This is a genomic window from Gordonia prachuapensis, from assembly GCF_036350515.1.
GTDB classification, from domain to species: domain Bacteria; phylum Actinomycetota; class Actinomycetes; order Mycobacteriales; family Mycobacteriaceae; genus Gordonia; species Gordonia prachuapensis.
Genome location: NZ_JAZDUE010000002.1, coordinates 227,628 through 342,970, shown reverse-complemented (window position 1 = coordinate 342,970; position 115,343 = coordinate 227,628). Strand labels below are relative to the sequence as shown.

Genomic DNA, 115,343 nt, shown 5'->3' with positions numbered 1-115,343 from the left:
CGATCGACCATCCGGCGGCTGCGCCCACGGCGAACGGCCAGAGCGTCTGCAGAACCCCGGAGACCGCGAGGCCTTCTTCGTGGCTCGACCGGCCGATGAGGACGAACACGGTGATCGCGACGAGATCGATGAGCGCGACCACCGGCATCGGCAGTGTGCGCCCCGGAGATGCCGGGGCGTCGGCCGGTGCGACAGTGGGTGGCCTCGACATGGTCCCCTACGGTAGCTGGTCGTCGGGCCGGGGACCATCATCCCGGTCCGCGTCGCGATCACGGCCCGGGTCGGATTCCGGCGTGACGTCCGCCCGGTCGCCGGCCCCCCGATCCCCAGTGCTGAGGTCGCGGTCGAGTTCCTCCTCGAGCGTCTCGTCCGTGCGGAACGAGCTGCGGAACATGAACAGCACCACGACCCAGCCGATGGCCGCGATCAGGATGTAGCTGATCACGCGATACACCAGGACTGCCGTGATGGCGTCGGCCGCGGGCATTCCCGCGGACGTGAGCGCGGGCACGAGGACGGCGTCGACGACACCGATCCCGCCGGGCAGAAGCGGCACCGCCGTGCCCACGGCCTTCCCGGCCGCGTAGGCGACCATCAGGCCGGCGATACTCGGATGCGCGCCGACCGCCCAGCACGCGAAGGCCAGACAGGCGACGTCGGCGACCCAGTTGAACAGACTCCACCCGAACGAGACGCCGAGATCGCGCTTGGACAACTGCACGGCGCGCAGCTGTTCGAGGGTCTCCATGATGCGGTCGTGGCCGTGACCGTGCTCCTTGCTGCGCACCTGGTTGATCCAGTCCATCACCCGCAGCAACGTGCTCTGCAACGACTCGGGATGGCTGGCCAGGTACTGGAACACCACGGCCACCGCGATGAACCCGAGGACCGAGAAGACGACGGAGAACGGACTCGTCTTCGCGCCGGCGAGCAGGGCGCCGCCGAAGCCCAGCACCGCCAGGCCCACGCCGGCGAGCAGCCCGGACATCACCACCTGCCACGACGCGACGACCGGTGTCGCACCCCATTTCCGGGTCTCGCGGTAGACGAACGCCGGCGACAGCACCGGACCGCCGGGCATCGTCTGGCTCACCGCATTCGACGCGAGGATCACCGACAACGACTGCCACTGTCCGACCCGGACGCCCGCCGAACGGAGCAGCGCGCGTTGCACCTGTGCGTAGCTGTCCATGGAGAGCAGCGCCGCGACGACGCTGGCCGCGATCCAGCCCCACTCCAGGTCGCCGATCCGCTGCCACGCCTCCTCGAGGCTGGGGGAGATGAGCACTATCTCGACGGCCAGGATCGCCACCACGATCGCCAGGAGCACCCACCGCAGCCACCAGAAGCGTGGCCGCGTGGTCACACTCCCGATGGCGGGCCGCTCCGACGACATAGCCCACACCATAACCGCAGCTAGGCTGAGACCCGTGAGCGATCCCGACACCTCCGATCGATCCCGTCGGTCGGATGGGTCCGACGATGTGGCAGTCGCCGATCGGGAGAAAGTCCACCCCCTGGTGCGAGCGACGGCCGAATGGTCGTGGCGGTTGTTGGTGATCGCCGGTGCGGTGTACGTCCTGGTCCTGGCCTTCAACCAGTTCGAGGAAGTGCTGGTGCCGGTGGCGCTCGCCATCCTCGGCGCAGCCATGCTGGTGCCGGTCGTCGACGTGCTCGACCGCGTGGGCTTCCCGCGGTCACTGGCGGTCCTGGTGGCGATCGTCGTGGTGCTGGGCCTGTTGGCCGCGGTGCTGACCTTCGTCGTGCAGGAGTTCATCCGCGGCATCCCGCAACTCACCGACGAGATCACCACGACCATCGATCGAACCCGTGAATGGCTGGTCGACGGGCCGCTCGGGATCGACCGCGAGCAGGTGCAGAACATCGGCAACGACGTGACCGGCTTCCTGCAGCACAATCAAAGCCAGGTCACCAGCGGCGCACTCGCGACCGCGACCACCGCCACCGAGATCGTCACCGGCGCGCTGCTCGCGTTCTTCCTGCTGATCTTCTTCCTGTACGGCGGCGGCCACATCTGGACCTTCGTCACCAAAGCCGTCCCCACGGAGACGCGGGCGCGGGTCCACGCGGCCGGCACCGCCGGCTTCGCCACCCTCGTCGGATACGTCCGCGCCACCGTGGCGGTCGCGTTCGTCGACGCGCTCGGCATCGGGGTGGGACTGGCGATCCTGCACGTGCCGCTGGCGCTGCCACTGGCCTCACTGATCTTCCTCGGTGCCTTCATCCCGATCGTCGGTGCGTTGGCGACCGGCACGCTGGCCGTGCTGGTCGCCCTGGTGACGCAGGGCTGGATCGCGGCGATCATCGCCCTCGCCATCGTCGTCGGCGTGATGCAGTTGGAAAGTCATGTGCTCCAGCCGTTCCTGCTGGGTCGGTCGGTGCGGCTGCATCCCGTCGCCGTGGTGTTGAGCATCGCCGCGGGCATCGTCGCGGCCGGGATCATCGGTGGTCTGCTGGCCGTGCCGTTGATCGCGTTCGCCAACACGGCGATCCGGCACCTGTCGGGCAGTGCCCCGAGTGCCCGACGTCGCCACGAACGAGCCGACGAACCGATGTACTCCGCCGCGCCCGACGAGCCGCGCTGGGACCGCGTCGACCACCGCGACGCCGAGGACGCCGACGCCGTCCACGCCCAGACCGTGGAGGCCCTGCGGCCGTCGTATACGTCGGGGGCCGAGCACACCGCGACGGCGGACCGTCCGCCATCCGAGGAGGACGCCGCCGCGGACGTCGACGACCAACCGACCGACCACCCGCGGGGCGATGATCGGGACGCCTGAGCCGCGCGGTGCCCCCGGTCGCGCCGGGCAGCCGGCGGTGATCATCGACAGCGATCCGGTGGGACCGCTGTGGCGTGCCGCGCAGCTGTTCCGGCTGATCTCCTACATGTACGCGCTCGGATTCCAGATCGCGATCAACGACGATCTGCTGCATCGGGGTGTGGCCTGGGTGTTGTTCGGCATCCTGACCGCGTGGACGCTGGCCTCCGGCATCGCCTACTACGTCGGCTTCGGCCGCAACAGGTATTGGGTCGCGGTGGACGTGGCGGTCGCCTGCGCGATGATGCTGTCCACCTCGTACGTGGCGACCGAGGCGTGGGCGCTGAACAACCAGAGCTGGCCGACGACCCTGTGGGCGGTCAACTCGGTGATCTCCGTGGCGCTGCTCGCCGGACCCGTGTGGGGGATCGCCGCGGGTCTGTTCGTCGGCGGCACCAGCGCATTCGTCAAGGGTGCCTTCGACCTCAACTTCGGGCGCAACGCGACGATCATCATCGTCGTCGCCACCGGCATGGCGGTCGGGTTGGCGGCGGTCATCGCGCGGCGTGCGCATGCGGTGCTCACACAGGCTGCCGGCATGGCGGCCGCCACCGCCGAACGCGAACGGTTGTCGCGGGAGGTGCACGACGGCGTTCTGCAGGTGCTGGCGCTGATCGCCAAGCAGGGCCGTGAGATCGGCGGTGAGACGACCCACCTCGCGGACCTGGCCGGGGAACAGGAACGCGCTCTGCGGCGGCTGGTGTCGGAGGCCGGCGGTATCGACGTCGCGGCGGGCACGACAGATCTCGGTGCGGTGTTGCGCGGCTTCTCGTCCGACCGGATCTCGGTCAGCGCACCCGCGACCGCGGTGGATGTGCAGGCGGGCGTCGCCGGCGAGATCCGGGCGGCGGTCGTCAACGCCCTCGACAACGTCGCCGACCACGCGGGTCCGAACGCCCGCGCCTTCGTGTTGCTGGAGGACCTCGGTGACCGCGTGGTTGTCAGCATCCGCGACGACGGAGTGGGGATCGCGCCGGGACGGCTCGACCAGGCGCGCCAGGAGGGGCGGATGGGGATCTCGAAATCGATCGTGGGTCGCGTCGAGTCCCTCGGCGGAACGACAATGCTCGATTCCGAACCGGGCGGCGGCACAGAATGGGAGTTGACGATTCCGGTGGGCGCCAGGGCCCATGACGCGACAGACGGGACAAGCAATGACCGGTGACGAGCGACCACGGCTGCGGGTGATGGTCGTCGACGATCATCCGATGTGGCGTGACGGGGTTGCCCGCGACCTGGAAGAAGAGGGATTCGACGTCGTCGCGACCGCCGACGGGGTGGGAGCGGCGCGTCGTCGGGCCGCTGCCGTTGCGCCCGACGTGGTGCTGATGGACATGCAATTGCCCGACGGCAGTGGGGCCGAGGCGACCGCCGGCGTGCTGGAGATGTCGCCGTCGAGCAGGGTGCTGGTGCTGTCGGCCTCCGACGAGCGCGACGACGTGCTGCAGGCTGTGAAGGCCGGTGCGAGTGGCTATCTGGTGAAGAGCGCGTCGCGGACCGAGCTGGTCGCGGCGGTCCGGGCCACCGCCGATGGTCAGGCGGTGTTCACGCCCGGCCTGGCCGGGTTGATCCTCGGTGAGTACCGCCGGATATCGGCGGAACCCGGTCCGGCCGACGATCGGCCCACCCTCACGGGGCGGGAGACCGAGGTCCTCCGGTATGTCGCAAAGGGGTTGAGTGCCAAGCAGATTGCGCGCAAGCTGTCCCTGAGTCACCGGACCGTCGAGAACCATGTCCAGGCGACGCTGCGCAAACTCCAGTTGGGGAACCGGGTCGAATTGACCAGGTATGCCATCGAACACGGGTTGGATGAGTGAAAGAGTAGGTCTCGATACGCCGGCTCGCGGGCTCGCGCGGCTACTCGACCAGCGGGCGTTGGGGGGTCTCGATACGCCGGCTCGCGGGCTCGCGCGGCTACTCGACCAGCGGAGAAACGCCACCCGACCAGCGGAAAAACGCTACTCGACCAGCGGACGATTCATCCGCTGGTCGAGTAGGAGCGAGCCGCTAGGCGAGTGACGTATCGAGACCCGCCGTCTCCGACGCCGGACGCCGGTCGGCCGTCGCGATGACATCGCCCCGATCCCGCGGCACCAGCATCGTGGCCGCCGCACCGGCCAACGCGATCCCGGCGAAGATGTAGAACGCCGCACTCGACGAGATGCCCGCGCCGATCAGGAGTCCACCGATCACCGGGCCGACGATGCCGCCCAGTCGGCCGAACCCGGCACACCACGCGACACCGGCGGCGCGGGCCGACGTCGGGTAGAAGTTCGACACGTACCCGTAGATGAGCACCTGGGTTCCGATGGTGCCGGTACCCGCGACGGCCACCGCGGCCAGCAGCACCGGGAGCGGGAATCCGAGGGTCAGGAAGATCAGGGCGAAGGTCGCCAGGCAGAACGACGTCGCGACGATGCGCTGCGGGCCGCGACGATCGGCCAGGCGTGCCGCGATCAGGCCGCCGACGATGGCGCCGCCGTTGAGCACGAGCAGGAACGACAACGATCCCTTCGCATTGAAGCCGGCGGATTCCATGATCTGCGGCAGCCAGGTGTTGAGGCCGTAGGTCAACAGCAGTCCGGCGAAGCTCATCATGCCCAGCAGCAGGGTGGGGACGAGGAACCGACGTGACGCTAGTGCGGCGAAGCCGACCTTCGCCACCTCGTCGGGGCGCGCGTCGGCGGAGGGCTGCGGAGCGAGGTCGACCGGGATGCCGGTGCGACGGCCGATGGCGGCGGCTTCGTCGAGCCGTCCGCGAGTGACCAGCCACTGCGGCGACTCGGGCATCTTCAGCCACGCCAGTGGCAGCAGGGTGACCAGGGGCAACGCGCCGATCCAGAACAGTCCGCGCCAGCCGATGTGGTCGGCGAGCAGGAGTGCGAGCACCGCGGCGAGGACACCGCCGGCCGGGACACCGCTGTAAACGATGGCGTTGAACAGGTTGCGCTTGGAGGTGGGGGCGAACTCGGCGATGAGTGCGCCGACGGTGGCGACCAGGCCGCCGATCCCGATGCCGGTGAGGCATCGCAGGATGCCGAAGGTGGCGACGTTGGGGGCGAGCGCGGTCGCGCCCATCCCGATCGAGAACCACACGATGTTCATGAGCATCATCCGGCGGCGACCGACGCGGTCGCCGAAGGTGCCGGCGATGAACGCGCCGACCATCATGCCGATCAGTGCGTACGAGCCGAGCGCGCCTGCGGTGCCGGGGCTGAGCTCACCCAGCTGGGATGGGTCGTCGAGCAGGGTCGGCAGCACGGTGCCGTAGACGACGAGGTCGTAGCCGTCGAAGACGATGGCTATCGCGGCGAGGGTGACGATCCAGAGCACGCTGCGGCGATGCTCGGGACCGGTCCAGGTCGTGGGTGCATTCATGGGGCTGCCTCCGTGGTTGGTGTGCTGGGAGACAATCCTGCTGTTATGTGTGGTCGATCACATCCGGGCTATGCCCAGTCCTGGCCAAGGGGGTATTTGAGAGCGGGCGGCGTGCGATTGATAAACAGCCCGTCGCCGCTCAGCTCTCCGAGCGGCTACGCCGCAGCAGCTCCTGAACACTGATCTGTGCGCCGTCGCCGTCACTGTCGGACCGGGCGTGCCGGTCGGTGGCGCGACGACGACCCTCGGCCGCGCCCGACCGGTCGGAACCGGAGGCATCGCGCTGTCCGCTGCGCCCATCCTGGGCGTCCGGACGGTCGCCGTTGAGGGCCCGCGGGTCGGATGTCTGCGCGTCGACCGGTGGCGTGGTGCGCGGTGGCGTCGAGTCGCCGAGCCCGCGGTCCATCGGTAACCGCCCGGGGCGCTGCGAGTCGGAACGCCGCGGGTCGGGGGCACGACGCTGACCTTCGGGTGAGAGCGACGCCGCGAGGGGTCGCTTGCCGGTCGAGTCGAGACTCGGTCGCCGACCCAGCGCCGAATCGCCACCGGGCGGCGGTGTCGGCGGCTGCGGAGCGCCCGGCGCTGGGCGCGGCGGCTGCGGTGCGTTCGGGGTGGCAGGTGCCGCCGGCGCGGCGGGGGTCGAGGAGCCGGTGGGGGACGCCGGCGCGGCCGGGCGGCCGGCGTCGTCACCGAGCCGGATTCCGCCTGCGCCCAGTCGCCAGCCGCCGGTGTCGGGGCGGTCGGACCGGGACTTCGTCAGCCGGGAGAACGTCGGTGTGGGTCGGGCCGGTGGCCGGGCTTCCGTCGAGGGCGGGGTCGGGTCCGTTCCGGTCGGGGCAGCGGGTGCCTCCGGCCGGGCGGGTCGCTGCGGCGCGGCAGGGGACGGGCCCGGGGTCGGACGGTTCGGCGGTGTCGCCGGGCGCTGCGGCTGTTCCGCGCTGCGCGCCGACCCTCGGCCGGCAGTGGCCGCGGATGCCGCGACACTCGCGGTCCGCGGGGCCGCGCGCATGGCCGACGTCGGTGCCTCGGCGACGAGCGTGCCCGCCGACCGGTTGTGCGCGGCCACCGTCTGGTCGCGCATCTCGTCGGGTTCGTCGTCCAGGATGGTCTCGCCGAGGCCGATCTTCTGCTGCATCGCACGCATCCAGCGCGGCGCCCACCAGCAGTCGTCGCCGAGCATCTTCATCACCGACGGCACCAGCAGCATGCGGATGATCGTGGCGTCCAGGATGAGCGCCGCGATCATGCCGTAGGCGATGTACTTCATCATCACGATCTCGGACAGACCGAAGGCGCCGGTGACCACCACGAGAATCGCGGCGGCAGCGGTGATGATGCGCCCGGTGTGGGCGGTGCCGAGGCGGACGGCCTCGGTGGTGCTCGCGCCCTTCTGTCTGGCTTCGACCATTCGGGACATCAGGAATATCTCGTAGTCGGTCGACAAGCCGAAGATGATCGCGATGATCAGCACGAGGACAGCCGCGAACAGCGGGCCGGGGGTGAAGTTCGCGATCTCCGCGCCGTGTCCGTCGACGAAGATCCAGGTCAGGATGCCGAGTGTGGCGCCGAGCCCGAGGGCGGTCATCAGCGCGGCCTTGATCGGCAGCACCAGCGAGCCGAACTGCAGGAACATCAGGAACCCGGTGACGAGCACGAGCAGCACCGCCATCAGCGGCAGCCGCGACATCAATGCGTCGATCGAGTCCTGCGTGAGCGTCGGGGTGCCGGCCACCCACATCGTGAGGCCCTGGGTGTCGATCGCGCGGAGGTCGTCGATCGCCGGGGCCGCAGTGTTGCGGTCGACCAGGCCCGCCGACATCTGGATGATCTGCGGGCCGTTGTCGCCGTACTGGCCGGTCAGCGCGCCGCCGTCGGACGACGGGCTGAACTCCTTGGTGAAACCGGGGATCTGGTTGGCCTCGTCGGCGATCTGCTGGATCTTCTCGCCGCTGCCCCCGTCGTTCGGGTCGTAGGCGATGACCAGCTTGATCTCTTCGGTCCGCTCGGTCGGGAAGTACTCGTCGAAGTTCTCCTGCGCCACCCGGTTCGGATTGTCCGGCGGCAGATACGCCTCACTGATGCCACCGAATTTGATCCCGCCGAACGGAATGGTCAGGACCAGCAGCAAGAGGATCGTCGGAACCGCGGTGGCCACCGGGTGCTGCATGACCCATCCGGCCAGCCGGCCCCAGAATCCGTTCTCGATCTCCTGCTTGGTCTTGGTGCGCCGCAGGAACGGCAGCCCCAGCGCGTCGATGCGGGGGCCGAGGATGGACAGGATCGCCGGGAGCACGGTGATCGACAGGATCGCCGCGAGCGTCACCGACGCGATCGCGCCGTAGGCGACCGACTTCAGGAAGCCCTGCGGCATGATCAGCAGACACGCCAGGGCGGCGACGATGATGGTCGCCGAGAAGACCACGGTCTGCCCGGCCGTCATCACGGTTCTTCGTACCGCGGCCTTCGTCGAATAACCCTCCGCGAGTTCTTCTCGGAAACGGCTGACGATGAACAACCCGTAGTCGATCGCGATGCCGAGGCCGATCAGCGTGACCACCGATTGCGCGAAGATGTTCAGCTCGGTGGCCTGCGCGAGCATCTTCATGATGCCCAGCGACCCGGCGATCGTGAGACCGCCGATGAGGACCGGCAGGCACGCCGCGATCACCCCGCCGAAGATGAAGAACAGCATGATCGCCACCAAGGGCAGGGCGATCACCTCGGCACGGTGGATGTCCTTGTCCATGCCGTCGGCCATACTGCCGGCCACCGGTTGCAGGCCGGCGAGCTCGAAGGTGGTGCCCTCGAGGTTGAACCTCTCCGGGATGTCGTCGAAGAACGGTTCGATGGTCTGGTAGTTGTTCAGGACCGTGGTGTCGTCGTTGCCGGTGACGCCGATGCTGATGAAGGCGTGGCGTCCGTCGTCGGTGAAGGTGCGTTCCCGGATCGTCGCCTGCGCGGCCTGCGACGTCGCGGTCTGATCACGCAGATAGAACGGGTCGATGATGCCCGGGTCCTCGCGGTTGACGATGTCGCCGTGCTGGGCGATCAGATCGTCGACGAAGTTCTCCACCTTCGCGCCGAACTCCGGATCGTCGACGGTGGTGCCTTCGGGAGGCGTGACCAGCAGGATGACGTCGGAGCGGTGATCACGGCCCAGCGCGGTGTCGGCGACGACCGATCCCGCCACCGACTCCGAGGTCGGATCGAACCAACCGCTCTGGCTGAGGTACTTGCCGAGGTCGAGGCCGTACAGGCCCAGCCCGCCCATGAGCGCGATGAGAACCGCGATCACGGCGAAGCGCATTCGAAAGACGAATGTGCCGATCGCTCCGAACACGCCTTGTTCCTTTCTCGGTCGCGGGCCTTGTCTTTGCCGGCGGGGTCCGTGCCGGTGGGGTCCTGGTCGGTGGGGTCCTGGTCGGTGGGGTCGCAGTCGGCCGGACGGTCGTGGGGGTGGTGACTAGCGGGATTCTTACAAGCGGTCCTGAGGGATCCCTGAGTCCGACCGGGACTCTCCGGCCCTGATCAGTGCAGCAGTGCCTGCAGTGGCCGGAACGGTGTGAGCCACGCCCCATCGTCGGGCAGCGAGTCGAGACCGATACGCGGCAACGGCTCCCGGAACACCGCCGGGATGTCCTCCAGGTCGACGAACTCCAACTCCTCGGTGCTCAGTGCCCAACTGACGTGTTCGCGGAACCCGATCACGGTGACCGGGACCCCGTCGGCCGCCACTTCGAGCAGCGGCTCCCGGAACGCCTGGCCGTCGGCCGAGGCGACGATGAGGCCAGCTAGTCCCACAGTGTGCCTGCGAAGTGCGATGTGGTCGAGCATGTCGCTGTCCACATCACTGTCGTCGGCCAGTTTCGGCTTCGCGAAGACGGCATATCCGACGTTGCGCAGGGCGTCGACCCACGGCCGGACAACGTCGGCACTGCCCGGCACGATGTTGGTGAACACGGTCGCCTCGGGCTCGACGGTCGCCGGGCCGCCCGACGCCGAGATGTCGGCGGTGCGCGACAGCAGCCAGCGTCCCAGGGCGTCGAACCGGGGACGATGGGCCGCCGTGGGCCGCCCACCGAGGATCGCGCCGAGCCCCATGTCCATGTTCGGGGCATCCCACACCAGCAGGACCCGGGGTGTGCCGCTCTGCCCGGAGACGGTGTCGGCGAACCGGTTCGGCGGCGCGGATTCCGCTGCCCCGTCTGCGATGACGTCGTCGCTCATGCTCCGCCGCTTTCGGTCGGTCGAGAAGGGGACGGTTGGGGCCGAACATATACGAACTCGTTCACCTCGCGGCCCTCTCGTTCGGCGCGTCCCTCGAATTTGGTGGTGGGGCGGTCGAGCATGATGGGGGCGCCGGCGGTCGCCTGGACGACGTGCGGGCGGTCGCGGTGCTGGGTGGCGAGATGCTCGGCGATCCATTCCGCGTACCCGGCATGGTCGGTCGCGATGTGCAGCACGCCGCCGGGCTTGAGCCGGTCGGCCATCAGCTCCAGCGTCCCGCTCTGGATGAGGCGGCGTTTGTGGTGGCGTGATTTCGGCCACGGATCCGGGAAGAACACCCGGATCCCGGTCAGCGACTCCGGGGCGAGCAACTCGGTCAGTACCACGACGGCGTCCCCGCGCACCATCCGGACATTGGTCAGACCGCCTCGGTCGACGAGCCCGAGCAGCTGCGCGAGGCCCGGCTTGTAGACCTCCACCGCCAGGACGTCGACGTCGGGTTCGGCGGTCGCCATCGCCGCGGTCGAGATGCCGGTGCCGCTGCCGATCTCCAGGACGGCGGGCGCGGTGCGCCCGAACAGCGTCGGCAGGTCCAGGGGTTCTTCGGGGATGCGGTCGGTACCGATGGCGAGATCGCGGCCCAGCCGCGGCCACAGCTCGTCCCAGTTGCGCTGCTGCCCCGTCGTCAGGGTGCCGCGACGGAACCGGAAACTGGTCACCCGCGGATACAGCCGTGACTGGTCGACGCTTTCGCTCACCCGACCATCGTTGCGCATCAGGTGGGTTCCGGGACAGTCGGCCGCTCCCGGCGCGGTCACGTCGCCGGAATCACTGTGATCACGCGCACGACACCGGGCCGCCCGGACGCTACATTTCCAGGCATGCCGCACGACGAGACGATCGCGCCGGACAGCGCACTGGCGCGCCTCGCGGAGTCCGGGCGCCTGGCCGAGGTCGTCGACGTCGCGTCGCCGGTGCGGGCCGAGCTCGACGCGGCCGCCCGCCGTTACACCCGGCCCCTGCACGTGCGGGTGTCCGGGCGTCCCGGCAGCGGACGCGACACCTGCGTACGGGCGCTCGGTGCGCGACTGGCCGTGTCGGCCGCGCGCGACGGCGCGTCCGACGACGACGCCGACCTGTGGGTCCACGTCCTCACCGGCCCGGCCCGGCAGGCCGATCGCGATGTCCTCGACACCCTGCCCACCGACCGGACACTCGTGCTGCTCGGCAAATCCGACACCCACCGCGACCGGCAGGTGGCCGACGCGGTCGCCGCCGAGTGCGCCGAGGGCATCGGCCGCCCGGTCCACCCGGTGTCGGCACTGCTGGCCTGCGCCGACGTCACCGAAGCCGAACTGGACCTGCTGCGGCGGATGTCGGCAACCGGCGAAACCGTACCCGTGATGTCGGGGGGCTTCCTCGCAGCCGGCGGCGACGACGAACGGTCGACGCGCACCTCGCTGCTGCGTGGTCTCGACCGTGCCGGCATCGGAATCGCGCTCGACCTGCTGGCCCGCGAGCCCGGCGGCACGGACCCTGCCGACAATGACCCCGCCGAGATCAATCGGGAACTGTGGGCCCGCAGCGGGTTCGACGACCTGATCCCGGCCATCCGAGGCTGTATGGAACCCGTCCGGCAGTGGCGGCTAATCGAGCTCCGCGCCCGCCTGGAGGGCGTCGCCGCCCGCGGCCCTGATCGGGACGCGGTGGAGCATCTCCTGCAGCAGGCGTACCGGCCCGCGACGGAGGTGGCGTGATGACCACGACCGCGTCCGTCGGCGACGTGCGAGCCGAGGTGGCTGCCCTGACCGGATTCGATCCCGAAGCGATGATCGGGTCGGGGGCCGACGTCGCGGTCTTCGGGATCGGCGGGACCGGGGTCCGCAGCCTGGTGTCGGCGTGCCGCCGGGTCGATGCCGGTGTCGCGGTCGACGTCGGGCGCAGCGTCGACCACCCCGACGACAGTGCCGTAGGGGTGGCCCTGCTGGTGGTCGACCCGACGTCGTCGGTCGGAGCCGAGGAACGGGCGCTGCTCGACGACCTGCGCGTGCGGTTCGGCGTCGTCGCACTCGTCTGCACCAAGATCGACGCGTTCTGGGAATGGCCACGCATCCTCCGCGCACATCGCGCGACGCTCGACCCGCGTGCGGAACTGCCGGTGTTCGCGGTGTCGTCGGTGATCGCCCTCGACGACGCGACCGCGGATTCCGGCATTCCCGGACTGCTGGAGTGGGTCGCCGACGAGCTGCACGCCCCGCCCGCGGTGCGTCGTGAACGTGCTCGTCTCGGCGCTGCCCTCGCGGCGCTCGGTCGGGCCGAGGACGCGCTGATCGCCGCCGCCGACGATCGTGGCGTCGACACCGACGAACTGGCGCGCCGCCGACGGGCGCTCGCCGACACCCGCGACCGCGGTCGCGTCGACCGCCTCGCAGCCGCCCGCGCCGGCCTCGCCCGCGTCCGCAGCGAGTCGTACGCCGACGTCGCGGTCGGCACCCGCGCGCTGGCCGCCGAGGCCACCACCCGGTCGTCCCAGCTCACCGCCAGGACCGGGGGAGATTTCGTCCGATGGCTCACCGACGAGACCGTCATGCTGCGCGACCGGGTGGATGCCGCCACCGACGAACGCCTCGACGAGGTCCGCGCGTCCGCCCTGCTCGGCATCGACGCGTCGCCGGCGGAACCGGGACCGGCCCGCGCCGACGACATGACCGGCCCGCCATTCGAACGGCCCGTCCCGTCACGACGCCGCAGTGGCGAGGATGCGCTGCTGGTCCTGATCGGTGCGTCCACCGGGCTCGGCATCGGGAGGCTGATCGTCGCCCCGATGGCATCGGTCCAGACCCTGCAGTGGGTGAGCATGCCGCTCACCCTCGTCCTGGGTGTCCTCGTCGCGGCGCTGGTCATCCGGGTGCGCCGGACCGCCACCGTGCGCGTCGACCTGCGGAACTGGGGCAGCGAGGTCCTGAACGAGACCCGCGGTCGTCTCGAGCATCGGGTCGGGGCGCGCGTCGCCGCAGCCGAACCGGCCCTGATCAGCCAGATCAGCCGGTTCCACGAACGGCGTGCGCGTCAGGCGGCTGCCGAGATCGCGGCGATCGACGAGCAACTGCGCGCGCAGCGATCGGGTGCGACCGCACACGCCGACCGCGAGCGCCTCGCACGGCTGCGCGCCGCCCGAAACGAGCTGCTGCGGTCGGATGCCGCAACCGGTTCGGGCCGTCGTTGAGCAATTCGGTGGAACCGATCGGCGCCCCGGCGCGTCCTACCATCAAGGTGGCGTGCGGCAGAGTCGGCGACCTGGCGAAACGACGACATGGCGAAACGGCGACATGGCGAAACGGCGACAGGGCGAAACGGCGACAGGGGAGAGGAGAACGTGATGGACATGTCATTCCTGGGGGGAGACGCGCTCGGGGACGATCCATCCGACGACCGGGTGTCGATCGACACCGACGGTGCGGTCGCGGGACGGCACGAGGCGGGCGCGGTCTTCGACCTCGCCGACGACTCGACGTCGCCCGACGACCACCTGTGGATTCACGCGGACGGGCGCATCTGGGATCTCGGGCCGGCCGATGTCGACACCGACGACGACGGCATCCGTGATTCGCTGACCAGGACCGGAGACGGCGGGATCACCGTCTACACCGACACCGACCGCGACGGCCAGGTCGACAAGATCACCGACGTCGACACCGAGGGCGTGTTCTCCTCCCGCGTCCTGGATCCGGCCAGCGGCACGTGGAAGTCCACCGATACCGGCCGGCTCGGCTGATCGGGGTCGGGCGTTCGCATCCGCCAATGGCAGATGTCGTGATGTGGGATTCACCCCATCTGGATCACCCCGGTACCTAGCGGGCGCTCGGTGAACGTATCCTGTGGTGACGACGACATCGCGACGGCTCTGCATCGCGCCGTCACCTCGGAGGAGAACTGCTCATGACCTCAGCCACCATTCCCGGCCTGGACCCCAACACCGCCCCGACGAAACACGCCGGACTGCTGGCGTGGGTCGCCGAGATCGCGGAGCTGACACAGCCGGAACGGGTCGTGTGGTCCGACGGCAGTGATGCGGAATGGGATCGCCTCACCCAGCAGCTGGTCGACGCCGGCACCCTGATCAAGCTGAACGAAGAGAAGAAGCCCAACTCTTTCCTCGCCCAGTCCGACCCCGCCGATGTCGCGCGCGTCGAATCCCGGACCTACATCTGCTCGAAGACCGCCGAAGACGCCGGCCCCACCAACAACTGGGTCGATCCCGCTGAGATGCGCGCCACCATGAACGGGCTGTACCGCGGATGCATGCGCGGGCGCACCATGTTCGTCATCCCCTTCTGCATGGGCCCGCTCGGCTCCGACGACCCCAAGCTGGGCGTCGAGATCACCGACTCCGAGTACGTCGTCCTGTCCATGAAGATCATGACCCGCGTCGGTCCCCAGGTCCTCGAACTCCTCGGCGAGGACGGATTCTTCGTGAAGGCGCTGCACTCCGTCGGCGCCCCGCTCGAGCCCGGCCAGGCCGACGTCCCGTGGCCGTGCAACTCCGAGAAGTACATCTCGCACTTCCCCGAAGACCGGGAGATCTGGTCGTTCGGTTCCGGTTACGGCGGCAACGCGCTGCTCGGCAAGAAGTGCTACGCGCTGCGCATCGCGTCGGTCCTCGCCCACGACGAGGGCTGGCTCGCCGAGCACATGCTGATCCTGAAGCTGACCAGCCCGGAGAAGAAGGTCTACTACGTCGCGGCCGCGTTCCCGAGTGCCTGCGGCAAGACCAACCTCGCGATGATCCAGCCGACCATTCCCGGCTGGGAGGCCGAGACCGTCGGCGACGACATCGCCTGGATGCGTTTCGGCGACGACGGTCGTCTGTACGCGATCAACCCCGAGTTCGGCTTCTTCGGTGTCGCACCGGGTACCAGCGACGACTCGAATCCCAACGCGATGAAGACCATCGAGGCGGGCAACACCCTCTACACCAACGTCGCACTCACCGACGACGGAGACATCTGGTGGGAGGGCATCGGCGGCGAGAAGCCGGCTCACCTCACCGACTGGCTGGGCAACGACTGGACGCCGGACTCCGATCACAAGGCCGCCCATCCGAACTCGCGCTATTGCACCCCGCTCGACCAGTGCCCGTCGCTGGCGAAGGAGTGGGATGACCCGCAGGGCGTGCCGATCTCGGCGATCCTGTTCGGTGGCCGCCGCAAGACCACCGTGCCGCTGGTGACCGAGGCCCGCGACTGGCAGCACGGCGTGTTCATGGGCGCCACCGTCGGTTCCGAGCAGACCGCCGCCGCCGAGGGCAAGGTCGGCACCGTGCGCCGCGACCCGATGGCGATGCTGCCGTTCCTCGGCTACCACGTCGGCGACTACTTCGCCCACTGGCTGGACCTCGGCAAGAACGCCGACGCCCAGAAGCTGCCGAAGGTCTTCTACGTCAACTGGTTCCGTCGCGGCAACGACGGCCGATTCCTGTGGCCCGGCTTCGGCGAGAACAGCCGCGTGCTGGAGTGGATCGTCGGTCGCATCGAGGGCAAGAACGAAGGTGTCGCCACCCCGGTCGGCATCGTCGCCAAGCCCGAGGAGATCGACATGGCAGGCCTCGACGACCTGCCGACCGAGGACGTCGCGGCTGCCCTCGCGGTGAACGCCGACGAGTGGCGCCAGGAGATCCCCCTGATCGAGGAGCTCTTCGAGTTCGTCGGCGACAAGCTGCCGAGCTCGTTGCAAGACGAGTTGGATCAGCTCAAGCAGCGATTGTCCTGACGTAAGCTCACCTCCCAGCGCAAGCGACGGAGGCCGACAGAACCCAAAAAATCGCCGAGAGAACCCAGCCCTCCTCCGGGCTGGGTTCTCTCGGCGTAAATCTGGGTTCTCTCGGCGATTTTTTGGGTTCTGTCGGCGCGAAAGGGGTCGGCCTCCGTGTGGCGGGTTGCGTTGGCAACCATGCGGTAGGGTGCCGACCATGAGAATTCGCCTGTGGGGGGCGGCGCTCGTGTCTGCGTGTGCCGTAGCCGTTTCGACGATGACAACCGGTGTGGCCGCGGCCGCCCCGTCCGACGTCGTTGCGCTGTACCGGGATTCCACGATCGTCGGTGCGGTACCCACGTTCGGCGGGATCTCCGGGCTCGACCGCACCGGAAACGGTACGTACGTGCTGATCTCGACCGACGTCGGCCGCTTCGGTCCGGCACGGACGTACAACGCCCACATCCCGTTCCTGTCCAGCGAGGGATTCACCGCCGGCGGCCGGATCACCGGCGCCGGCACCGTCTTCGGGCCGAACAATCTCCCGATCCTGCCGGGCGGGGCACAGTTCGAGGGAATCCGTCGTGTCGGGGACGGTTTCGTGGTCGCCGGAGGCGGCAACCATCAGTTCGTCCGGCTGACCGGCCCCATCGGCAATCACGTCCGGGATCTGCCGCTCCCGGCGGCCTACCGGGTCACCCCCAAGAGCGGTCTGAACGGTCAGCGCGGACTCACCGGCGTGGCCGTCGCCCCGGGCGACCGGATCAGCGCGATCACCGCGGGCGGTCTCAAGCAGGACCGGTCGAACTCGGCGCGGCTGATCACCTGGGCGGGCCGCGGCACGTCGGAGCACGTCTACCGCACCGACCGCGGCAACGTCGCCGCAGACGTCATCGCGGTGAACAACACCGACTACCTGGTCCTCGAACGCGGCAACGGTCGAGCCGCCCGCATCTACTGGACCACCACCAGCGGGGCCACGCCGGTCGGCGGCAAGCAGAAACTGTCCGGCCGCGAGACCCCGATGCGGAAGAAGCAGATCTTCTCGACCGCACCGCTGCCGCGTCTCGTCGCCGGCAACATGTCGGGATTGGCTTGGGGCAACTGGCTTCCGGAGCGCAGTTCGGACCAGTACCGGGCTCGGGTGCTGTACGTGGTGACCAACGACATGTTCGCCGGCCCGACCCGGGTCCACGGGCTCGAGGTGCACCTGCCGAAGCGGTGAGCCGGGTCCCGTCCGTCGGCCGAATGACCCGCGGGCAGACCTCGGGGTGGTCTCAGGGATATTCCCGATGGCCATCGGTCCGGAGTTTCTGGCACCGTTGATGCCATGACATCGGCTCATACGGAGGGTTCAGCCCTCGACACCCGTACCGTCGCCGCCGGAGCGGCAGATCTGACCAAGGTGTACGGCACGGGTGACACCGTCGTCGAGGCCTTGCGCGGCGTCAGTATCGAGTTCGCCGCCGGCGAGTTCACCGCCATCATGGGTCCGTCGGGCTCCGGGAAGTCGACGCTGATGCACTGCCTCGCCGGGCTCGACGTGGCCACCGACGGGCGCGTGCACATCGGCGACGTCGACCTCACCGGTCTGTCGGACAAGGCGATGACCGAGTTGCGGCGCGACCGCATCGGTTTCGTGTTCCAGTCGTTCAATCTCGTGCCCACCCTCACCGCCGCCGAGAACATCACCCTGCCCGTCGACATCGCCGGCCGCGACATCGACAAGGAGTGGTTCGACACCGTGATCGACCGGCTCGGCATCGCCGACCGCCTCGATCATCTGCCGAGTGAACTGTCCGGCGGGCAGCAGCAGCGGGTGGCGTGTGCCCGCGCCCTGGTGGGCAAGCCGGAGATCATCTTCGGCGACGAACCGACCGGCAACCTCGATTCACGGTCCTCGGGTGAGGTCCTGGAGATCCTGCGTGCCGCCACCGACGAGTTCGGCCAGACCGTCGTGATCGTCACCCACGACCCCCGCGCCGCGTCCTACGCCGACCGGGTCGTGTTCCTCGCCGACGGACAGATCGTGCGGCAGCTCGCCCGGCCGTCCGCCGACGACGTGTTCGAGGTGATGAAGAACCTCGACGGTGCTCCCAACGACGCCGCTCCCACCGACACCGGGACGGCTGCCTCCGGAGACGACACCACCGGGCCGAAGCACGCCGCCACCGAGTCCCACCCCTACGAGGTGCACTGACATCATGGCCTCGTCGTCGGTGATGCGCCGGGTGTCCCTGCGGAACCTGCGCGCACACAAGCTGCGGCTCTTCCTGACCGTCTTCTCGATCGTGCTCGGCACCTCGTTCGTCGCCGGCTCGATCGTTTTCACGTCCACCGTGTCCAAGGCGTTCAACGACATCTTCGACTCCGCGGCGCCGGGCGTCGCCGTGCAGATCACGCCGGACAGCAATCAGTCACCCGGCGTGCCGCTCTCGGTGATGGACGACCTCGAGGCGCAGAAGCAAGAGCTCGGGATCGACCGGATCGTCGCGGACTACTCCGGGTCGGTCACCATCGCCAACTCGGAGGGCAAGGCACTGCAGACCGGCGGTGCGCCGAGCGTCGGCACCGCCTATCTGCCGCCGGACGTCGCGCTGTCGCCGGACACCAGCAAGATCCTCCCGGGTGGTCGCGGGCCGACCGACGCCGGTGAGGTGGCGATCAACTCATCGGCCGCCGAGGACGCCGGCCTCGAGGTCGGCTCACGGACTCAGCTCGTCGTGGGCCAGGGTTCCGCCGCACCGCGAGAGGTCACCGTCGTCGGGCTGCTCGACCTGCCCGGCTCCACCGGCGGCTACGTGAACGTCCAGTTCGACGAGGCGACCGCCCGGACCTTGTTCTCCGACGGGGAGCACGCGGCGACGCTCGACATGTCCGCGGTGCAGGGTGTCACCCCCGAACAGTTGCAGGAGCGGGTGGCCGCCACGCTGCCGCCGGACACCTACGAGGTGCGTACCGGCGATCAGGTCCGCCAGGACCAGAAGGACCAGGTCAACGAGTTCCTGACCATCTTCACCACGATCCTGTTGGCGTTCGCCGCGATCGGCCTCATCGTCGGCACGTTCATCATCTACAACACCTTCTCGATGATCGTCGCGCAGCGGAACCGGGAGCTGGCCCTGTTGCGTGCGGTGGGCGCGAGCCGGCCGCAGGTCTCGCGGTCGGTGCTGTTCGAGGCGTTCGTGGTCGGCGTGATCGGTGGTGCCGTCGGCCTGGCCATCGGCATCGGCCTGGCGGCGCTGCTGCAGACGTTCACCGCGGCGTCGGGACTGCCCGAGGCGCCGCTGCAGATCGGGGTGCCCGCGGTGGCGGCCGCACTGTTCGTCGGCGTCGTGGTGACGATGGTCAGCGCGTGGGTCCCGGCGGTCCGGGCGGCACGCGTCCCACCCGTGGAGGCGATGCGGGCCGGGATGGCCGAAGGGTCGGCACCGCTGCGGACGCGGACCCTCATCGGGATCATCGTCGGCGTGATCGCGCTGGCCGCCATCGTCATCGGCGCGATGGGCGAAGGTGTCGGGCCGGCCGTCGCCGTCGGTGCGGGCGCTGCCGGGGCCATCGCGGCCGTGATCCTGGCCGGACCGGCGCTGTCCCGGCCGGTCGTCGGCGCGCTGGGATCGGTGATCGGTGCACCGTTCGGTCGGATCGGCCGGCTCGCGCGCACCAACGCGACCCGCAATCCGCGGCGCACCGCGGCCACCGCCTTCGCGCTGACCCTGGGCCTGATGCTGGTCGCGGTGATCGGCACGCTCGGTACCTCGTTCAAGGGCACCATCGACGACGCGGTGGACACCGGCATGACCGCCGAGTTCATCGTCGTCGGCAGCAATCAGATGCCGATTCCCGAGGCGGTCGCCGGTGTGGTCGCCGACGTCGACGGCGTCGGGACGTCGCTGAGCTTCGGCATGATCCAGGCGACCGTCGACGGCCAGGGCGTCTTCGGGTACGGGGCGGTTGGTGGGCAGCCCGCCGACGTCGCGGTCCTGGAGATGCGCGACGGCGCCTCCGACCAGCTGCCCGCCGACGGCATGTTCGTCAGCGAGCGCACCAGCCAGGAACGGGGCTGGAACCGCGGCGACGTCGTCACCTTCACCGGGCCGACCGGCGAAGAGGTGCCGGTCACCGTCGCCGGTGTCTACGCCGACAACGAGGCACTGCAGCCGTGGATGGTGGGCCCGGAGATCTACGACCGTCTGGTTCCGGCGTCAGCGCAGATGAGCGCGATGATCTTCGTGTCGCCCGCCGCCGGGGTGTCGCCGGATGAGTTGCGCACCAACCTGGAGGACGCCACCGCGTCCTACCTCACGGTCCAGATCCAGGACCGCACCGAGTTCAAGAGTGCGGTGTCGAGTCAGATCGACCAGATGCTGGCGACCCTCTACGCGATGCTCGGCCTGGCGCTGCTGATCGCGGTCCTGGGGATCGTCAACACCCTCGCGTTGTCGGTGGTGGAGCGCAAACGGGAGATCGGCATGCTGCGCGCCGTCGGCATGCTGCGGTCGCAGGTGCGTCGCAGCATCTATCTGGAATCGGTGCTGATCGCCATCTTCGGTGCGTTGCTCGGGGTGATCCTGGGCACAGTCATCGGGGTCGCTTTGGTGCGCACGCTGGCGAAGTGGGGGCTGGGGGCCCCGGTGCTGCCGTGGGATCTGATCCTGATCACGCTGATCGCGTCGGCCGTGGTCGGGGTGCTGGCGGCCCTGTGGCCGGCGGTCCGGGCGGCACGCACCAGGCCGTTGGAGGCCATCGCCGAGGCGTGAGTCGACCGCAGTGACACAATCGGTCGCATGACCCGACCTCCCGACGAACCCTGGGACCCCAACCGCGAGAGCCCGGAGACGCGGCGTTTCGAGCCTTCCGACGAGACGGCGTATGAAAGTGGCGACGAGACCGCCGCCTACGGGCCCACCGACGAGATCCCGGGTCAGCGCGGACCGCAGCAGCCCCCGCCGAATCAGCCCCCGCCGACGGCCGCCTATCCCGGCCAGTACGACGCGCCGCAGGCCTACACCGAGGCGTCGTCCTACGGTCCCGGCTATGGCGAGCCGATGCCGCCGGAGCAGCCGCCGTCGAAGAACACCGGACGCACGGTGGGTCTGGCGCTGGCCGTGCTCGGCGCGCTGGTCGTGGTGGCGCTCGTCGGGGTTCTGATCGCCCGTGGCGGCACCGACGACTCAGACGGCACCGCTGCCGGTGGTTCGTCGTCGTCGACCACCACGACGACCTCCGCCGAGTCGACCACCACGACGACGACCACCACGACGACGCCCGAGGAGACCACCACGACACCGCCGCCCGAGCCGCCGGGGCAGGTGACCTATCAGCTCACCGGCAACGGCGATGTCGTCGGCATCCGGTACCTCAATCAGGGGAGTTCGGTGGTGGTGGCCGCGGCGGGGACGCCGTGGACGCAGGCCGCGACCGTGGCCGGGTCGTCGGCGGAGATCACCGCGATCGTGCTCCGCGGGCCGGTGACCTGCAACATCCTGCGTGGTGGGGATCTGCTGGCGTCGTCGACGAGCCGTGGCGGTCCGCTGCGGTGCGCGGCCACGGTGAACTGACCGCCGCCTGAGCGTCGTGCGGCGCCAACCTTCCGGATGGTAAAGTTCGGCGGGTGTCGTCCGAATCCCGCACCCGGATACTCTCCGGCGCGCTCGACCTGCTGCGTGAGGGGCAGAGCATCTCGCTGGAGAGTGCTGCCCAACGCGCCGGGCTGACCAAACCGGGCCTGATGTATCACTTCCGGACCAAAGAAGCCCTGATGGTCGCGCTCGTCGACCACGTGATCGATCGGTGGGAGCGGGCGCTGATGGCAGCCGCGGGGGCGTCGGTCTCGGAGCTGACGGCCGGGGCGCGCATCCGCGCGTATGCGGATTTCTCGCTGTCCACGGACTTCGACGAATCCGACGTGGTGATGCTGGCCGATCCGCGCCTGCGGGCGACCCTCTCGGCGCGGTGGGAGGAGCGGGTCGCCCCATGGGTGGCGATCCCATCGGACACCTCGAGTACCACACGAGGCCGGTTGGTGGCGGTGCGGCTGCTGGCCGACGGTGTCTGGTTCGCCAGCGCGACCGATGTCCTCGATCCGGATGCGTCCGACCGGGAACTGGTCCGTGCGGTTGTCGACGACCTGCTCGGAGGATCCGAATGAGGAGCTGGGCACTGTTGGTGGCCGCGATCGTGTGTGAGGTGGCGGGTTCGCTCTCGTTGAAGGCGGCGCTCGACAACCCCGCCTGGTACGTGGTCGTCGCGGTCGGGTACGTCACCGCGTTCGTGTTGATCGCGGCCGCGCTGCGTGCCGGGATGGGAATCGGTGTCGCCTACGGCATCTGGGGCGCGCTCGGTGTGGCGCTGACAGCCGTCTTCAGTTTCCTCGTCTTCGACGAACCGCTCACCGCCGTGATGGTGGCGGGTCTGGTCCTGATCATGGCCGGCGTTCTGCTGGTCGAGTTCGGATCCCAACGCGCCCAGGCGAAATCCGCGGTCGAAGTCGAGGTCGTGCGATGACCGCCTGGATCTTCCTGACCCTCGCGATCCTCAGTGAGGTGTCGGCGACGATGAGTCTGCGGGCGGCGGTGAACGGTTCGCGGCGGTGGTACATCGTCGTCGTGATCGGTTACGTGGTGTCGTTCGTGCTGCTGTCCGGGGCCCTCGCGAACGGCATGCCACTCGGCGTCGCGTACGGGATCTGGTCGGCCGTCGGCGTCGCCCTCATCGCGGTCCTGGGCAGGGTCATCTTCCGGGAACCGCTGACCGTGGTGATGAGCTTCGGGATCGTCCTCATCGTCGGCGGCGTGCTTCTCGTGGAGACGGGCAGCGCGCACTGACCGGCCCACCAGACGGGTCTCGACGGCCGGTGACGAAAATCGGCGTTGTCACGAGTCTCCGAGGGGTTTATCCCCTCGGAGACCGCTGTCGGCGCTGATTTTCGTCACCCAACGCCGAGACGACTCTGATTTCACCGCCGCCGCAACACCAGCACCAGGTTCGTCCCGAACACCTCCCGCAGGCCGGGCACCCGCATGATCCACCACAACCGGGACGGCAGGTACCGGGGGAAGGCCGCGACGACGTCGGCGTCGGTGACCGAATCCGCCCACCGCAAACCGTCTCTCGCGGTCACCGGGAACAACGAGGTGCCGAACAGGTTCTTGGGCGGGTGACCGTGCCTGCGCGTGTAGAGACGCGCGGCCCGATGGCCGCCGAGGTAATGCGTGAGCCCCATTTCGTGCCCACCGAAGGGCCCCCACCACAGGGTGTAGCTGATGATGACGGTGCCGCTCGGCCGGGTCACGCGCAGCATCTCGTCGGCCATCTGCCACGGGCGAGAGGTGTGCTCGACGACGTTGGACGAGAAGGTGACATCCATCGACGCATCCGCGAACGGCAGTTGCTGGCCGGAACCGCGGACACCGGCCCGGTGGTCGAGGCCGCCGGCGTGCATCTCGCTCGGATCGGGTTCGACGGAGATGTAGTGCGCACCGAGGCGGTCGAAGGCGTCGGCGAAGTAGCCGGGGCCACCGCCGACGTCGAGCACGACCGCGTCGTCGAGGGGTGCCGAGTGCCAGTCGCGCACCATCACGGCGGTGTCGTCGGCGATGGCGCCGTAGAACCGGGCCGGATCGGACTGTTCGAAGCGGAAGTCGTTGAGCAGACGGGCCGCCCGGGCGAGAGTCGCATGCCGGGCGAAGGCAGGGCGGGTCACGGGTGGGTTCGGCCCCCCGCCCGGACGTCGCGGGAGCCCTCGGCGACGAGACTCCGCAGCCCGTCCATGAAGGTCTGCAATGCGAACACGAACTCAGTGCGCAGATCCTTGGGCACGGCCGGTACGACGGCCGTCACGTGTGGGAACTCGGTCTGATCGAGCCCGCGGTAGTACTCGACGACGGTCGCTCGGCTGTCCGGCGTGTCCATCGCCGACTGCAACGCATACCCGATGATCAACCGGCCCAGGGCATGGTCGGCTGCGGCGGCCGCCGCAGCGGACAAGCCCGTGCCCATGAGCAGGTCGAGGGCGCGCTCGTATCGCAGCAGGCCCGCCGGCCCGAACAGGACCTGGCCGGCGAAGAGCGCAGCCGAATGCGGGTGGTCGCGGAGCACGTCGAAGGTGATGACCGCCGAGCGTTCGATGACGGTGTCCCATGCGCCGGCGGTGAGGTCGGCCGCGGCGATCGCGGCAACCACCTCGGCCATCACGTGCTCGGCGAGTCGGTTGCACAACTCGTCCTTACCGCCGGGGAACTGACGGTAGAGCGTCGAGGTGGAGGACCCGAGCCGGCGGGCCAACGCCCGCATGCCGAGCGTCTGCATCCCGCCGTCGGCCATCAGTGCGAGAGCTTCGCTGTAGATCTCGGCGAGCGGAAGTGGTGGCCGCCCGCGGGGTGCGTCCGACATCGCGACGATCGTCCTTGCAGTCGAGCGGGCATCCGCCAGGGAGCTCTGGATCGGGAGAGCTTCCTCAACTACCGTTGTAGACGCCCGCATGGTTATCAGCTACAGTGTAGCCGCAACGGAGTTCTCAGCCGTAGCTCAGCAAAGGCCCCCAGGTCGGACGTGGTGTGGAGGGGATGCCACGTACGCCCTCGGGGGCTTTTGTGTCGTCTGATCGCCTACTCTGGTCGCAATGTCCGAACCGACCCACGTCCTGCTGCTCTGCTGGCGCGACACCACGCACCCGCAAGGCGGCGGCAGCGAGCGCTACCTGGAACGGGTGGGCGCCGAACTCGTCGACCGCGGTATGCGGGTCACCCTTCTGACCGCGGGGTACGAGGGCGCCCCGGCGGACGAGCAGCGTGACGGCATCCGCATCCTCCGGGCCGGCGGGCGACTGTCGGTCTACCCTCGAGCACTCGCGACGATCCTGGCCGGCCGATGGGGGCGGGGCCGGTTGTCGACGACGCCGGACGTCGTCGTCGACACCCAGAACGGCATCCCGTTCTTCGCCGCCGCGGTGTCGCGTGCCCCGACCGTCGTCCTGGTCCACCACTGTCACCGCGAGCAGTGGCCGGTCGCCGGCCGTCTACTCGGCCGGCTCGGCTGGTTCCTGGAATCACGTGTGTCCCCACGGGTCCACCGTCGCAACCACTATGTGACCGTGTCCGGGCCGTCGGCGGACGAACTCGTCGCGCTCGGCGTCGACCGCGAACGGATCTCGGTGATCCGCAACGGCATCGACCCGATCCCGAGTCCTACCGCTGGGGCCGCGATCGTTCCCCCTGCCGCTGGTCACCCCCGCCTCTGCGTCCTCTCCCGCCTCGTCCCACACAAGCAGGTCGAGGACGCCCTCGCGGTCGTCGCCGACCTCCGCCACACCCGGCCCGACATCCACCTCGACGTCATCGGCGACGGCTGGTGGTCCGACGAACTACGCAGCACCGCAATACAACTCGGCGTCGAGGAGTTCGTCACCTTTCACGGTCACGTCGACGAGAGCCGCAAGCACGAGCTCCTCGCGCAGGCCGACATCCACCTCATGCCGTCCCGCAAGGAGGGTTGGGGTCTGGCGGTGGTGGAGGCGGCGCAACACCGTGTCCCGACGATCGGCTACCGCAGCGCGGTCGGCCTGGCGGAATCGATCGACGACGGCGAGACCGGGCTGCTGGTCGACGGTGTGGCCGAATTGATCAGTGCCACCCGCAAGCTCATCGACGATCCGGACGAATCCGTCCGGCTGGGACGTAACGCGCAGGGCAAGGCCGCCGGGTACTCGTGGTCGGCGACGGCGGACGGGTTCATCGACGTGTTCGACGACGTGCGCCGACGAGCGCGGCAGCCACGGCGATCGATGTCGTCGTCGCCCAGATGACGTGCGCGCCGATCACCGCCACCCGTGCCGGCGTCGAAGCGTCGATATCGGCGATCGGGCCGGGCACCCGGTAGAGCCGCAGATCCGCACCGTCGAACACCACGACGGCCTCACGTGCCAGAGCCGCTGGTGGCGTGCCGTTCTCGACAACCACCCACCCCACACCCAGATCGGCCAGCGCCCGCGCCGACCCACCGTCGGCCAGCACCGCGTCGACGGCCGCGCCGCGTCCGGACGGTTCGTCCACGACGACCGAATCGACCACGAGTGAGCCCGAGCCGGTGACGGGGGCCCGCACCATGCGCGGCAACGGATCCAGCGACGGCACGTCGGCGAAGGTGTATTGACGCACCGTGCCGGTCGGCCAGATCGCAACGGCGCCATGGTCATCCGAGATCCGAGCTGCGACGGCGGCCCAATCGGGCGGGTAGGTGATCGGTGCGATCTTTCCGCCGACGCCCCAGGCGAGGTCGGGGAGCGGCGCCACGATCAGCAGGATCGCGGCGGCCAGTGCGAATCCCGACGGTACCCACCGCCGCGCGGCGGCCACCGCAGCAGCCGAGGCGACCGCGACGAACGGCACCATCAGCGCGAGGAACTTCTGGGTGTCGCGGAACAATCCCAATCCCGGCAGAAGCGTGGCCGCGTCCGACAACATCTCCGCGACAGGCCCGATCGCCGCCACCGACACCGCGACGGCGGTCACCGCCGCCAGCGCCGCCAGCGCCGTGACGGCACACGTGTCCCGCTCGCGATGACGCCACAGCCACACGGCACCGGTCACGACGACCACCAACAGCAGCGCCGTCGCCACCGCCGCCCACCAGATGGTCCGGCTGGCGGGTACGGCGTCGGCGTTCCAGATCCCGCCGAGTCCCAGGACTGTGCCGACCGTTCCCAGCCCGGGTTCCGCGCGCACCCCGAACACGGTGAACCCGCCGGAACCCGAGGTGACGGCGGCACTCCCGACCGCGGTGGCCACCAGCCACGGCAGCGCGGCGACCACCCACGCCGCCCAGACGAGCACGACGGCGAGCCACCGGCGGGCGAGGATCAGGCCGACACCCGGCAGGGCCACCATCAGCAGCGCCGACAGCACCGACCCGGTCGGCGTGAAACCGGCGAATCCCAGCGCGGCCACCAGCTGCGCGCACGGCACCCACCGGCCGTTCTCGCGCGTCCACCGACCATCCGCGCGCGCAGCTTCACGCGCGGGCGCACGATCGGCGCGCGAGACGCCGACGAGACCCGCGGACCGACCGTCACCACCCAGGATCGCCACCGCCGCGACCGCCACCCAGGAGAGCGCCGCGTACGAGACCAGCAGACTCCAATGACCTTGCAGGAGTCGTTCGGCCACAAAGGGATTCCAGATCGCGACCACGGCGGCGACCACGGCACCGGTCCGACCGGCCGCACCGACCAGCCGGATCGCGAGCAGACCGTACCCGACGCCGGCGAACATTAGTGCCGCGAACGTGATCGCGACGACCACCGCGCCGCCGTCGATCACCCCGGACAGTAGCGCGACCGCCCAGTCCTGCGGAACCGCTCGAGGCGCACCGTCGCCGATGCCCAGCGTCGTGTCGGTGACATGGCTGCGCGGTGTCGACACCGCGTCCCGGTACAGCAGGTGACCGGGACGCAGCAGCGGCGCCATGATCAGGGCTGCCAGACCCGCGCCGACGGCGAAGAGAAGCGGCAGCAGTTGGCGGGGCGCTGTCATCGGGACCGACGGGCGGGGACTGACACCGGTCAGTAGTGGTAGGTGTCCGACGGGGCGGGTGAATGCACCGAGTCGTCGTCGTAGTCCGACACCTCGATCCCGTACGCCCGTGCCAGATCGAGGATCTTGGTCGCGCGGGCGATCCGCGGCAGATCCGAACCGTTGCGGATCTCACCGCCGTCGCGTTCGAACTCGGCGAAGAACTCCTGCGCCCAGCTGATCTCGTCCTGTGACGGCGAGAGGCCCTCGTTGACGGGATGGCACTGCTCGGGGGTGAGGCAGATCTTGCCGGTCATGCCGAACTCCGCGCTGACCGCGGTCGCCTCGGACAGCTTCAGGGCGCTCGACCCCACGGTGGGCCCGTCGATCGCGCTGGGCAGGTGAGCCGCCTTGGCGGCGATGGTGAATCGCGACCGGGCGTAGGCGAGCGTGGCCGGGTTGTCGCCGAACCCGGTGTCACGACGGAAGTCGCCGATGCCGAAGGCGAGCCGGAAGGTGCTCTTCGCCGAAGCGATCTCGCTGATCCGTTCGAGTCCGCGGGCGGTCTCCACCAGCGCGACGATCGGGGCGTCGGGGAGTCGCTTGGCGGTCTCGGTGACGTGGTCGACGGATTCCACCATCGCCAGCATCACCCCGCCGACGGACGTGCTCGCCAACGCATCGAGATCGTCGGCCCACCAGGGAGTCCCGAATCCGTTGACCCGGACCCAGTCGGAATGACCGGCGTTCATCCAGTCGACGACGTGCCGGCGCGCATCCAGTTTGTCCTTCGGCGCCACGGCATCCTCGATGTCGAGGACGACGATGTCCGCACGCGATCGGTGGGCCGCCTCGAAGCGGCCGGCCTGCGTGGCGTTGACCAGCAGCCAACTGCGCGCCAGCACCGGGTCGATGCGGAAACCGAGCGGATCGGATTCGGCGCCGGCGGCGTCATGGGTCGGGTTCTGGTCGTACATCTCCGGCGTTCTCACTCCTGCGGCGGGCGGGGGTCGTCACCATCGTTGCCTATCCCGTGTGCGGCGTGCAAAACGCCCCGTTTCCCCGGAGTCCTGGCCGCGACGTGCACACTTGACCTCATGGCCGGGCCGAACGACCGCGTTGCGCGATGGGGCGGACGTGGCGGTGTTCTCGGTGCCCTCGGCTGGGTGGCGGCCGGATCGATGGTCGCGAACGTGTGCTCGTATGCGATCCACCTGACCGCGAGCCGGTGGTGGCTCGACACCGCCGAGTACAGCGAACTGGCGGTCGGGCTGTCGGCGATGTTGGTGCTGACCGTGGCGGCCTTGGCATTGCAGGCCGTCGTGGCCCGAGCCGTGGTGCGGCGGGCCGATCCCGACCGGATTCGGCGGGTGAGTGTGCAGACGACGCTCCTGGTGTGCCTGCTGGTGGTGGTCGCGACCGCACCCACCGCCTGGGTCACGTCGATGGGCGTCGACACCACGGCCGCCGCCCTCGTGGCCGCCCCACTGCTCACGGTGATCGGGGCCGGTCAAGGGGTATTGCAGGGGCACAGTCATTTTCGACTCCTGGGCTGGGTACTGGCCGCCGTGGGTGTGCTGCGGACCGTGCCGGTGATCGCTGCGCTCGCCCTGGGCGCGGGTCCCGCCGGTGCGCTGCTCGCCGGTGCCGGCGGGGTGGCGGTCGCGGCGGTGGTGGTGCTGGCGGCGGTGCGGACGGCCGGGCACACCCGGTCATCTGCTCACGCCGGACCCGGCGCGGCCGACCTCGACCTGTTCGCCGTCGCGCGCGCCTCCGGGGTGCAACTGGTGCTGGTGGTCGCGGCGTCGATCGACCTGCTGCTGTCGCGGACGGTCCTCACGCCGGAGGACGCGGGGATCTATGCGCTCGGCGCGATCGCGACCAAGGTGGCGTTCTGGCTCCCGCAGGCCGTGGGTGTCGTCTTCTATCCCGGACTCGCCGATCCGGCCACGTCGCGTCGGTCGCTGATGGCGGCCGTCGGTGTCGTCGCGGCGATCGGGGCGATCCTCACCCTCGGCGCCGGTCTGGCCGGACCACTCGTCCCCGTCCTGGTGCGCCCCGACTACGAACCGCTGGTTCCCATCCTGTGGCTGTTCGCCTACACCGGCGCGATGCTCGCGATCCTGCAGGTGGCCCTGCTGTCGGCGATCGCACGGTCGGCGACCGCGGTGTCGGCGGTGACCTGGGTTGTCGTCGCCGTCGAGGTGGCGGTGATCGTGACCGTAGTCGACGGCATCATCGCGCTGGCATCCACCGCGGCGCTCGCCGCGACCGGCGCGGCGGTCACGACGACGGTGCTGGGTCTTCGTCGGACTCGGGCCCGCGACGACGTCGTCGCGGCCGCCACCCCGGAGTGAGGAACATCAGGCCGATGGCGATGACGGCGACACCGGCCACGGCGGCGACGATCGGGACGACCCGCCCCCACACGGTCACCGGGGTGGCCAACGAGGTGGCCCGCTCGCTCATCCGCTCCTGCGTCGCGTCATCGAATCCGAACGTCGCCGACAGCGCGGTGAGTCGCTGGTCGGGCAGGTCGGGATCGATGAAGCGATAGGTCTGCTCGACGGTGATCTGCTGGTCGACGATGGTGCCGGTGGCGAGGTCGACGGCGATCTCGGTGCGGCCGGTGTGATGCAGGGTGGCGGTCAGGTCGCGGGCGGGATCGACACCGGGCACGCCGAACCACGCCGCGGGCCGGGTGATGGCGGTGGGTGGGTTGGTCTGGGCGGCGCCGGTGATCTGGTGCAGATCGGTGTCGGGGATGTCGGCGACGAACCGCGTCACGTCACGGCCGTGCACGGTGGTGTCGCCGGCCGGGCGCAGCGGCACCGACCGCCGGGTGGTGACGTCGAACCAGGTGTGCTCGGTCGCCGCCACATCGAACGGCAGCAGATAGGTGTAGCCGGCCCGGTCGGGGACCCGGATCGGCGCGGTGGTGGCGGAGTACTGGATCTCGGAGCTGCCCGGCGCCCCGCCCGAGGGGCCGAGGTCAGGCAGCGCGGAGGTGCGGTCGAGGGTGATCCGGTCGCGGACCGCCGTGATCGTCGGGTCCGTGCACGCCGAGTCGCCGGGCGCGGGCTCGACGTCGCTGCCGGGTCGTGGCGCCTGCGGATCGACCTCGCGGCCGTCGACGGTGATGTGGTCGGCCTGGATGGAGGTGCCGGCCTGCAACGTCACGCGTTCGGCGTCGGAGGGTTGCACGGCGACGAAGCGCTGCTGGCGAACCAGTTCGGCGTCGACGACGCGTGCGGTCGGCGTCGCCAGCGAGCACCGGTCGAACACCTGCGCCGGCGGGTCGTCGGCGGAACCGCCGGCTCCGGAGCTGACCGCGGTGGTCGTGACGTCGGTGCTCAGCGGGATCGTGCGCAATCCGTCGACGAACACGGTGGGCAGCGCGATGGCCGCTGCCAGCAGGAATCCACCCACGAACAGCAGCACCGGCCCGATCAGATCTCTGGTCTGCAGGCGACTCGATCCGGGCGTGGGCATGGTGGCGAGCGTACTGACCATGGCCGCGCGGACCGCACGACTACCCTGGTTGACCAGCATGGCCAGTATCGAACCCGCCCCCGAAACCGCTGCCGGAGTCGCAGCGGCCCCCGAGATGCGTCGATTCTTCGGCCAACTCGAGGGGATGCGTGCGCTCGCCGCGATCGGCGTGCTGACCACCCACGTCGCGTTCCAGACGCGGGCGGTCGAACTCCCGCTCATCGGGCCGGTGCTGGGTCGCCTCGACCTCGCGGTGGCGTTGTTCTTCGGGCTGTCCGGCTTCCTGCTGTGGCGACCGTGGGTGGCGGCCGCGCACCGCATCACCCCGCGGCCGTCGGTGCGCCGGTATCTCGCCCATCGCGTGGTCCGGATCTGGCCGGCCTACGTCGTCGTGGTGTTCGTGGTCCTCACGGTGCTGCCCGACGCCAAGGGCGCCGACCTCACCGTGTGGCTGGCCAATCTCACGCTCACCCAGGTGTTCGTGCCGTTGTCGTTGACCGCGGGTCTCACCCAGATGTGGAGTCTGTCGGTGGAGGTCGCGTTCTATGCGCTGCTGCCGGTCCTCGGCTTCGGCATGCTGCGGCTGCGTGCCGGCGCCGACGACGACGGGCGTGTCCGGTGGCGCATCCCGGCACTGCTCGGGCTCGGGGCGTTGAGCCTCGGCTGGGCGTGGCTCGCCATGGTGCTGCCGGTCGCGGCCGGCGTGGAGCCGCAGAACTGGGTGTTCGGTCACCTGCCGTGGTTTCTCGCCGGGCTGGTCCTCGCGGAGATGGTCGGCGCGATCGAACTCGACACCCATCGGCCGGTCGCACGGTGGATTCGCGTCGCGGCCCGGATCGGGTCACGCCGCCGGGTGATGGCCGGTGCGCTGGTCGTCGCCTACGTGCTGGCGTGTACGCCGCTCGCCGGACCGACCGGGCTCGGCGATCTGGCGCCGTGGCAGTTCGCCGTCAAGATGGTCCTCGGCGCGATCTGCGGGTTCGCGCTGCTGGCTCCGCTCGTCCTGGGCGCCGGTCCGTTCCGGCTGTTGTGCTCGCGCGTGATGCTGGCGCTCGGCCGCTGGTCCTACGGCATCTTCATCTGGCATCTCGCGGTGCTGGCCGCGGTCTTCCCGCTGTTCGGCATCGTGCCGTTCAACGGCAACTTCGTCCTCGTCTGGACCATCACCGTGCTGCTGACCATCGGCGTGTCCGCGGCGAGCTACGCATTCGTCGAGGAACCCGCCCGCCGCTGGCTGCGGACCCGGGAGCGGGCACGCGCCGCACGGTTCCGCAGCCACCGACGAGCGGAACCAGACTCGTCGCCCCACAGCGTCGACCACACGGTCAGCGACACGGCGATCAGCGCGGGTAACTGAACCCACCATTCGAATCCGTTGTAGCCGGTCGACGCGTGCCACGGGCCGCTCGCCAGCCCGAGCGTCGCGAGCACCATCGCGCCGAAGGCACCGACCACGATGGCTCTCGGCCGCAGCCACAACGCGACCCCGCCGAGAACCAGCGACACCGCCAGACCCCACCACCCGGTGAGCAGCCATGCCGCACCCAGCCATGAGACGGCTGCGCCTGCGGTGACCCAGCCTCGGGGTGCCGACGGACCTGCCGGGTCGTCGGCGTCGGCTGTCTCGGTCGGTCCGTCGCGCCGGGGCCACCACGCGAGCAGCAGTAGGACCGCGACCAGCGCCAAGCCGACGCCGAGCGACCAGCGGTACAGCGAGTCGAAACGGAACGTGAGGGTGACGGTTCCGGCGGTGTCGGCGGGCACCACCCATCCCTGCTGCCAGCCGTTCATCACCACTGGTTCGAGCTCCCGGCCGTCGAGGGTCGCCTCCCATCCCGGATTCGTGCTCTCCGGGACGACGAGGAACCGCTCGTCCGGCGACGCGTCCACCGGCACCCGCCGATGCGTCTCCTCCCAGGCAGTGACCTCGGCGGGGACGGACGTGCTCGTCGGTGTGGGGCCGGCACCGGCGACCGGTAAGGACACCGAGTCCACACTGAACGCGTCACCGGGGTTGACCGACAGTTCCTGCTCGCCGGCCGCAAGGGGCACCGCGTCGGGCGCACAGGGCCGGGCGATGACCGCTCGGGCGGCGCGCAGGTCACCGGCCGTGGTACGTACCGACAGTCCGATCACCTGCCCGGACACGGTCAGGCCGATGCCGGCGTCGCACCCGATCTCCACCACCCGGTCGTCGTCGGGCAGCGGCATCGGTCCCGGCAGGATCTCGACCTCGCTGATGCCGGTCGGGGCCGGCCGCGCGAAGCCGAGGCTGTTCACGTCGATGAGGTCGGCGTTCTCGGTGACCGCCAACCGGATGCGATCGGTGACCGCCGGCTCCAACTCGACGACACCGTCGCGGCCCACATCCCGGGCCTGGGTGCCGGTGCCGAGGTCGACCGTCACCCGCTGCGGCGCCGCCGGGTAGCGGTCCGGGACGACGAGACGCAGGCGTTCGACGCGTTGTGGTTCGGGCAGCCGGATGATGAGCTCCGCGTCCCGGCCGTCCTCGTCTGCGCCCGTCTCGTCGTCGCTGTCCTCGTCTCGACGTGCATCGGGTTCCGGGGCGGTCCACGTCGTGCTCGGGTTGCCGTCCACGGCGGCTCCCGCATTGCCGCGCGGGTCGTCGACCGCGGCCGGACCGTCGGCGATCACCTGGCCCGGGGTGTGCAGCAACGCCCGCAGGCCGTCGCCGGGCTCGGGTCGCAGCACCACGGTGGGGTCCACCTCGACCGGGCCGGGCACCGACAGCGCGCGCGTGAAGATTCCCGGCGTCTCTGGTGGCAGGCCCAGGCCCGGTGCGCAGCGAACGGCCGCGCCGTCGGCGACACACGCGGCGCGGCCGACGAGCTCCTGGGTCAACAGCCACCCGGACACCGGTGTCCCGGCCGACAGTTCCGGCAGCGTCACCCGGTGCCGGATGACCAGGGGCGAGCGGGTGGCGAGATCGGCGACCGACACCTCGCCGAGGGCGAACTGGTTGCCGGACGTGCCGTCGGACGTGCGGATCGCCCGGATCTGAATCCAGCTGGTGGGTCCGCTCGGCGCGGTCACGGTCACCGGTCGCCCCGGTTCCACATTCTCGGCCACCGAGCTGCCGGATTCGGTGCTGACGAGGACGGCCGAGACGTCGGCGCCGAGTGCTGGTGCGGTGGTGAGAGTGATCGCGAGATCCGAACGGGGTTCGGTGAAGTCGAGCCGCATCCACTTGCCGACGGCCGACTCGAGGCCGCTCGACACCCACGCCGTGTCCGGGTCGCCGTCGAATGCGGCGGCCGGGGAGTTCGCCGGCGAGGTCTGTCCCAACTGTGTTGCGTCCGAGGCAGATCCGGAGGTGGTCACGCGGACCTCGCCGGGCCGGTTGTCCAACAACCATTCACCGCGCACCAGTGCCTGATCCTCGACGGGATAGTCCGCCACCGCGTTCTGGGTCCGACGCGGATCGCCCGGGGCCCGGATGGCCGAGCTGTGGTCGTCGACGCGGCCGAAGTCGGTCTCGCGGTCGGTCGGGGTATCGGTGACCAGGACCCCGCTGCCGGGGCCGAGACCGGCGCGGCGGGCGTCGGCATACAGCAGCGCCGGGCCCATCGGCGGCGCGTCGGTTCGTGCTCGTTGCTCCTGGATGGCGGCGAGGGCCTCCGGGCCGCCGGCCACTCGCGGGGTGTCGGCGGCGTCGACGAGAACCGGTCCGGTACCGGGGAAGCCGGTGGCCGACCGGACCGCGTAGATCTGGATCGCCGGCATCGGCGGCCGTAACCCGTTGTCGCGCACCACGCCCGGAACACTGGCCGGTCCGATGTCGGGGCCGAACGTCGCGACCCGCTGCAGCCCGGGCGACGTGTCGAGTGCCTGTTGGGCCAGCAGCGGTCGGGCCGACCGCGATGTGTCGGGGTCGAGGTCGGCGCGCAGCACCACGTGGCCGACGCCCTGCTGCGCGAGAGTCGCGGCGAGGCCGGGGGAGCCGCGCCCGTCGGCGATGGCGCGCTGGACGGAGTCGAGGGCGCGGATCGCACCCGGCGGGGTCAGCGGGATGGCGTCGCGGACCGCCCACGGGTCGTCGGCGAGGGGCTGCAGCGGTTCGTCCCGGGTCAGTCCCCACAGCTGGTCGGCGAACGGCGCCCCGGGCACCACCAGGGCGCGTGTGGGTGCAGTCGACCCGGGTGGGTTGCTGTGCGCGGAGAGCCACTGCGCGGTGTCACGCCAATGGTCGGGGATGTCGCGGTAGGTGCCGGCGGGTGCGAGCTGGCCGGTCCACATCAGCGAACCCGCGCCGATCGCGGCGACCATCACCACGATCGCCGCCGCCACCGGCCGGGACCGCTGCGGATGGGCGAACGCCGAGGAGGTCTCGCGCCAGGGTGCGCTGCCGGGCAGCGGGACGCGGGCGAGCAGGTGCGCGACACCGAGCACAAGGGGGATGCGGACGAACGGCTCGAACTTGTGGATGTTGCGCAGGAACGCGCCGTCGCCGTCGAGGAACACCCGCACCGACTCCGCGATGGGCGATCCGAGTTCGCCCGCGAACCCGACGCACATCAGCAGCAGACCGACGGACAGTACGGTCACGAGTCGTCCCCGAGAGGGCATGTGCCGCATGCACAGTCCGGCGAGTCCTGCCGCCGCGAGCACTCCGGTCGCGAGGACCGCCGCCGGCTGGGTCACCAGCACCGCTCCGGCCACCCGCTCCGGTGAGACGAACGGCGTCCAGGAACTCGTCCCGCGCAACACCTCGGTGAGCGAGGTCCATTCGGTGGTGACGCGCGACGACTCGATGAAGTCGAGGAACGGCGGACTCACCCGGGACAGGATGAGTAGCGGGACCACCCACCAGGCACACGCCATCGTCAGGCCGAGTGCCCACCACCCGCCGAACCGCCACCACCGTCGGGTCGGCACCGACGACACGACCGGCGCGTGTAGCAGCCACCACAGCACCGCGACACCGAGGGCGGCGAGGGTGGCGACCGCGTTGACCGCACCCATCAGCGCGACCGCGGCCGCCGACTGCAGGGCGGGACGCCACAGCGGGCCGTCGGTGCGGTCGAGGACCCGGATGAGTGGCACCAGCACCCACGGCGCCAGCACCATCGGCAGCGTCTCCGACGAGATCGACCCGATCGTGGTCAGTACCCGCGGACTCAGGACGAAGATGACACCGGCGAGAATCCGAGAACCCCGCGAACCGATCCGCATCGCCTCCGCGAGCCGCACGATGCCGACGAAGCCGACCACGAGCAGCAACGCCCACCACAGTCGTTGCACCACCCACGGCGGCAGGTGCAGCAGATCCCCGACGGCGAAGAACCCGCCGTGCGGGAAGAAATAGCCGTAGGCCTGGTTCTGCACCTGGCCCAGCGGGGCGTTCGGCGTCCACAGATGGGCGGCGCGGGCGAGGAAGCCGACGGGGTCGGCGGTCAGGTCGAGTTTGGTGTCGGCCGAGATCCGGCCGGGGGACTGCAGGAACGAGACGATCAGGGCGACGAGGGCCGCGATGGCGACGCCGCGACGCGACAGCTTTCCGTCCTGCTGGGATGTGTCCGGCGACGCCGGTGTGTGCGGCGTCAGGACCGACCGCCCGAAGGTCAGTTGTCGGACCCGGTATCGCCGCGCGTGCCGTAGTCGACCGACCCCTGCACGAACCCGCTGTCGGGGCTCACGCTGTTCACGTCCGTCGACGGGCTCGTCTCGGTGGACAGGAATCCACCGAGGAACACGGCCCCGAGACCCACCAGGATGCCGGCGACTCCGGCCACGGCTCCGGCGACGAGGCGGTTGTTGGTCATGGCGACGAAACTACCATCGACCTCGCCGGGCCCCGCCCCTCCACTCAGCGAACCACGATCGTTCCACTGCACGGGATCGACGGGATGGACCACAGCGCGTTGCTGTTCGTCGCACTGAGGGTGACGTTGACGTTGCCGCGGCCGATGGCATTGGTCGGGATCACGAAGTCGTGCACACCCTGATACGGCGGTCGCACCTGCTCCGTCGATCGCAGGACTCCGCGCTTGTTGGTGCGGGTGTTGTGCCAGTCCAGGCGGGCATCGGACCGGTAGCCGACGAACAGCCAGTAGCTGGGGAAGTCGACGCTGATGTAGGTCTGGCCGGCGTACTGGGCCACGATCGCGCGGCGCGGCCAGAACGGGATGTCGACGATGTTCGGACTGAGGCCGACGCAACCGTTCAGGGCGTGTTCGGTCGCTGCGTTGGCCTCGCCTGCGGTGGCGGTGGACAGTCCGACGATGCCGGCACTGGTGACGGCGATCGCGGCGGCGGTGGCGGCGACCCGGGTACGGAGTGAATGGCGACGTGGCATGGTTCCTCGATCGGCTGGCGTGTGTGGTGCCTTCATGGGGTTAAGCGCGTGCGGAACCTGATCTGTTAGCCAGGCCACGATTTGTGATCACGTCGTGACCCGCGACAGTGACGGCTAGAGCGTCACCGGCGGCTGCTTCTCGCATTGCGCCGGGACGATGAACACCGGCCGATGGCAGTGCTTCAGGACGCGTTCGGCGACGCTGGATCGCAGCAACGCCTTGAGGCCCGACGAACCGCGGGTCCCGGTGACCAACAGATCCACCGAGAGCGCATCGGCGGCGGCGACCAGCGCGCCCCACACCGTCGACTCGACCTCGACGAGGGAACCCTTGGCCGACAGGCCCGCCTCGGTGGCGAGGTCGACGCCGCGGTGGTTGATGTTCTCCGCCTCCTGCTCGAGGGCTTCGTCGACACCGACCTCGAGACGGGTGTCGATGAACGGCTGCATGCCGCCGGACAGTGTGGACAGCCTTGTCGGCGACAGCTCGCCCGGCTGCCAGGCGGTCACCACGTGTGCGGTCTCGGCGCGCAGGAATCGACCGGCATAACGGATGGCGCGGTCGGCGTTGTCGGAGCCGTCGTAGGCGATCATCAGGGTCTGGCGGGCACTCTGATCGCGGCCGCCGCTTTCCGGGGCGGCCGGTGCGGTGGCAGCCGGTCCCGAGTCGGCAGAAGCCGAGTCGGCGGCGCTCGGGCTGGACCCCACGTCCATTGCCCCAGGTTACATGCCAGACTCGTCACATGGGCTCAACCAGGCGAGGATCCGGTGTGCGGGGCGTGTTGTCGATGTTCGTGGTCGCGGCCGTCGCGCTCGCCGCGGTGGGCTGTGCGAGCAGCGAATCGGCCGACCCGCCCAGCGCCACATCGGTCTACAGCAGCGCCGCGTCGTCGCCGAGTTCGTCGGCGGTGGCTTCTGCCGTCCCGGTCGCCGCGTGCGGGGATACGCAACTCGAACGGATGACGTTGCGGCAGAAGCTCGCTCAGTTGATCGTGGTCGGTGTGACCGGAGCCGCCGACGCCCAGGCGATCGTCGAGTCCGAGCAGATCGGCGGCATCTTCGTCGGCAGCTGGACCGACAAGTCGATCCTCACCAGCGGTGCGGCATCGCGGATCTCGCAGAACAGCCCGATCCCGTTGATGGTGACGGTCGACCAGGAGGGCGGCCGGGTCTCGCGGCTGTCCGGGATCGGCATCGACAGCCCGTCGGCGCGAGTTCTCGCGCAGACGCAGACCCCGGCGCAGGTCCGGGAACTGGCGGCGTCGACCGGGCGGCAACTCCGTGAGCTGGGTGTCACCGTCGACTTCGCGCCGGTCGTCGACGTGAGCAACGAGTCCGACAACGAGGTGATCGGCGACCGATCGTTCAGCAACGACCCGGCCGTGGTGACCGAATACGCGTCGGCCTACGCGGAGGGCCTCGCGTCGGCGGGGATCACCCCGGTGTTCAAACACTTCCCGGGCCACGGCCACGCCTCCGGCGACTCCCATCTGGGTGTGGTCGTGACACCGCCGCTGTCGACGCTGGAGAACAGTGACCTGGTGCCGTACCGCACGCTCCTGCAGGACCCGGGGCCCGCGGCGGTGATGGTCGGCCACCTGATCGTCCCCGGACTGACCGGCCCGGAGACACCGGCGAGCATCAGCCCGCAGGCGATCGGCATGCTGCGCACGGGCCGCGGATACGGCGGACCGCCGTTCAACGGCGTGGTGTTCTCCGACGACCTTTCCGGCATGGCCGCGATCAGCGCCCGCTACCCGATCGAGCAGGCGGCGCCGATGGCGATCCGCGCCGGCTCCGACATCGCGCTGTGGCTCTCCACGGATCGCGTGACGTCGGTGCTGGACGCCCTCGAACAGGAGGTCGCGGCGAACCGCCTCACCGAGCAGCGGGTGGACCGGTCGGTGGTGCGGATTCTGCGGTCGAAGGGTGTGCTGACGTGCTGAGTTCCGCGATGCCTCCCGCCACTGAACTTACCCCTGGGTAAGATGGTCCGAACGTCTAGTGCGTGAACGACCAGTGGTGGAGGAGTGACGATGGCCGGAGGTACCAAGCGGCTGCCTCGTGCGGTACGAGAACAGCAGATGCTCGATGCGGCCGTCAAGGTGTTCTCGGAGAACGGCTACCGCGAGGCGTCGATGGACTCCATCGCCGCCGAGGCGGAGATCAGCAAACCGATGCTGTATCTCTACTACGGCTCCAAGGACGAACTGTTCAGCGCGTGCATCGAACGTGAGTCGACCCGCTTCATCGAGGCGATGAGCGTCGGCTTCGACCCGTCGCTGCGACAACGTGACCAGGCCCGCACCGTCGTCAAGGAGTTCCTGCGCTTCGTCGACGAGCACCGGCAGTCGTGGAAGGTGCTCTACCGCGTTGCTGTCGGCACGCAGACCTTCTCGCATTTCGTCTCCGACAGCCGCAAGCGCGTCACCGAGATGGTCACCGAACTCATCCGGGCCGGCACCACCGTCGAGGGTGCCCGCGACATCGACTTCGAACTCACCGCCGTCGCCCTCGTCGGTGCCGGCGAGGCCGTTGCCGATCGCATCACCGAGGGCGACGTCGACCTCGAGACCGCCACCGACCTGCTTGTCGGTATCACCTGGCGTGGTCTGAAGGGGGTCGGGACGGCGGACGTCGTCGGCGACTGAGGGTTCCCCCCGCTGGCTGAGGAGCGGCGACGAAGGAGCCGCGTCACGAAGCCCGCCGTAAACCTCCAACCGCCCTATATGCCTTGACCGGCATATGCCAACTATGGCATGTTGGCTGCATGGTCGACCGAGACGTTTTCACGGCAATCGGGGAGCCGACCCGACGGCGCATCCTCGATCAGTTGCGCAGCCGGGAGTGTCTGGTCGGTGAACTCGTCGAGTCGTTGGGCATCTCGCAACCCAATGTGTCCAAACATCTTCGGGTGCTGGACCAGGCGGCGTTGGTGAGAGTCCGCATCGACGGGCCCCGGCGATACTACGCACTCGACGACCACGGGCTGCGTGACCTCGATGCGTGGCTTGCGCCGTTCCGGGAGATCTGGGCCGACCGGCTCGACGCGCTGGAGCAGCACCTGGATGAGACCAACAAGGAGGACTGAGGCATGGACCAGAAGGCGACCGACCGATTCGGCACTGTCGTACGCGATGGCGACAGGCTGGCCTTGAGATACGAACGGCACCTGGCGCATTCGCCGGAGAAAGTCTGGAGCGCGCTAACCGAGTCGGACAGCTTGCGGCACTGGTTTCCCGCCGACATCGTCGGGGAGCGCGCCCGTGGCGCGTCGGTGAAGCTGCCGTTCTGGCCCGACGGGGCGGCGGAGAGTCAGGCGATGATGGAGGACGCCGGCGTCGACACGTCGGGTTTCGATTTCGACGAAGTGCTGCCCGGCGAGATCCGTGAGTTCGACCCGCCGAAGGTTTTCGAACTGGTCTGGGGCAACCCGCAAGGCCAGGCGGACGTGCTGCGATTCGAACTCGAACCGACCGCCGACGGCACGCGGCTGGTGTTCACCACCTGGCCGGGCGAGCCGGGACCGATGGGTCACGCCGGGACCGCGGCCGGATGGCACGCCTGCCTGGACGCCCTGCAGAGTCTCGTGGACACCGGGGCCGTCGACGAGGACAGCCAGGACGTCGTGAGGCTCCGCGACCACTACGCGTCGCTGCTCGCGGAGCCGTCATAGTTCGTCCCCCAGGTCTTGCTTCCCTCCCCAGCTGCAGCAGTAGGACGAAGCGATATCTGGGGGACGAACCGTGACGGTCACGTGCCGCGCGTCGTCGCCGTCAGATGCGGCGCGCCCTTGCGACGATCCAGCACCGAGATGTCGAAGTTGCCGTTCCCGTCGATGCGCCGCGAGTACAGATTCACCCTGGCGGGCAACAGGATCGGTTTGCCGAAGCGCACCGTGTAGGTGACCTCGTCGGGAAGCTGTGCCTCCACGTTGGCGACCGCGGCTGCGGCACTCCACATTCCGTGCGCGATGGCCTTCGGGAAGCCGAATGCCTTCGCGGTCAGGTTACCCATGTGGATCGGGTTGCGGTCACCGGACGCCTCGGCGTACTGGCGGATGCGACCGAGGTCCACCGACAGGATCGAATCCGGCGGCGGGGGAGCGTACTGCTTGGGCTCCGGACCGCGCGGCTCGTCGGACAGGCTGGTGCGCTGCTGCTTGAGGAATGTCGCGGTCTGTGTGGTCACCAACTCCGAGCCGACGCTGATCTGCGAGATCATGTCAATCAGCAGCCCTTTGCGGTGTTCGCGCAGGTTCTCCGCGTGCGTCTCGATGGTCAGCGGTTCGTCGACGCCGATCGGACGAACCCGATGAATCGAGTTCTCCAGATGCACCGAACCGACTGCGCCGAAAGGGAAGTCGCCGTCGGTCATCACCTTCATGGCCAGGGGGAACTGCAGCACGAACGGGTACGTCAGCGGCAATGTCGAACCGAACCGCTGACCGGTGACGCGTGTGTAGGCGTGCAGCTTGTCGGGGTCGACGCGGACGTTCTCCATCCGGTAGCTGCGGTCAGGGATCACGGCGTCGGCCCGCACCTTGGCGGGCTTGCCGATCACCGGCAGCATCGCGCCGACGGCCTTCGAGTAGACCTCAGCGGTTCCGGGTGCGCTGGGCAGCGTGATCGTCTTGGTCATCACGCACCCAGGAATCCCTGGCCGCAGACGCGAACGACGTTGCCGGTGATGGCGCTCGACGCCGGATTGGCGAAGTACGCAACGGTTTCGGCGACGTCGACGGTCTGCCCGCCCTGCTGCAGCGAACTCATCAGGCGACCGGCCTCACGGGTGGCCAGGGGGATCGCGGCGGTCATCTTGGTTTCGATGAAACCGGGTGCGACCGCGTTGATGGTGATGCCCTTCTCGGCGAGGATCGGTGCGTAGGTGTCGACGAGGCCGATGACACCGGCCTTGGATGCGCCGTAGTTCGTCTGGCCGCGGTTGCCTGCGATACCGGCGATCGACGACACGTCGACCACGGCGCCGCCCTCTTTGAGGGCGCCCTTTTCGAGCAGGCCGTTGACGAGTTGCTGCGGCGCGATCAGGTTGACCGCGATCACCGAATCCCAGCGTGCCGCATCCATGTTGGCGAGCAACTTGTCGCGGGTGATGCCGGCGTTGTTGACGATGATGTCGATGCCGCCGTGGCGTTCGAGCGCATGCTCGGCCAGCTTCGCACCGGCGTCGTCGGCGCTGACGTCGAGCGGGAACGCGGTGCCCTTCACCTTGTTGGCGGTCTCGGTGAGCGCCTCGCCGGCGGCCGGGATGTCGGCCCAGATCACGTGGGCGCCGTCGCGGGCCAACACCTCGGCGATGGTGGCGCCGATGCCGCGGGCCGCACCGGTCACCACGGCGACCTTGTCCTCGAGCGGGCGATCCCAGTCCTTCGGTGCGGTCGCGTCGGCGTCGCCCACCCGGATCACCTGGGCGTCGACGAACGCCGACTTCGCCGACAGCACGAACCGGACGGTCGACTCGAGGCCGGTGAGTCCGGTCTTGGCGTCGGGGGAGACGTAGACGAGCTGGACGGTCGCGCCCTTCTGCAGTTCCTTGCCGACCGACCGGGTGAAGCCCTCGAGTGCGCGCTGAGCGACGTGCTCGTTCGGCTCGGACACCAGCTCGGGTGTGGTGCCGAGGACCAGCAGGCGCGCGCTCGGCGCCAGTGAGCGCATCTGGGGCTGGAAGAACTCGAACAGCTGGCGCAGTTCACCCGGCGACGTGATGCCGGTGGCGTCGAAGACCAGCGCACCGTACTTGTCGGCGCCGCGGCCGGTGGTGGCGTTCTGGATCAGGGTGTAGTCAGGAGCCGAGAGCATCTCGCGCAGTGGCTCGACCAGACGGCCCGACCCGCCGAGCAGTACCGGCCCGGGCAGCGGCGGCTCGGACGGCTTGTAGCGGCGCAGCGTCGGCGGAACGGGGAGACCCGCCTGCTTCGCGATGAACGCGCCGGGTCCGGAATGAACGATGTTCGAGTACAGGCCAGTGGCTGCCACGGGAGATCTCCTCAGTCTTGTCGGCAGGTCGGATCGGTCGCGAGAGCTGTGCGATGACGCTCACCACGAGCGACGTTCGACAACTAACTTACTCATGAGTAAGAATACTGTACAGACATCGGACTACACCCCCTGGGAGATCCAAGTGGCTCAGACACCCAAGACCCGCACCCAGCGCCCGGTCGCGATCCTCGGCGGCAACCGGATCCCGTTCGCCCGCCAGGACAAGGCCTACGCCAAGGTCAGCAATCAGGAGATGTTCACCGCCGCCCTCGACGGCCTCGTCAGTCGCTACAACCTCCAGGGTGAACGGCTCGGCATGGTCGCGGGCGGCGCGGTGCTCAAACACTCCCGTGATTTCAATCTCATCCGCGAATGCGTGCTCGGCTCGGCGCTGTCGCCCTACACCCCGGCGTTCGACATCCAGCAGGCCTGCGGCACCGGCCTGCAGGCGATCGTGGCCGTCGCCGATGGCATCGCGTCCGGCCGCTATGACGTCGCCGTCGGTGGCGGCGTGGACACCACCTCCGACGCCCCGATCGGCGTCTCGGAGTCGATGCGCCGGCAGATGCTCGAGGTCAACCGCGCCCGCAGCACCAAGGACCAGCTGCTCGCCGCCATGAAGCTGCTGCCGAAGCTCGGTATCGAGATCCCGCGCAACGGCGAGCCCCGCACCGGCATGTCGATGGGTGAGCACGCCGCCATCACCGCCAAGGAGTTCGGCATCAAGCGGGCCGACCAGGACGCACTGGCCGCCGCCAGCCACCAGAACATGGCCGCCGCCTACGACGCCGGGTTCTTTGACGACCTGATCACCCCGTTCCTCGGCCTGACGCGCGACCAGAACCTGCGCGGCGACTCGACGGTGGAGAAGTTGGCCAAGCTCAAGCCGGCGTTCGGCGTCTCCCTCGGCGACGCCACGATGACCGCGGGCAATTCCACCCCGCTCACCGACGGCGCGTCGACGGTGCTCCTCGGCACCGACGAGTGGGCCGACGCCAAGGGGCTGCCGGTGCAGGCCTACCTCGTCGACAGCGAGACCGCCGCCGTCGACTACGTCAACGGACCGGACGGCCTGCTGATGGCCCCCACCTACGCGGTGCCGCGGCTGCTCGAACGCAACGGTCTGACCCTGCAGGACTTCGACTTCTACGAGATCCACGAGGCCTTCGCCTCGGTCGTGCTGGCCACGCTGGCCGCATGGGAGTCCGAGGAGTACTGCAAGGAACGCCTGGGCCTCGACAACGCGCTCGGCTCCATCGACCGGGCCAAGCTCAACGTGCACGGATCATCGCTGGCCGCCGGACACCCGTTCGCCGCGACGGGCGGGCGCATCGTCGCGCAGGCGGCGAAGACCATCCGGGAGAACGGTGGCGGTCGTGCACTGATCTCGATCTGTGCGGCCGGCGGCCAGGGCGTCACCGCCATCGTCGAGGGCTGACCCGCTCTACTGTGACCGGATCGTCGCATCCGCAACGATCGGGTCACACTCATTGCTGAATTTCTCGCGGAAAGATGTAACGCGGAGAGAAGTAGCGTAGATATACGAGTAGCTCCGGCTGAGCTGCCAGACCCCCGACCCGGCAGCTCGGTCGGGGCGCCTACTTGTGTGGGGTGCCCCACAGCCGCCTGCTGGTCGGGCGCACTCATCATCGTTTCCTTATGGTTGTCTCCGTGAACTCAAACCCCGCCGTCCGTGCGGTGGTGCGTGTCTTCGTCGGGGTGACCGCTGTTCTCGGGGTGGTCTTGGCGACCGATCTCGTGCTCACCGAGGACGCGACCGCGCGCGGTGCCGTCGTCGCGGGCATCCCGGCAGGCAATCTCGACCCGTATTCGGCGCAGGCCGTCGTCGACGACCTGTCCGTGCGCGCCGCCCAGCCGGTCGAGCTGCGGACCGAATCCGGCTCGGCCACGGTCGCGGCCGTCGACCTCGGACTGCACTTCGACCCGGATGCGACGAAGGCGCAGCTCTTGGAGCAGCCTCGTAACCCGCTGACACGGCTACTGGCCATCCTCGGCCGGACCCACACCGTCGATCCGGTCGTCACCGTCGACCGCGCAACGTTCGATGCCACCCTCGATGAACTGCGGCCCACGCTCGAGAAGGCCGCCGTCGAAGGTGGCGTCCACTATGACGTCTCGGGCGACGTCGCGACGCCCGTCGCCGACCTCCCGGCCGCAGGCAAGCGGGTGGCCCGCGATGCGGCGGTCACGACCCTGTCACGCCACTGGCTCGACGCCGAGCCCGTGGACCTGCCCCTCGAGGACTTCGATCCGTCGGTGTCGGCCGAGGTGGTGCAGGAAACCGTCGTCGGCGTCGCGACCCGTGCGGTGGCCGCACCAGTCACCCTCGAGGGCGCCGACGACACGTCGGTCCGGGTCACGCCCGCGGAGCTTGGCACCATCCTGTCGTTCGTCGCCGACGGCCGGGGCGGCCTGCAGCCCGAGATCGACACCGAAGCGGGCGTGGAGTTGCTGGGACCCGAGCTGGTCGAGACCGAACGCAAGCCGGTCGACGCCACCTTCACGATGAGCAGCGGCAGCCCGACCGTCGTACCGTCCCGTGACGGTCGGCGGATCGACTGGGACAAGACGTTCGCCTCCACCGCGGCCACTGTGACCGGTGCCGATGCGTCGGACGTCCGCGTCGTCGAGGTCGCCTACGACCCGATCCGGCCCAAGCTGACCACGGTGCAGGCACGCAAGCTCGGTGTGCGTGAGGTGGTCAGCGAGTTCACCACCTCCGGGTTCTCGAGTGCGTCCGGGGAGAACATCCGTCTCGTCGCCGCCGAGGTCGACGGCGCCCTGGTGAAGCCGGGGGCGAAGTTCTCGCTGAACGGCTATACCGGTCCGCGGGGCACGGCGCAGGGATACGTGACGTCGACGATCATCGACGACGGCCACGCCGACAAGGCGGTGGGCGGCGGCATCTCGCAGTTCGCGACCACGCTCTACAACGCCGCCTACTTCGCCGGGCTCGAGGACGTCGCGCACACCGAGCACAGCTACTACATTTCGCGATATCCCGAAGCCCGCGAGGCGACGGTCTTCGAAGGTGCCATCGACCTGGTGTTCCGCAACAACACGAAGCACGGCGTCTACATCGACACCGGGTGGTCGCCGTCGGGCATCACCGTCCGGCTGTGGAGCACGAAGACCGTCGAGGTGCAGTCGATCACCGGTGAGCGCCACTCCTACACCGATCCGCCGTCGCTGAAGCTGCCGAAGGGCGACAACTGTATCGCCTCGACCGGCAGCCGCGGCTTCACCACCTCGGACACCCGCATCATCACCGACGCGGGCAGCGGCGCCGAGATCAGTCGCAACACGCGGACCGTGAAGTACGACCCGGCGCCCAACGTCGCCTGCGTGTGATGGCACCTGATCCCTGAGGAGGCCCGGAGCTGCGGAGGGCGGTCAGCACCTGATCCCTGAGGAGGCCCGGAGCCTGCGGAGGGCCGTCTCGAAGGGCTGCCCTTCGTGACACTCGGCTAGCGCCTCGTTCCTCAGGGGTCGGGGGATTCTCAGCTACCGGAGCTTGCGGAGGCGTCACCACCCGATCCCTGAGGAGGCCCGGAGCCTGCGGAGGGCCGTCAGCACCTGATCCCTGAGGAGGCCCGGAGCCTGCGGAGGGCCGTCTCGAAGGGCGCCCCTCTAGACCGAGCGATGTAACGCTCGATAGGCTCCGCAACGTGGATATCAACGGAGCAAGTGCAATTGTCACGGGCGGCGCATCGGGTATCGGTGCGGCGTCGGTTCGTCAGCTGGCCGCCAAGGGCGCCCGCGTCGTCGTCGCCGACCTGCAGGTCGACAAGGGCGAAGAACTGGCCAAGGAGGTGGGCGGCGTGTTCGTGCGCGTCGATGTCACCGACACGGCGCAGATCGAGGAGGCCGTCACCAAGGCGGCCGAGCTCGGCCCGCTGCGTGCCGTGGTGAACTCGGCCGGCATCGGCTGGGCCCAGCGCACCGTCGGCAAGGACGGCGAGTTCTCGTCGGCGCACGACCTGGACGCGTACAAGAAGGTCATCGCGATCAACCTGATCGGCACCTTCGACATGGTGCGTCTGGCCGCGACCGCGATGAGCCGCAACGAGCCGCTGGAGTCGGGTGAGCGCGGTGCCATCGTCAACATGGCCTCGGTCGCCGCGTTCGACGGCCAGATCGGCCAGGCGTCCTACTCGTCGTCCAAGGGTGGCGTCGTCGGCATGACCCTGCCGGTGGCCCGCGACCTCGCCGCGGTCGGCGTCCGCGTCAACACCATCGCCCCCGGTCTCATCGACACCCCGATCTACGGCGAGGGTGAGGCCGCTGAGGCCTTCAAGGCGAAGCTCGGCGAGTCCGTGCTGTTCCCGAAGCGCCTCGGTGCACCCGACGAACTCGCGTCGATGGTCGTCGAGCTGGTCACCAACTCCTACATGAACGCCGAGGTCATCCGCGTCGACGGCGGCATCCGGATGCCACCGAAGTAGGGCTGCGACACACACTCACGCTCACCCGTTCGGCGCGCGCGCACGTCGAGACGTGCGCGGTTGCCGAGCGGGTGCGCGTTGTTTCCGGGGTCGCGGCCACGAGATCCCGGTTCGCACCGAGTTCACCCCGTCCGTTGCTGCTCGCCGGTATCAGCCGGCGTCGACGGCCGCGTCGGCCACCAGAATGCGCGGCGCTGGATCACCGACAACGCCGGCACCAGCATCGGCGCCATCACACATGACGCCAGCACGACCCCGATCGCCACACCGGCGCCCAGTTCCTCGAGGTTTCTCAGGCCGGTCAGGGTGAGGGAGGCGAAGGTCAGTGCCAGGATCACCCCCGCGGCCGCGGCGGTCGGTCCGTTCTTGGTGATCGCCAGTCGTGCCGCCTCGCGTGGAGCGGCGCCGGCGACGAAAGTCTCCCGCACCCGTTCGGCCATCAGGATGTTGTAGTCGGTGCCGATCGCGACGACGAACAGATACAGAACGATCGGCGTCGAGAAGTCGATTCCGGCGTAGCCGAGGAGATGTTGGAAGACGATCACCAGGGCCCCGAGCGTGGCGCCGAACGTGACGAAGACGCTGACGATCAGATTGACCGGCGCCAGCACCGCCAGGAGTAGTGCCCCCAGGATGACCCACACGATCACCACAGCCACCGGGAAGACGTGGCGCATGTCGGAGTGGAGTTGGGACCGCACGTCGGCGAGGGTGGCCGTCTGCCCGCCGACGGCCACCCTCGCCCCGGGGACCGCCTGGTGAGCGACCGGTCGGACGTTGTCGTCGATGGTGTCCAGCGATTGTGTCGCGAACGGTGAGTCGGCGAGCACCACGTTCACCACTGCCGCGGTGCCATCCGAGCTGACACGAGGTGGTGTGACCGCTGCTACGCCATCGACCTGGCTGAGATCGGTGGTGAGCGTTGACAATTCGTTCTGCGGGATGGGGCCGTCGGCCTGGACGTAGACCTGCGTGGGACTCAGTTCACCCGGCGGCAAGGAGGCGGCCAGCGTGTCGAACGCCTGCTGCGACGGTGTGTCCGAGGGCATCTCGCCCAGGGTGTCGTAGGTCGCTTTGTAACCGGAGCCGAACACCGCGAGGACGATCAGCAGCACGCCGATCGCGGTCGCGGTGATCACCGGTCGACGGGCGACGCCACGGCCGATCCCGGCGAACATCGAACGGTCGCGTTCATGCCCAGGGCCGAACGGCCAGAACATGACCTTGGACAGGATCGCGATGACGGCGGGGATGAGCGTCAGCGCGGTGATCAGCATGATCGCCACGGCGATGATCAATCCGGGTGCCAGCGAGTTCAACGAGCCGAGGCGGGCGAAGAACAGCGCGGCGAAGGCTCCGATGAGGCATCGCGCACCGCGGGTACGGCGTCGTCCACCTGGGGTTCACCGGGTTGACCGTCGAACGCGATCTGGATCGCCACGACCTTGTCGTCGGGTGCGATCGATTGCTGTCCGGCCGAGACGGTGGTGACCCCGGCAATCCTGTCGTTCTGCAGAGTCGTCGCCAATCCCAGCGCCGTCTGCTGATCGGCGGGGGTCAGCTGGTTGCCGTCGGCCCGCGAGACGACAAGCGTGCCGGTGGCTCCCGAGGTCGCCGGGAACTCCGCGTCACCGATGCTCTGCGCGGCGACTGATTCGAACGAGGAAGGAAGGAAGTCCTGCTGGTTGCCGGTCGTGTGGTCGGAAAGGTTGGGCGCGAACAGGATGACAGCAAGTGCGGCGACCACCCATACGCCGACCACGCGCGACGGGTGTGAGGTGACGACACGGGCGAGTGCAGCGAACATCGCTGGTCCTCTCGGGGGCGTCGGGCCACCGATCAATCTACCGCGAGCGCGTGCGTGATATGTCCGAATGAGTTCGTCCCCCGAAAATCACCAGACTCTCCACAAACGTACGGAGAGTTCGGCGATTCCCGGGGGACGAACCAGAGTGAGGCTCTCGGCGAGCGGCTCAGAAGACCGCTTCGTCGACCTCCATGACGTCGGCGTCGATGTTCTCGACGGTGCCGCGGACGGCGGTCAGCTGCGGGAGCATCGTCTTCGCGAAGAAGCTCGCGACGGCGACCTTGCCCTCGTAGAACGACTTGTCCTCATCCGACGCGCCGGCATCGAGTGCGGCGAGGGCGATCTCGGCCTGGCGGAGCAGCAGCCAGCCGATGAGCAGGTCGCCGACCGACAGCAGGTACCGCACCGAGCCGAGCCCGACCTTGTAGAGCTCCTTCGGATCCTCCTGCGCGTTCATCAGGTAGCTGGTGAGCGTCGCGGTCATCGCCTGCACGTCCTCGAACGCGGTCTTCAGCAGCTGACGCTCGGCCTTGAGGCGACCGTTGCCTCCCTCGGAGTCGAGGAAGCTCTGGATCTGACCCGACACGTGCGCCAGCGCGGCGCCCTTGTCGCGAATGATCTTGCGGAAGAAGAAGTCCTGCGCCTGGATGGCCGTCGTGCCCTCGTAGAGCGAGTCGATCTTCGAGTCGCGGATGTACTGCTCGATCGGGTAGTCCTGCAGGAAGCCGGAACCGCCGAGAGTCTGCAGCGACTCGTGTGACAGCACGCTGTAGGCACGCTCGGAGCCGACACCCTTGACGATCGGCAGCAGCAGATCGTTGACCTTGTGTGCCAGTTCGGCATCCGCACCGGAGACGATCTTCGCGGCGGCCGCATCCTGATGCGACGCGGTGTAGAGGTAGATCGCGCGCAGACCCTCGGCGTAGGCCTTCTGGGTCATCAGCGAGCGACGCACGTCCGGGTGGTGGGTGATGCTCACACGCGGAGCGGCCTTGTCGGTCATCTGGGTCATGTCGGCACCCTGGATGCGCTCCTTGGCGTACTCGAGTGCATTCAGGTAACCGGTCGACAGGGTGGAGATGGCCTTGGTGCCCACCATCATTCGCGCATGCTCGATGACGTCGAACATCTGCGCGATGCCGTTGTGCACCTCGCCCACGAGCCAGCCGACAGCCGGGGTGCCGTGCTGGCCGAAGCTCAGCTCACACGTCGCCGACGACTTGATGCCCATCTTGTGCTCGACGTTGGTGACGAAAACGCCGTTGCGCTCGCCCAATTCGCCGGTCTCGTGATCGAAGTGGAACTTCGGCACGAAGAACAGCGAGAGACCCTTGGTGCCAGGCTTCGCGCCCTCGGGGCGGGCGAGCACCAGGTGGAAGATGTTCTCGGTCATGTCCTGGTCGGCGGAGGTGATGAAGCGCTTCACGCCGTCGATGTGCCAGGTGCCGTCGGACTGCTCGACGGCCTTGGTGCGGGCCGCGCCGACGTCGGAGCCGGCGTCGGGCTCGGTGAGGACCATCGTTGCGCCCCAACCACGTTCGGAGCAGATGGCAGCCCACTTCTTCTGCTCGTCGGTGCCGTTGTCGAAGAAGATGTTGGCGAAGCCGGAACCTGCGGCGTACATGAACACCGGCGGGTTGGCGCCCAGGATCATCTCGCCGATGGCCCAGTAGAGCGAACGCGGTGCGGGCAGACCGCCGAGTTCCTCGGCGATGCCGATCTTGTCCCAGCCGCCCTCGACGAGCGCGTTGTAGGACTTGGTGAAGCTCTCCGGGATGGCCACGCTGTGGTTCTCCGGGTCGAAGACCGGCGGATTGCGGTCGGCGTCGGCGAACGACTCGGCGATGGGGCCTTCTGCGAGGGTCTTGACCTCACGGAGCATGTCGACGGCGGTTTCGTGGTCGAGGTCGCCGAAGTCGCCCTCCTCGAGAACCTTGTCGAGGTCGAACAGCTCGAAGAGGTTGAAGTGCAGGTCGCGAATGTTGCTCTTGTAATGGCCCATGGAGGTTCCTTATCTGACGGGCGGTGTGGGCTACGCGGGTCGTTCGGCGCGGTCGGCAGAAGCTAAGTTACTCGCCGGTAACTACAGGATAGCGCCATCTGTAACACAGAGCAATTGCTCGGTCTGTGATCTCCGCCGACCGCGGTCAGCGCCCGGGTGGGTTACAGCGCGTCGCGCAGATAGGCCAGGTCAGCGGGGATGCCGTCGGCTGGGGTTTCGAGGATCACCGGGGCGCCGGCAGCGGCGGCGACGGCGACCAGGACGTCGGCGTCGATGTGGCCGTCGGCGATGTTGGCGTGCCGATCTCGGCCCGAATCGAACTCGTCGCGGGAATTGTTCAGGTGCACCAGGTCGATCCGGCCGGTGATGGCCTTGACGCGTTCGACCAGTCCGACGAGGTCTTCGCCGCCGGCCCAGGCGTGGCACGTGTCCAGGCAGAAGCCGGCCTGCTCGAAGGCGCCGACCGACTCCCACAGCCGGTCGATGGCCTCCAGGGTGCGGGCCATGGCGTGGTCGCCGCCGGCGGTGTTCTCGATGAGGATCGGCACCCCGAACCCGCCTTTGTCCACCTGGCGGTCGAAGAGTTTGCGCCAGTTGGCGAATCCCTCTTTGTCGTCTTCGCCGTCGCGCAGGTGGCCACCGTGCACGACCAGGCCGAAGGCGCCGAGCTCGGCGGCCGCGGCCGCCTGCTGCTCGACCGCCTTGCGGGACGGCATCCGCAGCCGATTGTTCAGGCTCGCGACGTTGATCTGGTAGCTCGAGTGCACGACGACATCCACGTCGGAGTCGCGGATCGCCGCGGCGTCCGGGCGGGACTCGGGTTTCTTCCAGCCCTGAGGGTCGGTCACGAACATCTGGAAGACGTCGATGCCGAGTTCGCCGGCGGTGGACAACGGGTCGGCGTCCTCGCGTAGATGTGCTCCGATGCGCATCCCTCAACGATAGTTGGCCGCATCGATGTGATTCCGGTCACCGCCAGCCGGATGAATTCCGACATCGGCGGCACCTGTCCGGCGGTTTGCCGGTTCCCGAACGCCAGGTGATCACTAGGCTTACGCCAAGTAACGTGCAGGGAGCCCTGGCGGGCGTGGGCGGGCAGGATCATCACGGGTGAGCATTGACGATGCGGTCGACGACGTGCCTGCGGCGGGCAAGACTGCCAAGGAGCGTGTCGAGAGCGGTGTCGAGCCCGTGATCGACGACGTCGCGGCCGCCGCCGAGATCGACACCGGTCCGGACCGCAAACGTGACCTCACGATGGTCCGGCGGATCGCGATCGGCGCGTGGGTGCTGTTCGTCGTCTACCAGTTCTCCGTGTACGGCATGGCGTTCGACCGCACCCGGCTGATCATCCTGCTGTGTCTGGGCATGCTCGCGGCGACGATCGGCCGTCGCAAGGCGATCAGTGTCATCGTCGACTGGCTGCCGTTCGCGCTGATCCTGCTGCTCTACGACTGGACCCGCGACGTCGCACGCATCGTGGACATGCCCACCCAGTGGCATCTGCCCGCCGACGTCGACGGCTGGCTGTTCGGGGTCAACCCCACCGTGTGGCTGCAGAGCCACATCAAGGAGGCGTCGCCGCCCTGGTGGGAGGTGATCACGAGCGTCATCTACATGTCGTACTTCATCGTCCCCTACGCGGTGGCCGCCGTGCTCTGGATCAAGAACCGCGCGACCTGGCGTCGCTACGCAGCGTGCTTCCTCGCGACCACGTTCCTGGCGTTGATCGGTTACACCCTGGTACCGGCCGCACCTCCGTGGGCCGCCGCGCGATGCACCGCCGAGCAACTCGTCGACCATCCGCGTGATCCGGTGTGCATGGCCACCGAGGGCGCCGTGGCGAACGGCGGCATCCTCGGCGAGGTGACGCCGACGAACCCGGAGGCCGCACCCTACGTCGAGCGGATCTCGGCGCGCGGCTGGAACTTCCTGAACATCCACGCGGCGTCGACCCTGGTCGAGGTCGGGCAGGGCAAGGCCAATCTCGTCGCGGCCATCCCGTCGCTGCATGCCGGTCTGACCATGTTGCTGGCCCTGTTCATGTGGCCCCGCGTCAAGGCCCTCGGGAAAACACTGTTTATGGGATACGCCTTGGCGATGGCGTTCACCCTCGTCTACACCGCCGAGCACTACGTGTTCGACATCCTCCTGGGGTGGGCCCTGGCCGGTTTCGTGATCTTCATCGTGAACGTCGTCGATCGGAAATGGGTGATCCCGCGAAACGAGCGACGACGTGCCGACGCCGCCGGTGCGTCGGAGGCGGCCGAGCCCGATCTGGCAGAGTCCGTTGCGGCTGAGTCCGATACGACAGCGTCCGACATGGCCGAGTCCGACACGGCACCTCCTCGGTAACCTCGGAGTCGTGTCGACCGTCCGCCGTTCATCGCGACCCCGCCGGTGGGGCACGACACGGACCGGCCTGCTGCTCGGGATCGCGTTCGCGATCCTGCTGATGCATTCGGTGGTCGCCCTCGCCGACCACCGCGACCACGGCGAGACGGCGGCCGCGCACGGCCCGACGGTCGTGCACGCCGCGCAGCACGAACCGGCGCCGGTGATGGACGATGCCGGCGAGTGCGACACCCACACCCACCCGTGCGTGTTCCTGCGCCACGACGACCCGGTCGTCCCGGCGGTCGCCGTTCTCGTTCTGGCGTGGGGTTTCCCGCTCCCGCCCCTGTTGCGGTCGATTCACACCCGACGGCACGGTCGCAGCGGCCGGCCTCCACCGTGGGCCATGCCGACACATCTCCGATTGCAGGTGATCCGCTGCTGATCGGCGTCCGACGGACCTCGTGTCCGAGACGTCGACAGCTCCGCATGCCCTGATGCAGCGCGGATTCCTCATCCTGCAAAGGAACCTCACCAATGAAACGACAGATCTTCGCGTGCTCGACCGTTGTCGCGGTCGCTCTTCTCGGCGCATGTTCGGCCGACGACGAACCGACGGCCTCCTCGTCCGGCCCGGCGGTCACCACCACCTCGCTGCCGCTGGAGAGCTCGGCCGACACACCGCAGGCCGAGACACACAACGCCGCCGACATCGCCTTCAACCAGATGATGATCCCGCATCACATGCAGGCGCTGATGATGGCGGACATGGTGCCCGAGCGCACCAGCACACCCGCGGTGCGGGACCTGGCCGACCGCATCCGGGCCGGCCAACAGCCCGAGATCGACGAGATGTCGGCGCGGCTGCGCGAGTGGGGTGTCGCCGACGCGTCCACGTCGGACCCATCCGCCTCCGACGGGCACGGCGATCACATGGCGTCGGACCGGCATGACATGTCCGGCATGATGACGCCCGCCGAGATGGCCGCGCTGTCCGCGGCCAGCGGAGCGGAGTTCGACCGGCTGTGGCTCGAGGGCATGATCGCCCACCACGAAGGCGCGGTCGAGATGGCGGACGCCGAGCTCGCCGACGGCACCCACGAACCCTCGCGTGAGCTGGCCACGCGGATCAAGGCCACGCAGCAGGACGAGATCGAGGAGATGAACGCCATCCTCGCGGAGTGATAGCGCCGCAGGGGTGCGGGTTCTGGCCGCAGTTCCGGGTTCCGGCTTGGGAACCGAACTGCGGCCGGAACCTGCAGCTGCGGCCAGAACCCGGCGGTGCTACGGCTTCTGCAGCGGCACCCGCATCAGATAGACCTGGTAGCCGTTCCAGACCGAGTAGGTGAAGTACAGGCTGCTGCCCTTCGACCACGGATGGATGTACGGCGCGTAGCCCGTGTACGGGTTGTTGGCGGGCACGATGAGCTCACCCGAGGTCCACGGACCCTCCGGCCGGTCGGCGGTCCGCAGGATGACCCCGGAGTCCTTCTGGCCGAGCGAGATGTATTTGCCGAGGTAGTCGTTCCAGGCCACCGACAGCTCGCCGGTCGGTGCGGACATGACCGGGGTGGCCGAGTCCGGGTTGTTGCGGACCCATCGTCCCCACGAGAAGTACTCGTACTTGCGGAGGTTCTCGATGTCCTTGGCGGCGACCCGGGCCAGGTAGACCGCGCCCCAGCGACCGTCGGGCGTGCCGTAGGTGTAGATGGTGTCGCCCACCTTCAGATACGCCGACATCTGGAACTTGTGGTTGCCGCCGCCGTTCGGCCGGAACGCGTTGACCGCCCGCCAGTTCTGGCCGTTGTCGCCCGAGACGACCAGGCCGGACCAGTTCGTGAACCAGATGCCGGGCGGGCCCCACTGTTTGACCGACATGACGTTCATGTACTGCTTGCCGTTCGCGGCGACGCCCGCCGTCGGGATGATCGTGACCTCACGACGCAGGTCAGGCTTGAGCAGGCGCTTCGCATGCCCCGGTCGGCCGGCATGACCGGTGAACGTCATGCCGTCCGCGAGGTTCCGATCGGTGCTGCGCAGCAGCACATTCGAGCGCCAGTACCACAGCTGGCCGTAGAGCAGCGACCACCCGTTGAACGACTGGGTGTCACCGAACGCGGCCATGATCTCGCCGTTCCCGTTGTCCCAGAGGACACCCAGGTCGGTGCCGACGATGTTGTACTTGCCGATCGTGTCGTTGATGGAACCGGGGCCGGTGATCCTGGCGACGATGCGTCCGTCGGCGGCGGCGACATTGGTCGCCTGCGCCTGCGGAACCGTCGCGAGGCCTGCGGTCAGCGTCGTTGCCAGTGCCGTGACTGCGAGGGCCGCCCTCCACCGTCCTGTGAGCCGCGTCATGGCCGTGACCTTATCAAGACCTGAGAGTCATCGGAGTGTGACATTGCCCCTGACGTTGTCCCGGCGCGTCGACTCAGGCCTCGCTGTAGCGGTTACCGGTGTCGATGGCGGTGAAGTCGATGGTCGCGGCCGAGTTGTCGACGCCGGTGACCATGCCGACTCCGAACTGCCCCTCGGTGTCGTACAGATTCGTGGTGCTTGTCGAGATCCCATCGACCTCGACGTGGCTCGCCGCCTCGACGCCGATCCGCGATCCGACCGGCAGCCGTGACAGGGCGACCGTCAGGTCACAGTTGATGAAGGCGATGCCCTCACTGCCCCAATTGCCCACCAGACTGGTCGACTCGCCGCTGATCACCGCGCGCTCGAACGCCGACGGCCGTTCGCCGACGACGGTGGAGACCGCACGTGTCCACAACCTGTTGCGACGAGCGTTCTGATGAGCGCCCATGTCCTGGCTCCACTCGATCTCGCCCGATTCCGTGGTCGCGCCGTACCACGGAAACCGGTCGTCGGCGTCGGTCTCGGGCGGATGGAACTCGATCGTCTCGGGCGGGCGTTCCCAGCGTTCACCCGGCGGATTCGTGCTCTCTTTGACGAAAACCGTCGTGCTCCGGGCGACCAGGACCTCCGCGCCGTCGACGGATTGCACCACGTCGACTTCCGCGACCTTGATCCGTCCGCCGTCGCGCACCAGCCGGCTACGCGTCGTCGTCGGACAGTCCCGGGCGACCTTGAACAGATCGATGGTGAACCGGGCGGGCCGGAAGCCGGTCACCGGGTACGCGTGTTCGGCGGCGCGGGCGGCCAGGGCGCACACGGCGGGACCGTTGAGTGTGCCCGGTGCCCAGAGGCTGGCGGCGTAGCGGGTCGGCGTGAACCAGGGGTCGGATCCGTTGTCGGCGGGAGCATCCGCGTTCTCGGCATCGTGGGTGAAGAACGCGATCGACGACACGAATTTCCCTTCTGTTCGACCGGTGAATGTGGTGTCGAGGGCTTCGACACGTACTAACCTGCCTCCATGACAATTGCAGACTACGCAAGGCAGATCCCGAACGAACTCGTGGCCGCGGTACGAACCACGATGATCGTGACCTCGGTCGTCGGCATCGTTCTGGGCATCATCGCGCTGGTGTGGCCGGCCGCGACCCTGCTTGTCATCGGGGTGCTCTTCGGCATCTCCCTCATCGTCGCCGGACTCTTCCGGCTCTACGGTGCGTTCGCGTCCTCGCTCCTGTCCGGCGGCTGGCGGTTCGTTCTCGGACTCATCGGTGCCCTGATCCTTGCCGCCGGGATCATCGCGCTGTTCAATCCGGAGGAGTCGCTCGTCTTCCTGGCGATCTTCATCGGCATCGGCTGGATCTTCCAGGGCATCGCCGACCTGACCCATGCGTCCGCCGGGTCGCTGCACACTCCGCGCTGGCTGCTGATCCTGTCGGGTGTCGTGTCGATCATCGCGGGCATCGTGATGATGTTGATCCCCGGTCTCGCCCTGACCACCTTCCTGATCATCGCGGCGATCATGTTGATCGTCGTCAGCGTGGTGACCCTGCTGACGCTGCCCAAGAAGGTGGACGAGCCGCAGATCTGAGGCTCAGACCAGTTCGAGACCGTCGAAGGTGATCGCAGCGCGAACTGTGGTCACATCCTCCGGAAGGCGGTCGATCAGCTGATTGATGGTCACCAGCACGTCGTGGCTGTGCGCCAACCGGGCCCGGTCGATGCGGGCCGTGCCGTCGTCGGACGGTTCGAGCATCAGCACGGGGTCCGCCTCGCTCCGATGGGCGGCGGCAGCGGCGAGCAGCCGTCGTGCCTGATCGGGCTGGGAGTCCCACAGCGCATCGGCAGTCGTCAGGTAGAGCCTCACCGCGGGCGGGTAGTCGTGCAGATGCACCAGGGCCCATGCCCAGTGCTTGGCGACGTCGACCGTGTCGGACTGTGCCCGTCCGTGCGTGCGGACGTACTTGCCGTGCAGTTCGCGGCACAGTGGCGTCGAATCGGCCCACAGGTGCAGATGCGACATGCACCGCACGCAGTCGTGCAGGTTGGACAGGTACATCACCGAATACGGACCCTCGCGGCGGGAGCGGACCTCCCGCAACACCGAGAACTCGGCGAGCGCATGCGAGTACTCGCCTGCCAGAAGGTACGCCTCGGCCTCGTCCTGCATCTCCGCGAGCATGTATCGATTGTCGCCCAATCCCACACCTGGCGGGCAGAAATCATTCGGTCACCTCAGAGCCCGCGTAAGTCCGCAACTCGACTGCGGTCCGCTGCTAACGTCGCGCCATGACAACCGGTGATCCCAACGATCCGAACCAGAATCCGCAAGCACAACCGCCTGGGTACCCGCCGCCCGGCGGCTACCAGCCACCGCCGCAGCCGAATTACGGTGCGCAGCCCGGCGGCTATCCGCCGTCCGGCGGGTATCAGCAGCCGCCGTCACCGATCTCGTCGCCGGTCGAGGCATCCAAGGGATTCTTCGCCTCGCTGTTCGACTTCAATTTCAACTCGTTCGTCACCCCATCGTTGGTCAAGGTCGTCTACATCCTCGGGACGATCCTCCTGGCGATCGGTGTGCTCGTGTTCGTCATCTCGTCCTTTGCCAACGATCCCGTGCTCGGCATCATTGCTCTGGTCCTCGCTCCGATCGTGGGTCTGGTCTATCTCGCCTTTCTCCGGGTGACGCTCGAGCTCTACTACGCCGTCGTCAGGATGTCCGAGGACATCCACCGGCGCGACGGACGCTACTGAAAGCGGGACCGCCTCCGGCTACACACGAAACGACCCGGCCACCGCAGTGGCCGGGTCGTTTCGTGTTGCGCGAACTCAGTACTGATTCGGCGGATACGGCGGCGGGGCCATCGGTGCCGCGGACGCCACCGGCGCGATCTGGCCACCGGTGAAATACCGGTACGCGTAGGTGGTGGCGATCGTCGTGACCGGAATGGTCACCAACAGCCCGACAAGGCACAACAGTGCGCCGACGAGGTTGAGGCCGATCACCGCGAGAGCCAGCAGGAACAAGGTGCCGGCGTTCTTGCTGATCACCGAGAAGCTCGCCTTGATGCCCTCGATCGGGTCCATGTCGCGGTCCACCACGAAGGTCAGGGACCAGTACGCCAGGAACGCGAAGACGATGCCGGGGATGATCAGCAGGATCAGGCCGATGAAGGTACCCAGGCCCACGAGGAACGCGGTGATGATCACGGCCGCGAAATTGAGGTCGAAGAAGCGGCCGATCGCCGGCTTGGTGCCGGAGATCTCATCGAGCGCGCCGCGTGCCCATGCGCCCTGGAAGATGTAGCCCACGATCGTGGAGATGATGCTGAAGATGGCGCCGATCCAGAGGATGCGGCCGCCGTCCGATGACACCTGGTTCAGCCAGCTGATGAGCAGCGAGACGACGATCCCGATGAGGATCAGCACGATCCACGAGACCGCGTTCTCCTTGTACCGGTTCCAGCCGTAGCTGAAGGCCTCACCGATCGAGAACTGATCGGCCGACGGAGCGCCGTACCCACCGGCGCCGTACTCGCCGTAATTCCCTGGCGGAGGAGGATATCCGCCCGGTGCGCCGGCTCCGGGGTCGTGCCCGTGCCCGGGGGGCGGGGGATAGCCGCCCGGTTGTGAGCCGTATCCGGGCGCTGCGCCGTACCCGGGAGGCGGCCCCGACGGCGGGGGTCCCGGCGGCGGATAGGAACCTCCCGGCGGAGGATACGAGCCCGGCGGCGGGTAGCCCGATGGCGGCGGAGGTCCGGACGGTCCCGGCGGGGGCGGAGGAACCGAACCGGGCGGCGGATACGACGGCGGCGGCGTGCCCCCGGCAGACGGTTCCGGGCTGGGGTATTCCGGATTGGGCCCCGAGGCTCCACCGCCCCCCTGGTCGGGATCGGGCGGGCCGGGATTCTGCGGGTCCTGCGGAGTTGTCATGGCAGGGAGGATACGGAACACCGCCCGAGGCGAACAGTGTTTGCGGCCCTGCGTCGTGTCGTGGGATGACGAATCGCGTCCGGATCGGTGTCGTCGACGATTGCGCCTGCTTCGTCCTGGATCCGTCACCGATCGACTGGCATCGTGGAGGACGTGAGTGACATCGGCAGCACCCCAGAAGGTTCCGACGGCGAGTACAGCCTCGACGATGACGACCAGCTCCAACCGGAGGACACGCTCGTGGACCGCGGTGTAAACGATGTACTCGACGAGGGGTACTCGCCGCCCGATCATCAGCCCAGCGGTGCGCGGCACGGGCTCACCGAACGTGAGCAACGCGAGGGCGAAACCCTCGACGAACGTCTCGCCGAGGAGGAGGCCGACGTCGGCGCCACGGACCCGCTCGACGACATCGAGGCCGAGGAGAACGTCGAGAAGAACTGGCGCTCACACGAATCCGACCGTGATGCCGAGTTCGACGACGCCGATCAGTCCGGCGACGGCAGGTCGGGACGATTGGTCGCACCCGACGAGGGGACCGGTCTGGACAACGAGAAGGACGCGGTGGCCGGTGACGTCGGCATCGACGGTGCCGGCGCGTCGGCCGAGGAGGCTGCCGTGCACTACATCGACGCCGACGATGTCGAGGACTCCGAAGACTTCGAGGAATAACGGGACTTCTGACCCGGCGACAACCGAGTTCGGCGCTGCCTCAACCGCGCCGATCTGATTCGATCTCGGCGAGCGTCACGCGGATGGTGGATCGCGCCGCGTCGGCCTCGACACCCAGCGTCGACAACGTGTCTGCGATCGGCGGATCGGTGAACAGGGCGAGCAGAATGTGTTCGGTACCGACGAAGTTGTGGCCCAGTTCGATCGCGACCTCGACGGTGGTCTCGAGGACCGCCCGAGCCCGATCGTCATAGGGCACAATCGTTTTCTCCTCTGGCGTTTCCGTCCCATTCGTGTCCGCGCCATCGGAGTCCGTGGTCGGTTGCATGGCCTCGCCGGGTCGGCAGGCCTCGGCGAGGTCGGCGAGGGAGACGCCTTGCGCGCGCAGGGTCACGTCGGCGACGGATTCCGGCGCCACCACCAGTGCGCGCGCGAGGTGCTCGGGCGTGACGGTGTCGCTGCGATCGGCCACCGCCAGGTTGTGGGCCTCCGCGATCACATTGCGCGCCCGCGGCGTGAATCGCGAGAACGGATTGCTCACCTCCGACATCGACGTCTCGGGCGCTGTCGGGGTGCGCGGCGTGAAACGTTTCTGCGCGGCCTGTTTGCTGACCCCCATCCCGGCGCCGATCTCTGTCCAGGACGCCCCGGATCGTCGTGCCTGGTCGACGAAATGGCCGATCAGATGATCGGCGACCTCCCCGAGGTGGTCGGCCGCGACCATCGCCGCGGTCAGCTGTTCCAAGGGATCGTCGTGCGTGGCGCGGATGCCGGCGATGAGGTCGTCGAGGCGGACGGAACTGAGTTTGATCGGTTCGGGCATGCGTCAACGATAGGTTGACGATCGTTGCTCCGTCAACCATCGGTTGACGGTCGTGTCGGCTCTGTCCTCGCCGGTCGCCGAGAATTGTCGGTGGCGTGTGCTGCGATGGGGCTTGGCCCTGTCCGTCGTCCCCAGTCTCGTTGACAGCCCAGTCTCATTGACGGCCCAGTCTCGTTGACAGCCGTGCCGAGGCTGGTAACGATGGAAGCCAGGGTTGCCCGTCCGCCCCGGTCGTCACACCGGGCCACACCACAAACGGGAGGTACCGGTGAGCATCACCAATCGCACTGCCCCTATCCGGTCTGGGCCGACTCGGTCCACACCATCGCAGGCCCATAGATTTCTCGACGTGCGGGCGCTGACCGATGCGTTGACCGCCGACCTGTCCGCGGAAGACCAGACGCCGCAGTCGATGACCGACGCGAGTCCGGCGAAATGGCATCGGGCGCACGTGACGTGGTTCTTCGAGGAGTTCATCCTGCGCAACGTGGCGTCGTACCGGGTCTACGACGAGACCTACCGCTACCTGTTCAACAGCTACTACGAGGCGGTCGGCGCCCGTCATCCGCGTCCCGAGCGGGGCCTCGTGACGCGACCCGGCGTCGCCGACATCGCGCATTACCGCGAGTACGTGGACAACGCCATGGTTGACGCGCTGGAACGCGGGGTACTCGACGACGATGCGTTGGCCCTGCTCGAACTCGGTTGCAACCACGAACAACAGCATCAGGAACTGCTCCTGATGGACATCAAGCACCTGTTCTCCACCCACGCATTCGGCCCCGTCTACGTCGACCGCGACGTCGACGAGCCGGGCGACCCCGATCCGCTCACCTGGCGTTCGGTGGCCGGGGGAGTGACCGAGGTCGGTGCCACCCAGGGTGCCTCAGGCTTCACCTACGACAACGAGGGTCCGCGTCATCGCGTCTATCTCGAGGACTTCGAGATCGCCGAACGGGCCGTCACCAATGCCGAGTGGCTCGAGTTCATGGCCGATGACGGCTACCGTCGGCCCGAGTTCTGGCTGTCGGACGGATGGGCCCACATCACCCAAAACGGCTGGCAGGCACCGGAATACTGGGCACGGTCGGATGGCGAGTGGACGACTTTCACACTGTCGGGGCGGCGTCGGCTGGTGGGCGACGAACCCGTGATGCACGTGTCCTTCTACGAGGCCGACGCCTACGCGCGGTGGGCGGGGGCGCGTCTGCCCACCGAGTTCGAGTGGGAAGCCGCCGCGGTGTCCGGCGACAATGCGCGCGGGCAACTGCTCGATCCGCAGCGCTGCCACCCCGGCCGCGCAGGAGCGACGATGATCGGCGACGTGTGGGAATGGACGGCCAGCGCGTACCTGCCGTATCCCGGTTTCGTACCCGCCAACGGCGCAGTGGGTGAGTACAACGGAAAGTTCATGTGCGATCAGCATGTGCTGCGTGGCGCAAGCGCGGTGACCCCACCCGGACACGAGCGTGCGACCTATCGCAACTTCTTCCCCGCCCCGGCCCGCTGGGCCTTCTCCGGACTGCGGCTGGCCCGATGACGCTCGGTGTCGACGATCCGCTCGCCGCGGACGCAGTGGCCGGCCTGTGGTCGAATCCCCCCACCCTGCCGACGAAGTGGCTCTACGACGAGCGGGGCAGCCTGCTCTTCGACGAGATCACCCGCCTGCCCGAGTACTATCCGACACGCCGGGAGACCGAGATCCTGCACGCCCGTGCCACCGAGATCGCGGCCCTCACCGACGCCGCGACGCTGGTCGAATTCGGGTCCGGGACCTCGACGAAGACCCGGTTGCTGCTGCAGGCGTTCGCCGACCGGGCAGCCGCGGACGGGCGGAGTTTCACCTACGTTCCGCTGGACGTGAGTACCGAGATCCTCGAATCGTCGGCGTCCGAACTGGCGCAGGACTTTCCCGGTATCCGGATCGAACCGACCGTCGCCGACTTCACCGCACCCGACATGACGCTCCCGCCCTCCGACGGGCCCCGGATCGTGGTGTTCCTCGGTGGCACGATCGGCAACTTCGACGACGCGATGCGCGCCGCCTTTCTCAGCCGGTTGGCCAAGGCGCTCGACCCGGGTGACTACTTCCTGCTCGGTGCGGACCTCATCAAAGACACCGGGCGACTGGTGGCCGCCTACAACGACAAGGCAGGCGTGACCGCGGATTTCAACCGCAACATGATCGAGGTGCTGCGCCGCGGCCTCGATGCCCACGGTCTCTACGTCGACGACTTCGATCACATCGCACGTTGGAATCCTGCTCGACACCGCATCGAGATGTGGCTGAGGGCGCGGCGCGACGTGGACGTGTACTTCACGGCGGTCGAGCGGCGCTGGCAGCTGGCCCGCGGCGCCGAGGTGCTGACCGAGATCAGCACCAAGTTCGACCGGACCGATCTCGCCGACGAGCTCGCCGAGGCCGGCGTGGTGGTGGAACACCAGTGGACCGACGACAAAGGCGATTTCCTGCTGACCCTCGGTCGGCGCTGACGCTCAGTGGTTCCTGCCCTCAGTCGCCGGCGAGCAGTTCCCGGACCCGCGGGATGACCTGCGTGCCATATAGTTCGATGCTGCGCATCAGGGCGGCATGCGGCAGTGTGCCGTGCGAGTACTTGAGGTCGAATCTGTTCAGCCCCAGCATCGTCGACGTCGAGGCGATCTTGCAGGCCACCGTTTCGGGTGAGCCGACGTACAGTGAGCCGGCCGGACCTGCGGACCGTTCGAACTCGATCCTGGTGGGCGGTGGCCATCCCCGTTCACGTCCGATCCGCGTCATGTAGCCGCGATAGTGCGGCCAGAGTTCCTCGCGGGCCTGCTCATCGGTGTCGGCGACGTGGCCGGGTGAATGCACACCGATCGGTAGATCTGTCGGCTGGTCGAGTTCGGTGAGGGCCCGACGGTACAGATCGGTGTAGGGCGTGAACCGGGCCGGCTCACCGCCGATGATCGCGAGCATCAGCGGCAGCCCGTAGGACGCGGCGCGGATGACCGATTCGGGGCTGCCGCCGACCGCGATCCACGTCGGTAGTGGCGCCGACTCCAGCTGCGGATAGACGTTCTGCGACATGAGCGGTCCGCGCGTCGAGCCGGACCAGGTGACCGGTGAGCCGGTCCGCAACTGCGCAAACAGCGACAGCTTGTCGGTGAACAGCTCCTCGTAGTCGGCGAGATCGAAGCCGAACAGCGGGAACGACTCGGTGAACGAGCCGCGCCCCAGGATCACCTCGGCGCGACCACCGGACAGCGCATCGACCGTCGCGAACCGCTGGAAGACCCGGATCGGATCGTCGGAACTCAGCACCGTCACCGCGGACCCCAGACGGATTCGACGGGTGCGGGCCGCAATCGCGCCGAGCATCACTTCGGGTGCCGACACCGCATAGTCGTCGCGGTGATGCTCGCCGACACCGAGGAAGTCGATGCCGACCTCGTCGGCCAACACCCCTTGCTCGAGGACGTTGCGCAATGTCTGCGCCCCGGTGAGTGCCGTTCCGCCGTCGTCGACCGTGATGTCGCCGAACGTGTCAAGACCGAGTTCCATGATTGCGAATCGTAGCCAATACCAGCCCCTGCACCACGGCTGTGAGAAGCTATGGAACGCATCGGCGATGACCGCCGACCTACACAACCTGGCTAAGGAGTATGCCCGATGTGGGATTCGTTCTGGGACTTCATCTGGTACACGATCGTCATCTTCGCGTTCGTTGCCTACCTGATCGTCCTCTGGCACATCATCGTCGACCTCTTCCGTGACAAGTCGTCCGGCTGGATCAAGGCCGTCTGGATCATCTTCCTGGTCCTCATCCCCTACATCACCGCCATCGTCTACCTGCTCGCCAAGGGACGCGGTATGGCCGAGCGGCAGAACGAGGCCGTCAAGGAGGCCAAGCAGGCCACCGACAGCTACATCCAGTCGGTCGCGACCCCGAAGAGCCCGGCCGAGCAGATCGCCGACGCCAAGCAGCTGCTCGACTCCGGCACCATCACGCAGGACGAGTTCGACGCGCTCAAGAGCAAGGCGCTCAGCTGAGCTGATCGCCGACGGAACCCGGTTTTTCGCCGACAGCACCCGGTTTTTCGCCGACAGCACCCGCTTCTTTGTGGAGGCGGGTGCTGTTTCGGTTGTGCGGCGGGTGCTGTCGACGAAACCGGGTTCTGTCGGCCGCCGTGCTGGGCGCGAAACGTAGGTGAGGTTCCGGAGCTACTTCGCCACCGCGAAAGGGTCGCCGGTGTGACCGACCACGTCGGCAACACTGTCGATGACCCGGGTGGGGCGGTACGGGAACAGCTCCACCGACGTCGGGGTCGAGATGCCGGACAGGACCAGGATGGTCTGCAGGCCCGCCTCCATCCCCGAGATGACGTCGGTGTCCATGCGGTCGCCGATCATCAGCGTGTGCTCGGAATGCACCCCGATCTGGCGCAGCGCGGAGCGCATCATCAACGGATTCGGCTTGCCCACGTAGTACGGTTCGCGGCCGGTGGCGCGGGTGATCAACGCGGCGACCGCGCCGGTCGCCGGTAGTGATCCGGCCGCGGACGGTCCGGTGGCGTCCGGATTGGTGGCGATGAACCGTGATCCGAGTTCCACCAGGCGGATCGCGGTGGTGATCGCCTCGAACGAGTAGGTCCTCGTCTCGCCGAGCACCACATAGTCCGGTGCCGAATCGGTGATCACATAGCCGATCTCGTGCAGGGCCGTGGTGAGCCCGGATTCCCCGACCACATAGGCCGACCCGCCCGGGCGCTGCGACTCCAGGAAGCGAGCGGTGGCCAACGCCGAGGTCCAGATCGCCTCCTCCGGAATGTCGAGGCCCGTACGGAGCAACCGCGCACGCAGGTCGCGCGGTGTGCGGATCGAGTTGTTGGTCAGCACGATGAACGGGATCTCGTTGTTGCGCAGCTCCGCGAGAAACGTGTCGGCACCCGGGATCAGGTGATCCTCGCGGACGAGAACGCCGTCCATGTCCATGAGGTAGTTCCAGCCCGCGGACTCCTCTGCGCCATCCATGCCCGAATTATCGACCGGCAGTCCGACGAGGGAGTGAAAACCCGGCGAATCCATGGAACTCGGCCGGCGGCCGCCCTCACCCCTTGTGCACGCGCCACAACGGGTTGACCGGACCGTGCCCGGCGCCCAGCGGATAGGCCGCCTCGAGCCCGCGGGTCACCCATCTCTTCGCGAAGCCGATCGCCTCGGGCGCCGAATGCCCGTGTGCCAGCGCGCAGGTGGTCGCGGCAGCCAGGGTGTCGCCGGCGCCGTGGTCGTGGGTGGTGTCGATGCGTGGATGGTCGAACTCGTGGAAGGTCTCGCCGTCGAACAACAGATCGGGACTGTGCGTGGACGACCGCAGGTGCCCGCCCTTGACCAGCGCCCAACGCGCCCCGAGAGCGTGCAGCGACCGGGCCGCGGCCCGTTGGGTCTGCTGGTCGACGACCTGGATGCCCGTGATCAGGGCCACCTCGTCGAGATTCGGGGTGACCACCGTGGCGAGCGGGATCAACGCAGACCGCAACGTCTCCAGAGCCTCGGTCGCCAACAGCGGATCACCGTGCATCGATGCGCAGACCGGGTCGACGACGAGCGGCACCGAGCCCGCGCCGCCGATCCCGAGTCCGACACACTCCTTGGCCACCGCCTCGATGATCGGCGCCGACGCCAGCATCCCCGTCTTCGCGGCGCCGACACCGATGTCGGTGACCACGCTGCGCATCTGCGCGGCCACCGTGTCCGGCGCGATCTCCTGAAAACCCTGGACGCCGAGCGAGTTCTGCACGGTCACCGCGGTGACCGCCACACAGCCGTGCAGTCCGAGCAGCGCGAAGGTGCGCATGTCGGCCTGGATGCCGGCACCCCCGCCGGAATCGGAACCGGCGATGGTGAGCACCCGCCGCGGTGTGGCACCCGGTTCGGCGGTGGGTAGGCGGAGATCGTCGGTCATCGTGTGGGCGAACCTCCTGCAGTGGCAGTGGCAGTGGCCTCCAACGGCAGGTAGACGCGGTTGCCGTGCTCGGCGAACTCCGCCGACTTCGCGGCCATCTCCTCGGCGATCTTGCGGTCGATGTCCTCGGCGGTCACCAGGCCGTTCTCCTCGGCGTAGGTCCGAACATCCTGCGAGATACGCATCGAACAGAACTTCGGCCCGCACATCGAGCAGAAGTGGGCGGTCTTCGCCGGTTCGGCGGGCATCGTCTCGTCGTGGTACTCCCGCGCGGTGTCCGGGTCGAGAGCCAGATTGAACTGATCGGTCCACCGGAACTCGAAGCGCGCCTTGGACAATGCGTCGTCGCGTTCCTGTGCACCCGGATGGCCCTTGGCGAGATCCGCCGAGTGCGCGGCGATCTTGTAGGTGATCACCCCGACCTTCACGTCGTCGCGGTTCGGCAGACCGAGGTGCTCCTTCGGTGTGACGTAACAGAGCATCGCGGTGCCGGCCTGCGCGATCATCGCCGCGCCGATCGCCGACGTGATGTGGTCATAGGCCGGCGCGATGTCGGTGGCCAGGGGGCCGAGAGTGTAGAACGGGGCCTCCTCGCACAGCTCTTCCTCCAGGCGCACGTTCTCCGCGATCTTGTGCATCGGAACGTGACCGGGGCCCTCGATCATCACCTGCACACCATGCGATTTGGCGATCCTCGTCAGCTCTCCGAGCGTGCGGAGCTCAGCGAACTGCGCCTCGTCATTGGCGTCGGCGATCGATCCCGGGCGGAGGCCGTCACCGAGCGAGAAGGTGATGTCGTAGCGCGCGAAGATCTCGCACAACTCCTCGTAATGGGTGTAGAGGAACGACTCCTGATGGTGCGCCAGACACCACGCCGCCATGATCGAACCACCGCGCGAGACGATGCCGGTGACGCGTCGGGCGGCCAGCGGCACATAGCGCAGCAGCACACCGGCGTGCACGGTCATGTAGTCGACACCCTGTTCGGCCTGCTCGATCACGGTGTCGCGGTAGATCTCCCACGTCAGCTTGGTGGGATCGCCTTTGACCTTCTCCAGCGCCTGATAAATCGGCACCGTGCCGACCGGGACCGGTGAGTTCCGCATGATCCACTCCCGGGTCATGTGGATGTCCTTGCCGGTGGACAGATCCATGATGGTGTCGGCGCCCCAGCGAGTGGCCCACACCATCTTCTCCACCTCTTCGGCGATCGAGCTGGTGACAGCCGAGTTGCCGATGTTCGCGTTCACCTTCACCGCGAACCGCTTGCCGATGATCATCGGCTCCGATTCGGGGTGACGGTGATTGGCCGGAATCACCGCCCGGCCCGTCGCGACCTCCTCGCGGACGAGGTCGACGTCCACACCTTCGCGAGCGGCGATGAACCGCATCTCGTCGGTAACGATCCCGGCGCGCGCCCACGCCAACTGCGTCGATGCACCGTCGATCGGTTCGGGCCGGTGCCACGCATCCCGTGTCGGTGGCAGGCCCGCCTCGACGTCGATGGTCGCGGTCGCGTCGGTGTACGGACCGGACGTGTCGTAGACGTCGAGATGCTCGCCGTTGGTCAGATGGATGCGTCGCGCCGGGATACGGAGATGGTCGATCTCGCGGTAGTGCTTGCTGCTTCCCTCGATCGGTCCTTGGGTGACCGTCGAGACGGCAGCTTCGGATACACGTGTTCCCATGATTGCGACTCCCTACGCCGGCATTACCCGGACAGGTTCGGGCGGTCGGCGACCGCCTGTCGCCATCTCAGCCCCCGGTGATCGTGGGAGCCCCCGCGCTGTTCATTTGTCGACCACGGAGGGTGCCGTGGTGCACCCCAACCCTACGACGTCGCTGCGTCGGGGGCCGGGCAGGGGCGACGGCGCGCCGACCTACGCCTGCGTAAGGTAGGCTGTGACACGAATCACAAACGACCGTCACCGCTGCCGGAAGGGGAGCTTCGGCAACGGTGATCTGTAGTGCTCAGGAGGGGATCATGCAGCGGAAACATCGACATCGACCACCGCAGTCCGCGCAGGCCATCCTGCAGCAGATCTCGCAGGTCGTCCACAATCCAGACCGGGATCGATTCGAGCTGTGGGTCGCCGGGGACCTGGTCGGCGTCCTGGGCTACAGCAGAGAGACGGTTGGCGGGACGTCGACCATCACGATCCTGCACACGGTCCTCTACGACGAGTACACCGGGCACGGTCTCGGCACCCGGCTGATGGTCGGTGCGATCGGATACGTGCGCGATCAGGGCGCCCGACTGCGGCCGGTGTGCTCGTTCACCAAGTCCTATCTCGATGCGCACCCCGGGATTGTGGCGCTGGCGCCTGCGTGAGGTTGTGCGGGGGGTTTCGATACGCGCCGGGCTCGCAGGCTCGCGCGGCGCTACTCAACCGGCGGGGGATGGCCCGGCTCGCAGGGGTTTCGATACGCGCCGGCTCGCAAGCTCGCGCGGCGCTACTCAACCGGCGGGGAAAGGGCGCTACTCAACCGGCGGGAAATCCGGGCTCGCCTTCTCTCGCTGGCCGAGTAGTCGGCGAGCGACAGCGAGACGACGTATCGAGGCCTCCGCAGGCTAAGTTAGGCTACCCTGACAGAGCTTGTTGCAGTCGAGGGAAGGCCGTTGTCGCATGGCGGAACAGACGAAGACCAAGTCGCGCGGGTGGCAGGGGGCGGTCCTCAAACTCCTCGGTGCCGACGATTACGAGATCACCGTGACCAGCAACGAGCCGGTAACCGACCACTACATCCGCCTCGGCTTCACCGGCGGCGGTCTGCTCACCGAGCGTCCGGTGCACCCCACGATGTGGATCCGCATCTGGTTCGAGAACAAGCACGGCAAGCTGCATCAGCGGGCCTACACGCTGGTCGACCCGGACCCGGCCACCGACTCCTTCTTCCTCGAGTTCGCCATCCACGACGGCGCGGCCGCCCGGTGGGCGCAGGCCGCGCGGCCCGGCGACACCATCTCGTCGACGTTCATGGGTTCCAAGTTCGCGATCCCCGACCCGGCGCCGAAGGGCTGGCTGCTCGCCGGCGACATCGCGGCCCTGCCCGCGATCAACTCGTTGCTCGACGGGATCTCGGGTTCGGCCAATCCGTCGGCTCCCGCGACCGTGTGGCTCGAATACGTCCATGAGTCCGACACGACGCTGCCGCTGCGGTTGCGCGACCAGGACACCATCAACTGGATCAAGCGCGACGGGCCGGCGCTGTCGGATGCGGTGCGCGACGCGGCATTCGACGCCACCAACCACTTCGGATTCGTCGCCCTGGACATGAAGAGCACCCGCGCGGTCGCCGCGTCGTTCAAGAACGACTACAAACTCGGCAAGTCGGATGTGAAGTCGCAGGCCTATTGGCGGGAGAACGGTCCGGAATCCTGACCGGCCCACCAGGCTCGGCCGCCGCCCACTCGCCCATGCAGTGATGCTCGAACGTCAGGTCGTTAAGGTTTTCCTAACCTATAGTGGGGGCCACGGTACCCCGACGACAGGCGATCCTGTTGACCACTGACACCGCGGTGACCCCGGCCGGACCGGGCGCCCCTGCACCGGCTCCGTCGGGCCTGCGGTCGATGTCGCGACTCGCCGTGGTCGTGCTGCTCATCGGCACCGCGGTCGGCCTCACCTTCCTCGGATTCTTCGTCGGCTCCGGTGATTACACGGTCACCGACGCCTGGCGCGCCCTGTTCGGTGACGGCGACCCGACCACCCTCGAGGTCATCCGCAACAACCGTGTGCCACGCACGCTGCTGGCGGTCCTGGTCGGCGTCGCCCTCGGCGCAGCCGGCGCCATCATGCAGGGCCTGACCCGAAACCCATTGGCGGACCCGGGCATTCTGGGCGTCAACTCGGGAGCGTACTTCGCGATGGTCGTCGCCGCGGTCGCCTGGGACGTCAGCTCCACGGGCGGCTACATGGCGGCCTCGATGGTCGGCGCATTCCTGGCGGCGACCCTGGTGTACTTCGTCGGCTCGCGCGGCATCAGCGGCGCCAGCCCCGAGAAACTGGTGCTGACCGGTGTCGCGGCGGGCTCGATCTTCAGCGGTATCGGGTTCGGCCTGACGATGATCGATCCGAAGTCGTTCGACGCGATCCGCTCCTGGCAGGTCGGCACACTCGACGGGCGGGACTGGTCGCAGGTGTCGGTGGTGTGGATCCCGATCGTCGTCGGAGCGCTCGCGGCGATGATCCTGATCCCATATCTGAACGGTCTGGCGCTCGGCGACGACCGGGCCCGTGCACTCGGGGTACCCGTGGGGCGGGTGCGGCTCGGTGGATTCGTCGTCGTGACCGTGCTGTGCGGGGCGGCCACCGCGGCGCTGGGGCCGATCACCTTCGTCGGACTCATGGTTCCGCACGTCGTGCGCATCCTGTTCGGGCCCGACAACCGCTGGCTGCTGCCGGTGTGCGTCGTGGTCGGACCGATCGTGATGGTCGGGTCGGATCTGCTGGCCCGCGTGCTGACCTCCAGCGAGTTGCCGGTCGGGATGGTGACCGCGTTCATCGGCGCGCCGGTTCTCATCGCGTTGGTCCGTCGGCAGCGCGGAGGTGAACAGTGACCCTACAGAAACCGCTGCCACCGACCCCCACTTCGGCGCACTGGCCGCGCCGCATCAAGATGATCCGCACCCGGACGATCAGTGTCCGAGTGGATCTCGCCGCCGTGGTGATCGGGACCGTCCTCGTCGTCGTCGCCCTCGCGGTCGGGGTGTGGTCGCTCGGCGTGAGCACCACCGACAGCCCGCGCCTCGGCATCGTCGACACGCTGAAGGTGCTGGCCGGCATGACATCCGGCGCGCCCGCCGACCTCGTCGCTGCCGCGCTGCCCGCAGTGGTGATCGCGCTCGTCGGCGGGGCTGCACTGGCGTTGTCGGGCGCGATATTCCAGACCATCACCCGCAATCCGCTGGGCAGCCCCGACATCATCGGTTTCACCACCGGGGCCTACACCGGGGCGCTGATCGCGATGCTCGTGCTCAACCTGGACTCCGCCGGGGCGACGGTGGGTGCGCTGATCGGCTCGCTGGCGACCGCCGTTGCCGTCTACTTCCTCGGAATGCGGGGTGGCACAAGCGGTTACCGATTCGTGGTGGTCGGGATCGGCATCAACGCCATGTTGGTGGCGTTCAACGGCTATCTGATCGCCACCTCCAACGTGCAGAACGCCGCCGCCGCGGCCTCGTGGGGGATGGGCAGCCTGCACGACATCCGGATGTCGGACACCGTCCCGGTGATCATCGGGCTGGTGATCCTGGTGCCCGCCCTGATCGTCATCGCGCCACGGATGCGGATGTTCGAGCTGGGCTCCGACTCCGCACAGAGCAAGGGCGTCGACGTCGCACGAACCCAGATGATGCTGCTGGTCCTGGGTGTCGGGTTCGCGGCCGTCATCACCGCCATCGCCGGACCGATCGCCTTCGTCGCACTCGTTGCTCCGCAGCTGGCGGCGCGGATCTCGCCGAGCCCGGGAATCCCCCTGGTGACCTCCGCCGCGGTGGGTGCCGTGCTGCTCGTCAGCTGTGACGCGATCGCCCGCACCATCCTGGCGCCCGAGGTGCAGCTGCCGGTCGGCGTGGTGACCACGTCCATCGGTGGCGTCTACCTGTTGGGACTGCTCATCGCCCAGTCACGAAAGGCCAGGCCATGACCCCAGACCCCATGAACACCGGCCCGAACAGCACCGGTCCGACCAGCACTGACTCCGCGCTCGACGGCGCACGTTCGCACCGCCTCACCGGGGCCGGCCTCGAGATCGGGTACGGCGACCGCACGATCATCGCCGACCTCGACGTGGTGATCCCGGACGCGTCGTTCACGGTGATCGTCGGACCGAACGCATGTGGCAAATCCACCCTGTTGCGGTCTCTTTCGCGACTGCTGGCACCACGCGGCGGAAGTGTGCTGCTCGACGGCAAGGACGTGAAGGGGTTCCGCGGCAAGGAGTTCGCCCGAGAGGTCGGGCTGCTGCCCCAGCAGTCCATCGCTCCCGAGGGCATCACCATCATCGACCTGGTGTCGCGGGGCCGTTTCCCGTACCAGACGATGTTCCGGCAGTGGACCGACGAGGACCAGGCGGCGGTCGACTTCGCGCTGCAGGTCACCCGGCTGACCGATCTGTCCCAACGCCCCGTGCACGCCCTGTCGGGAGGTCAGCGGCAACGTGTCTGGATCGCGATGGCGCTGGCCCAGCAGACACCGATCCTGCTGCTCGACGAGCCCACCACGTATCTGGACCTCGCACATCAGATCGAGGTCCTCGAACTGTGTACGACCCTCAACCAGAGCGGGACAACACTCGTCGCCGTGCTGCACGATCTCAACCAGGCCGCCCGGTACGCCAGCCACATCATCGCCATGCGCAGCGGTGACATCGTCGCGCAAGGCGCGCCGTCGGAGGTCATCACCGCCGACATGGTGCACCGCACCTTCGGGGTCCGGGCGCGGATCATCGACGACCCCGAGACCAACACCCCGCTGGTGATCCCGCTGGGCGACGGTGCGGTGTCCTTCGATGAAGTGCCCGGCGACACCGCCAACCTACGTGCGTCCCCACAGCCGTCCGCGCATACATCCACCACGACCGAGGAGATCCGATGACCGCTCACCTTCGTCGACTGTCCCGCGCGCTGGGGCTCGTCGTCGTTCTCGTGTTCGCACTGACCGCGTGCATCCAGTCGGACACCACCGAGAACACCGTGTACTCCGACCCGTCGGCAGCACCGGATTTCGATCTGCCTGACGATCCGCGGGTCGTGGCCCTTGGTTGGTCGGACGGCGAGATCGCACTGAGCCTCGGGGTCAAGCCGGTCGCCATCTACGACTGGATGTCCTTCGGCGCCGAGAACAAGGGCGTCGGCGAGTGGGCGGCAGCGGAATTCGGCACCGACACCCCCGAGATCATCCCCGCGGCGAGCGCAGGCGAGTTCAACTATCAGCAGATCAGTGAGATGAACCCCGACCTCATCCTCAACGTGCGCGCCGCCGACGACTCCGCCGTGACGCAGAGCCTTCGCGAGATCGCTCCGGTCGTCACCGCGCCCGCAGGCACCCCGGACTACGCCATCAACTGGCAGTTGCAGACGCAGCTCATCGCGGCCGCGCTGGGCAGGACCGACGAAGGTGATGCGCAGGTCGCCGAGACCACCGATCTGCAGGACACGCTCCGCGAGCAGAACCCGGACTTCGCTGGCAAGACGTTCGTGTGGGGCGCCAAGTTCGGTGAGGCCTACGGCGCCTATCTGCCCGGCGACGCGCGGTTCGACACCGTCGCCGAACTGGGCTTCGTGCAGTTCCCGCCGGTCGCCGACCTCGATGCGCAGGGCTTCTTCGCCTCGGTGCCGGTCGAGCGGGTCTCGGCCCTCGACTCGCAGGTGGCGGTGTTCGCCCCGATCGGGATGCCGTTGGCGCAGCTGCAGAACGACAACCTGATCAACTCGTTGCCGGTGGTCCGCGACGGGCGCGCGATCGAGCTGGCCGAGACGGACCCGATCGTGCAGGGGATGTCGGCGGGCACCCCCGAGTCGCTGCGGTTCGCGCTCGAGCGGCTGACGCCGATGCTTGCCGAGGCGACAGGGCGGGTGCAGTAGCCCTTCGTGGCTCGTCGCTTGCGCTCCTCGCACCTCAGGGAGCGGGGGGAGGCGACCACTCGGTCCCTGAGGAGGTCCGGAGCGCTGGTGGGGCTGTCCCCCCGGTCCCTGAGGAGGTCCGGAGCGCTAGCGGAGGACCGTCACGGAGGGCCGCCCTTCGTGACCCTCGCAAGCTCGCTCCTCAGGGACCGAGGAGAGACGCCCGCACCGCCGCCTTGTCGATCTTGCCGACCGCGGTGACCGGCAGCGTCGGCACCACGACCAGCCGATCCGGCAATTTGAAGGACGCGAGCCCCTTCTCCGTCAGGAAGCCGCGGACGTCCGGTAATTCCAGCGGGCGTCCGGGCGGATGGTCGTGCGACAAGACCACTGCGGCACAGATCTTTTCGCCCAGCGCCTCGTCGGGCAGGCCGATCACGGCCGCCGCCCGGATCGACGGGTGGGCGAGCAGGTTCTCCTCCACGTCGTCGGCGGCGACGTTCTCGCCGCCGCGGACGATGGTGTCCTTGATCCGTCCGGTCACGGCCAGATGCCCGGACGGCAGCCGTCGCACGCGGTCGCCGGAGCGGTAGTAGCCGTCGGCGGTGAACGAACGCGCGTTGTGTTCGGCGGCGCGGTAGTAGCCGCGGATGGTGTACGGACCGCGCACCAGCAGCTCACCGTCCGTCCCGTCGGGCACATCGGCACCGTGCTCGTCGACGACGCGCACCTCGTCGAACTCCGACATCGGCGCGCCCTGCACGGCGTGCACCAGGTCCCGCGCGTCGTCGACGCGGGTGTAGCAGATCAGTCCCTCCGCCATGCCGAACACCTGCTGCACCACCTCCCCGAGCGCCGCGTCGAGGGCGACCGCATCCGGCTCGGCCAGTTTGGCGCCGCCCACCTGCAAGAGCCGCAGACTGCTGATGTCGGCCGGCTCCCACTCGGTGGCCGCGCACCACACCTGCGCCAGCGCAGGAACCAGGGCGGTGACGGTGACTCGATACTGCTCGATGAGGTCGAACGTGTTGTCCGGGCTGGGGTTGTCGGTGACCACCACGTGACCGCCGACCGCCATCATGCCCAGCATGCCGGGGCAGCAGAGCGGGAAGTTGTGCGCGCCGGGCAGCGCGACCAGGTAGGTGTCGGCGGCGGTCAGTTCCGCGATCTCCGCCGAGCGGCGGGCGTTGAACGCGTAGTCGTTGTGGGTGCGGGCGATCAGCTTCGGCAGGCCGGTGGTCCCACCTGAGATGAGGAACAGCGCCGGTGCGTCGGGGTCGACGTCGTCCGCGTCGGGCAGGGTGACCGCGTCGGGGTCGGTGTCGGGCAGCGGACGGTACGGTCCGGGGTCACCGGCGACGAAGACGTGCGCGACGGTGGGGACGCGCTGCTGCAGTTCGGCCGCCAACTCTCGATGGTCGTACCCGCGGCGACCGTCGTCGGTGACGTAGGCGACGGCACCGGCGCCGGCGGCGAGGTGTGCGATTTCGCTGATCCGGTGCGCGGGCAGTGTCATTACCGGCACGACCCCCGCGCGCAACAGCCCGAACAACGTGATCACGAACTCGGCGGAGTTGTGTTGTTGCAGGATCACCCGCATGCCCGGGGCCAGGCCCGCGGCGGAGAATCCCGCGGCCCGACGTAGGGCGGCCGACCACAGGTCGGCATAGGACCACGTGCGGTGTTCGCCGCTGGTGTCGGTCACCGCGGGCGCGTCGGGCCGCACGGTGGCGGCGTGTTCCAGCAGGTGCCACAGGGGTTGATCGTCGAAGATCCCGGCCTCGCGGTAACGCTGGGCGGCGTGGTCGGGATGCCGGGCGAAGCCGGCGAGCAGGTCGTCGACGGCCGGGTCGGCTGCACTGTGCGGGGGCTCAGACATGCAATTGTGGGGCGGAAGTCGGGGCCCAGCCGATGTCGATGACGCTCGGTTGCACGGGGGCCGGGGGATCGTCGCGGTCGGCGATGAGCAGGCCCATCAGCAGGATGGTCACCACGAACGCCGAGATCACGGCCGCGATACCGGCGGCGGCGATGACGACGGGAACGTTCACCCGTCGCCACCACGACGGACCGCGTCGGCTCATGGGGGTATTCAAACACACTGGCGATGAGGCCAGCCTTACCGCAGGTGAGGGGTGGGGCTGGGGCGCGATGTCGTTTAGGCTTGCCTAATCGGGGGTGTCCGATCTGTCGAGAGTCATGAGGAGGGGCCCGGTCATGTCGCTGACCATCGACACGACCGCGGGGACAGCGCACAGCGCCGAGTCGCGACCGGATGCGGCCGCACGGGTGTGTGCCGCCTGGGCGGCTTCCGGGGAGTTCGGTGAGTACCTCGTCTACGAAAGCGACGGTCGCTGGGTGTTCGCCGCGGGTGTTCGGGCCCGCGTGGTCCTCAACCACCACACGATCGAGGTCACCGATGGTGACCGTCGGACCTCGACCCCGTGGACCGGTGATCCGGCCGTGGCGATCGCGCAGGCCCTGGCAGAGCTGTCCGGCACGTGGCGCGTGTACGGGTGGGTGGCCTTCGACTTCTGCGCGGCCCGGCACGACCTGTTCGGTCACGTTTCCGGCGACGCCCAGCTCGCGCATCTGATCGTCCCGGAATTCGAGGTCGTGGTCACCGACGACGGCGTCGACACCGGGGACCTCGACACGCGCCGGGCCGACCGGCTGCGTGCGATCGCCGACACGGTCACCGACCCGGCGCCCGCCACGACGGTGGACGTCGGAGACGACACCGACGACTATCGCGGCCGGGTCGCGCTCGCCGTCGACGAGATCGCCCGCGGCGAATATCAGAAGGTGATCCTGTCGCGGCGGGTGGACATCGGCTTCGACGTGGACCTGCCGGCGACGTTCGTGCGCGGACGGGAGGCCAACGACCCGGCCCGCTCCTATCTGTTCCGCATCGGTGAGCTGTCGGCAGCCGGTTTCAGCCCAGAGCTGGTCGTCGCCGCCGACACCGACGGCCGCGTCGTCACCGAACCCCTCGCCGGCACCCGCGCGGCGGGGCGCGGTCCGGACCTCGACGCCGCGGCCCGGGCCGAGCTGCTGACCGACCCGAAGGAGATAGCCGAACACGCGATGTCGGTCCGAGCCTGTTTCGAGGAGATCTCGTCGGTCTCGGTCCCGGGTACCACCGCGGTGCACGAGTACATGGCGATCCGGGCACGAGGAAGCGTGCAACACCTGGCCTCCACCGTCGGGGGTGAGCTGTCGCCGGATGCCGGTGTGTGGCAGGCGTTGTCGGTGCTCTTCCCGTCCATCACGGCGTCGGGGATACCGAAGACGCCTGCACTCGACGCCATCTACCGCCTCGAGCCAGGTCGGCGCGGACTGTATTCGGGCGCCGTGCTGACCGCGTCGTCGGCGGGAGACCTCGAGGCGACACTGGCGCTACGAACCGTGTTCTCCGCCGGTGGCACGGCATGGTTGCGGGCGGGTGCCGGTGTCGTCGCGCAGTCGACCCCGGACCGCGAGTTCGAGGAGACCTGCGAGAAGTTGGGAAGCGTTGCGCCGCACGTGGTACGGCGCAGGGAAGGCGGCCGATGAGCGAATCGACGACGGCGCACGACGAGGTACGCGCGGCGATCGCGGACAGTCTCGGGCTGGCGCCCGGGGACATCGGCGACGACGCGGACCTCATCGCGTTGGGCCTCGATTCGATCCGCATGATGAAGATCGCCGGTGGCTGGCGCAAACGGGGCCATCGGCTCAACTTCGCCCAGTTGGCCGCAGAGCCCACGGTGGACGCGTGGGCGGCGATGCTCGACGCCACCACCCCCGCCCCCGCCGACAGAACCCCCGCCCCCGCCGACAGAACCCCCGATCCCGCTGACAGAACCCAGAATCGCGCCGACGGAACCCTAGATCGCGCCGACGACCCGTTCCCGCTGGCCCCCATGCAGCACGCGTACTGGATCGGCCGCACCGACGTGGCCGACCTCGGCGGGGTCGCCGCCCACCTCTACGTCGAGTTCGACGGGTCGGGACTCGATGCCGACCGGCTCCGCTCCGCCACTCGTCATCTCGTCGAGCGGCACCCGATGCTGCGGGCCCGATTCCACTCTGACGGTACCCAGCAGGTGATGGCTGATCTCGATCATGAGCCCTTCGCAATCAACGACTTTCGGGATCTGTCGCCTGAGTCGGTCGACGACGTGCTGACGCGGGTTCGCGACACGAAGAGTCACCAGATGCTCGACGTCTCCGCCGGGCAGGTGTTCGACGTGACGTTGTCGATGCTGCCCGAGGACCGTCACCGCCTGCACGTCGACGTCGACATGCTCGTCGCCGACGCGATGAGCTACCGAGTCCTGCTCGCCGACCTCGTCGCGCTGTACGACGGCGCGGTGCTGCCCCGTATCGGCGTCACCTACCGCGACCATCTCGAACACCGTGCCGCACATCCCGATCCGGCCCGCGACGCTGACCGCGCCTGGTGGGCCGACCGGCTCGATGACCTGCCCGCGGGTCCCGTGCTGCCCGCCCGACCCGACCGGCCCGCGGCCGACGCCGCGAACACCGTGGTCCGCCACCATCATTGGCTCGATGCCGACGCCAAGCAGACCCTGCTCGCGGCTGCCCACGAGCGTGGCGTCACGCCCGCCATCGCGCTCGCGGCCGTGTTCGCCGCAACGATCGGCGGATGGTCGAGCGAGGATCGCTTCCTGCTCAACGTCCCACTGTTCCACCGTGAATCGACTCACCCCGACATCGACCGGGTGTCGGGCGACTTCAGCTCATCGATCCTCATTGACGTCGACACCCGTCGCGACCGGTCGGTGCTCGATCTCGCCCGTTCGATGCAGACGACGATGCACGCCAACGGTTCCCATTCCAGTTACGGCGCCCTCGACGTTCTCCGCGACCTCGGACGGCATCGCGGCGAACAGGTGCTCGCGCCGATCGTCTACACCAGTGCGCTCGGGCTCGGTGAGTTGTTCTCCGACGCGGTCCTCGAACGGCTCGGCGACCCGTCCTGGATCGTGTCGCAGGGTCCGCAGGTGACACTCGACGCGCAGGTCACCGAAGTTCGCGGCGGACTGCTGCTCAACTGGGATGTCCGGGCCTCCGCCTTTCCCGACGGTGTCGTGGAATCGATGTTCGTACAGTACATCTCGGCCATCGAGAAGCTCACCCAGGGCGACCCCGGGTGGCTGGGCCCTGCGGCGCCGGCGCTGCCCGCCGAGCAACGGGAGGTGCGCCGCCGCGTCAACGACACCGCCGCCCCCGCCAGTGGACGGGTGCTGCACCAGGAGTTCTTCGCCCGGGCCGGCAACAGCCCCGAACGGACCGCACTGATCTGGCGTGACGGCGACATGAGTTACGGCGAATTGTCTGAACGGGCTCTCGCGGTGGCCGGCGCGCTGCACGCGGCAGGCGTGCGGCCCGGCGACGCCGTCGGCGTGCAGATCCCGAAGGGGCCCGACCAGGTCGTGGCCACCCTCGGGGTGTTCGCCACGGGAGCCATCTGGGTGCCGATAGGTTACGACCAGCCTGCCGCGCGGCGCGCGGCGATCCTCACCACCGGCGACATCCGGACCGTGCTCGGCGCCGACGGTGCGCTCGACGATCTGCCGGACGGGGTCCGCGGTCTCGACTTCGCACAGGCCGTGCGGTACTCCTCGCCGATGCCCGAACCCGTACTACCGCAACCGGAGTCGATCGCCTACATCTTGTTCACCTCCGGCTCCACCGGCACCCCCAAGGGGGTCGAGGTGCCGCACCGCGCGGCGATGAACACCATCGACGACATCAACGACCGCTTCGATGTCGGCGACGGGGACCGCTCACTGACGGTCGCCGCGCTCGAGTTCGACATCTCCGTCTACGACATCTTCGGCCTCTACAGCGCCGGCGGCGCGGTCATCGCCGTCGGCGCCGACGACGCTCGTGACCCGGCCGCATGGCTGGACCTTCTCCGGACCCACGAGACGTCGATCCTCACCTGCGTACCCAGCGCCCTCGACATGCTGCTGACCGCGGCCGAGAGCGATGCCGGCGGCCTCGGCGACTCGGTGCGGGCGACACTGCTCGGCGGCGACTGGGTCGGCGTCGACCTGCCCCGGAGATTGCACGCGCTCGCCCCGCACGCCCGATTCGCCGGGCTGGGCGGGGCCACCGAGATCGCCATCCACGGCACCGTCTGCGAGGTGACCGATCCACCGCCGCACTGGACGTCGGTACCGTTCGGCACGCCGCTGCGCAATGTGGTGTGCCGCATCGTCGATTCGTCCGGACGTGAGTGCCCCGACTGGGTGACCGGTGACCTGTGGGTCGGTGGCGCGGGCGTCGCGCACGGCTATCGCAACGAGCCGCAGCGCACGGCCGAACGGTTCATCGAGGTCGACGGCATCCGCTGGTACCGCACTGGAGACCTCGCACGCTACTGGCCGGACGGCACCATCGAATTCCTCGGCCGCGCCGACCACCAGGTCAAGATCCGCGGGTTCCGCGTCGAACTCGGCGAGGTCGAAGGCGCCTTGCGTTCGATCACCGGCGTCCGCACCGCGGTCGCGACGACCGTCACCGCCCCCGGCGGAACCCGCACCCTGGCCGCCGCGATCACCGCCGAGCCGGCCACCACAACAACATCGGTCACCGAGGAACTGCGGGAACTCCTGCCGGGCTACATGATTCCCGCCACCATCGAGATACTGCCGGAACTCCCGTTGACCGGCAACGGCAAACTGGACCGCCGAGCGATCGCGGCCGTTTTCGCCGGCGCAACCACCGTCACCGAGCGTGCCACTCCCGCAAGCGATCTCGATCGCGCCTTGCTCATGCTCGTCGCCGAGGTCCTCGGCATCGATGCCGACCGCATCGGGGTGACCGACGACTTCTTCGCCGTCGGAGGCGATTCAGTACTCGCCACCACGCTCGTCGCGCGCACCCGGGAGTGGCTCGACGCCCCGCAGGTCGGGGTGCGCGACATCTTCACCGAGCGCACCGTGCGCGACCTGGCCCGCCGGATCGACTCCACCGACGCGCAACCCGGCCGACTGGAGCGCGTCGCAGCGCTGTATCTGGAGGTGGCGGCGATGGACGACGACGAGGTCGCCGCCGCGACCTCACGTGAGCCCGACGACTCGCTGACGGGCACGCGATGACCGCCGGTTCCCCGCAGACCCTGCTCGTCGTCGGCGCCGGCCCGAAGGCCATCGCCGTGGCCGCGAAGGCGAAGGTGATGCGCGACCTCGGTCTGCCCGCACCGCAGGTGCGTGTCGTCGAGTCACACGCCGTCGGGGCGAACTGGCAGTCCATCGGCGGCTGGACCGACGGACGGCATCGGCTCGGCACCGGCCCCGAGAAGGACATCGGTTTCCCGTACCGCTCCACCGTCGCCGGCCGCGCCGAACACAGCGAACTCAACGCCGAGATCAGCCGACGGATGCTGGCCTACAGCTGGATGTCGTTCCTGGTCGAGCACCAGACCTACGCGGAATGGGTCGACCGTGGCCGACCGAGCCCCGCACATCACGTCTGGGCCCGGTACCTGCAATGGGTGGCCACCCGGATCGATCTCGACGTGGTGATCGGCCGGGTGACCGCCGTGTCCGCGGACGACGAGCAATGGTTTCTCGAGGTCGCCGCCCCGGACGGCTCGGCTGAAGATGTCATCGGCGACGCGCTGATGATCACCGGGCCCGGATCGAGCGAGGCCGCGCTGCTCGACGACGAACACGTGCTGTCCATCGCCGCGTTCTGGGACCGGGTGTCACGACGCGATCTGCCGGTCGCCTCGCGGGCCGCGGTGGTCGGCGGCGGCGAGACCGCCGGGTCGGCGCTGGACGAACTGGCCCGCCACGAGGTCATGTCGGTGTCGGTGATCTCACCCGGTGCGACGATCTACACCCGCGGCGAGAGTTACTTCGAGAACGCCATGTTCAGTGATCCCACCGGGTGGGCGGCGATCTCGGCGGCCGAGCGTCGCGACGTCATCCGGCGCACCGATCGCGGCGTCTTCTCCGTCCGGGTCCAGGAGAACCTGCTCGGCGACGAACGGATACATCACCTCCAGGGCCGGGTGGTGTCGGCGCGGCGTGCCGGCGACCTGGTGGCGGTGACCCTGCACAACGACGGACGGCCACCGCAGACCCTCACCTTCGACCTCGTCGTCGACGCCACCGGCGGACAGCCACTGTGGTTTCTCGACCTGTTCACCGACGACGCCGCCGACCTGCTCGAACTGACCCTCGGATGGCCACCCACCCTCGAGAACATCGAGGCGGCCATCGGCCACGATCTCGCGGTCACCGGACTGACGCCGAAGCTGTACCTGCCCAACCTCGCCGGCTTCGCCCAGGGCCCGGGCTTCCCCAACCTCAGCTCACTGGGCGAACTCTCCAACCGCATCCTGCGTATCACCGAACGGCAGGGACGCGGCGCGCGTGCCGCCGCCGCACGTGAGGAGGGGACACGGTGACCGGCTCACAGCACGGGAAGGTCGCCCGGTTCCCGACCCATGGCGTGCAGGGCGATACGCCGATCCGGGCGAACATCGAACTCGCCGAGGTCGACAAAGCCGTGCTTCGTCAACGCGCGTCGGATGGGCGCATTACTCGCGCCGGGTTCGAGAACGATTCGGCGACAACGGGTATCGGCATCGAAGATGGCCTGCGCGAGCTCGGCCAGCCACGCCGAGATCAGACCGCGGCCGGTGAGCGCCGGGTCGGCGGTGGCGATGTGGAATCCCATGTCGTGCGGATCGGCCGGATAGAGCCGGGCGATCTCGTCGCGCGCCGGACGATACAGCTCCACGTATCCCACCTCGACGCCGTCGAACGACAGGATGAACGGAACCGAGTAGTCACCGGCGAGACGATGCGCCGCATCCGCCCGCCAGCGCTGCTCGGTCCATTCCTGCTCCCACGTCTGCACCAGATGCGGGCGGGCGAACCACGACACCAACATCGCCGGATCGGTCCCGTCCGGGTCCACCCGACGCAACCGGAATCGTCCGGTGAGCGTCGGCACCACCGGACCACCGGCCGCCGCCACCTCCGCACTCACATCGGTGATCTCACGCCCGATCGTGTACTCGTCGTGCGCGCCGGTGTCAGCGGAATCCATTGCGGTCGGCTCCGTTCGGTCTCGAGGGGACGTCCCGGCCAGGCTAACCCACCCAGGAAGGCGCCATGACGCAGCACCAGACCGCCCGACCCGCCCTCGGCGCGCTCCGCCAGTTCCATCAGCCGCTGCGGCCCAACCTGCCGCCCCTGCTGATCTTCCCGCACGCCGGTGCCGGCGCATCCGCCTACCGGTCGGCCTCGGAACTGTTCAGCCGCGAGTTCACCGTCCTGATCATGCAGTACCCGGGCCGGCAGGACCGCATGCGCGAACCCGCCGCGACCACCCTGCCGGACCTCGCCGCCGAAGCGCACGCCGCGTATCTCGAACGACCCGACGCGCAGACTGCGCCGCTGACCGTGTTCGGCCACAGCCTGGGTGCGATCGTCGCGTTCGAGTTCGCCCGGCGCGCCGAGGTGTCCGGGCCACCGCTGACCGGTCTGGTGGTCTCGTCGGCCACCGCGCCCAGCAAGGTCATCGACCTGCCGCCGCATCCCACCGACGACGAAGGGCTGATGGCCCACCTGTCCGCGCTGTCCGGGACCAGTGACAGCGTGATGGGCAGCGAAGCCGTGATGCGGATGGCGCTGCCCGTGCTGCGCGCCGACTATCAGGCGTTCGACGCCTACCGCACCACCGACGTCGACCGGATCGCCGCCCCCATCACGGTTCTCGGTGGCGTCGACGACCCGGTGATCCGACCGCACGACCTGCACACCTGGTCCGCCCACTCCGACGACGTCTCCGTCAGCGTGCTCGACGGCGGACACTTCTACCTCGAGACCGCAGGCCCCGACATCCTCGAGGTGCTCACCGAGACGCGGGACGCGGCCGGCACCCACCGGGCGGCCGGCCGATGAGCACCACCACTGCCATCACCGCCACTGGGCCCGTCGTCATCGCCGGCATGGCGGTGGAGGCCCCCGGCGGCATCGAGACGCCGGAAGACTTCTTCGCCGCGCTGGCGGGCGGTGTCGAACTCGTCGAACCCTTTCCGCGCGACCGGGACTGGCCGGTCGACCAGGTGCTCGCCCTCGGCGCGCTCGACGGCTGGGGTGACGTGCCCGACGCCGGCGGATTCCTGCACGGCGCAGCGGAATTCGACCCACTGTTCTTCGGTGTCAGCCCTCGTGAAGCGGTCGCGATGGATCCTCAGCAGCGCGTCGCGATGCGTGTGGCGTGGCGGGCATTGGAGAACACCGGCATCGACCCGACGACACTGCGTGACCAAGAGGTGGGCGTCTACATGGGCGCCTCCATCGCCGAATACGGGCCGCGCGCCGCCGCCGTCAACGACTACTCGGGGCACCGCGTCGCCGGCACCGCGCTGGGCGCAGTGGCCGGCCGGATCTCCCATGTGCTCGGCACCGTCGGACCATCCATGACCGTGGACACCGCGTGCGCGTCGTCGCTGACCGCACTACACCTGGCCGCCAACGCAATCCGCACCGGCGAATGCGACTGGGCGCTCGCCGGCGGTGCGTGTGTGATGGGCTCGCCCGGCGCGTTCTTCGAGTTCGCGAAGAACAACGGGCTGTCCGCCGACGGCCACTGCAAGTCCTACAGCTCCGCCGCCACCGGCACCCTGTGGGGCGAAGGTGTCGGCGTGGTGATCGTGGAGCCCGAAGAGCGGGCCCGCCGCCTCGGCCACCACATCTACGGCACGGTGCTCGGCACCCGGGTCAATCACAACGGTGGCGGCGGTCCGATCGTCGTGCCGAACGCTCGGGCCCAACAACGTCTCGTCGAACGCACCATCGCCGCAGCCGGCGTCAGCCCCGCCGACATCGACGTCATCGAGGGTCACGGAACCGGCACCCCGCTCGGTGATCCGATGGAACTCGAGGCGCTGCAGAACACCTACGGTGCGTCCCGTTCGCCGGACCGGCCGGTGCTGCTGGGATCGGTGAAATCCAATGCGGGACATGCGCAGGCTGCGGCAGGCATCCTGGGACTCATCAAGGTGCTGCTCTGCGGGCGGCACGGCCAGACGGTGCCCAGCCTCTACGCCGACACACCCACCGACGCTCTGGACTGGGATCGCGGCGCGCTGGCGTTGTCAACCGAACTCCGCGCCTGGGAACCCCGCGACGACGGACAGCGATACGCCGCGGTGTCCAGCTTCGGGGTGTCCGGAACCAACGCACACGCCATCGTCGCCATGCCCGCGACAGAGGTTTCCGGCGCGGAGAGTGAGGCCGTCAGTGTCTGATTCACACCTGGCTGATCCGCACCTGTCTGATTCACACCTGCCTGATTCACACCTGTCTGATCCACACATGCCCGGACCCCGCCTTCCCGACGGCCGGGTGCCGGTACTGGTGTCATCCGACGCCGCCGAACTTGTGCCCGCCGAAGCGGCCGCGCTGGGTGGCTATCTGCGCGCCCATCCGGAGGTGTCGCCGACGGGGGTGGCCGCTCACCTCCTCCGGACCCGACCTGCGCGCCGCCACCGCGCGCTCGTCCTGGCCACCGGCCGCGACCAACTCATCGATGCGCTCGACGCCCTCGCCGACGACCGCGCACACCCCGATGTCGTCCGAGGCGCCGTAGCCGCGACCCGCCGCCGCATCGCCTACACCTTTCCCGGACAGGGCGGCCAGCGACCGGGGATGGGTCGCGGGTATTACGCACTGTCGGAACACTATCGACGTGCCGTGGACGAATGCCATGAAGAGTCGATGCGGCTGTTCGGCACCTCGCCGCGCGACTACGTGCTCGGCGACGTCGCCGCCGACGACCCGTCCGCCGCCGATGTCCGCGTGGTCCAGCCGGCCTTGTTCATGCAGATGCTCGGGCTGACCGCGATGTGGGATGCGGCGGGCGCGACCCCGGCGTTGACGGTCGGGCACTCACAGGGCGAGATCGCAGCATGTCATCGCAGTGGCGCGATGACCCTGGCGGATTCGTTGCTCATCGTCACCATCCGCGCGCGTCTGGTCCACGAACACTCGCCACGCGGTCACACCATGGCGGTCGTCGGGATCGACGTCGACGAATGTGAGGACATGCTGGCCCGCCACTCGGGGTGGGCGCAACTGTCGGTCGTCAACTCCGCACACATCCTCTGCATCTCCGGGAAACGCGATGACGTCCTCGACATGGTCGAAAACCTCACCGCCCAGGGAAGATTCGCCAAGGAGATCCGCGTCGAATATCCCGCCCACACCAGTTACGTCAGCGAGTACCAGCCCCTGTTCATCGACGCCCTCGGCACGTCGCTGCAGAACCCGCACATGCTGCCCGGAACCATCCCGTCCGTGGGAGCCACCCTCGGAGCCGCCACCGATCCCTCGATGTCGCTGGCCGACTACTGGTTCTGGAACCTGCGCAACCGCGTCCGCTTCGACAAGGCGATCGCCGACTCCGCGACCCGCCACGACGCGGACTTCTTCGTCGAGATGTCCGAGCACCCGACGCTGCTGCTGGCGATCGGGGAGACCCTCGCCGAGGTCGGCGACGCCAGCACCGTTGCGCGACAGGTGATAGGCACCTCGCGGCGCGATGCCGACGGCCTCGCCGAGTTCACCCGCAACGTCGCCGCGGTGGCGGTGGCCGACACCGGTTTCCGATGGGAGGCGTTGGCCGGGAAGGTCGATGGGCCCCCGCCGCTGCCGCTCGAAGGATTCCCCAACACGCTGATGCGACGCGTACACCTGTGGGCGGACCGGGAATCCGGTGTCGGCGAGGACGTCAACTCGCCGGAGTGGGCTGCCCGTCATGCCGGTTCGGCAGTCCGGCGACTGCAGATCGAGTGGCGACCGTTGAAGCGGCGGAAACTGCTGCAGCCGAGGCGGATCGCCATCATCGACCCGACCGGTCAGGCCGCTGGACCCGCTGCCGAGATCGCCGCGGCGGCCGCCGACCAGGGCGCGGTCGCCGAAGTCGTCGGCTCGCTCGACTCTCCCGGCCTCGACGTCGACACCGTGCTCCTGCTCGTCGGGACGACGGGGACGAAACCCGATGCGGTCACCGAACACCTCACCGCGATCCTGGCCGACGGGCGATGGCGCGCCGGATCGGCACGGTTGCCCGAGCAGTTCTGGTGGCTGACCGTCGGCGGCGAACGGGTGACCGCCGACGACCCGCCGCCCGACACCGTGCACGGCGCCATCACCTCCGCGCTGCGTTGCGCGGCCACCGAACACCCCGCGGTCCGGTTCCGCCATCTCGACCTGGACGCCAGGTCACCCGAGTCGGCCGACAGTTCCGCCGCAGCCGTCATGTCTGCGCTGCACGTCGCAGACGAACCCGAGATGGCACTGCGCGGCGGCACCGTGTTCGTCAAGCGGCTGGCCCCTGTCGAGGCCCCGGCGGATGCGGCGAGCCCGGACCTCTCCCACGTCCTGATCACCGGCGGAACCGGCAAACTCGGCATGGAGTTCTGCGAGCATCTCGCTGCGGCCGGCGCCGGCCGCATCACGCTGCTCAGCCGGTCCGGCGGCTCGGCCGACGTGCGGCGTCGTGCCGATGCGGTCGCTCGCCGCCACGGCGTCGACGTCGACGCCATCGCCTGCGACATCACCGACGAGGCGGCGATCGACGACCTCGTCGGCACCGTGACGGTGCCGGTGAGCCTGATCGTGCACACCGCGATGAACTATGTGTCGGCGGCGCTCGACGACGTCACCGCCGATCAGATCGACACCGCGATCGCAGCGAAGGTCGCCGGCCTGCGGCACATCGTCCGGGCGGCACCCCGCGCCGACGACTTCTCCGTCCTGATCTGCTCGTCTGTCGCCGCGACGCTCGGCGGTCGAGACCAGGCGCTCTATGCCCTCGCGAACCGGATGACCGACAACATGGCCGCCGAGCTCCGCGTAGACGGCGTCCGCGCCGCGTCGGTGCAGTGGGGCCTGTGGCGTGTCCAAGGGCCCCTCGACGACACCGCGCTGTCCCGGGTCGCGGGTGCCGGGGTGATCCCGATGGCGCCGTCGTCGGCGATAGCCGCCGGGCTCGGGACGGCAATCCCGGGCATGAACAGCAGCCTCGGGGCGGAGACGATCGTCATGTCGGCTGACTGGACGCAGCTGCGTGACCTGTTGAGGGTTCTGGGAGCCGAGCAGATCCTCGCGGAGGTCCCTGACGAGTGGACGGCCGCACCGGTCCCGGTTGCCGACCCCGAACCGGAGACCGTGCCGAGCCCTGCGGAGCCACAGCACGCCGGCGACCCCGAGCCGCAGGTCAGGCCACAGAACCCGGCCTCGTCGTCGGCCCCCGGCGATGTGCTGAGGGCCGAGCTCGCCGCGGCCATGGGGCTCTCGGACGGCGACGTCGACCTCGATCCCGATCTGCCACTGGTCGCGCTGGGATTGGACTCCCTGCAGGCCCTCGACCTCCGCAAACGAGTGCAGACAACGCTCGGTCGGGACCTGCCGGTCGAGGCGATCCTCGGCGGTGCCAGCCTGCGCGAGGTCATCGACCTGATGGGCACGGACTGACCGGCACGGCAAATCCAGTAAGGTCAGGCTAAATGACGGACGGGTCACAGTGAGGGGAGCGCACCATGCCGTCTGAGTTCGACGATACCGACACCGGGCCGATCGGTGCCCAAGCCTACTCGGCCGCGCCCGATCAGTCGCCTGCGCCATCGGGGGGCGACGATTCCGCATCGACCCCGGCCGACGCGAACGACGGCGAGGGCGGTGGCGGAGTCAACTGGCCCACAGTGCTGGTGTCCGGGGGCGTCGCCGCGATCATCTCCGCGCTCGTTGTCACCATCGGTGTGGTGGGCCTGTTGCTGTCCGACATCGGCCAGGAGTCGAGCGCTTCGTCGGCGCAGCCGACCGTGGTGAATCTCGGTTCGGCGCAGGGACAGGTTCCGCAAGCGCCCGGTTCCGCCGTGCCGTCAGCGGGTGTCCCGCCGGCCGCCGGCGCGGCCGACCCGGCGATGCCGCCCGGCCCGAAGGGTGGTGGCGACGCCCTCGGCGAGCCCATCGGTCCGCCCGGCGAAGGAAGCAGCGCCGACCTCCCGTCCGGTGGCGGTGCTTCCGGCGGAGGACTCGCGCCCGGCGCGGTCCCAGAAGCCGCACCCGGTGCTCCTCAACAGCAGGCACCGCAACAGCAGGCGCCCCAAACGTCGCAGACCCAGAGCGGATCGCGCTCGGCCCCGACCGTGGGACAGCTCCAGAGCGACCTCGACTACCTGGTCGGCGGCGCACCCAACGGACAGAAGGCGCAGCGCCTCGAAGGCGGGCAGCGTGCGGTCAACCAGGCGCAGCCGGTGATCATGCTGCTGCAGCGGTTCAAGCCGCTCGGCTTCGAGTTCACGGTCGTCGGACCGGTCACGGTGAACGGCAACACCGCGAAGGCCACCCTGGAGCTGCGCTCGCCCGGCTATCAGCCGGCCCGGATGCCGGTGTACTGGGTGTGGCAGGACGGCCGATGGAAGCTGTCCAACCGGTCGATCTGCGACATCGGGTCGTACGCGCAGATCCCGTGCAGCCTCTGACGGCATGACCGACGACCTCGCACGACGCAAAGAGCTGCTTCGCCGCCGACTCGAGGCCGACGGACTGACCGGCGCCCGCCCGGAGCCACCCGCGGCACAACGGCCCGACGGCGCCACCAGCTCGCTGTCGGCAGCCCAACGTCGTCTCTGGTTCGTGTCGCACCGCGACGCCGCCGACACCACCCTGAACGTCGGCGTCGCCTACCGTCTCGCCGGACCGCTCGACGTCGAACTGCTCCATGCCGCGTTCACCTCCGTCGTCGGTCGTCACGAGATTCTGCGCGCCACCTACGAGATGGGTCCCGACGGCGTGCCCCGCATACGCCACCACGACTCCACCGATTTCCCATGGCACACCGATGACGTCTCCGATCTCACCGGCAGTCGCCTGGACCGGCGACTCAAGGTGCTCGCCCGACGCGAGTTCGGCACACCGTTCGACCTCTCGACGCAGCCGCCGATCCGGGTGCTGGTGGTCCGCACCGCCGAGGCGGAGCACGTACTGATGCTCACCGTCCACCACATCGCCTGGGACGACGAGTCGTGGCCGATCCTGTTCCGCGAGATCGGTCATTCCTATCGCGGCGACGCGACCCCGCTGCCGGTTCTCACCCGGCACTACGTCGACCTACCCGGCGTGGCAGCAGTCGATGTGGACACCGCCGACGTGGACACCGACCTCGAGTACTGGCGTGCCGAACTGTCGCCGCTGCCCGAACCGCTCGGCCTACCCGCGGCAACCGGGAGCGGGCGCCGCACCAGCGAGCGGCTCACCCGGTCACTGCCCGGCGAGGTGACCGCACACATCGAGCGTGTCGCGCGCGCGGCCGCGGTGAGCCCGTTCACGGTGTATGCCGCCGCACTCGACGCGTTGATCCACCGGCTGACCGGCGCAACCGATTTCACCGTCGCCGTGCCCGTGACCCACCGCCCGGCCGGCGCCGCCGACCTGATCGGCTACTTCGGCAACACCATCCTGCCCCGCACCCGCGTGGCCACCACCGACAGCTTCGATGATCTGATTGCCGCCGCCGGTCGACGGCTGACGGCCGGACTCGCACGCCAGACCGCGCCGATCGACACCGTTGTCGGGGCACTCAACCCGCCGCGAAGCGGTGGTGACGATGCACTCGGCCGCCTGGTGGAGGTCAGCCTCAGCGCCCGCAGCAGTGTCGGCGAGTTCGCGCTGCCCGGCCTCACCACCACCCACCTCGAGGAACTCGGCACCCCGAACGGACAACTGCCACTCGAATTCAGCATCGTCGCCGGCGATCCCGCCCAGCTCGAGATCGAGTACGACACCGCACAGTTCGGTCCCGACCTCGCCGCAGACATCGCCGACGGATACGTACACCTCCTCGGACGGATGCTCGCCGAACCCCGACGGCCGGTGCGCGATCACGACCTGCTCACCGCGGACCGACGCAGCGCGGTCGTGACGGCCTCGGCCGGACATTCGGCACCGGTCCCACCGACCACGGTCGTCGACCTGTTCGCGACCGCCGTCGCTCAGCGACCGGACCATGAAGCCATCGCCGCCGACGATCTCACGCTCACCTACGCTCAACTCGATGAGCGGTCGAACCGCCTGGCGCACTGGCTGATCCGTGAAGGCGCCGGCCCCGACGACGTGGTCGGGCTTCGCGTCGGCGCCACCATCGGCTTCGTGGTCGCGGCTCTCGCGGTCCTCAAGTCGGGTGCCGCCTACCTGCCCATCGACCCCGACTATCCGGCGGATCGAACCGAATTCCTCATCGCCGACGCCCGGCCCCGCCTGGTGCTCGACGCCGACGACCTCCAGGCCGCCGAGGATGCGGCGGCAACCCTGTCCGCCGCGACGCCCACCGACGTGGATCGCCGTGCCCCGCTGCGACCCTCGAACCTCGCGTACGTCATCTACACATCTGGGTCGACCGGCACACCGAAGGGTGTCGCGGTCGCACACGACGCCATCGCCGACCACCTGTTCGGCTTCGGGGCCGGTGAGATCCTCGGCCGCGACGACCGGTTGGTGCAGACGTCGTCGGTGAGTTTCGACGCCTCCATGTTCGAGATCTTCGCCACCCTCTCGGTCGGCGCCACCCTCGTCATACCGAAACTCCGCGCGGTACATGACATCTCGTACATGGCGGACCTGTTGGTGCGGCAACGGGTCACCGTCATGCACATGGTTCCGACACTGCTGTCGAGCCTGCTGATGGTGCCCGAGGTCAAACAGTGGACCATGCTCCGCACCGTCCCGGTGGGCGGTGAAGCCTTCTCCGGTGAGGTCGCCGACGCGTTCACCACCACTTTCGATGCGTCGCTGTCCAACAACTACGGGCCCACCGAGGCGGTCGTCGCCGCCACCCACTTCCCGATCACCACGCCGCAGGGCAACTCGGTGGTGCCGATCGGCACCCCGAACACCAACGTCACCGCCTACCTCCTCGACCCGGGCCTCCACCTGGTCCCGGACGGCATCGTCGGCGAGATCTATCTCGGCGGAACACAACTCGCACGCGGATACCGCGGGCGCCCGGTCCTCACCGCCACCCGCTTCATCGCCGACCCGTTCACCCCCGGCGGCCGGCTGTACCGCACCGGCGACCTGGCCCTGCGCAACGCCGCCGGCAACCTGGAGTTCGTGGGCCGCGCCGACGAGCAGGTCAAGGTCCGCGGCTACCGCATCGAACTCGGCGAGGTGGAAGCCGGCCTGACCGACCACCCCGACGTCGCGCATGCGGTGGTCATCGTGGAGGCCGGCGACAGCGGTGCCCGACTGCTCGGCTACGTCATACCCGAATCGCATGCCAGGTCGACGATCGACATGGCCGCCGTCACCCGCCATGCCCGCACGCGTCTGCCTGAGTACATGGTCCCGTCCGGTTTGGCCGTGATCGATGAGGTCCCGCTGACCACGCACGGGAAGCTCGATCGTGACGCCCTGCCCATCATCACCAGCGTGGCCGCCGGCACGAGTCCGGAGTCCGACCGCGCACCGCGGACCCCGACCGAGAAACGGATCGCCACGGTCTATGCGGAACTGTTCGGCCGCGACGACATCACCGCCGGATCGTCGTTCTTCGACCTCGGCGGCCATTCACTGTTGGCCGCACGACTCGTCACCACGCTGACCACCGAGTTCGGCATCGACGTGGATGTGCGGCTGCCGCTGGACAATCCGAGCGTCGCCGATCTCGCTGCCGCGGTGAACGCCGCCGTCGTTGAAGAGTTCGGCCTGGATCTGGACGACCTGGGGGATCTGGATGATCTGGGGGATCTCGACGAGCCGGGCGACGCCGTCGACCCCCCTGCACCTACCGTCGGTTCCGCCCGACCGCCGCTGCGCCACGAGGACCCGCCGGACCCGATTCCGTTGTCGTTCTCGCAGTTGGCGATGTGGTTCCAGCACCGGTTCGAAGGTCCCGGCGCCGCCGGCAACATCCCGCTCGCCCTGCGTATCGACGGCCCCCTCGACATCACAGCGCTCCGATCGGCGCTCACCGACGTCGTTACGCGGCACGAGTCACTGCGTACCACCTTCGTCGAGCAGGACGGCCTCCCGACCGCGCGGATCGCCCCGGCCGCCGACATCGACCTACCAACAGTCGACGTCGATGGCGCCGATGCCCTGGCAGCCGCGCTCGCCACGTCACGAGGTCATGTGTTCGATCTCGCCACGGGGCCGCTACTGCAGCCGACCTTGTTGCGGGAGAACGACACCCGGCATGTGCTGTCCCTGGTCGTCCATCACATGGTGATCGATCACTGGTCGACCGATGTCGTACTCGACGACCTGGTAACCGCCTACCGATCACGCACCGCGGGGGCGACGCCGGACCTTCCCGCCCCCACACTCACCTACACCGACTACGCCCTCTGGCAGCACCGTGTCTTCCCGGTGACCGTCGAGAGTGGCGATGCCACCGCCGACGAGTTCGCGCAGTTCGGCCGACGCCAGATCGACCACTGGCGTTCCGTGCTCGACGGTCAGCCCGACGAGATCACCGTGGCCACCGACCGGCCGCGGCCACAGGCGCTGAGCAAGCGCGGAGTGCTGGCCGACCTCACGGTGCCCGCCGATGCGCGGCGGCGCCTGCGTGCCGTCGCCGACGAGTGCGGCGCCACCGAGTTCATGATGGTGACCGCGGCGCTCACGGCGGTGATGTCACGCCTCGGTGGCGGTGACGACATCGCCATCGGCACTCCCGTCGCGGGCCGTCTCGATCCCGGTACCGAGAACCTCGTCGGCCTCCTCGCGAACATGGTTGCGCTGCGGATCCGAACCGACGGCGATCCCACCGTTCGTGACCTCGTCCGGCGGTGCCGCGACACCGTGCTCGACGCTTTCGGCCATCAGGACGTGCCGATCGAACGACTCGTCGAAGCGCTGAACCCGCGCCGAACCCGCTCGCGTAACCCGCTGTTCCAGAGCATGATCCATTTCCGAAATCGCGATCGCAACGTCGACGGACGGCCTCTCGGGGAGCCGACTCCCCACAGCCCGGACACGTCCATCTCGCTGTTGCCGGTGGAACAGGACACGTCGTTCCTCGACCTGAACGTCATCCTCACCGTCACCGCCGACGGTGGTTACGACGGACGGGTTGTCGGAAGCGCAGATCTCTACGAGCAGAGCACCATCGACGGAATCGCCGCGACGTTGACCGCGATGATCGACGCCATGGCTGCCGGCGCCGACACGCGTATGGGTGCGATTGCGCTCCCGCCGCTACCCGGCGTCGTCACCCCCGACCAACACCACGACGATCCCACCGGACTTGCCACGATCATCACGCGCGAACGTCCGCACCGTGTTCATGCGTCTCCCCGAACACTGGCGGCGCTCCCACACACCGGCATCACCGACCTCGACGCGGTCCGCGAGTGGGTGGCCACCGAACCGAACGCCGCCCCGACCCTCGCGGAAACCCTGGCAGCCCTCGCACCCGGATCGCGGTTCACCGACCCGTTCGCCGACGCGGCGCCGACGCCGACCGTCATGGCGATGGCGACCGCAGGAGGCGGCGCGCAGACCCCCACCGAAGAACGGCTCATCGCGATCCTGTCGGACCTGCTCGGCATCGACGGCCTCGGACGCGACGACAACTTCTTCGCCGTCGGCGGGGACAGTGTCATCTCGATCCAGTGGGCAGCCCGAGCCGCCGCGGAGGGTTTACCGCTGGCGCCGGCCCAGATCTTCGACTACTACACCATCGCCGAACTCGCTGCTGCAGTAGATGATTCGAACGGTACGGGGTCGAACGGTACAGGGTCGAACGGTACAGGGGCGAACGGCTCAGGGGCGAACGCCGAGCCTGCCGACGCCGCACCGATGAGTACCTCGGGGCTCAGCGATGACATGCTCCAATCTCTCGGAGCGGCCTGGAAATCACAGCAGTGAGCGCCGCGCCCGAGATCGAGGATGTTCTCGCCCTCAGTCCGCTGCAGCACGGGCTGTTCACCCTCTCGGAGATGTCCGACGACGGCTTCGACGTCTACTCGATGCAGTTCGTGGTGGAGATCACCGGCCCGCTCGACGTCGACCGGCTGCATCGGAGCGTCGACGCGCTCGTCGACCGACACCCCAACCTACGGGTGTCGCTGTGGGACAAGGACCTTCCGAAGCCCGTGCAGATCGTGCCAAGTCGGGTGGAGGTGCCCTGGGGGGAGCTCCGCGCCACCGCCGCACAGTTCGACGAGCTGGCCACCGCCGAACGCGCCCGCCGGTTCGACCTGCGTCGCGGGCCGTCGATCCGGGTGAAGCTCGTCGATCTCGACGGCCGATGGCGACTGCTGGTCACCGCACATCACATCCTGATGGACGGATGGTCGATCGCGCTGTTCTTCTCCGAACTGCTCACGATCTACACCGCGGGCGCTTCCAGCGCGACATTGCCGCCGGTTCGGCCGTACCGCAACTACATCGCGTGGTTGGCCGCGCAGGACGTCGACGCGGCCCGCGCACGTTGGGTGGACCACCTCGCGGGGGTCGAGCCGTTGATGCTCGGCGAAGCGGGGACGACGATCACCGAGCCTGTGCGCACACGCCACAGCCTGCCGGTCGCCGACACCGAACGTCTGATCACGTGGGCCAGATCGGCGGGCCTGACCGTCAACACCGTCGTCCAGTACGCGTGGGCCACCGTGCTCGGGAGGCTCACCGATCGAGACGACGTGGTGTTCGGCACCACCATCTCCGGGCGGCCACAAGACCTGGCGGGCGCCGACGAGATGATCGGCCTGTTCATCAACACCGTCCCGGCACGCGTCCGACTCACCGCGGCTCCCGGCGCACCCGACACCGTGCGAGCGAACTGCGCTGCCCTGCAACGCACGTCCAGCGAGATGCGCGACCACGGCTACCTCGGTCTGTCGGACATCCAACGGGCCTCCGGACATTCAGCTCTGTTCGACACCCTCTTCGTGTTCGAGAACGCCCCGATCGGGTCGGCCACCGAGCCCGTCTCCGCGCCCGACGGCACCCGCTTCCTGCCGCTCGCCATGGAGAGCTTGGCGCACTACCCGCTCACCGTGGTCGCCTATGTGCTCGACGGCGAACTCGTCATCATCACCGAGGCGATCGACGGTGCGCTCGGCGATCTCCGCCCGGCCGAGATCGCGGCACGGCTGCTGCGGGTGCTCGAACAACTGCCCACAGCCGGTGACGGTCCCGCAGACGCTCTCGACGTGCTGCTGCCGGCCGAGCATGCACTGATCGACCGGACAGCCATGCGGCAGGCCGAAGCCGCAGACCTCGCGCCATCGGTGATCGCGGCGTTCCTCGATCAGGCGCGCCGGACCCCGGAGGCGCCCGCTCTCGTCGATGCGACACAGACATTCGGCTACGCAGAGCTCGCCGCACGTTCCGCCCGGCTCGCCGGCGAACTCCGCGACCTCGGCGTCGGACCCGAGTCGGTGGTCGCGATCGCGCTGCCGCGATCGGCGGATTCGGTCATCACCATCCTGGCCGCGATGCTCGCCGGCGGCGCATACGTCCCGGTCGACGTCGCATTGCCAGATCAGCGGATCGCCAACATGCTCGAGCAGTCCGCCACACGGGTCGTCGTGACCGACCTGGCCAACGTGCCGCGGTTCCAGACCGACGGCAGGGTAGCTGCGGTGGTCCTCGACGACATGGCGACGGCCGAGAGGATCGCCGCCCGCCCCGGTGAATTCACACCGCCGGCACTCTGGCCGGAGAGCGCCGCGTATGTGATCTTCACGTCGGGGTCGACGGGAGAACCCAAGGGCGTCATCGGAACCCATGGGGCATTGGTGAGCTACTGCCGCGACCACCGTGATCACATGCTCAACCCGGCGCGGCAGCGGCTCGGCCGGCCGCTGCGGGTGGCGCACGCCTGGACATTCAGTTTCGATGCATCGTGGCAGCCGCTGGCGGCGCTCCTCGACGGCCACGCGGTGCACCTGTTCGGGGAGGACGAGATGCGCGACGCCGGCCGCCTCGTCGCCGGACTCGCCGACCGCGCCATCGACATGATCGACACGACACCGTCGATGTTCGGTCAGCTCGCCGCGGCCGGGCTGGTCGGCGACGATGGCGTCGGCCACGCTCATCTGTCCGTACTGGCGCTCGGTGGTGAGGCGATCGGCCCCGCGCTCTGGCAGCAGTTGAGCGAGCTACCCGGCACCACCGCACACAACTGCTACGGCCCGACCGAGACCACGGTGGAAGCGGTGGTTGCGCGGATACCGGACTCACCCGTGCCCACGATCGGTTCACCCACCGACCGCACGGCCGCCTATATCCTCGACTCCCATCTGCGTCAGGTGCCCACCGGAATCGCCGGGGAGTTGTATCTCTCTGGTGCGCAGGTCACCCGCGGCTACACAGGCAAGGCGGCGATGACCGCCGGACGCTTCGTGGCCGACCCGTTCGCCGTCGGGGAACGGATGTATCGCACAGGAGATCTGGTGCGCCGCAACGAACGTGGCGACATCATCTTCGTCGGTCGCCGCGACGACCAGGTGAAGATCCGCGGCTACCGCATCGAGACCGGCGAGATCGAGGCGGCGCTGCGGCGGCTGCCCGGGGTTCGGGCGGCCGCTGTGGTGGTGGTCGACCGTACGGCCGGTCCGGCGCTCGTCGGCTTCGCTGCCGGTACCGAACTCGACGCGCGCCGGGTGCGCTCGGAGTTGGGCGAACTGCTGCCCGCTCACATGGTGCCCACCCGGATCGTCACGCTGCCGGTGTTGCCGATGAACAGCAACGGCAAGGTGGACAGCCGTGCCCTGGCCCAGTCTGCGGCGCAGGCGCTGCAGGCACGCGCCGGCGCGGACACCGCCGATCTGACCCCCACCGGCCGCGTGGTGTCGTCGGTGATCGCTGCGGTCTTGGGGAGTACCCCGGCGGCCGACGAGGACTTCTTCGACCTCGGCCTCGACAGCATCGTTGCCATGGCCGCGGTGCACGCACTGCGCGAGCACGACCTGACCGCGACTCCGCGGATGGTGCTGGCGCATCCCACGGTCGCCGACCTCGCGGATGCCATCGACCGCCACGTCGATGAACCCGACGCCACCCGCGCAGGTCCCGGCATCGTGCCCGCCCTGCCCATCGTCGAATGGCTCGACGAGTACGGCAACGATCGACGATTCACCCAGACCGTGCTGTTCGCGTTGCCGTCTGGCCTCGCCGACGACGACCTGCGTTCGGTCTTGCAGGCCCTCATCGACGGCCACGACATGCTGCGGGCCACGCGTACCGCCACGGGTGTCGTCACCCGTGACGAGAGAACCGTTGACGCCGCAACGGTTCTCCACTCGATGCCGAGCGCTGATCTGCCCGCGACCATCACCACCGCTGCTCGACGCGCGAACGACGCCGTCGACCCCGATCAGGGGCGGATGCTGGCCGCGGTTCGATTGAACCGACCAGGCGCGCAGGACATCCTGCTGCTCGCGATCCATCACCTGGCCGTCGACGCGGTCAGTTGGCAGATCATCTTCGGAGACCTCGCGGGCGCCGGTGCGGCTCTGGCCGCCGGTACACCGCCGACGATCGACGCCGAGCGCACCGACTACCGGTACTGGTGCGCCGAGATGCGTAGTCGCGCCGATCGCCCGGAGGTGTCGGCACAACTCGACCACTGGGTCTCGCAGGTGTCCGCACCCGACGGCCCGATCGGTGTGCGCATGCCGGACCCGGCCGTCGACACCTGGTCGTCGTTGCGGTCCGCGGTCACCCTGACGCCGGTCGACATCACCGGGACCATTCTCGGCTCGCTGGACAAACGCATCGGCATGCGCGAATTCCTGCTGGCCGCATTGACCGTGACGATCGCCGGATGGCGGCGGGAACGCGGCGACGATCCGGCTCAGGGCGCCTACGTGGCGCTCGAAGGGCACGGACGCGACGACGAACTGGCCGGCCCGTCCGTGGACACGACCCGAACCCTCGGATGGTTCACCACCGTCTATCCGGTCCGGCTCGGCGTCGGACACGATCTCGACCCCACGGAGGCCGCCGGAGATCGGGCCGCCGCCGCCCGTCTGCTCGACGACGTCGCCACCGATCTCTCCACGATCCCCGGCAGCGGAATCGATTTCGGCATCCTGAAGTATGTCCGCGGTGTCGACGAACTGGTCGATGCGCGCGAACCGCAGATCGAGTTCAACTATCTCGGCCGCTTCGATCTGCACGGTGCTGATCCGCGCAGTGGTGGGGATTCGAGCAGTGGTGGCGTTCCGTGGCAGCCCTGGAGTCCGATCACCGACCTCGAGCTCAACGATCGACTCCCCACCGATCCGGAACCCGATCTGCCACTTCGATACACACTCGACGTGGTGGCCGTGGTGCGCGCCACCGAGGACGGTCCGCAACTCGTCGCCAACTGGCGCTACGGCGAGGGTCTGCTCACCGCGGCAGAGGCCGAGCGACTCACCGAGCTGTGGCAGCTGTCGGTCTCCGCGTTGGCGTCGGCGGTCGCCGGCCAAGCCAGCTGATCGAGCCCGCTGATCGAGTGACCGCGATGTCGTCGCGCCCGTCGCGACGTCCGTTCACTCGATCAGCAGACTTGTTCACACTGTTGAGTTGTCAAGGTACAGATGCGGTCCCGACGAGGTCGGGTGCGGTCTTGCTGATCGAGTAGCCGCCGAGCCGCTAGGCGAGGTGGCGTATCGAGATCTGTGGGGCGGCTACTGGCTGGGACACGGTCAGGCTGCGCTGGGTAGGTTGTCGAGATTCATGGATCGGCGGTTGTGGGCCGGTAGCGGCGTGCGGGTCGGGTCGACGGCGGCGGGTGGGATGAGCCAGGGGTGGCGGTCGCTGCCGAGGAACACTTCCCAGCCGTTGTGGTGGATGTCGGTGTGGCAGGCACTGCAGAGTAGGCAGCTGTTGTCGAGGCTGGTGTCCCCGCCATCGATCCAGTGGGTCAGGTGATGGGCTTGGGTGCGGTTGGCGGGTGCGCCGCATTTGACGCAGCATTCGTCTCTGACGTGCAACGCTTTTCGGATATGTGGCGGTACCAGTCGTTTCTCGCGGCTGATGTCGAGGGGGACGCGTTCGTCGTCGACGAGCAGGGTGGTGGTGGCGGCATCGCAGGACAGTCGGCGCAGGGTCGCTTGGGTGACCGAGCCCATGAGGTCGAGTTCGGCCAGTGTCGGGGTGTCGGCGGGGATGGTGAGCAGCAGTTGGGTTTTGGGTGCGGCGCTGGCGATGTCGCTGGGCATGCGGGCCGCGATGTCCAGGATGGTGTCCAGGGCGTCGGCGTGGCGGCGGGCGATGCTGCGGGGGTCGCGGGAGCCGTCGGGTTGGGGGCGGGGTGCGCCGAGGGCATTGAGTGCGGCGCAGAGTTTTTCGCCGACTTCGATGTCGAGGCTGGCTTCGAGGTGGAGGCGGCCGTCGGTGTCGCGGTGGTGGGCGAGTTCGTTGAGTTCGCGGTCTTCGGCGGCGGGCAGGCCGTCGGTGTCGGCAGCGAGTTGGTTGCCCAGGGTGCGGGCACGTTTGTCGATGTCGGCGGGGGTGGCGCCGGAAAAGAACTGTCCCAGAAGATCGGTCACGTGATTTAGACGCAGCGCGTCGTCGATCGGTTCCGCTGATCTGCCGGCGATGTGGCTGACTCCGCGGACGATGGCGTCGACGTGTTCGGCGGGAATCGCGCCGTCGGCGGCGTGGGCATCCAGCGTCGGCAACGCCTCCAACGATCCGGCGATACGCAGCAGTCGTTGCGCCACCGATGGTGCGAAGCCCATCACGATGAGCAGTTCGCGGGTACTGCGGCCGTGGTCGCGGGCCACACCGAGTCGGTCGAGTTGTGCGGCCAGACGGGCGGCCTGGTGATCGATGAGGTTGCGTAGCGTCAGCAGCTGACCCATGGCGTCGAAGGTGTCGCGGCCCGACAGGTCATCGCAGTGCAATTCGCGCAGAATCGATCCCACCGCGGACAGCTCGGCAGATGGAGATAGCTCCGCAGATACAGACAGTTCAGCAGATACAGACAGTGCAGCAGTGACAGACATGACGACTCCCCAGCAGATACGACAACGGCACCGGCGTAACCGGTGATGCAGGCGGCCGTTCTGGGTTTCCTACCGCGCCCGAGCAGCGCATTCGCTCCTGTGCGTGCTTATCCGGTGCGGCATGTTCGTCATCATCTCGGCCTGCTGACAACCAAGGTATTCGAACTTGTGTTCGAAGTCAAACTTTTGGTGATGCCAATTTTCTGCGTCACCGTCTGGAGCGTCTAGGTTGCTTCCCGCGGGCGGTCGGCGAGGCCCAACCGCAGGTGTTCGCTGTGATAGACCGCCTCGTCGAGAAGTTGAGCGACGTGATTGTCGTACAGGCTGTAGGTGATCGATCGGCCCGCGCGTGTGCCGGTCACCAGGCCGAGGTTGCGCAGGAGTCGCAGCTGGTGGGATACCGCCGATTGCTCCATTCCGATGCTGTCGGCGAGGTCGGTCACCGATCGGGGGCCCTGGCGTAGTTCGGTGAGGATGAGGAGGCGACTCGGCGTGGCGAGCGCTTGCAGCGTCGTCGCGACATGGGCGGCGGAGTCCGGATCCAAGCGAGCGCTCGGACGATGTCGCCCCTCGACTCCGTGTCCCATGAAGCAAAATCATACCGCCGACTTGAAATATGAAGACATCTTCATACATTCTGGTCTTGAGGGTCAGCCAGTTGCCGAGTCACCGGAGGAGGGCCAGCGATGACCGCGACGACACGGGTCGCCGAGAAGGGCGCCGGACGTGTGCTTGCGCCGCCCCCGTCGATCGTCCGGACAGGACTGCGGTTGCCGGCGGTGCGATGGGCGGTGATCGCATTCGCGGGTTTCGCTCTCGGATGGGGACTGCAGCTCGTCGGCGCTCCTGAATGGCTGTGGTGGATGGCGTATCTGGCGTGCTATATCAGCGGCGGCTGGGGTCCTGCGGTGGCCGGGTTGCAGGCGCTGCGCGAGCGGACTCTCGACGTCGACTTGCTGATGATTGTCGCTGCGATCGCTGCGGCATCGATCGGTCAGGTATTCGACGGTGCTCTGCTCATCGTGATCTTCGCGGCATCGGGGGCGTTGGAGAATGTCGTGACCCAACGCACCGCAGACTCCGTCACCTCACTTCTCGGCTTGGCTCCCGAGCGAGCCACTCTGGTCGATGCCGACGGGACGACCAGGTTGATCGAATGCCGGGAACTGCAGGTCGGGCAACACGTCCTCGTCCGCCCAGGCGAGCGGATCGGTGCCGATGGGGTGGTCGTGCGCGGCGTGAGCGAGGTCGACCAGCAGGCAGTGACCGGCGAATCAGTGCCGGTTGCAAGAGAAGTCGGTGATGAAGTGCTCTCGGGAACCGTGAACGGAACCGGGGCGCTGACGGTCGAGGTGGTTCGACCGGCGTCGGAATCGGTCATCGCCCGCGTCGTTGCGCTCGTGGAACAAGCGTCTGCGACCAAGGCTCCGACACAGTTGTTCGTCGACAGGGTCGAGCAGGCGTACTCGATGACCGTGATCGTTGCGACGCTGCTGGTTCTGAGCGTGCCGATCATGGTGTTCGGCAGCTCGTTCGAAGACGCGCTGCTGCGAGCGATCGTGTTCATGATCGTCGCATCGCCGTGCGCCGTTGTTCTCTCGACGATGCCACCACTCTTGGCCGCGATCGCCAACGCCGGAAAACATGGCGTACTGGTGAAATCGGCTGCGGTCATGGAAACCGTCGGCCAGACCACCGTGGTCGCCTTCGACAAGACGGGCACTCTCACCGAAGGCCGGCCGGAAGTCACACACGTCACCACGCTGTCACGGTGGCAGCGCTCCGAAGTCCTCGCCTACGCGGCCGCAGTCGAAACGCCAAGCGAACATCCACTCGGACGTGCCCTCGTGAGAGCGGCTGTCGAGCGATCCCTCGACGTGTCCCCCGTGGCGCAGTTCCGTGCCTTACCCGGCCGTGGCGTAGTGGGCCGGGTGGACGGGCACCGGGTCACGGTCGAGCGCGCGACCGCGGCTGATTCGGTCGGCACCGTGGTCGGGGTGTTCGTCGACGGTGAGGAGATCGGCCGGATCGAGCTCTCCGACCAACTGCGGGATGGCGCTCCGGCCGCCGTTCGAGCTGTCAGCGGTCTCACCGCCGAGCCAGTTCACGTGCTCACTGGAGACCACGCTTCCGCGGCAGCGCAGGTCGCCGAGAGTTGCGACATCGGGTCGATCCACGCAGAACTCCTCCCCGAGGACAAGACTCGCATCGTTCGTGATGCCGAGCGTGCGGGCCAACGCGTACTCCTCGTGGGCGATGGCATCAACGACGCGCCGGCGCTGATGGCCGCCAGCACAGGCATCGCAATGGGCCGCTACGGATCAGACCTTGCGCTCGACACCGCGGACGCCATCATCACGCGCGACGACCTCGGCGCGGTGCCCGCTCTCATTCGCTTGTCGCGCCGAGCGCGACGGTATGTCGCCGCCAATCTGTGCATTGCCGCCACCGTCATACTCACCCTGGTCACCTGGGACCTGGTGGGCAGCCTCCCGTTGCCTCTGGCGGTCGCCGGTCACGAAGGCTCCACCATTCTCGTTGCACTCAACGGGGCGCGTCTCCTCCGTCAATCGGCATGGTCCGCACGCTGAGTGACCCTTGAATCGCAGCGCAACTACCTCCGCGGCGTCCCCACGACGAAACTCCCGACATTGCATTCGACGAGTTCATCGACGCCGGTGGCCTCGCCGAATGCGGCGGTGTCGCCGTACCCCTGGGCCACGCCACCGAGTCCCATGGCCGTGGCGGTGAGATAGAGCGTCTGCGTCAGCACGCCGACATGCTTCAGGATCACCGCGTAGGGCATCTGCTCATAGGTCCACATGATCCGGCCGGGCCGTGCCGCCAACACCAGGAGTACCTGCGGCAGTTGGCCATCGGCGAGGGTCAGCGACGCGGGTGCGACCAGTTTGGCGACCGCGGGACTGTCGTAGGACGCGACCGGCCGCAATACATGGTCGAACGAATCGTAGTGGTACATCCCCGGTTCCGCGCCGTCGGCGGTCCGCACAACCGGGTAGATCTCCAGCTCGTACAGTGATCCGCCCGACGGATACGGCCGGGACGGGAGCTCCTCGGGGACCGGGCGGTCGGCGTTCACGGTCCGGACGCTGCGGGTACGTGCGCACCGGAACAGCAGCTCACCCAGTTCCGCGAGCGAGATCGGATGCGCGTCGTCGAAGTCGCGCACCGACTTCCGGTCTTCGACCACGGCAGTCAACGGGCGGTCGGCGGACCTCAGCGAAGCAAGATCGGGCACGGGCAGGGGGATCGGCTCACCGGGGTAGACATCCCGCCGGGCGGGCACGGGCTCGAAGGTGCCATCGGCCCAACGCGTCGGACCGAAGTGCTGCCAGTTGGTCGCCCGGTCGCCGACGGTGCTGTGGCGATGGAACCACAGTTCGTGCGGACTCCAACTGCGGGTGGGGAACTCGGCCCGCTCGCGGCAGGCGGTGACCGCGTGACCCGACCAGACGAGATCGGACCGCAGCCGCCCTTGCAGTGCCGATTCCGACGAATCGGGACCAAGGCCACTCGCGGCGGCGAGGATCTCTGGATCGTGGATCTCGATGTCGCACCAGCTACGGGGATTCTCGGCGACGACAGCGCCATCCTCGCGTCGGATCACCGTGAACCGCGACAACTCGATGTCGTCGCCGACGTCGGCGGTCGCGGGACGCGGAGTCGGCGGTCGTCGGAAGGGGCGCAGTGAGTACAACTCTCGACTGCCCGCGGACACCGTCATGGACAATGCGCCGGCGTCGATCAGCCGCTCGACGAGGCCGTCGACGTCCGCATCGGAACCCTCAGGCAAGGTCATCGGACCCGCGTTGAGCGACCGCAGTAGCACCATCTGCGCTCGGGTCAGTCCGTCGAGCCGGAACTTCGCGGGCAGGATCACCGCGACCCCTCCGCCGCCCAGCAGGACGCGGGCGCCCGGAGCGAGCTCGTAGACGGTCTGCACCGTACCGCCGTCGGTCATCAGAGCTGATCAGGCGGCCGCACGCTGCAACGCGGGATACATCTTGTCCAGCACGTACGGGATCGACAGCGGCGTCGGTTCGTTGAGCCCACTGATCTCGGCCACCGAGAGCCGGCTGACCGCTCCGCTCTCCACCGACCGCAGGCCCTGATATCCCGGCAGCCCCTCCAACGTGCTCATCTGTTGATCGGTGTTCGCGGTCACCACCAGCAGATCCGAGTCGAGCATCGGGACGTTCTCGGTCGAGATCGGGTACCGGGGTTGCCCGTTACGTCGGAACTGTTCGACGAGTTGCGGGGCGATGCTCATGCCCAGCGATCGGAACAGATAGGTGGCGCCGTCCTCGGGATCGGCCATCACCTGGATCTGGTCGTTGGAGAACATGTAGGCCATCGTGTAGGTCTTGCCTTCGAGGCCGGGCATGTCCTCCTTGGCGGCGGTGATCTTCTCGTCGACGCCGGCCGTGATCTCTTGGGCCTTCTCGGGTTCGCGCAGAACCGTGCCGAGGAACGTCACCATGTCCTGCCACGGATCGATCTGCTGCCCGCTGATGCCGGGGATGGTCGGCGCGAGCTTGCTGACGTTCTCGTACAGCTCCGGCTGCCCGTCGGCCATGTACGAGGTGGCCAGAATGAGATCGGGCTCGGCCTTCGCGACCTGGGCGACGATGTCATCGGTGGTGAGCGGAGTGGATTCCTGCAGTTGGTTGTTCGACCACGGGGGCGGATTGCCGGTGAGGATCTGGATGTTGTCCAGGTATGCGACCGGGGTGATCCCGAACGCCAGGGTGACGTCGATCCACTGCGCCCCCAGTGCGACGATCCGTTGGGGGACGCCATTGATGGTCACCGACCCCTTGGACGTGTTGACCTGGATCGGAGCGCCTTCATCGGCGGATTCGTCCGGAGAACTGCAGGCACTCAGTGCGAGAGACGCCACCATCAGGGAGGCGATCGACACGAGCAGCATACGCAACGCACGGGTCATGCGTGCAGCCTAACCTAAGGGTTCACCTGCTCGGATCAACAGTCGACGACCACCGGCGCGTGATCGCTGGCGCCCTTGCCCTTGCGGGCCTCCCGGTCGACGCGAGCGCCGCTCACCCGGTCGTCGAAAGCCGGTGAGCAGAGCAGATAGTCGATGCGCATGCCCTCGTTCCGGGGGAAGCGCAGCTGCTGGTAATCCCAGAATGTGTAGCCGTCGGCATAGGGCAGCACGGAGTCCCGGAACCCGATCTCACCGAACGCCTGCACGGCGGAGCGTTCCGCATCGGATACGTGCGTGTGTCCGTCGAACACCGCGGGGTCCCAGACGTCGTCGTCGGTCGGGATCACGTTCCAGTCGCCGGCGAGCACGACCTGTGCGGCCGGATCGTGGGCGAGCCACAGTGCCGAGATGTCCCGCAGTGCGCCGAGCCAGTCGAGCTTGTACCGGTAGTGCGGATTGTCGAGCGCACGTCCGTTGGGTACGTACAGGCTCCACACCCGGACGTCGCCGCAGCGTGCGGAGATCGCGCGGGCCTCGCGGGCAGGCGTGGTGGTGTCCGCGCCGAAGGTCGGCTGCCCTTCGAAGCCGATCTCGACTTCCTCGAGCCCGATCCGGGAGGCGATCGCGACGCCGTTGAACCCGCCGGTGCCGATGTGGCTGACGTCGTAGCCGGCGGCGAGGAAGCTCATCAGCGGGAACTCATCGTCGCGGCACTTGGTCTCCTGCATGGCCAGCACGTCGATGTCGTTGCGTTCCATCCATTCGACGACGGTCTCCGACCGAGCGCGGATGGAGTTCACGTTCCAGGTGGCGATGCGCATCTATCTACAGGTCCTCGATCTCGGCGATGTCGGAGCCGGCCTCCTGCCAGCGGTTCTCCACCCACGTCGCCAACGGCTGCGGGGTCAGCAGTAGCACCGCGAACCCGGCCGACGGGGTGGCGACGTCGCGGTAGTGCTCCCGATAGAACGACAGGGAGTTCGCGAGCCAGCGCAATTGGTCCGGTTCGCGGCGCAGCAGGCTCTCGGCGTGGTCGACGACGGTGACGAAGGTCGTCGGGCGGGGCTCGTCATCGGGCAGCATCCCGTCGAGGTCGCGCATGCAGTCGTCGAAGGCGTCGCGGTTGTGCCCGAAGTGTTCCGGGAATTGCCACGCTCGGGCGAACTCGTCCAACATGGTTGCGATGGTGGGCATCTCGCGACCGTCGACCCGGCGCACGACAACCCCTGCCGCGTCGTCCGGCGTGCGGTCGCCGACGACGACACCGACGACGGGGCCGTCGCGTCCGGCGTCGGTGAGGAAGCGGTCGGCGGGTACTCGTGGGATTCGCGCGGCGCTCACTGGTCGGGACCCCGGATCGGGACGAAGGACCGGTAGTGGTCGTCGGTGTACCAGGCGGAGCCGTCGCTGCCGGTGACGATGCGTTCGGCGTCGCGGCTCTGGCCGGGCTCCTTGGGATTGACGTCCCACTCCTGGTAGCTGATCGGCCGACCCTGCGAGTCGAAGTCGGGGAGGAGTCCTTCGTTGTTGCGGAAGACGCCCCCGCCGCGTGTGCCGGGGGCGTCCGCTGCCTCGGGCCAGTCACCGGCGTCGATCAACGCCATTGTGGCCATCACATGATCGGGCACATCGGGGACCTGTGCTGACGTGGTGCCGACGGCGGCCCGACCGGTGCTTTGCTCGTGCCCGGAGTTGTCGGACCCGGTGAAGCCCCAGGTCAAGGCGATGACGGCGACCGCAACCAGCAGTCCGAGGCCCGACCACACGGTCCGCCGTCGTGTCGCTGAGTTCCCCGTCGTCACGCGCTCAGCGTATGTCCTCGAGTCACAGCTCCAGATAGCGGGACGTGTGGTGCAGGCCGAAACCGTGCCTGCGGTACCAGGTCCCGGCGGTGCGGTTCTCCGCCTCCACCTGCACATGAATCCGCGCCGCGTCCTGCCGGGCTCCCCACGCGATGAGCGCGGTCAGCACCGCGTTCGCCAGGCCTTCCCGTCGTCTCGACGGTGCCGTCCAGAGTGCGCTCACGCCGAGCCAGCGGACGCCGTCGGGCGACGAGGTGACGGTGGCGCGGCCGATCGCCTGCGGCTCGGCGTCGCCCAGCGACGCGAACACGACCGGTCCACGGGAGGCCGCGACGACGGCCGCGGCGGTCGGGACGTCGACCTCCGGACCTCGGTAGGCCCGCAACCATGCGGAGGTCGGCGCGTCGTCGAGCCGCACGTCACTCGGTGTCGAGGAGTCTTCGACATCGACGTCGCGGACGAGTACCTGGATCTCGCCGCTGATCGGGCGGCCGTCGATCTGGCCCGCCGGGACGAGCCGTTCGGGCAGGGCCACGAGCGTTGGTAGACCCCGCGCCCGGTACCAGCCACGCACGGCGGCCAGAGTGGCCTCGTCGGTGCCCGACCCGAACTCCAGGGGCACCGCCGAGTTCGCGCGCCGGGTGAATCCGCCGCCTGCACGCAGTGCCCATCCCGAGATCGTCGCGGTGTCGGTGCCCGGCCAGCCGTCGGCAGCCGCGGACTCCAACCTGCGGATCTCCGAGTTGCGTACCGTCACGCGCGACAGCTGCCGGATCGACACGACCGCCGAGCGGGGTATCGATTGCGGCCCGTCCCGGTCGACGACCAGCGGGTCGCCGTCGTCGAGCAGGATGCCGGTCACATCGGAGAGGGCGGCGGAGGCTTCGCCACGCCAGTCGGCCGGGGTGGCGTCGCCGAGTCGGTAGCGCACCACCACCCGGTCGCCGACGAACGGGACCCGATCGCCGGACGGGAGGGCATCGGAGTCGTCGGAAGTCACCGCGGGACCGGGTTCAGTCGTCGTCGTGACCGAACGGGTCGTCGACCGAACCGGGCAGCCATGTCAGGCCGGGCTCACCCCAGCCGTTGCGTTTGATGGCCTTCTTCGCGGCCCGGGCGTTGCGCCCGATCAGTACATCCACATAGAGGTATCCGTCGAGATGACCGACCTCGTGCTGCAGCATCCGCGCGAAGAAGCCGGTGCCCTCGATCATCACCTCGTCGCCGTTGCGATCCAGGCCCGTCACCCGGGCCCAGTCCGCACGTCCGGTCGGGAACTGTTCGCCGGGCACCGAGAGGCAGCCTTCGTCGTTGTCGTCGGGATCCGGCATGGTCTCCGGGATCTCGGAGGTCTCGAGCACCGGGTTGATGACCTCGCCGCGGCGGCGTGGCTCGCTGCGATCCCCGTCGGGGCAGTCGTAGACGAACATCCGCTTGGCCACCCCGACCTGATTGGCGGCCAGCCCGACGCCGTTGGCGGCGGTCATCGTCTCGTACATGTCGTCGAGCAGCTGCACCAGCTCCGGCGCCGGCCGGCGGTCGGCATCGATGTCGACGAGTTCGGTGGGATGGTGCAGAACCGGTTCGCCGACGATGCAGATCGGGAGTATTGCCATGCGGGACAGATTACCGAGCGACCGCACGCCCTCTGCCCGGTCGTCGCGGGTCGGGGTTCTCGTGGCGAGTCACACCGCGAAGCCGATGGCGGATCGTGGTTAGATGATCTGCGAACCACATTGCTGTGATTTGTTCGGTGACCTGAATCATCCGGTCGGTGGTGACCGAAACGGATCGGGGCGGTGGTCGCCGGTCAGGTCGGTGATGTGATGTGCACGAGGCGATCTTGAGGGAGCGAGATGGACGGCGCAGCTGCGCGAAGCCAGAAGCAGGGCGATCAACCCACACCCACAGATACATCCGCCGAAACGACGAACCCGGTCGATCCGCATGAGGTCGGCTCCGACGGTCTGTCCCGTCGGGAGCATGACATCTTGTCGTTCGAGCGGCAGTGGTGGAAGTACGCCGGCGCCAAGGAAGAAGCCATCAAAGAGCTCTTCGGATTGTCAGCGACGCGGTACTACCAGGTGCTCAATGCCCTCGTCGACCGGCCGGAGGCGCTTGCCGCGGACCCGATGCTGGTGAAGCGTCTGCGCCGGCTGCGGGCCTCGCGTCAGAAGGCCCGCGCCGCCCGCCGTCTCGGCTTCGAGATCACCTGATCCGACCGCATCCGCGGCTGCCGCGACCGCGACGGGCAGAGGTTCGGATGTGAAGTATGGTTCTCGGTGATGAATCCTGATCGCGAGCCGAGTCGCCTGCCGCTGCGGGCGGGGGCCATGTTGTTGATGGCGGTGGCCATCGTCTTCCTCGGCCTCGGCTGGCACTCCGCAGCGACGAGCGGTGACGATCCCGAACAGGAACTCGAGGCGGCGCAGAGCCAGGTCGCCACCACGACAACCTCCTCGGCGCCGTCGTCCCCGTCGGTCTCCGCCGACAGCCCGCAACTGTGCGTCTTCAACGCCGGCTCGATCGCCGGGCTGGCCGCCGACGTCACGGAGACGCTGGAGGCGGCGGGTTTTGACACCGCCGAGCCGGGTAACCTCTCCACCGCGTCGATCACGGAGAACACGATCTTCTATGACGACGGACAGCGCTCGGCCGCCGACGAGGTCGCCGAAGCCCTCGGTGGCGACGCCAGTGTCGATCCGCGTCCGTCGTCGTTCACCGAGTGCGCCGACGGCATCCCCGTCGTCGTGGTCAGCAGATGACCCCGCGAACTCTCCGACCCCGACATCTCGGCCCGTTGACGACCAAGGAGTGACATGACCGCCAGGACCAGCAGCATCCGTCGCACGCTCGCCGTGCTCGCCTCCGCCGGTATCGCCGGCGCTGTGCTCGCCGGGTGCAGCCCCGACGAGGAGCCGACGGACGCACCCGGCACGACCCCGTCGGTGGTCACCGGCAACCAGGCACCCCCCGGCGAGGTCGACGACGCCGACGGCATCGGCCAGTCGCCGGAAGAGGAAGCGACCGCCAACCTGATCGACGACCAGGGCGAGACGGTCGGCGAGGCGATGTTCATGCCCAGTGGTTCGTCGGTGCAGGTGACCGTGCGTCTCAACGCCGACAGCGGTATTCCGGCCGGATTCCACGGCATGCACATCCACGAGAACGGCGAGTGCGAGACGGGCGGCGACGGCGCCTTCACCAGCGCCGGCGGTCATCTGCAGGTCGACGGCAACACCGGCCACCCGGCCAGCGGTGACCTCGTCAACGTCAACGTCCTCGAGGACGGCACGGCCGAGACCGTCACCACCACCGATTGGGTGACGCTGGAACAGATCGTGGGCAAGTCGATCATCATCCACGAGCGGCCCAGCAACTTCGCCAACATCCCCACGCGCTACGCGCCGGCCCCCGACGAGGAGACGATGTCGACTGGTGACGCCGGCAGCCGTATCGCGTGTGGGGTCATCGAGGCACAAGAGTGACCCTGGCAGCTCGGTTGAGCTGACGCCGTGATCACCCCGATCGAGTTCGACGGATCACCGACCCCGTCGCTGGGGGTCGAATGGGAGTTCGCCCTCACCGACAAGGGAACCGGCGATCTGTCGAACTCGGCGGCCGACCTGTTCGCGCTGGTGTCCGAGCAGTCACCGGAACGGCGCGGCAAGGTGCACAAGGAACTGCTCCGCAACACGGTCGAGATCGTCACCGGGGTCTGCCGGGACACACCGGAGGCGATGGCGGATCTGCGCGGCACGCTCGATGCGGTCCGTGACCACACCGAGCAACTCGGGGTCGATCTCTACGGCGCAGGAACCCACCCGTTCGCCGAATGGTCGACGCAACTCCTCACCGAGGGGCATCGCTACGCGGAACTGATCGAGCGCACGCAGTGGTGGGGTCGGCAGATGCTCATCTGGGGTGTCCACGTCCACGTGGGGATCAGCCACCGCGACAAGGTGTTGCCGATTCTCGACGCGCTGCTGAACTACTATCCGCACCTGCTCGCGCTGTCCGCGTCGTCGCCGATGTGGGCGGGTCAGGACACCGGGTACGCCAGCAACCGGGCGATGATGTTCCAACAGTTGCCCACTGCGGGGCTGCCGTTCCAGTTCGGTACCTGGGCAGAGTTCGAGGCCTTCGTCGCCGACCAGAAGACCACCGGCATCATCGATCACATCAACGAGATCCGTTGGGACATCCGGCCCTCGCCACATCTGGGCACCATCGAGGTTCGGGTGTGCGACGGGATGACGAACCTGACCGACCTCGCGGCGATCGTCGCGCTGATCCACTGTCTCGTCGTCGAATTGGACCGTCGGCTCGAGGCGGGCGAGACACTGCCGCAGATGGCGCCCTGGCTGGTCCAGGAGAACAAGTGGCGTGCCGCACGGTACGGCCTCGACGCCATCGTCATTCTCGACGCCGACTGCACCGAGCGGCTCGTCACCGACGACCTCGCCGATCTGCTCGTCCGCCTCGAACCCATTGCGCGTGAACTCAACTGCGTCGCCGAGCTCGGTCGGATCGCCGAGATCGCCACGCACGGCACGAGTTATCAACGACAGCGGGAGGTCTACCGGCAAACCCGCAGCTTGCGCGAGGTGGTGGCGTCGGTGGTCGCCGAGCTCGGCTGAGTGCCATGGCCAACCCTCACGAGGCCCGGCTTCGATCGAGGTAGGACTGGCGCTGATCTGCGTCGAACGCGCCGTAATCGGCGCCTCCGACGAATCGCTTGAGCCACCACAAGATCGGTGTGGGAACGATCTCCTCGGCCAGGCTGATGGGTGCGAGATAGCGCGGAACTGTCACCTCATCGCGGCAGTGCCCTGCACTGTCCATGATCGCGGTCGCCACCTGCTCCGGTTTCAGGGTGGGCTGCAACCGCAGACGGACTCCTGACGTGAGGTCGGTACGGGTCGCCGCGGGCATGATCGTGGTCAGTGTCACGCCCGAACCCGCGAGTTCGGCGCGGATCGCGCGATCGAGCGCGACGACACCGTATTTGGACGCGCAGTACGTGGCGATCCCCGGGGTGGTGACTTTGCCCGCCATGGAGGATACGTTCACCACGTGTCCGCGTCCGCGCCGGATCATCTCGGGCAGCACAAGATGCGTACCGGTGACGACCGCACCGAGGTTGATGTCCAGTTCGCGGCGCAGCGCGTCGAGGTCCTGGTCGACGAAGCGACCCATGTGCTGAATCCCGGCATTGTTGACGAACATGTCGATCGGTCCGTCATCGGCTACGGTCTGTACGAAATCCTTGAACGATGCCGTGTCCGTGACATCGAGGTGGACTGCATGGGCTCGATCGCCGAGTGCCGCTGCCGTTTCGGAAGCCGCAGCCAGATCACGATCGCCGATCCAGGCCGTCGCACCGCGCTGCACCGCACAGGCCGCAGTCGCCGCGCCGATACCGCGCGCGCCCCCCGTGACGCATACCCGCGCGCCGTTGAGGCTGATCACAGCGGACTACCCACGGGGTGGCGGAGTGCGAAATAGGCGATCAGTCGGGTCTCACCGCCGGTGAACAACAGCGCTCGACCGAGATAGACACCCGGGGTCAGTTCGACGATCTCATCGCGGGTGCGGCGGATGGGGAACGTTCGTATGCTCGGGTTCTTGTACTCCGGGACGCCATAGTCCAGGGCGCGGACGCGGACCCGTGGCTCGATGAGGCCCTGGCTGACGGCGTGGTCGAAATGAAAGCCCTCCATCTCGCCCTTCCGCGGGCGCAGACGGAGGTAGCCGAGCGTGATGATCGGCATGACCACCGCCGCGATCGGGGACAGACGATTGAGGCCGGTTCCGGCAGCCAGATCGAAGCTCTTGCCACGCCAGGTGGGGTCGATCTTCATGAGCGGATTGGCCAGATGTGCCTCCGGGATGCCGAAGAGCTTGCCGACGATCTGTCCCTCCAACTTTCCGTCGAGGCCCTGCGGTTCACGGCCTGCGCCGAACAGCTCTGACAGCGCCGCCCGGTCCCCTCTGGCGCCGAGAGCACCCAGGTACTGCCACGTCTCGACGCGTGCGCGGTTCGGGCTGTGGTCGGCGAGCGTGCGTAGCTCGGCGAGCATGCCGAGTGCTGTCGCAGTTCCCACGTCGGCGAGGCCGGCGCTGCTTTGGACTTCTGCAGTCATTCACTTCGTCCTTCTCT

96 protein-coding genes, 1 pseudogene and 1 riboswitch (1 of these 98 only partly in view) are annotated in these 115,343 nt (G+C 68.5%); of the genes and pseudogenes, 53 read left to right on the top strand and 44 right to left on the bottom strand.

Annotated elements, in window-relative coordinates; genetic code table 11:
* Positions 1–211: the beginning of a DUF3054 domain-containing protein gene (locus V1Y59_RS03945; protein WP_431309091.1), read on the bottom strand. The gene continues 254 nt to the left of window position 1, outside the view; only the first 211 of its 465 coding nucleotides appear in the window; its start codon is at positions 209–211; its stop codon lies beyond the left edge, outside the window.
* Positions 212–217: 6 nt separating this feature from the next.
* Positions 218–1,396 carry a lysylphosphatidylglycerol synthase transmembrane domain-containing protein gene (locus tag V1Y59_RS03940; RefSeq protein WP_330503527.1) on the bottom strand — a complete coding sequence of 393 codons (1,179 nt, stop codon included), beginning with the start codon at positions 1,394–1,396 and terminating at the stop codon, positions 218–220.
* Positions 1,397–1,430: 34 nt separating this feature from the next.
* Here V1Y59_RS03940 and V1Y59_RS03935 point away from each other — a divergent pair, with 34 nt between their 5' ends.
* Genes V1Y59_RS03935 through V1Y59_RS03925 form a run of 3 tightly spaced genes read left to right on the top strand, consistent with a single transcriptional unit; the run spans position 1,431 to position 4,657 of the window.
* Positions 1,431–2,801, top strand: coding sequence for an AI-2E family transporter (locus V1Y59_RS03935; RefSeq protein WP_330503526.1), 1,371 nt, complete (start codon positions 1,431–1,433; stop codon positions 2,799–2,801).
* Complete coding sequence (gene macS, locus V1Y59_RS03930; RefSeq protein ID WP_330503525.1) at positions 2,785–4,005, top strand: MacS family sensor histidine kinase; 1,221 nt, start codon at positions 2,785–2,787, stop codon at positions 4,003–4,005. Before V1Y59_RS03935 ends, macS begins: the two co-directional genes overlap by 17 nt.
* Positions 3,995–4,657, top strand: a complete 663-nt coding sequence (locus V1Y59_RS03925) for a response regulator transcription factor (RefSeq protein ID WP_330503524.1) — start codon at positions 3,995–3,997, stop codon at positions 4,655–4,657. The genes macS and V1Y59_RS03925 overlap by 11 nt, the downstream gene beginning before the upstream one ends.
* Before the next feature lie 190 nt (positions 4,658–4,847).
* Here the strand turns inward: V1Y59_RS03925 and V1Y59_RS03920 are convergent, their stop codons facing one another.
* The 4 genes from V1Y59_RS03920 to trmB all read right to left on the bottom strand — a co-directional run bounded on the left by V1Y59_RS03920 (position 4,848) and on the right by trmB (position 11,221).
* Positions 4,848–6,218, bottom strand: coding sequence for an MFS transporter (locus V1Y59_RS03920; protein ID WP_330503523.1), 1,371 nt, complete (start codon positions 6,216–6,218; stop codon positions 4,848–4,850).
* Between the two features lie 139 nt (positions 6,219–6,357).
* Positions 6,358–9,558, bottom strand: coding sequence for an MMPL family transporter (locus V1Y59_RS03915; RefSeq protein ID WP_330503522.1), 3,201 nt, complete (start codon positions 9,556–9,558; stop codon positions 6,358–6,360).
* A 188-nt stretch (positions 9,559–9,746) separates the two neighbouring features.
* Positions 9,747–10,445 (bottom strand): NYN domain-containing protein, encoded by a 699-nt coding sequence (locus V1Y59_RS03910; RefSeq protein ID WP_330503521.1) that lies wholly within the window; start codon positions 10,443–10,445, stop codon positions 9,747–9,749.
* Positions 10,442–11,221: a tRNA (guanosine(46)-N7)-methyltransferase TrmB gene (trmB, locus tag V1Y59_RS03905; protein WP_330503578.1), complete on the bottom strand. Its 780-nt coding sequence runs from the start codon at positions 11,219–11,221 to the stop codon at positions 10,442–10,444. The genes V1Y59_RS03910 and trmB overlap by 4 nt, the downstream gene beginning before the upstream one ends.
* 105 nt (positions 11,222–11,326) lie before the next feature.
* Between trmB and V1Y59_RS03900 the strand changes: the two genes are divergently transcribed.
* The 11 genes from V1Y59_RS03900 to V1Y59_RS03850 all read left to right on the top strand — a co-directional run bounded on the left by V1Y59_RS03900 (position 11,327) and on the right by V1Y59_RS03850 (position 23,023).
* Complete coding sequence (locus V1Y59_RS03900; protein ID WP_330503520.1) at positions 11,327–12,202, top strand: tRNA modification GTPase; 876 nt, start codon at positions 11,327–11,329, stop codon at positions 12,200–12,202.
* Positions 12,202–13,671, top strand: a complete 1,470-nt coding sequence (locus V1Y59_RS03895; RefSeq protein WP_330503519.1) for a GTPase Era family protein — start codon at positions 12,202–12,204, stop codon at positions 13,669–13,671. Before V1Y59_RS03900 ends, V1Y59_RS03895 begins: the two co-directional genes overlap by 1 nt.
* Positions 13,672–13,824: 153 nt before the next feature.
* Positions 13,825–14,220, top strand: coding sequence for a DUF6802 family protein (locus tag V1Y59_RS03890; RefSeq protein ID WP_330503518.1), 396 nt, complete (start codon positions 13,825–13,827; stop codon positions 14,218–14,220).
* Between the two features lie 164 nt (positions 14,221–14,384).
* The gene (locus tag V1Y59_RS03885) at positions 14,385–16,214 is read left to right on the top strand and encodes a phosphoenolpyruvate carboxykinase (GTP) (protein ID WP_330503517.1); all 1,830 of its coding nucleotides are present in this window, start codon (positions 14,385–14,387) and stop codon (positions 16,212–16,214) included.
* Positions 16,215–16,413: 199 nt separating this feature from the next.
* Positions 16,414–17,421, top strand: a complete 1,008-nt coding sequence (locus tag V1Y59_RS03880; RefSeq protein WP_330503516.1) for an esterase-like activity of phytase family protein — start codon at positions 16,414–16,416, stop codon at positions 17,419–17,421.
* A gap of 105 nt (positions 17,422–17,526) precedes the next feature.
* The gene (locus tag V1Y59_RS03875) at positions 17,527–18,396 is read left to right on the top strand and encodes an ABC transporter ATP-binding protein (protein WP_330503515.1); all 870 of its coding nucleotides are present in this window, start codon (positions 17,527–17,529) and stop codon (positions 18,394–18,396) included.
* A gap of 4 nt (positions 18,397–18,400) precedes the next feature.
* A complete protein-coding gene (locus V1Y59_RS03870) occupies positions 18,401–20,956 on the top strand; it encodes an ABC transporter permease (RefSeq protein ID WP_330503514.1) in 2,556 nt (851 codons plus the stop codon).
* Between the two features lie 27 nt (positions 20,957–20,983).
* Positions 20,984–21,757: a hypothetical protein gene (locus V1Y59_RS03865; RefSeq protein ID WP_330503513.1), complete on the top strand. Its 774-nt coding sequence runs from the start codon at positions 20,984–20,986 to the stop codon at positions 21,755–21,757.
* Positions 21,758–21,810: 53 nt separating this feature from the next.
* On the top strand, positions 21,811–22,347 hold the full coding sequence (locus tag V1Y59_RS03860; RefSeq protein WP_330503512.1) for a TetR/AcrR family transcriptional regulator: 537 nt from the start codon (positions 21,811–21,813) through the stop codon (positions 22,345–22,347).
* Entirely contained in the window at positions 22,344–22,703 is a 360-nt protein-coding gene (locus tag V1Y59_RS03855) for a DMT family transporter (protein WP_330503511.1), read from the top strand. Before V1Y59_RS03860 ends, V1Y59_RS03855 begins: the two co-directional genes overlap by 4 nt.
* Positions 22,700–23,023 carry a DMT family transporter gene (locus tag V1Y59_RS03850; protein WP_330503510.1) on the top strand — a complete coding sequence of 108 codons (324 nt, stop codon included), beginning with the start codon at positions 22,700–22,702 and terminating at the stop codon, positions 23,021–23,023. The genes V1Y59_RS03855 and V1Y59_RS03850 overlap by 4 nt, the downstream gene beginning before the upstream one ends.
* 131 nt (positions 23,024–23,154) lie before the next feature.
* Here V1Y59_RS03850 and V1Y59_RS03845 read toward each other — a convergent pair whose 3' ends face one another.
* A complete protein-coding gene (locus V1Y59_RS03845) occupies positions 23,155–23,901 on the bottom strand; it encodes a class I SAM-dependent methyltransferase (protein ID WP_330503509.1) in 747 nt (248 codons plus the stop codon).
* A complete protein-coding gene (locus V1Y59_RS03840; protein ID WP_330503508.1) occupies positions 23,898–24,590 on the bottom strand; it encodes a TetR/AcrR family transcriptional regulator in 693 nt (230 codons plus the stop codon). Before V1Y59_RS03840 ends, V1Y59_RS03845 begins: the two co-directional genes overlap by 4 nt.
* Positions 24,591–24,819: 229 nt before the next feature.
* Between V1Y59_RS03840 and V1Y59_RS03835 the strand changes: the two genes are divergently transcribed.
* Entirely contained in the window at positions 24,820–26,001 is a 1,182-nt protein-coding gene (locus V1Y59_RS03835) for a glycosyltransferase family 4 protein (RefSeq protein WP_330503507.1), read from the top strand.
* On the opposite strand, the gene V1Y59_RS03830 is transcribed toward V1Y59_RS03835, so the two are convergent.
* Both V1Y59_RS03830 and V1Y59_RS03825 read right to left on the bottom strand, forming a co-directional pair.
* Entirely contained in the window at positions 25,928–27,727 is a 1,800-nt protein-coding gene (locus V1Y59_RS03830) for an MmpA family trehalose lipid delivery protein (protein WP_330503506.1), read from the bottom strand. The genes V1Y59_RS03835 and V1Y59_RS03830 overlap by 74 nt on opposite strands.
* A gap of 29 nt (positions 27,728–27,756) precedes the next feature.
* A complete protein-coding gene (locus tag V1Y59_RS03825; protein ID WP_330503505.1) occupies positions 27,757–28,683 on the bottom strand; it encodes an HpcH/HpaI aldolase/citrate lyase family protein in 927 nt (308 codons plus the stop codon).
* 120 nt (positions 28,684–28,803) lie between these two features.
* Here V1Y59_RS03825 and V1Y59_RS03820 point away from each other — a divergent pair, with 120 nt between their 5' ends.
* Positions 28,804–30,063: an MATE family efflux transporter gene (locus V1Y59_RS03820; RefSeq protein ID WP_431309090.1), complete on the top strand. Its 1,260-nt coding sequence runs from the start codon at positions 28,804–28,806 to the stop codon at positions 30,061–30,063.
* Here V1Y59_RS03820 and pgfA read toward each other — a convergent pair.
* Positions 29,990–31,198: a cell envelope lipid trafficking protein PgfA gene (gene pgfA, locus V1Y59_RS03815; protein ID WP_330503503.1), complete on the bottom strand. Its 1,209-nt coding sequence runs from the start codon at positions 31,196–31,198 to the stop codon at positions 29,990–29,992. The genes V1Y59_RS03820 and pgfA overlap by 74 nt on opposite strands.
* Between pgfA and V1Y59_RS03810 the strand changes: the two are divergent.
* Positions 31,107–32,339, top strand: a pseudogene (locus V1Y59_RS03810) (acyltransferase family protein); the annotation flags it as partial. The gene pgfA and the pseudogene V1Y59_RS03810 overlap by 92 nt on opposite strands.
* A 59-nt stretch (positions 32,340–32,398) precedes the next feature.
* On the opposite strand, the gene V1Y59_RS23680 reads toward V1Y59_RS03810, so the two are convergent.
* The 4 genes from V1Y59_RS23680 to V1Y59_RS03790 form a co-directional block, all read right to left on the bottom strand.
* Entirely contained in the window at positions 32,399–36,691 is a 4,293-nt protein-coding gene (locus tag V1Y59_RS23680; protein WP_431309096.1) for an alpha-(1->3)-arabinofuranosyltransferase domain-containing protein, read from the bottom strand.
* An 89-nt stretch (positions 36,692–36,780) separates the two neighbouring features.
* On the bottom strand, positions 36,781–36,981 hold the full coding sequence (locus V1Y59_RS03800; protein ID WP_330431579.1) for a DUF2613 domain-containing protein: 201 nt from the start codon (positions 36,979–36,981) through the stop codon (positions 36,781–36,783).
* Positions 36,982–37,025: 44 nt separating this feature from the next.
* Positions 37,026–37,514: a hypothetical protein gene (locus V1Y59_RS03795; RefSeq protein ID WP_330503502.1), complete on the bottom strand. Its 489-nt coding sequence runs from the start codon at positions 37,512–37,514 to the stop codon at positions 37,026–37,028.
* A gap of 114 nt (positions 37,515–37,628) precedes the next feature.
* Positions 37,629–38,228, bottom strand: a complete 600-nt coding sequence (locus V1Y59_RS03790; RefSeq protein ID WP_330503501.1) for a universal stress protein — start codon at positions 38,226–38,228, stop codon at positions 37,629–37,631.
* Positions 38,229–38,302: 74 nt separating this feature from the next.
* On the opposite strand from V1Y59_RS03790, the gene V1Y59_RS03785 reads away from it, so the two are divergent.
* From V1Y59_RS03785 to V1Y59_RS03770, 4 genes are all read left to right on the top strand, one after another.
* Positions 38,303–39,460 (top strand): glycoside hydrolase family 3 protein, encoded by a 1,158-nt coding sequence (locus tag V1Y59_RS03785; RefSeq protein WP_330431729.1) that lies wholly within the window; start codon positions 38,303–38,305, stop codon positions 39,458–39,460.
* Positions 39,461–39,550: 90 nt separating this feature from the next.
* Positions 39,551–40,165 (top strand): TetR/AcrR family transcriptional regulator, encoded by a 615-nt coding sequence (locus V1Y59_RS03780; protein ID WP_330503500.1) that lies wholly within the window; start codon positions 39,551–39,553, stop codon positions 40,163–40,165.
* A 119-nt stretch (positions 40,166–40,284) separates the two neighbouring features.
* Positions 40,285–40,605, top strand: a complete 321-nt coding sequence (locus tag V1Y59_RS03775; RefSeq protein WP_330503499.1) for an ArsR/SmtB family transcription factor — start codon at positions 40,285–40,287, stop codon at positions 40,603–40,605.
* Between the two features lie 3 nt (positions 40,606–40,608).
* A complete protein-coding gene (locus tag V1Y59_RS03770) occupies positions 40,609–41,190 on the top strand; it encodes an SRPBCC domain-containing protein (RefSeq protein WP_330503498.1) in 582 nt (193 codons plus the stop codon).
* A 77-nt stretch (positions 41,191–41,267) separates the two neighbouring features.
* On the opposite strand, the gene V1Y59_RS03765 is transcribed toward V1Y59_RS03770, so the two are convergent.
* Together V1Y59_RS03765 and V1Y59_RS03760 are read right to left on the bottom strand one after the other, a co-directional pair.
* On the bottom strand, positions 41,268–42,155 hold the full coding sequence (locus tag V1Y59_RS03765) for a MaoC family dehydratase (RefSeq protein WP_330503497.1): 888 nt from the start codon (positions 42,153–42,155) through the stop codon (positions 41,268–41,270).
* On the bottom strand, positions 42,155–43,510 hold the full coding sequence (locus V1Y59_RS03760) for a 3-oxoacyl-ACP reductase (protein ID WP_330503496.1): 1,356 nt from the start codon (positions 43,508–43,510) through the stop codon (positions 42,155–42,157). Before V1Y59_RS03760 ends, V1Y59_RS03765 begins: the two co-directional genes overlap by 1 nt.
* Before the next feature lie 145 nt (positions 43,511–43,655).
* Between V1Y59_RS03760 and V1Y59_RS03755 the strand changes: the two genes are divergently transcribed.
* From V1Y59_RS03755 to V1Y59_RS03745, 3 genes are all read left to right on the top strand, one after another.
* A complete protein-coding gene (locus tag V1Y59_RS03755) occupies positions 43,656–44,951 on the top strand; it encodes an acetyl-CoA C-acetyltransferase (RefSeq protein ID WP_330503575.1) in 1,296 nt (431 codons plus the stop codon).
* Positions 44,952–45,172: 221 nt separating this feature from the next.
* A complete protein-coding gene (locus V1Y59_RS03750; protein ID WP_330503495.1) occupies positions 45,173–46,885 on the top strand; it encodes a VanW family protein in 1,713 nt (570 codons plus the stop codon).
* A gap of 317 nt (positions 46,886–47,202) precedes the next feature.
* Complete coding sequence (locus V1Y59_RS03745) at positions 47,203–47,979, top strand: SDR family NAD(P)-dependent oxidoreductase (protein WP_330503494.1); 777 nt, start codon at positions 47,203–47,205, stop codon at positions 47,977–47,979.
* Between the two features lie 122 nt (positions 47,980–48,101).
* Here the strand turns inward: V1Y59_RS03745 and V1Y59_RS03740 are convergent, their stop codons facing one another.
* The 4 genes from V1Y59_RS03740 to V1Y59_RS03725 form a co-directional block, all read right to left on the bottom strand.
* Positions 48,102–49,298, bottom strand: coding sequence for an MMPL family transporter (locus V1Y59_RS03740; protein ID WP_330503493.1), 1,197 nt, complete (start codon positions 49,296–49,298; stop codon positions 48,102–48,104).
* Positions 49,295–49,786 (bottom strand): MMPL family transporter, encoded by a 492-nt coding sequence (locus V1Y59_RS03735; RefSeq protein ID WP_330503492.1) that lies wholly within the window; start codon positions 49,784–49,786, stop codon positions 49,295–49,297. Before V1Y59_RS03735 ends, V1Y59_RS03740 begins: the two co-directional genes overlap by 4 nt.
* Positions 49,787–49,952: 166 nt before the next feature.
* The gene (locus V1Y59_RS03730) at positions 49,953–51,788 is read right to left on the bottom strand and encodes an acyl-CoA dehydrogenase (protein WP_330503491.1); all 1,836 of its coding nucleotides are present in this window, start codon (positions 51,786–51,788) and stop codon (positions 49,953–49,955) included.
* 161 nt (positions 51,789–51,949) lie between these two features.
* The gene (locus V1Y59_RS03725) at positions 51,950–52,720 is read right to left on the bottom strand and encodes a deoxyribonuclease IV (RefSeq protein ID WP_330503490.1); all 771 of its coding nucleotides are present in this window, start codon (positions 52,718–52,720) and stop codon (positions 51,950–51,952) included.
* Positions 52,721–52,925: 205 nt separating this feature from the next.
* Here V1Y59_RS03725 and V1Y59_RS03720 point away from each other — a divergent pair, with 205 nt between their 5' ends.
* From V1Y59_RS03720 to V1Y59_RS03710, 3 genes are all read left to right on the top strand, one after another.
* Positions 52,926–54,143, top strand: coding sequence for a phosphatase PAP2 family protein (locus V1Y59_RS03720; RefSeq protein WP_330503574.1), 1,218 nt, complete (start codon positions 52,926–52,928; stop codon positions 54,141–54,143).
* A 10-nt stretch (positions 54,144–54,153) separates the two neighbouring features.
* Positions 54,154–54,567, top strand: a complete 414-nt coding sequence (locus tag V1Y59_RS03715) for a hypothetical protein (protein WP_330503489.1) — start codon at positions 54,154–54,156, stop codon at positions 54,565–54,567.
* A gap of 92 nt (positions 54,568–54,659) precedes the next feature.
* Entirely contained in the window at positions 54,660–55,307 is a 648-nt protein-coding gene (locus V1Y59_RS03710) for a DUF305 domain-containing protein (RefSeq protein WP_330503488.1), read from the top strand.
* A gap of 99 nt (positions 55,308–55,406) precedes the next feature.
* Here V1Y59_RS03710 and V1Y59_RS03705 read toward each other — a convergent pair whose 3' ends face one another.
* Both V1Y59_RS03705 and V1Y59_RS03700 read right to left on the bottom strand, forming a co-directional pair.
* The gene (locus tag V1Y59_RS03705; RefSeq protein ID WP_330503487.1) at positions 55,407–56,480 is read right to left on the bottom strand and encodes a glycoside hydrolase family 183 protein; all 1,074 of its coding nucleotides are present in this window, start codon (positions 56,478–56,480) and stop codon (positions 55,407–55,409) included.
* A 73-nt stretch (positions 56,481–56,553) separates the two neighbouring features.
* Complete coding sequence (locus tag V1Y59_RS03700) at positions 56,554–57,435, bottom strand: acyl-CoA thioesterase domain-containing protein (RefSeq protein WP_330503486.1); 882 nt, start codon at positions 57,433–57,435, stop codon at positions 56,554–56,556.
* 66 nt (positions 57,436–57,501) lie between these two features.
* Between V1Y59_RS03700 and V1Y59_RS03695 the strand changes: the two genes are divergently transcribed.
* Positions 57,502–58,071, top strand: a complete 570-nt coding sequence (locus tag V1Y59_RS03695; RefSeq protein ID WP_330503485.1) for an HdeD family acid-resistance protein — start codon at positions 57,502–57,504, stop codon at positions 58,069–58,071.
* 3 nt (positions 58,072–58,074) lie between these two features.
* Here V1Y59_RS03695 and V1Y59_RS03690 read toward each other — a convergent pair whose 3' ends face one another.
* A complete protein-coding gene (locus V1Y59_RS03690; protein ID WP_330503484.1) occupies positions 58,075–58,662 on the bottom strand; it encodes a hypothetical protein in 588 nt (195 codons plus the stop codon).
* 107 nt (positions 58,663–58,769) lie between these two features.
* On the opposite strand from V1Y59_RS03690, the gene V1Y59_RS03685 reads away from it, so the two are divergent.
* Positions 58,770–59,234, top strand: a complete 465-nt coding sequence (locus V1Y59_RS03685; RefSeq protein ID WP_330503483.1) for a DUF4282 domain-containing protein — start codon at positions 58,770–58,772, stop codon at positions 59,232–59,234.
* A gap of 75 nt (positions 59,235–59,309) precedes the next feature.
* Here V1Y59_RS03685 and V1Y59_RS03680 read toward each other — a convergent pair whose 3' ends face one another.
* Positions 59,310–60,413 (bottom strand): DUF2189 domain-containing protein, encoded by a 1,104-nt coding sequence (locus V1Y59_RS03680; protein ID WP_330503482.1) that lies wholly within the window; start codon positions 60,411–60,413, stop codon positions 59,310–59,312.
* Between the two features lie 144 nt (positions 60,414–60,557).
* On the opposite strand from V1Y59_RS03680, the gene V1Y59_RS03675 reads away from it, so the two are divergent.
* Entirely contained in the window at positions 60,558–61,085 is a 528-nt protein-coding gene (locus V1Y59_RS03675) for a DUF5709 domain-containing protein (protein ID WP_330503481.1), read from the top strand.
* A gap of 40 nt (positions 61,086–61,125) precedes the next feature.
* Here V1Y59_RS03675 and V1Y59_RS03670 read toward each other — a convergent pair whose 3' ends face one another.
* Positions 61,126–61,908 (bottom strand): Clp protease N-terminal domain-containing protein, encoded by a 783-nt coding sequence (locus tag V1Y59_RS03670; RefSeq protein WP_330503480.1) that lies wholly within the window; start codon positions 61,906–61,908, stop codon positions 61,126–61,128.
* Positions 61,909–62,176: 268 nt separating this feature from the next.
* Between V1Y59_RS03670 and egtB the strand changes: the two genes are divergently transcribed.
* Positions 62,177–63,448, top strand: coding sequence for an ergothioneine biosynthesis protein EgtB (gene egtB / locus V1Y59_RS03665; RefSeq protein ID WP_431309089.1), 1,272 nt, complete (start codon positions 62,177–62,179; stop codon positions 63,446–63,448).
* Positions 63,445–64,401: an L-histidine N(alpha)-methyltransferase gene (gene egtD / locus V1Y59_RS03660; protein WP_330503478.1), complete on the top strand. Its 957-nt coding sequence runs from the start codon at positions 63,445–63,447 to the stop codon at positions 64,399–64,401. The genes egtB and egtD overlap by 4 nt, the downstream gene beginning before the upstream one ends.
* 19 nt (positions 64,402–64,420) lie before the next feature.
* Here the strand turns inward: egtD and V1Y59_RS03655 are convergent, their stop codons facing one another.
* On the bottom strand, positions 64,421–65,452 hold the full coding sequence (locus tag V1Y59_RS03655; protein ID WP_330503477.1) for an LLM class flavin-dependent oxidoreductase: 1,032 nt from the start codon (positions 65,450–65,452) through the stop codon (positions 64,421–64,423).
* A 108-nt stretch (positions 65,453–65,560) separates the two neighbouring features.
* Between V1Y59_RS03655 and V1Y59_RS03650 the strand changes: the two genes are divergently transcribed.
* On the top strand, positions 65,561–65,941 hold the full coding sequence (locus V1Y59_RS03650; RefSeq protein ID WP_330503476.1) for an SHOCT domain-containing protein: 381 nt from the start codon (positions 65,561–65,563) through the stop codon (positions 65,939–65,941).
* Between the two features lie 171 nt (positions 65,942–66,112).
* On the opposite strand, the gene V1Y59_RS03645 is transcribed toward V1Y59_RS03650, so the two are convergent.
* The 3 genes from V1Y59_RS03645 to thiC form a co-directional block, all read right to left on the bottom strand.
* On the bottom strand, positions 66,113–66,922 hold the full coding sequence (locus tag V1Y59_RS03645) for an HAD-IIA family hydrolase (RefSeq protein WP_330503475.1): 810 nt from the start codon (positions 66,920–66,922) through the stop codon (positions 66,113–66,115).
* A gap of 76 nt (positions 66,923–66,998) precedes the next feature.
* Positions 66,999–67,853 (bottom strand): bifunctional hydroxymethylpyrimidine kinase/phosphomethylpyrimidine kinase, encoded by an 855-nt coding sequence (thiD, locus tag V1Y59_RS03640; RefSeq protein ID WP_330503474.1) that lies wholly within the window; start codon positions 67,851–67,853, stop codon positions 66,999–67,001.
* Positions 67,850–69,541, bottom strand: a complete 1,692-nt coding sequence (gene thiC / locus V1Y59_RS03635; RefSeq protein WP_330503473.1) for a phosphomethylpyrimidine synthase ThiC — start codon at positions 69,539–69,541, stop codon at positions 67,850–67,852. The genes thiD and thiC overlap by 4 nt, the downstream gene beginning before the upstream one ends.
* Positions 69,534–69,648: riboswitch (TPP riboswitch) on the bottom strand. It overlaps the preceding gene by 8 nt.
* 189 nt (positions 69,649–69,837) lie before the next feature.
* Between thiC and V1Y59_RS03630 the strand changes: the two genes are divergently transcribed.
* The 6 genes from V1Y59_RS03630 (at position 69,838) to V1Y59_RS03605 (ending at position 75,441) form a co-directional block, all read left to right on the top strand.
* A complete protein-coding gene (locus V1Y59_RS03630; protein WP_330503472.1) occupies positions 69,838–70,185 on the top strand; it encodes a GNAT family N-acetyltransferase in 348 nt (115 codons plus the stop codon).
* A gap of 295 nt (positions 70,186–70,480) precedes the next feature.
* The gene (locus tag V1Y59_RS03625) at positions 70,481–71,236 is read left to right on the top strand and encodes a siderophore-interacting protein (RefSeq protein ID WP_330503470.1); all 756 of its coding nucleotides are present in this window, start codon (positions 70,481–70,483) and stop codon (positions 71,234–71,236) included.
* A gap of 119 nt (positions 71,237–71,355) precedes the next feature.
* On the top strand, positions 71,356–72,414 hold the full coding sequence (locus V1Y59_RS03620; protein WP_330503469.1) for a FecCD family ABC transporter permease: 1,059 nt from the start codon (positions 71,356–71,358) through the stop codon (positions 72,412–72,414).
* Entirely contained in the window at positions 72,411–73,502 is a 1,092-nt protein-coding gene (locus V1Y59_RS03615) for a FecCD family ABC transporter permease (RefSeq protein ID WP_330503468.1), read from the top strand. The genes V1Y59_RS03620 and V1Y59_RS03615 overlap by 4 nt, the downstream gene beginning before the upstream one ends.
* An 11-nt stretch (positions 73,503–73,513) precedes the next feature.
* Positions 73,514–74,452 carry an ABC transporter ATP-binding protein gene (locus V1Y59_RS03610; RefSeq protein WP_431309095.1) on the top strand — a complete coding sequence of 313 codons (939 nt, stop codon included), beginning with the start codon at positions 73,514–73,516 and terminating at the stop codon, positions 74,450–74,452.
* Positions 74,449–75,441: an ABC transporter substrate-binding protein gene (locus tag V1Y59_RS03605; protein WP_330503466.1), complete on the top strand. Its 993-nt coding sequence runs from the start codon at positions 74,449–74,451 to the stop codon at positions 75,439–75,441. The genes V1Y59_RS03610 and V1Y59_RS03605 overlap by 4 nt, the downstream gene beginning before the upstream one ends.
* Before the next feature lie 181 nt (positions 75,442–75,622).
* Here the strand turns inward: V1Y59_RS03605 and V1Y59_RS03600 are convergent, their stop codons facing one another.
* Positions 75,623–77,299 (bottom strand): (2,3-dihydroxybenzoyl)adenylate synthase, encoded by a 1,677-nt coding sequence (locus V1Y59_RS03600; protein ID WP_330503465.1) that lies wholly within the window; start codon positions 77,297–77,299, stop codon positions 75,623–75,625.
* Positions 77,292–77,504 (bottom strand): hypothetical protein, encoded by a 213-nt coding sequence (locus V1Y59_RS03595; RefSeq protein ID WP_330503464.1) that lies wholly within the window; start codon positions 77,502–77,504, stop codon positions 77,292–77,294. The genes V1Y59_RS03600 and V1Y59_RS03595 overlap by 8 nt, the downstream gene beginning before the upstream one ends.
* Before the next feature lie 133 nt (positions 77,505–77,637).
* On the opposite strand from V1Y59_RS03595, the gene V1Y59_RS03590 reads away from it, so the two are divergent.
* The 3 genes from V1Y59_RS03590 to V1Y59_RS03580 are packed head-to-tail and all read left to right on the top strand — an operon-like array spanning position 77,638 to position 83,851.
* Positions 77,638–78,975 carry a salicylate synthase gene (locus V1Y59_RS03590; RefSeq protein ID WP_330503463.1) on the top strand — a complete coding sequence of 446 codons (1,338 nt, stop codon included), beginning with the start codon at positions 77,638–77,640 and terminating at the stop codon, positions 78,973–78,975.
* A complete protein-coding gene (locus tag V1Y59_RS03585; protein ID WP_330503462.1) occupies positions 78,972–82,535 on the top strand; it encodes a non-ribosomal peptide synthetase in 3,564 nt (1,187 codons plus the stop codon). Before V1Y59_RS03590 ends, V1Y59_RS03585 begins: the two co-directional genes overlap by 4 nt.
* Positions 82,532–83,851, top strand: coding sequence for a SidA/IucD/PvdA family monooxygenase (locus V1Y59_RS03580; RefSeq protein WP_330503460.1), 1,320 nt, complete (start codon positions 82,532–82,534; stop codon positions 83,849–83,851). The genes V1Y59_RS03585 and V1Y59_RS03580 overlap by 4 nt, the downstream gene beginning before the upstream one ends.
* Before the next feature lie 5 nt (positions 83,852–83,856).
* Here V1Y59_RS03580 and V1Y59_RS03575 read toward each other — a convergent pair whose 3' ends face one another.
* Complete coding sequence (locus tag V1Y59_RS03575; protein WP_330503459.1) at positions 83,857–84,498, bottom strand: GNAT family N-acetyltransferase; 642 nt, start codon at positions 84,496–84,498, stop codon at positions 83,857–83,859.
* Positions 84,499–84,563: 65 nt separating this feature from the next.
* Between V1Y59_RS03575 and V1Y59_RS03570 the strand changes: the two genes are divergently transcribed.
* The 6 genes from V1Y59_RS03570 (at position 84,564) to V1Y59_RS03545 (ending at position 100,894) form a co-directional block, all read left to right on the top strand.
* On the top strand, positions 84,564–85,355 hold the full coding sequence (locus tag V1Y59_RS03570; protein ID WP_330503458.1) for a thioesterase II family protein: 792 nt from the start codon (positions 84,564–84,566) through the stop codon (positions 85,353–85,355).
* Entirely contained in the window at positions 85,352–86,707 is a 1,356-nt protein-coding gene (locus tag V1Y59_RS03565; protein ID WP_330503457.1) for a beta-ketoacyl [acyl carrier protein] synthase domain-containing protein, read from the top strand. Before V1Y59_RS03570 ends, V1Y59_RS03565 begins: the two co-directional genes overlap by 4 nt.
* Positions 86,708–86,774: 67 nt before the next feature.
* Positions 86,775–89,936, top strand: a complete 3,162-nt coding sequence (gene nbtC / locus V1Y59_RS03560) for a nocobactin polyketide synthase NbtC (protein WP_330503456.1) — start codon at positions 86,775–86,777, stop codon at positions 89,934–89,936.
* Positions 89,937–90,001: 65 nt separating this feature from the next.
* Entirely contained in the window at positions 90,002–90,946 is a 945-nt protein-coding gene (locus tag V1Y59_RS03555; protein ID WP_330503455.1) for an MTB12 C-terminal domain-containing protein, read from the top strand.
* A 4-nt stretch (positions 90,947–90,950) separates the two neighbouring features.
* Positions 90,951–96,332: an amino acid adenylation domain-containing protein gene (locus tag V1Y59_RS03550; protein ID WP_330503454.1), complete on the top strand. Its 5,382-nt coding sequence runs from the start codon at positions 90,951–90,953 to the stop codon at positions 96,330–96,332.
* Positions 96,329–100,894 (top strand): amino acid adenylation domain-containing protein, encoded by a 4,566-nt coding sequence (locus V1Y59_RS03545; RefSeq protein WP_330503453.1) that lies wholly within the window; start codon positions 96,329–96,331, stop codon positions 100,892–100,894. The genes V1Y59_RS03550 and V1Y59_RS03545 overlap by 4 nt, the downstream gene beginning before the upstream one ends.
* A 210-nt stretch (positions 100,895–101,104) precedes the next feature.
* On the opposite strand, the gene V1Y59_RS03540 is transcribed toward V1Y59_RS03545, so the two are convergent.
* Entirely contained in the window at positions 101,105–102,328 is a 1,224-nt protein-coding gene (locus V1Y59_RS03540; RefSeq protein ID WP_330503452.1) for an HNH endonuclease, read from the bottom strand.
* Positions 102,329–102,633: 305 nt separating this feature from the next.
* Positions 102,634–102,996: an ArsR/SmtB family transcription factor gene (locus V1Y59_RS03535; protein ID WP_330503451.1), complete on the bottom strand. Its 363-nt coding sequence runs from the start codon at positions 102,994–102,996 to the stop codon at positions 102,634–102,636.
* A 99-nt stretch (positions 102,997–103,095) separates the two neighbouring features.
* Here V1Y59_RS03535 and V1Y59_RS03530 point away from each other — a divergent pair, with 99 nt between their 5' ends.
* A complete protein-coding gene (locus tag V1Y59_RS03530; RefSeq protein ID WP_330503450.1) occupies positions 103,096–105,000 on the top strand; it encodes a heavy metal translocating P-type ATPase in 1,905 nt (634 codons plus the stop codon).
* Between the two features lie 23 nt (positions 105,001–105,023).
* Here the strand turns inward: V1Y59_RS03530 and V1Y59_RS03525 are convergent, their stop codons facing one another.
* From V1Y59_RS03525 to V1Y59_RS03495, 7 genes are read right to left on the bottom strand one after another with little or no spacing between them, the layout of a single operon-like run.
* Positions 105,024–106,391 (bottom strand): SagB family peptide dehydrogenase, encoded by a 1,368-nt coding sequence (locus V1Y59_RS03525; RefSeq protein ID WP_330503449.1) that lies wholly within the window; start codon positions 106,389–106,391, stop codon positions 105,024–105,026.
* A 9-nt stretch (positions 106,392–106,400) separates the two neighbouring features.
* A complete protein-coding gene (locus V1Y59_RS03520) occupies positions 106,401–107,378 on the bottom strand; it encodes an ABC transporter substrate-binding protein (RefSeq protein WP_330503448.1) in 978 nt (325 codons plus the stop codon).
* Positions 107,379–107,413: 35 nt separating this feature from the next.
* Positions 107,414–108,199, bottom strand: a complete 786-nt coding sequence (locus V1Y59_RS03515) for an exodeoxyribonuclease III (RefSeq protein ID WP_330503447.1) — start codon at positions 108,197–108,199, stop codon at positions 107,414–107,416.
* A gap of 4 nt (positions 108,200–108,203) precedes the next feature.
* Positions 108,204–108,719, bottom strand: coding sequence for a barstar family protein (locus V1Y59_RS03510; protein WP_330503446.1), 516 nt, complete (start codon positions 108,717–108,719; stop codon positions 108,204–108,206).
* Positions 108,716–109,180, bottom strand: a complete 465-nt coding sequence (locus V1Y59_RS03505; RefSeq protein WP_330503445.1) for a guanyl-specific ribonuclease — start codon at positions 109,178–109,180, stop codon at positions 108,716–108,718. The genes V1Y59_RS03510 and V1Y59_RS03505 overlap by 4 nt, the downstream gene beginning before the upstream one ends.
* 22 nt (positions 109,181–109,202) lie before the next feature.
* Positions 109,203–110,180 (bottom strand): N-acetylglutamate synthase, CG3035 family, encoded by a 978-nt coding sequence (locus V1Y59_RS03500; protein ID WP_330503444.1) that lies wholly within the window; start codon positions 110,178–110,180, stop codon positions 109,203–109,205.
* 13 nt (positions 110,181–110,193) lie between these two features.
* Entirely contained in the window at positions 110,194–110,796 is a 603-nt protein-coding gene (locus tag V1Y59_RS03495; RefSeq protein ID WP_330503443.1) for a peptide deformylase, read from the bottom strand.
* A 240-nt stretch (positions 110,797–111,036) separates the two neighbouring features.
* Here V1Y59_RS03495 and napA point away from each other — a divergent pair, with 240 nt between their 5' ends.
* The 4 genes from napA (at position 111,037) to V1Y59_RS03475 (ending at position 113,820) form a co-directional block, all read left to right on the top strand.
* A complete protein-coding gene (gene napA / locus V1Y59_RS03490; RefSeq protein ID WP_330431507.1) occupies positions 111,037–111,396 on the top strand; it encodes a nucleoid-associated protein NapA in 360 nt (119 codons plus the stop codon).
* Between the two features lie 69 nt (positions 111,397–111,465).
* Entirely contained in the window at positions 111,466–111,945 is a 480-nt protein-coding gene (locus V1Y59_RS03485; protein ID WP_330503442.1) for a LytR C-terminal domain-containing protein, read from the top strand.
* A gap of 54 nt (positions 111,946–111,999) precedes the next feature.
* Positions 112,000–112,668: a superoxide dismutase[Cu-Zn] gene (gene sodC / locus V1Y59_RS03480; protein ID WP_330503441.1), complete on the top strand. Its 669-nt coding sequence runs from the start codon at positions 112,000–112,002 to the stop codon at positions 112,666–112,668.
* Between the two features lie 30 nt (positions 112,669–112,698).
* Entirely contained in the window at positions 112,699–113,820 is a 1,122-nt protein-coding gene (locus tag V1Y59_RS03475) for a glutamate--cysteine ligase (protein ID WP_330503572.1), read from the top strand.
* A 16-nt stretch (positions 113,821–113,836) separates the two neighbouring features.
* Here V1Y59_RS03475 and V1Y59_RS03470 read toward each other — a convergent pair whose 3' ends face one another.
* Complete coding sequence (locus tag V1Y59_RS03470) at positions 113,837–114,652, bottom strand: SDR family oxidoreductase (RefSeq protein WP_330503440.1); 816 nt, start codon at positions 114,650–114,652, stop codon at positions 113,837–113,839.
* Entirely contained in the window at positions 114,649–115,326 is a 678-nt protein-coding gene (locus V1Y59_RS03465) for a hypothetical protein (protein ID WP_330503439.1), read from the bottom strand. Before V1Y59_RS03465 ends, V1Y59_RS03470 begins: the two co-directional genes overlap by 4 nt.
* Between the last annotated feature and the right edge of the window lie 17 nt (positions 115,327–115,343).

Bases quoted from the DNA above. Each gene is read 5' to 3' on its own strand.
- V1Y59_RS03940 (WP_330503527.1), bottom strand. From the start codon at position 1,396: ATGTCGTCGGAGCGGCCCGCCATCGGGAGTGTGACCACGCGGCCACGC.
- macS (WP_330503525.1), top strand. From the start codon at position 2,785: ATGATCGGGACGCCTGAGCCGCGCGGTGCCCCCGGTCGCGCCGGGCAG.
- V1Y59_RS03925 (WP_330503524.1), top strand. From the start codon at position 3,995: ATGACCGGTGACGAGCGACCACGGCTGCGGGTGATGGTCGTCGACGAT.
- V1Y59_RS03920 (WP_330503523.1), bottom strand. From the start codon at position 6,218: ATGAATGCACCCACGACCTGGACCGGTCCCGAGCATCGCCGCAGCGTG.
- V1Y59_RS03910 (WP_330503521.1), bottom strand. From the start codon at position 10,445: ATGAGCGACGACGTCATCGCAGACGGGGCAGCGGAATCCGCGCCGCCG.
- trmB (WP_330503578.1), bottom strand. From the start codon at position 11,221: ATGCGCAACGATGGTCGGGTGAGCGAAAGCGTCGACCAGTCACGGCTG.
- V1Y59_RS03900 (WP_330503520.1), top strand. From the start codon at position 11,327: ATGCCGCACGACGAGACGATCGCGCCGGACAGCGCACTGGCGCGCCTC.
- V1Y59_RS03895 (WP_330503519.1), top strand. From the start codon at position 12,202: ATGACCACGACCGCGTCCGTCGGCGACGTGCGAGCCGAGGTGGCTGCC.
- V1Y59_RS03890 (WP_330503518.1), top strand. From the start codon at position 13,825: ATGGACATGTCATTCCTGGGGGGAGACGCGCTCGGGGACGATCCATCC.
- V1Y59_RS03885 (WP_330503517.1), top strand. From the start codon at position 14,385: ATGACCTCAGCCACCATTCCCGGCCTGGACCCCAACACCGCCCCGACG.
- V1Y59_RS03880 (WP_330503516.1), top strand. From the start codon at position 16,414: ATGAGAATTCGCCTGTGGGGGGCGGCGCTCGTGTCTGCGTGTGCCGTA.
- V1Y59_RS03875 (WP_330503515.1), top strand. From the start codon at position 17,527: ATGACATCGGCTCATACGGAGGGTTCAGCCCTCGACACCCGTACCGTC.
- V1Y59_RS03870 (WP_330503514.1), top strand. From the start codon at position 18,401: ATGGCCTCGTCGTCGGTGATGCGCCGGGTGTCCCTGCGGAACCTGCGC.
- V1Y59_RS03865 (WP_330503513.1), top strand. From the start codon at position 20,984: ATGACCCGACCTCCCGACGAACCCTGGGACCCCAACCGCGAGAGCCCG.
- V1Y59_RS03855 (WP_330503511.1), top strand. From the start codon at position 22,344: ATGAGGAGCTGGGCACTGTTGGTGGCCGCGATCGTGTGTGAGGTGGCG.
- V1Y59_RS03850 (WP_330503510.1), top strand. From the start codon at position 22,700: ATGACCGCCTGGATCTTCCTGACCCTCGCGATCCTCAGTGAGGTGTCG.
- V1Y59_RS03840 (WP_330503508.1), bottom strand. From the start codon at position 24,590: ATGTCGGACGCACCCCGCGGGCGGCCACCACTTCCGCTCGCCGAGATC.
- V1Y59_RS03835 (WP_330503507.1), top strand. From the start codon at position 24,820: ATGTCCGAACCGACCCACGTCCTGCTGCTCTGCTGGCGCGACACCACG.
- V1Y59_RS03830 (WP_330503506.1), bottom strand. From the start codon at position 27,727: ATGACAGCGCCCCGCCAACTGCTGCCGCTTCTCTTCGCCGTCGGCGCG.
- V1Y59_RS03825 (WP_330503505.1), bottom strand. From the start codon at position 28,683: ATGTACGACCAGAACCCGACCCATGACGCCGCCGGCGCCGAATCCGAT.
- V1Y59_RS03820 (WP_431309090.1), top strand. From the start codon at position 28,804: ATGGCCGGGCCGAACGACCGCGTTGCGCGATGGGGCGGACGTGGCGGT.
- pgfA (WP_330503503.1), bottom strand. From the start codon at position 31,198: ATGCCCACGCCCGGATCGAGTCGCCTGCAGACCAGAGATCTGATCGGG.
- V1Y59_RS03800 (WP_330431579.1), bottom strand. From the start codon at position 36,981: ATGACCAACAACCGCCTCGTCGCCGGAGCCGTGGCCGGAGTCGCCGGC.
- V1Y59_RS03795 (WP_330503502.1), bottom strand. From the start codon at position 37,514: ATGCCACGTCGCCATTCACTCCGTACCCGGGTCGCCGCCACCGCCGCC.
- V1Y59_RS03790 (WP_330503501.1), bottom strand. From the start codon at position 38,228: ATGGACGTGGGGTCCAGCCCGAGCGCCGCCGACTCGGCTTCTGCCGAC.
- V1Y59_RS03785 (WP_330431729.1), top strand. From the start codon at position 38,303: ATGTTCGTGGTCGCGGCCGTCGCGCTCGCCGCGGTGGGCTGTGCGAGC.
- V1Y59_RS03780 (WP_330503500.1), top strand. From the start codon at position 39,551: ATGGCCGGAGGTACCAAGCGGCTGCCTCGTGCGGTACGAGAACAGCAG.
- V1Y59_RS03775 (WP_330503499.1), top strand. From the start codon at position 40,285: ATGGTCGACCGAGACGTTTTCACGGCAATCGGGGAGCCGACCCGACGG.
- V1Y59_RS03770 (WP_330503498.1), top strand. From the start codon at position 40,609: ATGGACCAGAAGGCGACCGACCGATTCGGCACTGTCGTACGCGATGGC.
- V1Y59_RS03765 (WP_330503497.1), bottom strand. From the start codon at position 42,155: ATGACCAAGACGATCACGCTGCCCAGCGCACCCGGAACCGCTGAGGTC.
- V1Y59_RS03750 (WP_330503495.1), top strand. From the start codon at position 45,173: ATGGTTGTCTCCGTGAACTCAAACCCCGCCGTCCGTGCGGTGGTGCGT.
- V1Y59_RS03735 (WP_330503492.1), bottom strand. From the start codon at position 49,786: ATGTTCGCTGCACTCGCCCGTGTCGTCACCTCACACCCGTCGCGCGTG.
- V1Y59_RS03730 (WP_330503491.1), bottom strand. From the start codon at position 51,788: ATGGGCCATTACAAGAGCAACATTCGCGACCTGCACTTCAACCTCTTC.
- V1Y59_RS03725 (WP_330503490.1), bottom strand. From the start codon at position 52,720: ATGCGCATCGGAGCACATCTACGCGAGGACGCCGACCCGTTGTCCACC.
- V1Y59_RS03710 (WP_330503488.1), top strand. From the start codon at position 54,660: ATGAAACGACAGATCTTCGCGTGCTCGACCGTTGTCGCGGTCGCTCTT.
- V1Y59_RS03705 (WP_330503487.1), bottom strand. From the start codon at position 56,480: ATGACGCGGCTCACAGGACGGTGGAGGGCGGCCCTCGCAGTCACGGCA.
- V1Y59_RS03695 (WP_330503485.1), top strand. From the start codon at position 57,502: ATGACAATTGCAGACTACGCAAGGCAGATCCCGAACGAACTCGTGGCC.
- V1Y59_RS03690 (WP_330503484.1), bottom strand. From the start codon at position 58,662: ATGCTCGCGGAGATGCAGGACGAGGCCGAGGCGTACCTTCTGGCAGGC.
- V1Y59_RS03685 (WP_330503483.1), top strand. From the start codon at position 58,770: ATGACAACCGGTGATCCCAACGATCCGAACCAGAATCCGCAAGCACAA.
- V1Y59_RS03680 (WP_330503482.1), bottom strand. From the start codon at position 60,413: ATGACAACTCCGCAGGACCCGCAGAATCCCGGCCCGCCCGATCCCGAC.
- V1Y59_RS03670 (WP_330503480.1), bottom strand. From the start codon at position 61,908: ATGCCCGAACCGATCAAACTCAGTTCCGTCCGCCTCGACGACCTCATC.
- egtD (WP_330503478.1), top strand. From the start codon at position 63,445: ATGACGCTCGGTGTCGACGATCCGCTCGCCGCGGACGCAGTGGCCGGC.
- V1Y59_RS03655 (WP_330503477.1), bottom strand. From the start codon at position 65,452: ATGGAACTCGGTCTTGACACGTTCGGCGACATCACGGTCGACGACGGC.
- V1Y59_RS03650 (WP_330503476.1), top strand. From the start codon at position 65,561: ATGTGGGATTCGTTCTGGGACTTCATCTGGTACACGATCGTCATCTTC.
- V1Y59_RS03645 (WP_330503475.1), bottom strand. From the start codon at position 66,922: ATGGATGGCGCAGAGGAGTCCGCGGGCTGGAACTACCTCATGGACATG.
- thiD (WP_330503474.1), bottom strand. From the start codon at position 67,853: ATGACCGACGATCTCCGCCTACCCACCGCCGAACCGGGTGCCACACCG.
- thiC (WP_330503473.1), bottom strand. From the start codon at position 69,541: ATGGGAACACGTGTATCCGAAGCTGCCGTCTCGACGGTCACCCAAGGA.
- V1Y59_RS03630 (WP_330503472.1), top strand. From the start codon at position 69,838: ATGCAGCGGAAACATCGACATCGACCACCGCAGTCCGCGCAGGCCATC.
- V1Y59_RS03625 (WP_330503470.1), top strand. From the start codon at position 70,481: ATGGCGGAACAGACGAAGACCAAGTCGCGCGGGTGGCAGGGGGCGGTC.
- V1Y59_RS03610 (WP_431309095.1), top strand. From the start codon at position 73,514: ATGAACACCGGCCCGAACAGCACCGGTCCGACCAGCACTGACTCCGCG.
- V1Y59_RS03605 (WP_330503466.1), top strand. From the start codon at position 74,449: ATGACCGCTCACCTTCGTCGACTGTCCCGCGCGCTGGGGCTCGTCGTC.
- V1Y59_RS03600 (WP_330503465.1), bottom strand. From the start codon at position 77,299: ATGTCTGAGCCCCCGCACAGTGCAGCCGACCCGGCCGTCGACGACCTG.
- V1Y59_RS03595 (WP_330503464.1), bottom strand. From the start codon at position 77,504: ATGAGCCGACGCGGTCCGTCGTGGTGGCGACGGGTGAACGTTCCCGTC.
- V1Y59_RS03590 (WP_330503463.1), top strand. From the start codon at position 77,638: ATGTCGCTGACCATCGACACGACCGCGGGGACAGCGCACAGCGCCGAG.
- V1Y59_RS03585 (WP_330503462.1), top strand. From the start codon at position 78,972: ATGAGCGAATCGACGACGGCGCACGACGAGGTACGCGCGGCGATCGCG.
- V1Y59_RS03580 (WP_330503460.1), top strand. From the start codon at position 82,532: ATGACCGCCGGTTCCCCGCAGACCCTGCTCGTCGTCGGCGCCGGCCCG.
- V1Y59_RS03575 (WP_330503459.1), bottom strand. From the start codon at position 84,498: ATGGATTCCGCTGACACCGGCGCGCACGACGAGTACACGATCGGGCGT.
- V1Y59_RS03570 (WP_330503458.1), top strand. From the start codon at position 84,564: ATGACGCAGCACCAGACCGCCCGACCCGCCCTCGGCGCGCTCCGCCAG.
- V1Y59_RS03565 (WP_330503457.1), top strand. From the start codon at position 85,352: ATGAGCACCACCACTGCCATCACCGCCACTGGGCCCGTCGTCATCGCC.
- nbtC (WP_330503456.1), top strand. From the start codon at position 86,775: ATGCCCGGACCCCGCCTTCCCGACGGCCGGGTGCCGGTACTGGTGTCA.
- V1Y59_RS03555 (WP_330503455.1), top strand. From the start codon at position 90,002: ATGCCGTCTGAGTTCGACGATACCGACACCGGGCCGATCGGTGCCCAA.
- V1Y59_RS03550 (WP_330503454.1), top strand. From the start codon at position 90,951: ATGACCGACGACCTCGCACGACGCAAAGAGCTGCTTCGCCGCCGACTC.
- V1Y59_RS03535 (WP_330503451.1), bottom strand. From the start codon at position 102,996: ATGGGACACGGAGTCGAGGGGCGACATCGTCCGAGCGCTCGCTTGGAT.
- V1Y59_RS03530 (WP_330503450.1), top strand. From the start codon at position 103,096: ATGACCGCGACGACACGGGTCGCCGAGAAGGGCGCCGGACGTGTGCTT.
- V1Y59_RS03525 (WP_330503449.1), bottom strand. From the start codon at position 106,391: ATGACCGACGGCGGTACGGTGCAGACCGTCTACGAGCTCGCTCCGGGC.
- V1Y59_RS03520 (WP_330503448.1), bottom strand. From the start codon at position 107,378: ATGACCCGTGCGTTGCGTATGCTGCTCGTGTCGATCGCCTCCCTGATG.
- V1Y59_RS03515 (WP_330503447.1), bottom strand. From the start codon at position 108,199: ATGCGCATCGCCACCTGGAACGTGAACTCCATCCGCGCTCGGTCGGAG.
- V1Y59_RS03495 (WP_330503443.1), bottom strand. From the start codon at position 110,796: ATGGCAATACTCCCGATCTGCATCGTCGGCGAACCGGTTCTGCACCAT.
- napA (WP_330431507.1), top strand. From the start codon at position 111,037: ATGGACGGCGCAGCTGCGCGAAGCCAGAAGCAGGGCGATCAACCCACA.
- V1Y59_RS03485 (WP_330503442.1), top strand. From the start codon at position 111,466: ATGAATCCTGATCGCGAGCCGAGTCGCCTGCCGCTGCGGGCGGGGGCC.
- sodC (WP_330503441.1), top strand. From the start codon at position 112,000: ATGACCGCCAGGACCAGCAGCATCCGTCGCACGCTCGCCGTGCTCGCC.
- V1Y59_RS03465 (WP_330503439.1), bottom strand. From the start codon at position 115,326: ATGACTGCAGAAGTCCAAAGCAGCGCCGGCCTCGCCGACGTGGGAACT.